The sequence below is a fragment of the Acidisoma sp. C75 genome (assembly GCF_054665095.1).
Genome location: NZ_BAAFHD010000006.1, coordinates 167,310 through 266,733, shown reverse-complemented (window position 1 = coordinate 266,733; position 99,424 = coordinate 167,310). Strand labels below are relative to the sequence as shown.

The 99,424-nt window shown below is 66.8% G+C and carries 78 protein-coding genes (1 of these 78 running past the window's edge); 41 read left to right on the top strand and 37 right to left on the bottom strand.

Features of this window, described 5'->3' with window-relative positions; translation table 11 throughout:
- The first annotated feature begins 429 nt into the window (after positions 1-429).
- Positions 430-1,116 carry an SDR family NAD(P)-dependent oxidoreductase gene (locus ACYQ7X_RS10460; RefSeq protein ID WP_459696956.1) on the top strand — a complete coding sequence of 229 codons (687 nt, stop codon included), beginning with the start codon at positions 430-432 and terminating at the stop codon, positions 1,114-1,116.
- On the opposite strand, the gene ACYQ7X_RS10455 is transcribed toward ACYQ7X_RS10460, so the two are convergent.
- On the bottom strand, positions 1,113-1,628 hold the full coding sequence (locus tag ACYQ7X_RS10455; protein ID WP_459696955.1) for a MarR family winged helix-turn-helix transcriptional regulator: 516 nt from the start codon (positions 1,626-1,628) through the stop codon (positions 1,113-1,115). The two genes, ACYQ7X_RS10460 and ACYQ7X_RS10455, sit on opposite strands and share 4 nt — an antisense overlap.
- A 212-nt stretch (positions 1,629-1,840) precedes the next feature.
- On the opposite strand from ACYQ7X_RS10455, the gene ACYQ7X_RS10450 reads away from it, so the two are divergent.
- The 11 genes from ACYQ7X_RS10450 (at position 1,841) to cydC (ending at position 16,491) form a co-directional block, all read left to right on the top strand.
- Positions 1,841-3,022: an NAD(P)/FAD-dependent oxidoreductase gene (locus ACYQ7X_RS10450; RefSeq protein WP_459696954.1), complete on the top strand. Its 1,182-nt coding sequence runs from the start codon at positions 1,841-1,843 to the stop codon at positions 3,020-3,022.
- 6 nt (positions 3,023-3,028) lie between these two features.
- Complete coding sequence (locus tag ACYQ7X_RS10445) at positions 3,029-3,979, top strand: ABC transporter permease (RefSeq protein WP_459696953.1); 951 nt, start codon at positions 3,029-3,031, stop codon at positions 3,977-3,979.
- Positions 3,976-4,875 (top strand): ABC transporter permease, encoded by a 900-nt coding sequence (locus ACYQ7X_RS10440; RefSeq protein WP_459696952.1) that lies wholly within the window; start codon positions 3,976-3,978, stop codon positions 4,873-4,875. Before ACYQ7X_RS10445 ends, ACYQ7X_RS10440 begins: the two co-directional genes overlap by 4 nt.
- Positions 4,872-5,876 carry an ABC transporter ATP-binding protein gene (locus ACYQ7X_RS10435; RefSeq protein WP_459696951.1) on the top strand — a complete coding sequence of 335 codons (1,005 nt, stop codon included), beginning with the start codon at positions 4,872-4,874 and terminating at the stop codon, positions 5,874-5,876. The genes ACYQ7X_RS10440 and ACYQ7X_RS10435 overlap by 4 nt, the downstream gene beginning before the upstream one ends.
- On the top strand, positions 5,873-6,898 hold the full coding sequence (locus tag ACYQ7X_RS10430) for an ABC transporter ATP-binding protein (RefSeq protein ID WP_459696950.1): 1,026 nt from the start codon (positions 5,873-5,875) through the stop codon (positions 6,896-6,898). The genes ACYQ7X_RS10435 and ACYQ7X_RS10430 overlap by 4 nt, the downstream gene beginning before the upstream one ends.
- Positions 6,888-8,213, top strand: coding sequence for an NAD(P)/FAD-dependent oxidoreductase (locus tag ACYQ7X_RS10425; RefSeq protein ID WP_459696949.1), 1,326 nt, complete (start codon positions 6,888-6,890; stop codon positions 8,211-8,213). Before ACYQ7X_RS10430 ends, ACYQ7X_RS10425 begins: the two co-directional genes overlap by 11 nt.
- Positions 8,214-8,230: 17 nt before the next feature.
- Positions 8,231-9,880, top strand: coding sequence for a peptide ABC transporter substrate-binding protein (locus tag ACYQ7X_RS10420; RefSeq protein WP_459696948.1), 1,650 nt, complete (start codon positions 8,231-8,233; stop codon positions 9,878-9,880).
- Positions 9,881-10,451: 571 nt separating this feature from the next.
- Positions 10,452-11,885, top strand: coding sequence for a cytochrome ubiquinol oxidase subunit I (locus ACYQ7X_RS10415; RefSeq protein ID WP_459696947.1), 1,434 nt, complete (start codon positions 10,452-10,454; stop codon positions 11,883-11,885).
- Positions 11,886-11,927: 42 nt separating this feature from the next.
- A complete protein-coding gene (locus ACYQ7X_RS10410) occupies positions 11,928-12,977 on the top strand; it encodes a cytochrome d ubiquinol oxidase subunit II (protein WP_459696946.1) in 1,050 nt (349 codons plus the stop codon).
- Positions 12,978-13,036: 59 nt separating this feature from the next.
- Positions 13,037-14,818, top strand: a complete 1,782-nt coding sequence (cydD, locus tag ACYQ7X_RS10405; RefSeq protein ID WP_459696945.1) for a thiol reductant ABC exporter subunit CydD — start codon at positions 13,037-13,039, stop codon at positions 14,816-14,818.
- Complete coding sequence (gene cydC / locus ACYQ7X_RS10400) at positions 14,815-16,491, top strand: thiol reductant ABC exporter subunit CydC (RefSeq protein WP_459696944.1); 1,677 nt, start codon at positions 14,815-14,817, stop codon at positions 16,489-16,491. Before cydD ends, cydC begins: the two co-directional genes overlap by 4 nt.
- Before the next feature lie 14 nt (positions 16,492-16,505).
- On the opposite strand, the gene ACYQ7X_RS10395 is transcribed toward cydC, so the two are convergent.
- From ACYQ7X_RS10395 to ACYQ7X_RS10375, 5 genes are read right to left on the bottom strand one after another with little or no spacing between them, the layout of a single operon-like run.
- Positions 16,506-18,149 (bottom strand): GMC family oxidoreductase, encoded by a 1,644-nt coding sequence (locus ACYQ7X_RS10395; protein ID WP_459696943.1) that lies wholly within the window; start codon positions 18,147-18,149, stop codon positions 16,506-16,508.
- Positions 18,139-18,786, bottom strand: coding sequence for a gluconate 2-dehydrogenase subunit 3 family protein (locus ACYQ7X_RS10390; protein ID WP_459696942.1), 648 nt, complete (start codon positions 18,784-18,786; stop codon positions 18,139-18,141). Before ACYQ7X_RS10390 ends, ACYQ7X_RS10395 begins: the two co-directional genes overlap by 11 nt.
- Positions 18,779-19,783 carry a hypothetical protein gene (locus ACYQ7X_RS10385; RefSeq protein ID WP_459696941.1) on the bottom strand — a complete coding sequence of 335 codons (1,005 nt, stop codon included), beginning with the start codon at positions 19,781-19,783 and terminating at the stop codon, positions 18,779-18,781. The genes ACYQ7X_RS10390 and ACYQ7X_RS10385 overlap by 8 nt, the downstream gene beginning before the upstream one ends.
- Positions 19,784-19,791: 8 nt before the next feature.
- The gene (locus ACYQ7X_RS10380) at positions 19,792-20,892 is read right to left on the bottom strand and encodes an enolase C-terminal domain-like protein (protein WP_459696940.1); all 1,101 of its coding nucleotides are present in this window, start codon (positions 20,890-20,892) and stop codon (positions 19,792-19,794) included.
- A 2-nt stretch (positions 20,893-20,894) separates the two neighbouring features.
- On the bottom strand, positions 20,895-22,682 hold the full coding sequence (locus ACYQ7X_RS10375) for a thiamine pyrophosphate-requiring protein (RefSeq protein ID WP_459696939.1): 1,788 nt from the start codon (positions 22,680-22,682) through the stop codon (positions 20,895-20,897).
- Positions 22,683-22,902: 220 nt separating this feature from the next.
- On the opposite strand from ACYQ7X_RS10375, the gene ACYQ7X_RS10370 reads away from it, so the two are divergent.
- Positions 22,903-23,817, top strand: coding sequence for a bifunctional helix-turn-helix transcriptional regulator/GNAT family N-acetyltransferase (locus ACYQ7X_RS10370; RefSeq protein WP_459696938.1), 915 nt, complete (start codon positions 22,903-22,905; stop codon positions 23,815-23,817).
- Between the two features lie 9 nt (positions 23,818-23,826).
- Here ACYQ7X_RS10370 and thiM read toward each other — a convergent pair whose 3' ends face one another.
- The 7 genes from thiM to ACYQ7X_RS10335 form a co-directional block, all read right to left on the bottom strand.
- On the bottom strand, positions 23,827-24,639 hold the full coding sequence (thiM, locus tag ACYQ7X_RS10365; RefSeq protein ID WP_459696937.1) for a hydroxyethylthiazole kinase: 813 nt from the start codon (positions 24,637-24,639) through the stop codon (positions 23,827-23,829).
- 112 nt (positions 24,640-24,751) lie between these two features.
- On the bottom strand, positions 24,752-25,564 hold the full coding sequence (locus ACYQ7X_RS10360; RefSeq protein ID WP_459696936.1) for a sulfite exporter TauE/SafE family protein: 813 nt from the start codon (positions 25,562-25,564) through the stop codon (positions 24,752-24,754).
- A gap of 91 nt (positions 25,565-25,655) precedes the next feature.
- Positions 25,656-27,356: a bifunctional protein tyrosine phosphatase family protein/NAD(P)/FAD-dependent oxidoreductase gene (locus ACYQ7X_RS10355; RefSeq protein WP_459696935.1), complete on the bottom strand. Its 1,701-nt coding sequence runs from the start codon at positions 27,354-27,356 to the stop codon at positions 25,656-25,658.
- Positions 27,357-27,380: 24 nt separating this feature from the next.
- Positions 27,381-27,812: a DUF6691 family protein gene (locus tag ACYQ7X_RS10350; RefSeq protein WP_459696964.1), complete on the bottom strand. Its 432-nt coding sequence runs from the start codon at positions 27,810-27,812 to the stop codon at positions 27,381-27,383.
- On the bottom strand, positions 27,812-28,243 hold the full coding sequence (locus tag ACYQ7X_RS10345; RefSeq protein WP_459696934.1) for a YeeE/YedE family protein: 432 nt from the start codon (positions 28,241-28,243) through the stop codon (positions 27,812-27,814). Before ACYQ7X_RS10345 ends, ACYQ7X_RS10350 begins: the two co-directional genes overlap by 1 nt.
- A 3-nt stretch (positions 28,244-28,246) precedes the next feature.
- On the bottom strand, positions 28,247-28,693 hold the full coding sequence (locus tag ACYQ7X_RS10340) for an ArsR/SmtB family transcription factor (RefSeq protein WP_459696933.1): 447 nt from the start codon (positions 28,691-28,693) through the stop codon (positions 28,247-28,249).
- Positions 28,686-29,354 carry a peroxiredoxin gene (locus tag ACYQ7X_RS10335; protein ID WP_459696963.1) on the bottom strand — a complete coding sequence of 223 codons (669 nt, stop codon included), beginning with the start codon at positions 29,352-29,354 and terminating at the stop codon, positions 28,686-28,688. Before ACYQ7X_RS10335 ends, ACYQ7X_RS10340 begins: the two co-directional genes overlap by 8 nt.
- Before the next feature lie 151 nt (positions 29,355-29,505).
- On the opposite strand from ACYQ7X_RS10335, the gene ACYQ7X_RS10330 reads away from it, so the two are divergent.
- Together ACYQ7X_RS10330 and ACYQ7X_RS10325 are read left to right on the top strand one after the other, a co-directional pair.
- Positions 29,506-30,453, top strand: coding sequence for an MBL fold metallo-hydrolase (locus ACYQ7X_RS10330; protein ID WP_459696932.1), 948 nt, complete (start codon positions 29,506-29,508; stop codon positions 30,451-30,453).
- 139 nt (positions 30,454-30,592) lie between these two features.
- Complete coding sequence (locus ACYQ7X_RS10325; protein ID WP_459696931.1) at positions 30,593-32,257, top strand: FGGY-family carbohydrate kinase; 1,665 nt, start codon at positions 30,593-30,595, stop codon at positions 32,255-32,257.
- Between the two features lie 19 nt (positions 32,258-32,276).
- On the opposite strand, the gene ACYQ7X_RS10320 is transcribed toward ACYQ7X_RS10325, so the two are convergent.
- Positions 32,277-32,951 (bottom strand): DUF1345 domain-containing protein, encoded by a 675-nt coding sequence (locus tag ACYQ7X_RS10320; RefSeq protein WP_459696930.1) that lies wholly within the window; start codon positions 32,949-32,951, stop codon positions 32,277-32,279.
- A gap of 153 nt (positions 32,952-33,104) precedes the next feature.
- Between ACYQ7X_RS10320 and ACYQ7X_RS10315 the strand changes: the two genes are divergently transcribed.
- Positions 33,105-34,379: an AGE family epimerase/isomerase gene (locus ACYQ7X_RS10315; protein ID WP_459696929.1), complete on the top strand. Its 1,275-nt coding sequence runs from the start codon at positions 33,105-33,107 to the stop codon at positions 34,377-34,379.
- Positions 34,380-34,450: 71 nt separating this feature from the next.
- Here ACYQ7X_RS10315 and ACYQ7X_RS10310 read toward each other — a convergent pair whose 3' ends face one another.
- A complete protein-coding gene (locus tag ACYQ7X_RS10310; protein WP_459696928.1) occupies positions 34,451-35,209 on the bottom strand; it encodes a manganese catalase family protein in 759 nt (252 codons plus the stop codon).
- 248 nt (positions 35,210-35,457) lie between these two features.
- On the opposite strand from ACYQ7X_RS10310, the gene ACYQ7X_RS10305 reads away from it, so the two are divergent.
- On the top strand, positions 35,458-35,835 hold the full coding sequence (locus ACYQ7X_RS10305) for a response regulator (protein WP_459696927.1): 378 nt from the start codon (positions 35,458-35,460) through the stop codon (positions 35,833-35,835).
- Between the two features lie 83 nt (positions 35,836-35,918).
- On the opposite strand, the gene cysK is transcribed toward ACYQ7X_RS10305, so the two are convergent.
- Together cysK and cysE are read right to left on the bottom strand one after the other, a co-directional pair.
- On the bottom strand, positions 35,919-36,851 hold the full coding sequence (cysK, locus tag ACYQ7X_RS10300; RefSeq protein ID WP_459696926.1) for a cysteine synthase A: 933 nt from the start codon (positions 36,849-36,851) through the stop codon (positions 35,919-35,921).
- Positions 36,852-36,959: 108 nt separating this feature from the next.
- The gene (cysE, locus tag ACYQ7X_RS10295) at positions 36,960-37,823 is read right to left on the bottom strand and encodes a serine O-acetyltransferase (protein ID WP_459696925.1); all 864 of its coding nucleotides are present in this window, start codon (positions 37,821-37,823) and stop codon (positions 36,960-36,962) included.
- Between the two features lie 183 nt (positions 37,824-38,006).
- Here cysE and ACYQ7X_RS10290 point away from each other — a divergent pair, with 183 nt between their 5' ends.
- The gene (locus ACYQ7X_RS10290) at positions 38,007-38,699 is read left to right on the top strand and encodes an endonuclease/exonuclease/phosphatase family protein (protein ID WP_459696962.1); all 693 of its coding nucleotides are present in this window, start codon (positions 38,007-38,009) and stop codon (positions 38,697-38,699) included.
- A gap of 9 nt (positions 38,700-38,708) precedes the next feature.
- Here the strand turns inward: ACYQ7X_RS10290 and ACYQ7X_RS10285 are convergent, their stop codons facing one another.
- The 4 genes from ACYQ7X_RS10285 to ACYQ7X_RS10270 all read right to left on the bottom strand — a co-directional run bounded on the left by ACYQ7X_RS10285 (position 38,709) and on the right by ACYQ7X_RS10270 (position 42,985).
- The gene (locus tag ACYQ7X_RS10285; protein ID WP_459696924.1) at positions 38,709-39,797 is read right to left on the bottom strand and encodes an ABC transporter ATP-binding protein; all 1,089 of its coding nucleotides are present in this window, start codon (positions 39,795-39,797) and stop codon (positions 38,709-38,711) included.
- Complete coding sequence (locus tag ACYQ7X_RS10280) at positions 39,797-40,657, bottom strand: ABC transporter permease (RefSeq protein WP_459696923.1); 861 nt, start codon at positions 40,655-40,657, stop codon at positions 39,797-39,799. The genes ACYQ7X_RS10285 and ACYQ7X_RS10280 overlap by 1 nt, the downstream gene beginning before the upstream one ends.
- Positions 40,658-40,669: 12 nt before the next feature.
- Positions 40,670-41,617 carry an ABC transporter permease gene (locus tag ACYQ7X_RS10275; protein WP_459696922.1) on the bottom strand — a complete coding sequence of 316 codons (948 nt, stop codon included), beginning with the start codon at positions 41,615-41,617 and terminating at the stop codon, positions 40,670-40,672.
- A gap of 240 nt (positions 41,618-41,857) precedes the next feature.
- Positions 41,858-42,985, bottom strand: coding sequence for an extracellular solute-binding protein (locus ACYQ7X_RS10270; RefSeq protein ID WP_459696921.1), 1,128 nt, complete (start codon positions 42,983-42,985; stop codon positions 41,858-41,860).
- A gap of 556 nt (positions 42,986-43,541) precedes the next feature.
- Between ACYQ7X_RS10270 and ACYQ7X_RS10265 the strand changes: the two genes are divergently transcribed.
- From ACYQ7X_RS10265 to ACYQ7X_RS10245, 5 genes are all read left to right on the top strand, one after another.
- Entirely contained in the window at positions 43,542-44,558 is a 1,017-nt protein-coding gene (locus ACYQ7X_RS10265) for a PA0069 family radical SAM protein (protein ID WP_459696920.1), read from the top strand.
- 304 nt (positions 44,559-44,862) lie between these two features.
- Positions 44,863-46,101 (top strand): MdtA/MuxA family multidrug efflux RND transporter periplasmic adaptor subunit, encoded by a 1,239-nt coding sequence (locus tag ACYQ7X_RS10260; protein ID WP_459696919.1) that lies wholly within the window; start codon positions 44,863-44,865, stop codon positions 46,099-46,101.
- A gap of 19 nt (positions 46,102-46,120) precedes the next feature.
- Entirely contained in the window at positions 46,121-49,234 is a 3,114-nt protein-coding gene (locus tag ACYQ7X_RS10255) for an efflux RND transporter permease subunit (protein WP_459696918.1), read from the top strand.
- Complete coding sequence (locus ACYQ7X_RS10250) at positions 49,231-52,629, top strand: efflux RND transporter permease subunit (RefSeq protein WP_459696917.1); 3,399 nt, start codon at positions 49,231-49,233, stop codon at positions 52,627-52,629. Before ACYQ7X_RS10255 ends, ACYQ7X_RS10250 begins: the two co-directional genes overlap by 4 nt.
- Positions 52,630-52,637: 8 nt before the next feature.
- Positions 52,638-54,056, top strand: a complete 1,419-nt coding sequence (locus ACYQ7X_RS10245; RefSeq protein WP_459696916.1) for an efflux transporter outer membrane subunit — start codon at positions 52,638-52,640, stop codon at positions 54,054-54,056.
- A 23-nt stretch (positions 54,057-54,079) separates the two neighbouring features.
- Here ACYQ7X_RS10245 and ACYQ7X_RS10240 read toward each other — a convergent pair whose 3' ends face one another.
- A complete protein-coding gene (locus ACYQ7X_RS10240; protein WP_459696915.1) occupies positions 54,080-54,850 on the bottom strand; it encodes a DeoR/GlpR family DNA-binding transcription regulator in 771 nt (256 codons plus the stop codon).
- A 282-nt stretch (positions 54,851-55,132) separates the two neighbouring features.
- Between ACYQ7X_RS10240 and ACYQ7X_RS10235 the strand changes: the two genes are divergently transcribed.
- The 3 genes from ACYQ7X_RS10235 to ACYQ7X_RS10225 all read left to right on the top strand — a co-directional run bounded on the left by ACYQ7X_RS10235 (position 55,133) and on the right by ACYQ7X_RS10225 (position 57,599).
- The gene (locus ACYQ7X_RS10235) at positions 55,133-56,572 is read left to right on the top strand and encodes a cryptochrome/photolyase family protein (protein ID WP_459696914.1); all 1,440 of its coding nucleotides are present in this window, start codon (positions 55,133-55,135) and stop codon (positions 56,570-56,572) included.
- 76 nt (positions 56,573-56,648) lie between these two features.
- Positions 56,649-56,885 carry a CsbD family protein gene (locus tag ACYQ7X_RS10230; protein ID WP_459696913.1) on the top strand — a complete coding sequence of 79 codons (237 nt, stop codon included), beginning with the start codon at positions 56,649-56,651 and terminating at the stop codon, positions 56,883-56,885.
- 51 nt (positions 56,886-56,936) lie between these two features.
- Positions 56,937-57,599 carry a CPBP family intramembrane glutamic endopeptidase gene (locus ACYQ7X_RS10225; protein WP_459696912.1) on the top strand — a complete coding sequence of 221 codons (663 nt, stop codon included), beginning with the start codon at positions 56,937-56,939 and terminating at the stop codon, positions 57,597-57,599.
- 79 nt (positions 57,600-57,678) lie between these two features.
- Here the strand turns inward: ACYQ7X_RS10225 and dnaE are convergent, their stop codons facing one another.
- Positions 57,679-61,104: a DNA polymerase III subunit alpha gene (gene dnaE / locus ACYQ7X_RS10220; protein WP_459696911.1), complete on the bottom strand. Its 3,426-nt coding sequence runs from the start codon at positions 61,102-61,104 to the stop codon at positions 57,679-57,681.
- A gap of 189 nt (positions 61,105-61,293) precedes the next feature.
- Between dnaE and ACYQ7X_RS10215 the strand changes: the two genes are divergently transcribed.
- Complete coding sequence (locus tag ACYQ7X_RS10215; RefSeq protein WP_459696910.1) at positions 61,294-61,638, top strand: hypothetical protein; 345 nt, start codon at positions 61,294-61,296, stop codon at positions 61,636-61,638.
- Positions 61,639-61,641: 3 nt separating this feature from the next.
- Here ACYQ7X_RS10215 and ACYQ7X_RS10210 read toward each other — a convergent pair whose 3' ends face one another.
- The 5 genes from ACYQ7X_RS10210 to ACYQ7X_RS10190 all read right to left on the bottom strand — a co-directional run bounded on the left by ACYQ7X_RS10210 (position 61,642) and on the right by ACYQ7X_RS10190 (position 69,725).
- Positions 61,642-62,322, bottom strand: a complete 681-nt coding sequence (locus ACYQ7X_RS10210) for an ABC transporter ATP-binding protein (protein WP_459696909.1) — start codon at positions 62,320-62,322, stop codon at positions 61,642-61,644.
- A complete protein-coding gene (locus ACYQ7X_RS10205; protein WP_459696908.1) occupies positions 62,315-63,568 on the bottom strand; it encodes a lipoprotein-releasing ABC transporter permease subunit in 1,254 nt (417 codons plus the stop codon). Before ACYQ7X_RS10205 ends, ACYQ7X_RS10210 begins: the two co-directional genes overlap by 8 nt.
- Positions 63,568-64,890: a proline--tRNA ligase gene (gene proS, locus ACYQ7X_RS10200; protein ID WP_459696907.1), complete on the bottom strand. Its 1,323-nt coding sequence runs from the start codon at positions 64,888-64,890 to the stop codon at positions 63,568-63,570. Before proS ends, ACYQ7X_RS10205 begins: the two co-directional genes overlap by 1 nt.
- 41 nt (positions 64,891-64,931) lie before the next feature.
- Complete coding sequence (locus ACYQ7X_RS10195; RefSeq protein WP_459696906.1) at positions 64,932-65,993, bottom strand: acyltransferase family protein; 1,062 nt, start codon at positions 65,991-65,993, stop codon at positions 64,932-64,934.
- A gap of 534 nt (positions 65,994-66,527) precedes the next feature.
- On the bottom strand, positions 66,528-69,725 hold the full coding sequence (locus ACYQ7X_RS10190) for an Rne/Rng family ribonuclease (protein WP_459696905.1): 3,198 nt from the start codon (positions 69,723-69,725) through the stop codon (positions 66,528-66,530).
- A gap of 551 nt (positions 69,726-70,276) precedes the next feature.
- On the opposite strand from ACYQ7X_RS10190, the gene ACYQ7X_RS10185 reads away from it, so the two are divergent.
- From ACYQ7X_RS10185 to ACYQ7X_RS10170, 4 genes are all read left to right on the top strand, one after another.
- A complete protein-coding gene (locus tag ACYQ7X_RS10185; RefSeq protein WP_459696904.1) occupies positions 70,277-71,149 on the top strand; it encodes an N-acetylmuramoyl-L-alanine amidase family protein in 873 nt (290 codons plus the stop codon).
- A gap of 91 nt (positions 71,150-71,240) precedes the next feature.
- Positions 71,241-73,949 carry a penicillin-binding protein 1A gene (locus ACYQ7X_RS10180; RefSeq protein ID WP_459696903.1) on the top strand — a complete coding sequence of 903 codons (2,709 nt, stop codon included), beginning with the start codon at positions 71,241-71,243 and terminating at the stop codon, positions 73,947-73,949.
- A gap of 8 nt (positions 73,950-73,957) precedes the next feature.
- Positions 73,958-75,089, top strand: a protein-coding gene (prfB, locus tag ACYQ7X_RS10175) for a peptide chain release factor 2 (protein ID WP_459696902.1) whose coding sequence is annotated in 2 segments (ribosomal slippage) — positions 73,958-74,026 and positions 74,028-75,089 — 1,131 coding nt in all. Because the reading frame shifts where the segments join, the coding sequence is not laid out codon by codon here.
- A 43-nt stretch (positions 75,090-75,132) separates the two neighbouring features.
- The gene (locus ACYQ7X_RS10170) at positions 75,133-76,002 is read left to right on the top strand and encodes a bestrophin-like domain (protein WP_459696901.1); all 870 of its coding nucleotides are present in this window, start codon (positions 75,133-75,135) and stop codon (positions 76,000-76,002) included.
- A gap of 39 nt (positions 76,003-76,041) precedes the next feature.
- Here the strand turns inward: ACYQ7X_RS10170 and ACYQ7X_RS10165 are convergent, their stop codons facing one another.
- The 3 genes from ACYQ7X_RS10165 to ACYQ7X_RS10155 form a co-directional block, all read right to left on the bottom strand.
- Positions 76,042-76,350 (bottom strand): hypothetical protein, encoded by a 309-nt coding sequence (locus tag ACYQ7X_RS10165; protein ID WP_459696900.1) that lies wholly within the window; start codon positions 76,348-76,350, stop codon positions 76,042-76,044.
- A gap of 89 nt (positions 76,351-76,439) precedes the next feature.
- Positions 76,440-78,041: a DHA2 family efflux MFS transporter permease subunit gene (locus ACYQ7X_RS10160; protein WP_459696899.1), complete on the bottom strand. Its 1,602-nt coding sequence runs from the start codon at positions 78,039-78,041 to the stop codon at positions 76,440-76,442.
- Positions 78,038-79,237, bottom strand: coding sequence for an HlyD family secretion protein (locus tag ACYQ7X_RS10155; RefSeq protein WP_459696898.1), 1,200 nt, complete (start codon positions 79,235-79,237; stop codon positions 78,038-78,040). The genes ACYQ7X_RS10160 and ACYQ7X_RS10155 overlap by 4 nt, the downstream gene beginning before the upstream one ends.
- Before the next feature lie 253 nt (positions 79,238-79,490).
- Here ACYQ7X_RS10155 and ACYQ7X_RS10150 point away from each other — a divergent pair, with 253 nt between their 5' ends.
- A complete protein-coding gene (locus ACYQ7X_RS10150; RefSeq protein ID WP_459696897.1) occupies positions 79,491-80,579 on the top strand; it encodes an AI-2E family transporter in 1,089 nt (362 codons plus the stop codon).
- A gap of 28 nt (positions 80,580-80,607) precedes the next feature.
- On the opposite strand, the gene ACYQ7X_RS10145 is transcribed toward ACYQ7X_RS10150, so the two are convergent.
- From ACYQ7X_RS10145 to ACYQ7X_RS10130, 4 genes are read right to left on the bottom strand one after another with little or no spacing between them, the layout of a single operon-like run.
- A complete protein-coding gene (locus ACYQ7X_RS10145) occupies positions 80,608-81,870 on the bottom strand; it encodes an NAD(P)/FAD-dependent oxidoreductase (RefSeq protein ID WP_459696896.1) in 1,263 nt (420 codons plus the stop codon).
- Between the two features lie 57 nt (positions 81,871-81,927).
- Complete coding sequence (locus ACYQ7X_RS10140; RefSeq protein WP_459696895.1) at positions 81,928-83,442, bottom strand: FGGY-family carbohydrate kinase; 1,515 nt, start codon at positions 83,440-83,442, stop codon at positions 81,928-81,930.
- A 12-nt stretch (positions 83,443-83,454) separates the two neighbouring features.
- Positions 83,455-84,252, bottom strand: a complete 798-nt coding sequence (locus ACYQ7X_RS10135) for a BtpA/SgcQ family protein (protein WP_459696894.1) — start codon at positions 84,250-84,252, stop codon at positions 83,455-83,457.
- A 53-nt stretch (positions 84,253-84,305) separates the two neighbouring features.
- Entirely contained in the window at positions 84,306-85,145 is an 840-nt protein-coding gene (locus ACYQ7X_RS10130) for a DeoR/GlpR family DNA-binding transcription regulator (RefSeq protein ID WP_459696893.1), read from the bottom strand.
- Between the two features lie 143 nt (positions 85,146-85,288).
- Between ACYQ7X_RS10130 and ACYQ7X_RS10125 the strand changes: the two genes are divergently transcribed.
- From ACYQ7X_RS10125 to ACYQ7X_RS10085, 9 genes are all read left to right on the top strand, one after another.
- Positions 85,289-86,074 (top strand): SDR family NAD(P)-dependent oxidoreductase, encoded by a 786-nt coding sequence (locus tag ACYQ7X_RS10125; protein WP_459696892.1) that lies wholly within the window; start codon positions 85,289-85,291, stop codon positions 86,072-86,074.
- A 73-nt stretch (positions 86,075-86,147) separates the two neighbouring features.
- Positions 86,148-87,803, top strand: a complete 1,656-nt coding sequence (locus tag ACYQ7X_RS10120; RefSeq protein ID WP_459696891.1) for an ABC transporter substrate-binding protein — start codon at positions 86,148-86,150, stop codon at positions 87,801-87,803.
- Positions 87,804-87,961: 158 nt separating this feature from the next.
- A complete protein-coding gene (locus tag ACYQ7X_RS10115; RefSeq protein ID WP_459696890.1) occupies positions 87,962-88,945 on the top strand; it encodes an ABC transporter permease in 984 nt (327 codons plus the stop codon).
- Entirely contained in the window at positions 88,942-89,874 is a 933-nt protein-coding gene (locus ACYQ7X_RS10110) for an ABC transporter permease (protein WP_459696889.1), read from the top strand. The genes ACYQ7X_RS10115 and ACYQ7X_RS10110 overlap by 4 nt, the downstream gene beginning before the upstream one ends.
- Positions 89,874-90,839: an ABC transporter ATP-binding protein gene (locus ACYQ7X_RS10105; RefSeq protein WP_459696888.1), complete on the top strand. Its 966-nt coding sequence runs from the start codon at positions 89,874-89,876 to the stop codon at positions 90,837-90,839. Before ACYQ7X_RS10110 ends, ACYQ7X_RS10105 begins: the two co-directional genes overlap by 1 nt.
- Before the next feature lie 20 nt (positions 90,840-90,859).
- Positions 90,860-91,864, top strand: a complete 1,005-nt coding sequence (locus tag ACYQ7X_RS10100) for an ABC transporter ATP-binding protein (RefSeq protein ID WP_459696887.1) — start codon at positions 90,860-90,862, stop codon at positions 91,862-91,864.
- A 140-nt stretch (positions 91,865-92,004) separates the two neighbouring features.
- Positions 92,005-92,601, top strand: coding sequence for a hypothetical protein (locus ACYQ7X_RS10095; RefSeq protein WP_459696886.1), 597 nt, complete (start codon positions 92,005-92,007; stop codon positions 92,599-92,601).
- Positions 92,602-92,740: 139 nt separating this feature from the next.
- Entirely contained in the window at positions 92,741-96,067 is a 3,327-nt protein-coding gene (locus tag ACYQ7X_RS10090) for a class I SAM-dependent methyltransferase (protein WP_459696885.1), read from the top strand.
- Between the two features lie 38 nt (positions 96,068-96,105).
- A complete protein-coding gene (locus tag ACYQ7X_RS10085; RefSeq protein ID WP_459696884.1) occupies positions 96,106-97,626 on the top strand; it encodes a hypothetical protein in 1,521 nt (506 codons plus the stop codon).
- On the opposite strand, the gene eutC is transcribed toward ACYQ7X_RS10085, so the two are convergent.
- Together eutC and ACYQ7X_RS10075 are read right to left on the bottom strand one after the other, a co-directional pair.
- On the bottom strand, positions 97,595-98,392 hold the full coding sequence (gene eutC, locus ACYQ7X_RS10080) for an ethanolamine ammonia-lyase subunit EutC (protein ID WP_459696883.1): 798 nt from the start codon (positions 98,390-98,392) through the stop codon (positions 97,595-97,597). The genes ACYQ7X_RS10085 and eutC overlap by 32 nt on opposite strands.
- A gap of 2 nt (positions 98,393-98,394) precedes the next feature.
- Positions 98,395-99,424, bottom strand: partial view of an ethanolamine ammonia-lyase subunit EutB gene (locus ACYQ7X_RS10075; RefSeq protein WP_459696882.1) — the 3' portion only. It continues 350 nt past the right edge of the window; 1,030 of the gene's 1,380 nt are visible here — the last part of the coding sequence; the start codon falls outside the window, past its right edge — the gene reads right to left on this strand; its stop codon occupies positions 98,395-98,397.

The window sequence follows — 99,424 nt, the reverse complement described above, 5'->3', positions numbered from 1 at the left end:
CCGCGTGATAATCGACCGCCTCTAACCCGATCACGCTCGCGCCCCGCCAAACCGAAGCCCCGTGCTCACGCCGCGACGCTTACGCTGGCGGCAGGAGGCCCCACAGTTAGGCAACAGGGCCGGTCTGGACTTGCTTCGAGAAAGTCGAGAGCCCCTGATGCACTGCAAGCAGTGCCCTGGGCATGAAGAAGAAGCAATTCCAGGAAATCATATAGTTAAGGGCGATACTGAGGCTAACCAGCAATTTCCAGGAACCCCAGCCAACCGCAGGAGCGGTAAGAGCGGCCTCGCTTCCTTATCAGCAACGCGCCGCAAGATGCGGGTGGGCGGCCGCGGCTAGGCCCAACGCGCGGAACGGGATTGCAAAGTTCCGGCCGGTGCCCTCTGCTGGCAGCCCTCGCTATCTTCCCTCTTTCGATCGGGTTCGCGATGGACAGCAAAAGCCAGCCTATCGTCATGATCTCGGGCGCGAGCCGGGGCATCGGCGCCGCCATCGCCGCCCGGCTGGCCTCTGCCGGCTGGACGCTCTCGCTCGGCGTGCGGAGCCCGCTACCCGGCGCGCATTTCACCACCCCCTATGACGCGACTGAGCCGGGCGCCGAGGAAGCCTGGGTGGCGGCAACCCTCGCCCGCTTCGGCCGGATTGACGCGATCGTCTGCAATGCCGGCATCCTGGTCGCCAAATCGGCGATCGAGGCCACCGATGCGGAGATGGAGGCAATGCTGCGGGTGAACCTGCTGGCACCGCGGCGCCTAGCCCGCGCCGCCTGGCCGCACCTTGCTGCAAGCGGCCGTGGCCGCATCGTCATCCTCTCCTCCCTCTCCGGGCTGCGCGTGGCATCGGCCGATTTCGGCGCCTATGCGATCAGCAAATTCGCGGCCACCGCGCTCGCGCATGCGCTGCGGCATGCCGGCTGGCCGCTCGGCATTCGGGCGACCGCGGTCTGCCCCGGCTTCGTCGCGACCGAGATGGCCACCGCCGCCACCGACACCCCGCCCGCGGAGATGACGCAACCGGGGGAGGTCGCGCGGCTGGTGGAACTTGCGCTCGACCTGCCGAACAATGCGAGCCTTGCCGAGATCGCCGTGAACTGGCGCCCGGATAGCGCCTATTAGGGTCGAGCCTTTGCCGTTGCGGCCTCCGCCCGCTTTTCCCCGTCGAGGCCGAGCGTTTCCGGCTGATGGATGCGGCGGAGCTTGCGCACGATCCTGACGAGGCTGCGCTGCTCCGCCGGGTTCAGCACCGAAAAGAAAGTCTCGTCATAGGTTTTCGCGATACGGATGTAGCGCTTCACCTCAGCGACGCCGCGGCGGGTCAATACCAGCCGATGCCGTCGGCGCTCCGCCGGGTCCGGCTCCCGCACCAGCAAGCCTGATTGTTCCAGCTGATCAACGATTCGCACCATCGCCGCCCGATCCTTGTGCTGCACGCGGCCCGCTTCGCTTTGGCTGATGCCGGGATTGGCGGAGACGAGCAGCAAGGTGGTGAGCTTGCCGGTACCGGTCGCCGCATCGGTATCGGCAAAAGCCTCGCTATAGGCTCGGTTGATCGAATGGCTCAGCATCCGCAGCTGGAAGCTGAGCAGACTGGTCAGCACCGTAATATCCGGGCTGGTGCGAACCGGCATCGCGGCCTCTCCCCATTCATTGGCAATTTTCACAAAAGCGCAATTTGCCGATTGCTGTCCAGAACAACAATCGTCTAAGCTTTGGCATCGGCCTCTCTGGCACGATCCTTGCGTTGCGTGACTCGCATTTGCATGACTTGCGTTTGCATGGCCTGTGTTTGCATGGCTTGCCTTTGCCCTGATGGTGCAACGAAGACGGAGGGATAAGGCGCGTGGTGGATGTCGTCATCATCGGTGCGGGCATCAGCGGTGCCGCCGCTGCCTATGAACTGGCGAGCGCCGGTCTTTCGGTAACGGTGCTGGATCGCTGGGGCCCGGCGGCGATGGCGAGCGGCTGGACATTGGCGGGTATCCGCCAGCTTGGGCGCGACCCCGCGGAGCTGCCGCTCGCGCAAGCGGCGATCGCCGACTGGCCTGATCTCGACAGGAAACTTGGCGCGCCGACGCAGTATCGGCAGCAGGGCAATTTGCGCCTTGCGCGCAGCGAGGCCGATCTCGCGCAACTCTCCGACATGGTCGCCGCACAGCAGCGCGCGGGGCTTGTGGCCGAAATGCTGGATGCCGCCGCGCTGCGCAAGCTGGCGCCCGCCCTCGCCCCTTCCCTGCCCGGCGCCGCCTACTGCGCGAGCGATGGCCACGCCGATCCGCGCGCCAGCGTGCAGGCGTTTCTATCCGCCGCCGAACGGGCCGGCGCGGTTTTGCGCTTCGGCGAGGCGGTGCGCGCGATCGAGGTTGCCGAAGACCGCGTGACGGGAGTGACGACGGAGCTTGGCCGTATCGCCTGCGGCCGCGTGGTGCTGGCCGCCGGCGTGCTCAGCAACCAGTTGCTCGAACCGCTCGGCCTCGCGATCCCAATGGTGACGCGCGCCGTCACGGTTCTGCGCAGCGCGCCGGTGCCGTCGAAACTCGCGCAAGTCATCGGCGTTGTCGATGCAAGCTGCGCGGGGCGGCAGGAAAGCGATGGCCGCTTTCGCTTCACGAGCGGCAGCGGCCCCTGGGCCGGGCAGATGGACTGGCCGGCCGAGGATCGGCCCGCGGGCCTGGCCCGGCCGGGCCCGCAACTCCTCCCCTCGCTCGGTGAAATCCTTCGCGTGGCAAAGCTTTTCGGCGCGCTGGTGCCCGCGGCGCTGGAGGCACCTCTGGCCGAAAGCTGGATCGGCCTGGTTGATATGACACCGGATGCGCTACCGGTGATCGAGGCCGCGCAATCGCCGCGCGGCCTCGCGATCGCCGCCGGCTTCTCGGGCCATGGCTTCTGCCTCGGCCCCGTCACCGGGCGGATCCTCGCCGCCCTGGCGCGCGACGAGGTGCCGAACCTGCCGATCGCGCCCTTCGCCCGCGCCCGCTTCGCCCGGCAGGCGGGCGCGGCAGCCGACCTCACCTTGCACGGCTGAGACGCGATGGCCCGCTATCTCATCCGCCGCATCGGCCAGAGCCTCGTTCTTCTCGTTCTCGTCTCGATGATCGGCTTCGCGCTCTTGCATCTCACGCCCGGCGGGCCGCTGAGCCAGTTCGCGCTGACACCCGGCATGTCCGCCGCCACCCTCGCGCGGATCTCGCATGCCATGGGGCTCGACCGGCCGTTGCCGGTGCAATATCTCGATTGGGCATCCCATCTGCTGCGCGGCGACTGGGGGCGCTCGTACCGAGACCAGCAGCCGGTGCTCGGCATCATCGTCGCGCATCTCTGGGCGACCCTCGAACTCATGGGCAGCTCGACGCTGCTCGCCATCATCTTCGGCACCTGGGTCGGCGTGCTCGGCGCCATCCGCCGCTATTCCTGGGCCGATTACCTCGCCACCATCGGCGCGATGATCGGCCTCTCGATCCCGACCTTCTGGTTTGGCCTTGTCATGATCTACATCTTCTCCGTCTGGCTCGGCTGGCTGCCCTCGGGTGACATGTATTCGAGCGGCAAGGCGACCTTTATCGACTATGCGCGGCACCTCATCCTCCCTTGCCTCGTCCTCACCCTGGTGACGATCGCGACATGGAGCCGCTACATGCGCGCGTCCATGCTCGATGTGATCGCCCAGGACTATATCCGTACGGCCCGCGCCAAGGGGCTGCGGCGCCAGGCGGTGCTCTGGCGCCACGCTCTGCGCAACGCGCTCCTGCCGATGATCACCATCGCCGGGCTGCAACTGCCGACGCTGCTGGGCGGCGCGCTCGTCACCGAAACCGTGTTCACCTGGCCGGGCATGGGGCGGCTGTTCCTCGATTCGATCGGCTACCGAGACTATCCGGTGGTGATGGGCCTGCTGATGTTTTCGGCGATCCTCGTACTCATCGGCAATCTGCTGGCAGACCTGCTCTATTCCCTCGCCGATCCGAGGATCCGCCTCTCATGAGCAGTTCCGCCCCCCTCGGCTCGGCGCTGCCCGCGCCCGCTCTCCCGGCCCGCCGGCGCCGCCCGGCCTTGCGCCGCTTCCTCCGCCATCGGCTGGCGATTTTCGGCCTTGCCGCCATCCTCTTCCTGGTCCTCGCCTGTGCCGTGGGGCCGCTGCTTTCGCCCTACGGGCCGCTCACCATCGATCTGCGCCATCGCTTCCAGCCGCCCCTGATAGGCCCGCATCTTCTGGGGACCGATCAACTCGGGCGAGACCTGCTGGTCCGCCTGCTGCTCGCCGGCCGCATTTCGCTGACCGTCGGCTTCGCCGCGATGGCGCTCAGCACCGTCTTCGGCGTGATCATCGGGCTCGTCGCCGGCTTCTATCGCGGCATCATCGGCACCGCGCTGATGCGCCTCGTCGATGCCGTCCTCTGCTTCCCGCAGATCTTCCTGCTGCTGACGCTCGCTGCCCTGGTCAGCCCGGGGGTCACCACCATCACGCTCATCGTGGCGCTCACCTCCTGGATGGAAGTCGCCCGCGTGGTGGAAGGCCAGGTGCGCTCGCTGCGGGAGCGGGATTTCGCGATCGCCGCGGAAGCCATCGGCGTTTCGGACGCGCATCTCATGCTGCGTGAATTGCTGCCGAACATCATGGCGCCCATCGTCGTCGCGGCGACGCTGACGATCGCCCGCGCCATCCTGCTCGAAAGCTATGCGAGCTATCTCGGCTACGGCATCCAGCCGCCCACCCCCTCCTGGGGCAATATGCTGAACAACGCCCAGGAATATCTCACCTCGGCGCCCTGGCTCGCGCTTGCCCCAGGCATCGTCATCACGCTCGCCGTCACCGGCTTCAACTTTCTTGGCGACGGCCTGCGCGACGCGCTGGACCCGCGGCTGGATATCCATCAATGAGCGCGGTGCTGACGGTCTCGGATCTCTCCGTCCGCTTCACCGGGGAAGGCGGCGCGGTCGATGCGGTCGAGGGCCTGTCCTTCACCTTGGGCGAAGGTGAGACGCTCGCGATCGTCGGCGAATCAAGCTCGGGCAAAAGCGTCACGGCGCTGGCCCTGATGCGGCTGCTGGGCGGCCCGCCGCGCTGCCAGGTGCGGGGCAGCGTGCGCCTGCGGCGGGAGGGCGGCGAGGAGCTTGATCTCCTCTCCCTCTCGGAAGCGCGGATGACCGGCATCCGCGGGCGGGACATCGGCATGATCTTCCAGGAGCCGATGACCTCGCTCAACCCCGTGCAGCGCATCGGCGCGCAGATCGCCGAGGGCTTGCGCGCGCATGAGCGGATGTCGGCGCGCGCCGCTGAGGAGCGGGCGGTGACGCTGCTCGGCCATGTCGGCATTCCCGAAGCCGCGCTCCGCGCGCGGGCCTACCCGCATCAGCTCTCTGGCGGCATGCGCCAGCGCGCGATGATCGCCATGGCGCTTGCCTGCCGCCCGCGCGTGCTGATCGCCGATGAGCCGACAACCGCGCTCGACGTGACGATCCAGGCGCAGATCCTCGACCTCATCCGATCGCTGCAGGAGGAGACGGGCATGTCGGTCATCTTCATCACGCATAATCTCGGTGTGGTGGCGGAAGTGGCCGATCGCGTGCTCGTCATGTATGCCGGCCAGGTGGTGGAGGATGCGCCGGTGGATGCGCTGTTGCGCCATCCTCGCATGCCCTACAGCGCGGGGCTGATCGGTTCGGTGCCGCGGCTTACCGATGTCTTGCGCAAGGGCGGCCGCCTCGCCGCGATCCCCGGCAATGTGCCGGACCCGCAGGCGCGGCCCGCGGGCTGCCGCTTCCACCCGCGCTGCGGGCATGCCGAGGCCGGGCGATGCGATGCCGCGCCGCCGCCGCTGGAGCAGGCGTCCGCCACCCATGCGGTGCGCTGCGCGCGTTGGCGGGAGATCGCGGCATGAAGGCGCCGCTGCTCAGCGTCGAAGGGTTGAACAAGCACTACGCCGTGCCCGGCGGCCGGGTACTGCGCGCGGTCTCGGATGTTTCCTTCGCGCTCGGCGCCGGGGAAGTTCTCGGCATCGTGGGCGAAAGCGGCTCGGGCAAGACGACGCTCGGCCGCACCGTGCTGCGGCTCACCCCGGCAAGCGGCGGCGCGATCCGCTTCCAGGGCCAGGACATCACGCATCTGACGCGCAAGCAGCTGCGGCCGGTGCGGCGCCACATGCAGCTGGTCTTCCAAGACCCCTACGCCTCGCTCAATCCCCGCATGTCGGTCGAGCAGATCCTCTCCATCCCCTTGGAGGTGCACGAGCCGGGCCTCAGCCGGGGCGAGCGGCAGGCGCGCATCGCGGAGGTGCTCGGCACCGTCGGCCTCTTTCCCGAAGCGGCGCGGCGCTATCCGCACGAATTCTCGGGCGGGCAGAGGCAGCGCATCGGCATCGCACGTGCGCTGATCTGCAACCCCGCCTTGCTGGTCGCCGACGAGCCGGTCTCCGCCCTCGATGTTTCGGTGCAGGCGCAGGTCGTCAACCTCCTGCTCGATCTCCGCCAGAGGCTCGGCCTCACGATCCTCTTCATCGCCCACGATCTCGCCGTCGTCGGCCTCATCTCGGATCGGGTCGCGGTGATGTATCTCGGCCGGATCGTGGAGATCGCCGAGACCGCCGCCCTCTTCGCGCGGCCGCGCCACCCCTATACCGAAGCCCTCTTCTCCGCCGTGCCGGACGTGCAGGCGCGGCCATCGCGCATCCTGCTGCGCGGTGATGTGCCGAGCCCGATCTCGCAACCTTCGGGCTGCCCCTTCCGCACCCGATGCGCCTATGCCGAAGCTGCCTGCGCTGAGGCGGTGCCGCCCTTGGTGGAACATGCGCCTGGGCATTTCGCGGCCTGCCACCGACCGGAACTTCGTCTCTCCTCACCAATTCCGCCGCAGGAAGCAGGGCTTCGCACGGCGCATGCTGAAGGCTTTGCCGATGGGACCTGAGATCGAACCCGCCATCACGGACGCCGCCCAGCCGGCGCGGGCGGATGTCGTCATCATCGGCGGTGGCATCATCGGCATCAGCGCGGCGCTGTTTCTCGCGCGGCAAGGTGTCTCCGTCGTTCTCTGCGAGAAGGGCCGCCTCGCGGGCGAGCAATCCAGCCGCAACTGGGGCTGGGTGCGCAAGACCGGGCGGGATTTGCGGGAAGTGCCGCTCATCATCGAAGCCTTGCGCATGTGGGAGGAGTTGGAGCGCGAGGGGATCGACACCGGCTTTCGCCGCTGCGGCGTGCTCTATGTGGGTGAAAGCGATGCCGACCTCGCGCGCTACCAGGCCTGGCTCGATCGGGTCGAGGGCTTCCAGATGGGCAGCCGGCTGATCGAGGGGGCGGAACTCGCGGCCCATCTGCCGGGCGCCACGCGGCGCTATCGCGGTGCGCTCTATACCGCGACCGATGGCCGCGCCGAGCCGCAGAAGGCGGTGCCGGCGATCGCCGCGGCGGCCCGGCAGGCCGGTGCCATCATCCTCGAAGATTGCGCCGTGCGCGGGATCGAGCGGCGCGGCGGGCGGCTTTCGACGATCGTGACGGAGCGCGGGCCGATCGCCTGCGAGAGCGCGATCCTCGCCGGGGGCGCCTGGTCGCGGCTTTTTTGCGCCAGCCTCGGCATCCGCCTGCCGCAACTCAAGGTGCGGGCGACGGTGCTGCGCACCGGGCCGATCGCGGGGGGGCCGGAAACCTCCGCCTGGCTCGGCCAGTTCGCCTATCGCAAGCGGCTCGACGGCGGCTATACCATCGCCAATGGGCGCAGCAATGTCGTGCCCATCGTGCCCGATACCTTTCGCTTCTTCCGCGAATTCCTGCCCGCCGCGCGGGAGGAACGCCGCGGCCTGCGCCTCCGGCTCGACCATCGCTTTTTCGAGGAAGCGCTGACGCCGAAGCGCTGGGCGCTCGATAAGCCGAGCCCCTTCGAAAACCAGCGCATCCTGGACCCCGACCCCGTGCCCGCCATCAACGCCGCCGCCGCGCGCAGCATCGCCGAGGTCTTCCCGATCTTCCGCTCGATGACGATCGCCCAGCAATGGGCCGGCATGATCGATGTGACACCCGATGTCGTGCCGGTGATATCGGAAGCGGCGAACCTGCCGGGCTTCGTCATCGCCACCGGCTTTTCCGGCCATGGCTTCGGCATCGGCCCGGCCGCCGGGCGGCTTGCCGCCGAAATCGCCACCGGGCGCCCGCCGATCGTGGACCCGACACCCTTTCGCTACAGCCGTTTCACTGACGGCACGCCGATCACCATCCAGTCCGGCCTTTGACCCCGAAAGGAATGACCATGCCTTCCTCCATGCCTGGCTTCCGCCTTTCCCGCCGCCGCCTCCTCATCACCACCGCCGCGCTCGGCGCTGGCAGCCTGCTGCCTGGCCGGCCGCTCTTCGCCGCCAGCAAGCCCAAGCCCTCGGGGCGCGCGATCATCGGCTTCTCGCAGGAGCCGACGGTCTTCGATCCGCGCCTCTCGCATATCGAGGTGGATGACGGGGTGTACATGGCGCTCTTCAGCCCGCTTTGGGCGGTGGACCCGAAGGGCAACCTGCTGCCGCGCCTCGCCGCCGAAATCCCGACCACCGCCAATGGCGGCATCTCGGCCGATGGGAAGAGTTGGTCAATCAAGCTCCGCCCCGGGGTGACCTGGCATGACGGCACGCCCTTCACCGCCGAGGATGTGAAGTTCTCGATCGAAAGCGTCGTCGCTCCCGGCTTTCCCGCCTATAGCCGCACCGGGCATGAGCTGGTGGAGAATATCCAGACGCCCTCGCCCGACCGCATCACCTGGACGATGAAGAAGCCCTTCGCGCCTTACATGTCCATCCTCGCCTGGTTCTTCATCGTGCCGAAGCATCTTCTGCAAGGGCAATCCCCGCTCAGCGAGACCTTCGTTCAGCATCCGATCGGCACGGGGCCCTTCAAATGGCAGGAGCGCGTCTCCGGCGATCATATCACGCTGACCGCGAACGAAGCCTATTTCGGGGATGGGCCCTTGCTGCAGGATGTCGTCTATAAATACATCCCCGATCTGACCGTTCTCTACACGCAATTTCGCACCGGGGACATCGATTACATCGGCCTGCAGGGCATCTCGGCCGACCATTACAACGAGGCGAAGAAACTGGCCGACCGGGTGGTGGTCAACGCCCCCGAATCCTTCATCGAATGCTTCTATTTCAATCTCGGCCTGCCGCAGTTTCAGGAAAAAGCCGTCCGCCACGCGCTGTATGCGGCCTTCGACAAGGACAGCATCATCCAGCAGCTCTATTACGGCCTGCCGACGCCGACCGAATCCTATCTCCCCCGGCAATCCTGGGCCTACAACCCGAACCTGCCGAAGCACAGCTTCGATCTTGATAAGGCCAAGCAGATGCTGGATGCGGCGGGATGGAAGCCGGGGCCGGGCGGCATCCGCGAGAAGAATGGCGTGAAGCTCAGCTTCAGCAATTCGACGACCGCCGGCAACCATCTGCGCGAGCAGGTGCAGCAATTGCTTCAGCAGGATTTCCAGCAGATCGGCGTGAATATGACGATCAAGAACCTGCCGCCCGCCGTCATGTGGGGGGATTACTGGATCAAGTCGCATTTCGAAACCGCGATCGTCGGGCTCGATTTCATGGTGGGGCCCGATCCCGATGCCTCGGACTATCTGAGCAGCGCCTCGATCGCCGCCAAGACCGGCTCGGGCCAGAATACGATGCAATATGCCAACCCCGAGGTCGATCAACTGCTCCTCGCGGGCGCGACCACGGTGGATCAGGCCAAGCGCATTCCGATCTACCAGAAGCTGCAGGCGGTTCTGCGGGAAGATCTGCCCTTCCTGCCGCAGCAGCAATATGCCGAGATCGAGGGCACCAAGGCGAACCTCATCGGCTTCGTGCCGAACATCAATGTCCGCACCAATACCTGGAACCTCGAAACCTGGCACTGGGCCGGCTGAGAGCGGGCTGCGGGGCGCGGGCACGGGCGCCCCGCGCCCCATCGGCCTGAGGCCGGTGGGCCTGCCGCCCGCACGCCCTTGCCCCCAGCGCCCGACGGCGGAGCCCCCCTGCCACGGGCCACCTTGCCGACCTGACCGCGCGCGGAACGATCCCGCATCCGCGGCATCCTTCCCCGCGTAATACCCTTTGCCAGAATGCGTCAGAAGCCGCTTGGATCGCCACAAGCTCGTCATGCCTGGCTTCATGCCGGGCTCGACGAATGTGACGAATGTTTCTGCAGGAGTCGCCGGATGCAGGCGCCGCATGCCGGACCTGATCAGGCGAGGGCCTCGGAGAAGATTGACATAGATCAAAAGGCTCGTACGTTTATTTCAGAATTTTCTGAAATTACGAATTATGAAGAAATACCCTCTGCCGTCCTTCCCGCTCGCCAGCAGCGGCGCCGAAGCAGAAAATGACATCGCCCGCATTTGCGCAGGCCGCGGGTTAACCTCGCCTTCAACTTCAGCCATAACTCTGAAGCACCAGCCTTCGTGCCCGCCGGCCTCGCACCGTTCCGGAGTCTGATCGATGCCCGACAACGCCCTTGCTGTGTTCCTCTCGCGGCTCGACTTCGCTTGGATCACCACCTTCCACATCCTCTATCCGCCGCTGACCATCGGCTTGGCCAGTCTGCTCTTCCTCGCCGAATGGCGCTGGGTCGCGACTGATAAGGACCATTGGTACCGCCTCGTCCGCTTCTTCGAGAAGCTCTTCATCGTGAACTTCGCCGCCGGCGTTGCCACCGGCATCACCATGGAGATGGCCTTCGGCATTCTCTACGGCCCCTTTTCGCAGGCGGCCGGCCCCTTCTTCGGCCAGGTGCTCGGCTATGAGACGATCACCGCCTTTATGTATGAGGCGGGCTTCATCGGCCTGATGATCTTCGGCTGGGGCAAGATCAGCCGCGGCATGCATCTCTTCGCAACCTTCAACGTCGCCATCTCCTCCTCGCTCTCGGCGATGTGGATCCTGGACGCCAATTCCTGGATGCAAACCCCGGCCGGGGTGGTGTTTCGAGACGGCTATTTCCATGTCGTGGACTGGGCCAAGGCACTCTTCAACCCCGATGTCATCCTCGGCTTCCCGCATATGCTGGTCGCCGCGGTAGAACTCGCCCTCTGCTTCGTCATCGCGGTCTCGGCCTGGTTCGTCCTCACCAGGAAGCATGTGAGCCTATTCCAGCGCCCGCTGCGCTATTGCGTGCTCGCGCTCGTCCTCGTTGCGCCCTTGCAGGTCTATCTGGGAGACGGGCTTGGGCTGACGGTCGCCGATGCGCAGCCCGCAGCACTCGCCGCGATGGAAGGCCACTACCACACCTACAATCCGGATGGCTCGGTCAATACCAGCTGGAAAGTGGTCGGCTGGCCCAACGCCAAGGGTGACGGCATGGCCTGGTCGATCGGCATCCCGCATATGCTGAGCCTGCTCGAAACCCATACCTGGAACGGCAAGGTCACCGGGCTCGACAGCTTCCCGCCGCAGGATCGGCCGCCCGTTCTGGTGCCTTTCTACGGCTTCCGCGTCATGGTCGCGGCCGGCGGCGCGCTCATGCTCTTTGCCTTCTGGGGCCTGTGGCTGATCGTGACCGGCCGCTTCAAGGTGGAGCGGATTTCCAACAACCGGCTTTTTCTCTGGGCGGCAATCGTCGCGGCCTTCCTGCCCTATGCCAGCATCTGGTGCGGCTGGTGGGTGCGCGAGGTGGGGCGCCAGCCTTGGGTGGTCTATGGGCTGATGCGCACGGCGCAGGGCGTGAGCCATATGAGTGCGACTGCCGCCGCCCTCTGGCTGATCGGCTATATGTGGTTCGAACTAATCGTCTGGGGCAGCACCTGGTATTTCTTCGCCAAGGTCATGCGGCATGGGCCGGATCTGACGAGCCCGGTGCCGCAGGGCGGAACCCAGCAGATCGGCGATCTCGAGCCGCGGCACGGCGAGGAGCCTCCCTATGTCCGCCCGATCTGAGATGGCCCCTGTTCTGCACGCCTCTGGCAGCGGAGTTCCCCCATGGACGCTTTGAGCCCGGTTCAATCGGTTGTCACCTTCGCCTGGTGGGTGGCGCTCGATCTCAGCGTATTGCTTTATATCGTGCTCGACGGAGCCGATCTCGGCGCCGGGATCTTCTCGCTCTTCGTGCGCAGCGAGCATGAGCGGGCGGCCATCATGTCCGCCATGGCCGGCACCTGGGATGCGAACGAAACCTGGCTGATCGTCGCCGGCGGCGTGCTTTTCGGCACCTTCCCGCTGGTCTATGGCTCGGCCTTCAACTACCTGATGGCGCCGCTCGCCCTCGCCCTCTGGGGGATGATTACGCGAGCGCTGGCGCTCGAATTCCGGCATCTATCGGAAGGCTTGTGGCAGCGCTTCTCCGATCTCTGCTTCGGCGTATCCAGCCTCGTCGTCGCTTTCTTCGGCGGCATGGCGGTGGGGGCGATCCTGCACGGCTTCCCGCTCACCCATACGCCGGGCGTGCAGCCGACCTATGTCGGCGGCATGCTGCGCTTCATCTCGCCCTTCAGCATCTGGACGGGGCTCGGCTCGGTCCTGGCGACGACGCTTGGCGGGCTGCTCTTCATCCGTGCCCGCTTCGAACATGGCGAGCGCATCCGCGAACAGGCCGCCCGCTGGACGGACCCGATCTTCGTGCTCGGCATCGGCGCTGTCGTCATCACCGTCATCGCCAATGCGATCCTCTTCCCCTGGGCGGCGCAGAAATGGTTCGGCCCGCATTTCTGGGCCTGGGGGCTGGTGCTGCTGGTGGTGCTGTTCATCGCCTTCCGCATGCGCCGGGCGGTGCGCGCGGATCGCGATTTCGCCGCCGTGCTCTGGTTCAACGCCGCCGTCGCGGTGATGACGATCGCCTATATGGCCACCGTCTATCCCTGGATCGTGCCGAATACCTGGACGATCTACCAGGCAGCGAGCCCGGCGGTATCGATCTTCACCTTCACCCTGGCCATGGCAGGCTTCTTCCCCGTCATGATCATGTACAACGCCTATCAGATCTGGGTCTTTCGCGCGCGCATCTCGGCGCTCGCGGCCTATCACACCCACTGAACAGAAGGGGCCCCGCGCGCCCGCTCGCGGCGCCGGGGCTCCCGATCAGGATCAGATCCATGTCCTCGCATAAGGCTCCGATGCCGCGCGCTGCGGTTCGCGCCCTGGATGGCTGGCTGCGCGGCAAGGCCAAGCTCGCCCGCAATCCGCTGCGCCTCGCCATCACGCTCGGCGCGGCAGGCGGCCTGCTGCTCATGCCGGAGGCCTGGCTGCTCGCCCGCGCGACGACCGCCGCCATCTTCCATGCCGCGCCGCGCCGCGCCCTTGCCCCGCTGCTCGGCGCTATCCTCCTCCTCGTGCTGCTGCGCGCCCTGCTCAACGCCGGCGCGCGCCTGATGGCCCAGCGGGCGAGCGCCGAAGTCAAGAGGCAAATCCGCGCGAGCCTGCATGCCAAGCTCCGCGCGCTCGGGCCGCGCTTCGTCGGCCAGCAGCGCAGCGGCGAGATCGCGAGCCTGCTGGTGGAGGGGGTGGACGCGCTCGACAAGTATTTCGGCCTCTATCTACCGCAGATGGCGGTGGCCGCTTTCATTCCGCTCGCCTTCCTGGTGGTGGTCTTCCCGACGGACTGGGTCTCGGGCATCATCCTCGCCCTCGGCGCGCCGCTCATCCCGATCTTCATGATCATCATCGGCCGCGGCACCGAGCGGCTGAACCAGGCACAATGGCGCCGCCTCGCCCTGATGAGCGCGCATTTCTTCGACGTGCTGGAAGGCCTCACCACGCTCAAGCTTTTCGGCGCGAGCAAGGGGATGGCCGAGATCATCGGCTGCATCTCCGAGGATTACCGGCAGAGCACGATGGCGGTTCTCCGCGTCGCCTTCCTCTCCTCCCTGGTGCTCGAATTCTTCACCACCCTCGGCATCGCCATGATCGCCGTCTTCATCGGCTTCCGGCTCTATTACGGCCAGCTTGATTTCCTCCCCGGCTTCTTCGTGCTCCTCCTCGCGCCGGAATTCTTCCGCCCGCTGCGCGCGATGGGCACGCAATATCATGCGCGCATGGAGGCGATCGCGGCTGCCGAGCGTATCGCGGCCCTGCTGCAAGAGGCCGAGCCGCCCCGCGCCGCGGCAGCAGCCGCGCCAACTGCGGCAATTGGTGCGGAAGCGGCGCCGATCCGCCTGGAAGGCGTCACCTTCGCCTATGGCGCCGGCAAGCCCGCAGTGCAGGATGTGAGCCTGATGCTCGCGCCGGGCGAGCGCGTGGCCCTGGTCGGCCCGAGCGGCTGCGGCAAGAGCACGATCGCGCGGCTGCTCCTCGGCCTCGCCACGCCCGATGCCGGACGGATCACCTGGGGGCCCTTCGATCAGGCGGATCGTGGGGTCGCTGCCTGGAGCGCGCGGATTTCCTGGATGCCGCAACGGCCGACGCTCTTCGCCGGCACGATCGCCGAGAATATCCGCCTCGGCTTGCCCGATGCGCCGATCGAAGCGGTGGTCCGCGCCGCTGAAGCTGCCGCCGCCGATACCTTCATCCGCCGCCTTCCGCAGGGCTACGAAACCCCGATCGGGGAGCGTGGCCAGGGGCTTTCGGGCGGAGAGATCCGCCGCATCGCCCTCGCCCGCGCGCTGATCAAGCCCTGCGGCCTGTTGATCCTGGACGAGGCCGAAGCGAGCCTCGACCAGGAGACGGCGGCGCTGATCCGCGCGCGCCTCAGCGCCCTGCCGCGCGATCGGGCGGTGCTGCTCATCGCCCATCGGCTGGAAGCAGCACTCGATGCCGACCGGCTGGTCGTCCTCGAAGCCGGCCGCATCGTCGAGGCAGGGGCACCCGATGCACTCCGCGCGGGCAGCGGCCCCTTCGCGCGCCTGCACGCGGCCTATGCCGAGGAGGCGGTTTCGTGAGCGATTTTCTCCGCCTGCTTCGCCTGCTCGGGCGCGGCTGGCGCGCCCAGGCGCTCGGCGTGCTGCTCGGCGTTCTGGTGGTGCTCTCCAACGTGGCGCTTCTCGCGCTCTCCGGATGGTTCATCGCGGCGATGGGGCTGGCGGGCCTTGGCCTCGTCCATATCGAATATTTCCTCCCGGCCGCCGCCATCCGCGCGCTCGCCATCATCCGCACGGTCTGCCGCTACCTGGAGCGGTTGACGACGCATGATGCGACCTTCCGGCTGCTGTCGGGCTTGCGCGTCTGGTTCTACGAACGTCTCGAACCGCTGGCGCCGGCCGGGCTGCAGGCCGAGCGCTCGGGCGATCTGCTGAGCCGCATCCGCGCCGATATCGATAGCCTCGACAATGTCTATCTCCGCGTCCTGGCGCCGAGCATCACCGCCCTCGTCTCGGTCATTCTCATCGTGCTGTTCCTCAGCCATTTCAGCGCAGCCATCGCCCTCGTCGATCTCGTGGCGCTGCTCGCCCTCGGCCTCGCCCTGCCGCTGATCGCCTTCCGCCTCGGCCGGCCGAGCGGCCGGGCGAGCGTGACCGAGCGCGGAATGCTCCGCGCCGATATCGCCGATACGGTGCGCGGCTTCGAGGAATTGCAGGTTTTCGGCGCGCTGGACCGGCAGTTCGGCCGCCATGGCGCGGCCTATGCGAAGCTCGCCCGGCTGGAGAGGCGACAGGCATGGCTGGAAGCCGCGGCCGGCGGCCTGGCGCTCGTCATCGCCCAGGCGGCCGTCCTCGCCGCCTTCGCCCTCGCCGTGCCGCTGGCGGCCGCGCGTCTCATCCCGCCCGCCGATATCGCGATGCTCGTCCTCCTCGTGATGGCAAGCTTCGATGCGGTCAGCGGCCAGACGGCGGCCTATCAGGCGCTGGGCGAGACGCTCGCCGCCGCGCGGCGCCTGTTCGAAATCGCCGATCTGCCGCAACCAGTGGCGGAGCCGGCGCAGACCCGCCCGCTGCCGACGCGGTTCAACATTCGCTTTAGCCGCGTCTCGCTGCGCTATGGGCCGGATACGCCTTGGGCCTTGCGGGGGGTGAGCTTCACCCTGGCCGAAGGGGGCGCCCTCGGCGTGATCGGCCCGACCGGTTCAGGCAAGACGAGCCTCGTCAACCTTCTGCTCGGCTTCTGGCCGTTCCAGGAAGGCGAGATCACGATCGGCGCGGTACCGATCACCGCCCTTTCGGGTGAGCAGCTGCGCGGGCTTTGCACCGTCATCACCCAGCAGAGCCACCTCTTCAACACCAGCATCCGCGAGAACCTGCGGATCGCCAGGCCGGATGCGAGCGATGCGCAGATGCGCGCGGCGCTCGCCCAAGCCGAGATGCTGGAGGAGGTCGATGCTCTGCCGGAAGGGCTTTCCACCATGGTGGGGGAGTTGGGTACCGCGCTTTCGGGCGGCCAGGCACGACGGATCGCGATCGCCCGGGCCTTCCTGAAGGACGCGCCGATCCTGCTGCTCGACGAGCCGACCGAAGGGCTCGACGCCACGACCGAGCAGCGCGTGGTGCAGGCCCTGCAACGCCTGATGGAGGGGCGGACGACGCTTCTTATCAGCCACCGCCCCCAGGCCTTGCGCGGCATCGCCGAGCGCCTGCGGCTGGGCCGAGGCTTGCCCGAAGCGCCGCCCGCCGGCGGCTGACCGAAGCGGGTTCGCTACAACTCGCCCCGCGCGGCGAGCGCCTTGATGCGGTCCGCCGTGCGCAGCGAGAGCGCGGTGATGGTGAGCGATGGGTTGACGCCGCCCATCGTCGGCATCACCGAGCCGTCGCAGATCCAGAGATTGGGAATATCCCAGCTGCGGCAATCCGCATTGACAACGCTCGATCGGCGATCGCTACCCATGCGGGCGGTGCCGCCCAGATGGTTGGTATCGTTTTCCTGCCGGAAGGTATCCTTGACGCCGGCGAGCTGCATGCTCCGCTCCATCTCGCCGAGTGCGTGCTGGATGAGCGCCTTGTCATTCTCTCCCCAGCTATAGGTGATGCGCGGAATGCGCAGCCCATACTGATCAACCTCATCGGCGAGGGTGACGCGGTTGCGTTCATCCGGCAGCATCTCGCCCACCATCTTCACGCCGACGGCATGGATGTATTTCTCCATCGCGGCCCTGAGCGGCTGGCCCCAGAGGCCGAGCGCGCCGGTGACGATCGAAGCCCATTCGATCGGCAGCGGCCCTTGCGACATCCAGGCATAGCCGCCGAAGAAATCCTTCTTGTCCTCGTAATTCCAATGCTCGGTGATCGCCAGTGAGGGAGGCCCCTTGTACCAGCGTATCTCCTCATCGAGCGTGCCAAACACCGCCTGGTTGGACTGCGTCATCAGATTGCGCCCGACGAGGCCGGAGGAATTGGCCAGCCCCTCCGGGAAGCGATCGGTGGCCGAGGCGAGCAGCAGGCGCGGCGTCTCCACCGCATAGCCGGCGACGATGATGTTGCGCGCGGGCTGGAACTGCCACCGGCCGGAGCGATGATAATGCACCCCCCGCGCCCGCCCATCGGCACCCATCTCGATCCGGCCGACCATGGCGAGATCACGGATTTCGGCGCCGGCGTGAATCGCGCGCGGAATGAAGGTCACAAGCTGGCTCTGCTTGGCATTGGTGGAGCAGCCGAAGCGGCAGAAGCCGCGATAGATGCAGGGCGGCGAATCTCCCCGCGGCGCGGAGACCGTGGCGAGCGGCGTCGGCGACCAAGCATAGCCCTGCGCTTCTGCCCCGCGGGCCAAAACCTCCGCCGCCGCATTCAGCTCATGCGCGCGATAGGGGTAGCGCGGGCGCTTCGGCCCCCAGGGGTAGCGCACCGGGCCAGAGATCGCGAGCGCCTGCTCGGCCTCTGCGTAATAGGGCCACATCTCCCGCCAGTCGATCGGCCAATCGACACCGTAGCCCAGCTTGCTGCGGGCCTTGAACCAATCCGGGCGGAAGCGCAGCGAGACCATGGCGAAATGCACGGTACTGCCGCCGACCGCCTTGCCGCTGTTGTTGCCGCCCATGCGCAGCGGGTTATCGCCATCGACGATCCGCTGATCGGTCCAGTAGAGCTGATCTTGCGCCACTTCATCGGAGGCGAAATCTTCGAGCGGCCGGAAATAGGGCCCGGCATCGAAGCCGATGACGGAGAAGCCCTGCTCGGCCAAACGCGCGATCAACGGCCCGCCGCCCGCGCCGGTGCCGATGACGATGAAATCTACCGTCTCGTTCTCCCCATAGTGCCGCATGGGGACCCAGCCGCCGGGCTTGAAGACATCCGGCGCGCGCCCGCCCGTCGCGCGCGGCTCGGTCAGCGCCTCAGCGCACATGGGCGTTCTCCCGCCGGGCCTTGTCCTCGGCCCCGGGCTTGGCCTCCGCCGCCTCCCAAGGATCGCGCCGATCCGCCTTCATGCGCACATAGCCGCGCGGGCTGGCCGGGCCGCCGAAGCCCATTTCGGACCAGGCAGTGGGATGCGCCCAATAAAAAGTCGTCACATCCACGAGCAGGCGATGGGAGAAGAAGAGTGCGGAAGGCATGTCCCCCCAGGCGCCGCCGCGCAAGGCGCCGCGCTGGGCGGCGGAGAGGATCTGGTCCTGCTCGCCCTCGCTCAGCTTCACGAAGGGTTGCGCATGGCGCTCCATCGCCGCCTCGTTCAAGCCGGCGAGACCACGCCGATAGCATTCGCCTTGATCCGGCAATTGCGCCAGGCGGTAACCATCCAGCGTGTTCTTGTGCAGCTTCTCATCGACATAGGCCGCGATCGGCACCGGGGCGCGGTCTCGCGGCTGAGGGACGATGCGCGCCGCCGCCGCCTCGAGAATGGCGAAATGCTCGGGCGAGAGGAAGCGCGGCTCCCGCGGCACGGCGAGGCGCGCATTGATCACCTCCCGCGTCTTGTCGTTCCAGGAAAGCGAATGGCGCTTGTTCAAAACATCGTAGCCGGGAAAGCGGTCGCGCTCAGACATCCGGCCGATCCTCCATCAAGCCGAGGGCCGCGAGCCCGGCGAGGGCGAGGCCCGTGAAGCTCGGCGGTGCAGGCAGCGGCGGCCCGTCCACCACGTTCTGCCGCCAGTTGCGCCATCCGCCCATGTTGCGCCCGACGCCGACGGCATGGAATGCCGAGCCGAGAAGACCGAGCAGCGCGGTGAAGCGCAGCCACCAGCGCGCCACCGGCTTGGGCTCCCCCGCCTTGGAGAGGGACGCCGAGGCGAGGAGCACGGCCGCCGCCGGCGGGGCGGTGACGGGCAGGAACATCGCCGGGTTGTGATAAGCGCCGCGGAAGTGTAGAAGCCCCGCCTCACCCACCGTGCCGCAGAGGCCGAGGCTCGTCAGCAGGCCGAGGATGCGCCCGGCCGGCAGGCCGAGAATGGTCGGCGCCTCATCGGTCGGGTTATTGCGCAGCCGCTCCGAGAGAAAGCCCAGCATGCCCGAGAGAATGAGGGCGGCCGGCGCGCCGAGGGGGGCGCCGTAGAAGAGGTTTTGCCAGCTCACCCCTCCGGGCCTGCTGCCGACATTGTAGAGGTGAAACCCCGTGCCGACGAGGCCGGTCAAGCCGGCGGCGGCGTAAGCGGTGTCCCTCAGCCAATGCGCCCCGCGCCGCTTGTCGAAATGGCCATGCGTGCTGACGAGGAGCGAGAAGGCCGAGGTGACGATGGGCGCCACCATCGCCTTGTTGTGGAAGGAGCCGCGATAATGTTCGACCGCGCTATCGGCGAGCACCGAAAGCGCGAGCGTGCCGGCCGCGCGGTTGAGGCGCCGGGCGGAGCGGATGATCGTCCCACGGTCAACCGGCGGCACTGGCAGCGGCCCCTGGCTCGCCCGCGAAAGCAGCGCCCGCCGCCGCATTCTGGGGGGCGGCGGCGGCGGTTGCTTCATCGCGAGAGCGAGGCCGCCGAGCACGGTCATCCCCCCGAGAACGGCGAGCGCCGTTGCCACATCACCCGTCGGGCGTTTTGTGCTCATGCGCTTCCTCAGGCTGAATAGCGTGCGAGATCTGCGTGCTTCAGGCTCAATCCATGGCCGGGGCGCCCGAGATCGGGCGCGATGCGGCCGCCCTTCGGCACCGGCGCACCATCGAAGACCATCTGCTCGATGCGGACATGATCGTGGAACCATTCGAGATGGCGGAACCGCTCCACGGCACAAGCGGCATGGAGATGCAGTGCCGGGGCGCAATGGCCGGACAAAGCGCGATGATGCGCCCCGGCCATGGCCGCGATATCGAGAAATCCGGTGACGCCGCCGCAACGGGTGATATCCGCCTGCAAGACATCCACGCTCTCGGCCGCCAGCATGGCGCGCGCGTCATCCTCGGTGAAGATATACTCGCCCGCCGCCACCTCGACCCGTGGCGAGGCCGCGCGGCGCACCTCGGCAAGACCGGCCAGATCATCCGAGGAGACGGGCTCCTCCATCCAGCGGATATCGGCGATCGCCGCGAAGAGGTGCATAAAGTGCAGCGCGCGGCGCGGCGTGAAGGCGCCGTTGGCATCGACGAATAGCTCCGCCCGCTCGCCGATCGCCTCCCGCGCCGCCAGCACGCGCGCGCTGTCGCGCTCCGGTTGCGAGCCGATCTTCATCTTGACCGCCGCACAACCATCGCGCTCCACCCAGCCCGCCAATTGCGTGCGAAGTGTCGCGTCATCATAGGAGGTGAAGCCGCCACTGCCATAGATCATGATCTCGTCATGCGCCTGGCCGAGCAGCCGGCAGAGCGGCAGCCCGAGAAGCTTGGCCTTGAGATCCCAGAGCGCGGTGTCGATAGCGGAGATCGCGCAAGCGGCGAGGCCGGACCGGCCGAGATTGCGCACCGCGCCGCGCAGCTTCATCCAGAGGCGACGAATGGCCATCGCATCCTCGCCCTCCAGCAGGGCGGCAAGCTTTCCCGTGATCAGCCCGACGAGGCTCTGATCGGCATAGGTATAGCCGAGTCCGGTTTCGCCCCCGGCGGTGATGGAGACGATGACGATCGTCGTCTTGTCCCAGGAGAGCGTGCCGTCCGCCTCGGGCTTATCGGTGGGGATGGTATAGGCCTTGGCCGCCACCCCCGCGATCGGCAGGCCGCCCGCCACGTTCAGCTCCGCCCGCCGGGCAGGACTCCGGCCAAAATCTCTTTCGCGCTATTGACGATGACGCTTTGCCGCTCGGGCTCTGTCAGCAGCGAGCCCATGAAGTTCCGCGCATCCTTGAGCGTGATGTGCGGCGGCAGCGGCGGCACGTTCGGATCGGTATAGGCTTCGAGGATGACCGGGCGATCGGCCGCCAACGCCTCATCCCAGGCAGCACCGACCTGATCGGGGTGATCGACGAAGATCCCTTTGAGACCGAGCAGCTCCGCGTATTTGTGATAGGGGAAATCCGGAATGCTTTGCGTGCTTTCCGTCTTGCCGGCACCAAGCTGCACCCGCTCTTCCCAGGTGACCTGGTTGAGATCGCGATTGTTGAGCACGAGCACGATCAGCCGCGGGTTGGACCATTGGCGCCAGTATTTGCTGATCGTGATCATTACGTTCAGGCCGTTCATCTGCATCGCGCCATCGCCCATGCAGGCGATCACCGTGCGATCAGGGAAGGCCATCTTGCCCGCGACCGCATAAGGCGTGCCGGCACCGAGCGAGGCGAGCCCGCCGGAAAGCGAGGCCTTCATGCCCCGCCGCATCTTGAGATCCCGAGCGTACCAGTTCGCCACCGAGCCGCTATCGGCGGTGATGATCGCGCGTTCCGGCAGGCGAGGCGAAAGTTCCCAGAAGACGCGCTGCGGATTGAGCGGCTCGGCGCCCTGCATCGCGCGCTCTTCGAGCGTCTTCCACCAGCGCTGCACCTCCTGCTCGATACCGCGGCGCCAAGCCGTCTCCGTCTTCTGCGCGAGCAGCGGCAGCAGGGCGCGGAGTGTGGTGGCAGAGTCCCCCACCATGCCGAATTCCATCGGATAGCGCAGGCTGATGGCGCCGGGATCGAGATCGATCTGCACGCCACGGGCGGAACCCGGTTTCGGGAGGAACTCGCTATAGGGAAAGGAGGAGCCGACCACGAAGAAGGTGTCGCACTCCTTCATCATATCCCAGGAGGGCTTGGTGCCGAGAAGCCCGATGGAGCCGGTGACCCATGGCAGATCGTCCGGCAGCGCCGCCTTGCCGAGAAGCGCCTTGGCGCAGCCCGCCTGCAGCTTGTCGGCAACCGCGATCACCTCATCCGTCGCATCCAGGGCGCCGGCGCCGATCAGCATCGCGACCTTCTTGCCGGCATTCAGGATATCGGCCGCGCGGCGGAGATCCGCATCTTCCGGGAGCTTGGCCGGCCCCGCATAGCCGGTGCCGGTATGCGTCGCGCCATGCGCCATCGGCGGGTCTTCATACTGCATCAGCTGGAGATCATTCGGGATGATCACGCAGGTGACGACGCGGCGGGCATGGGCGATGCGCACCGCGCGGTCGATCGCATGGCGCAGTTGCGCCGGCACGCTGCAGGTCACCACATACTCGCTCGCGACATCCTTGAAGAGAGACTGCAGATCGACTTCTTGCTGGTAGCTCGCGCCGATCGCGGTGCGGGCCTGCTGCCCGACGATGGCGACGACGGGGACGTGATCCATCTTCGCGTCATAAAGCCCGTTCAGCAGGTGGATCGCCCCGGGCCCGGAGGTCGCGTAGCAGAGGCCGACGCCACCGGTGAACTTGGCATGCGCCGATGCCATGAAGGCGGCCATTTCCTCATGCCGCACCTGGACGTATTCCATCTCGTCCTTGATCTTCTCGAGAGCGACGTCGAGGCCGCCGACGCCGTCTCCGGGATAGCCATAGACGCGCCTGAGGCCCCATTCTCCTAGCCGCTTCCAGACGAAATCGCTGACAGTGAGGGCCATGGCGTTCTCCCGCGTCGATGGGAATGGGGCAGCATCCCCAAATTCCGTGCGGCAGATGTTGCGCTCACCCGGCGCTTTTCCATTCACGAGGTCGCGCGCGCGGATGAGGCGGATGACCGGTCTCCGTTATGGGGTGCTGGCGCATCGCGGTGGCTCCGGGCGTTCCTGCATCGCGAGGCGTGTAATTGACAAAGTCAACTTTTCTGGAGGAGAGTTCGGTATGAGCACCGCCGCCGAGCGCTTCCGTCGCTTCTCGCGCTTCTTCACCCAGTTCGTCGGCGCGCTCGATCCCCATTTCGCCGGCATGGATCTGACGCTCGCGGAAGCAAGGCTGCTCTATGAGATCGCCCATCGCGCCGCCCCTCTGGCTGCCGATCTACAGGCCGCGCTCAAAATGGATGCGGGCTTCGTCAGCCGTGTCTTGCAGCGGTTCGAAACGCGGGGATGGATCATCCGCCAGCGTGGCAGCCGGGACGGGCGGCACCGCCCCATCAGCATGACGGCCGAAGGCGCACGGGTGTTTCGCACGCTCGATGAGCGGCAGCAAACCCTCGTCGAGGATATCCTCGGCCGCCTCTCGCCGGGCGAGCGGCGGGATCTGGTGCGCGCGATCGCGCTGGCAGAGGCCCTTCTGGCGCCCAAGCAGGAGCGCGGGCGCATCAGCCTGCGCCCCTTCCAGCCCGGGGATATGGGCCTCATCACCGCCCGCCAGTCCATCCTCTATCGCGAGAACTACGGCTGGAACGAGGGGATCGAGATCAATATCGGCAAGGTCACCAGCACCTTCCTGCGCGACTTCAAGCCGGGGCGGGAACAGTGCTGGATCGCCGAACTCGACGAGGTCATGGCGGGGTCCGTCCTGCTCACCGACGAAGGCGAAGGTCTCTGCCGCCTCCGCCTCCTCTATGTCGAGCCATTCGCCCGCGGCCTCGGTATCGGGGAAGCGCTGGTCCGAGCGACGATCGATTTCGCCCAAGCCGCCGGCTACCGCGACATGACGCTCTGGACCCATACGATCCTGGAGAGCGCGCGGCGGCTCTATGCGCGGCACGGCTTCGTGCTGACGGAGAGCGCGCTGCACGAAACCTTTGGCCAACCGCTGATGGGCGAAACCTGGTGCCGCCGGCTCGATTAAGCCGCCCGCTCAGACGGCGAGCGACAGCGGCGCGACATCCTCCGCCGGATCGAGCAGGGAGAGTTCGTCCACGAAGGCGGTGGCGAAGCTCGCGGTGCCAAGCGTTTTCGCGCCCGCGCGCTCAGCCGCCACCGCGAAGCAGGCATGAGCGGCGGCGGCGGCCTGCAAGGCCCGGGGCTCGGCCGCCAGCATGGCGGCAACCGCGGCGCCGAGGCTGCAGCCGGCCCCGGTGATGCGGGTGAGGCGAAGATCGCCCCCCGGCACCGCAAGCACCGCTTCGCCATCCGTCACGTAATCGGTGGGGCCGCTGACGGCGACGACGGCGCCGGTCTGCCGCGCGAGCGCGGAAGCGACGCTCACCGCATCATCGGAGCGCGCGGTGCTCTCCACCCCCTTGCCGCCCGCCCCGGCCCCGGCAAGCGCCATGATTTCGCTGGCATTGCCGCGAATGACACGCGGCTTGAAGGGCAGAAGCGCGCGCACCGCATCATCATAGGCGAGGGCGCCGGCGCCGATCGCCACCGGATCGAGCACCCAGGGCTTGCCCGCGCCATGCGCGGCCTCCGCCGCTTCGAGCATGGCGGATGGTTCGCAGCTCATCAACGTCGCCGTGTTGATCCACATGGCCGAAGCCCCTGCCCCGAAGGCACGCGGCCAGCCGATCGCCGAGCCGATCGCCGGCGCGGCACCAAGGGCGAGCAGCACATTGGCGTTGAAATTGGCAGTGACGTAGTTCGTCAGCCCATAGATGAAGGGCTGCGACGCTTTGACCGCCGCGAGCGCACCGCGCACCAATGGGTCTGACCAGCTGACCGTTCGCATCCCTGCCTCCGCTTCCCGACCGTCGATCCACGGCAGCAACTGTGCCGGGACCGGGTGCGGAGGGGAAGGCCTCGCCGCCGCCGCCCTGGGCCGCCGTCAGCGGGCCGCTGGCTCAGAAGCGCAGGGCCCCAGCGTTGCGATAGAGGATGTAGAGGGCAACCACGAAGATGAAGGCGGCGAAGATACGGTTGAGCGCCCCCTTGCGCCCGGCGAGGCCTTTCGTCAGCCGCATGCCGAGCATGCCGCCCGCGAAGCCGCCGAGGATATATTCGAGCGCCACGGTCCAGTCGACGAGGCCGGAGGTGCTGTAGCTGATGGCGGTCGTCAGCCCGAACGCGCCGACAGCGAGCAGCGAGGAGCCGATCGCGCAAATCATCGGCATGCCGGTGGCGAAGAGCAGGCCCGGCACGATGAGGAAGCCGCCCCCGATCCCGAAAAAGCCCGAGAGCGCGCCGACCGCGAGAGCGGTGCCGATCAGCGGCCACTGGCTGCGCGCCGTCGGCTGCCACAGGCGGCAGAGCTTGCCGCTATCGCGTGCCTCGGCATCCCCCGCCGGCCTCTCCTTCCGCCGCAGCATGAGCACGCCAACGGCGATCATCAGCAGAGCAAACAGAAAGATCAGCTGCTTCCCGTCCACCTGCTTGCCGATGAAGGCGCCGAGGGTTGCACCGGCGACGCCCACGATGGAGAAGAGAATGGCGCATTGCCAGCGCACGATGCCCTGCCGCGCATAGCCGCCAAAGTTGGCGAAGGCATTGGCGGAAACGGCAAGCGCCCCGGTGCCGATCGCCGCATGCGGCGAGAGCCCGACCACGTAAAGGAGCAGCGGCGTCGCCATGATCGAGCCGCCGCCGCCGATCAGCCCGAGGGTGAAGCCGACAAGGCCGCCGCACAGGATCGCGAGGGCGGCATGAAGCAGATCCATCGCCGTGAACTCTCTGGCTAAAGCAGATCCTGGTCAGACGGGATAGCCTGGCCAGGGGAAGAGGCTCGCACAAACAATCGGCCGGTGCCCCTCAGCCCTCGGCGCGGGCGCCGATCCGGTGCGGCTGCACCAGCCATTCCCGCCCCTTCAACATGCCGTGCCAATAAATACGCGGCAGGATCCGGTCCTTCAGAAACCAGGCGAGGCGCGTCGGCCGCGTGCCGTCGAGGATGAATTTCGGGAAGGTCGGCTGCAGCTTGCCGCCATAGCCGAATTCGGCGAGGACGATCTTGCCGCGCTCGACCGTCAAAGGGCAGGAGCCGTAGCCGTCATACCCGGCTTCGGGCGCCTGGCCGCGGAGCGCGGCAAGGACATTGACCGCCACGACCGGCGCCTGGGCGCGTGCCGCCGCCGCCGTTTTCGCATTTGTGGTGGAGCAGCCGTCACCGAGGCCGAAGACGTTCGGATAACGGGGGTGCCGCAAGGTCTCCGGATCGACATCAACATAGCCGTTGGCGGCGGCCAGCGGGCTTTCGCGGATGAAATCGGGGGCGCATTGCGGCGGCACCGCATGGAGCATGTCAAAGCCGCGCTCCACCGTAACGAGCGCGCCATCCTCGCCCTTCTGTTCGAAGGTCGCGACGCGTGCCGCGCCATCCACCGCCACGAGCTTCGATTCGAAGCGAAGATCCACGCCGTATGCGCGGATATACTCCATCAGCGCAGGCACATAGGCCGCGACGCCGAAGAGTACCGCGCCGGCATTGTGGAACTCGACCTGAATCTGCCCGAGCCGACCCTTGTCTCTCCACTGGTCGCAGGAAAGGTAGAGGGCCTTTTGCGGCGCGCCCGCGCATTTGATGGGCATCGGCGGCTGCGTGAACAAGGCGCGTCCGCCGGCCAATGCCTGGACCGTCTGGTACGTGTAGGGCGCGAGATCGAACCGGTAGTTGGAGGTGACACCGTTGCGCCCAAGCGCCTCCGGCAGGCCCTTGATCGCTGCCCAGTTCAGCTTGATGCCAGGGGCGACGACCAGCGCGCGGTAGCGCAGCGCTGCGCCGCTGGCGAGAATGACCTCGTCGCTGTCCGGCGAAAAGCCCGCGGCAGCCTCGCGCACCCACGTCACCCCGTGCGGCATCACCTGGGCCATGGGCCGGCGTGTCACCTCCGGGCGGAAGATCCCGGCACCGACCAATGTCCAACCCGGCTGGTAGAAATGATCCTCGGCCGGCTCGACAATGGCGACCGTCAGGCGCGGCTGCCGCTTGAGCAGGCTCGCGGCGGTCGCAATCCCCGCGCTGCCGCCGCCCACGACGACGACATCATAGCGCTTTGGCGCCGGGGCGCTCCCCGATGCGGCGGAGGCTGAGGGCGATGCCGCCGAGGCGAGGCGCGGCGCGAGGGCTGAGAGATCATAGCCGGCAGCGCCCGCTCGCGCGATCACTTGCTCCGCCGGCAGGCTCCCCGCCTGGGCGAGGGCCCAGAGCGTGGCGGAGCGGGTGCCGGTGCGACAGTATGCGAGAATGGGGCGAGGCTCCGCCGCGAGGGCCTGCCGCAGGCGGCTGACCGCTTCCGGCGGGAACTGCCCCGGCACGATCGGCAGATGGATGAAGCCGAGGCCGAGGCTCCGCGCCCTTTCGGCCATCGCCGCGGCAGAAGGCTGGCCCGCCTCCTCGCCATCTGGCCGATTGCAGAGGATGGTGCCAAAGCCCTCGGCCGCGGCACGGGCGATATCCGCTTCCGTCAACTGCGGAGAGACCCAGAACTGGCCGTCGATTTCCTTGAAAGCCATGGCGATGATCCACCCCGAATTCTGTTATTGGCCGCGCGGGCGCTGCGTGGCGCGGTAGAGCGCCATGCCGCACAGCATCGCGGCGACGAAGACGATGCTCTTGCCATAGCCCATCGAGAGGGAGGCGATGGCAGGGCCCGGACAGAAGCCGGCGAGCCCCCAGCCGATGCCGAAGAGCAGCGCGCCCGCCAGCAGCCGGTAATCGATGCTCCGCGCCGTCGGCCACTGAAATCGCTCCGCCAGCAGGGGGCGGGCGCGGCGCCTGGCGAGCGCCACACCGAGCATGGATGCAAAGACGGCGCCCGCCAGCACGAAGGCGAGGCTCGGATCCCATGGCCCGGCAAGATTGAGGAAGCCGATCACCCGGGCGGGATTGACCATGCCGGAGAGCGACAGGCCGAGGCCGAAGACAAGGCCGGCGAGAAGGGCGGCGGCACGGACGGCGAATGCCTGCATCACGGCTGCCCTCCCAGCAGATGATGGGTGACGAAGACAGTCGCCACGGCTGCCGCCATGAACACCCCGACTGCAACGAGCGACCGCGGCGATAACCGTGCGAGGCCGCAGACACCGTGGCCGCTGGTGCAGCCGGTGCCGAGCCGCGTGCCGAAGCCGACGAGGAGGCCGCCCGCGATCACGACCAGCCATCCCGCCTCGATCCGCACCATCGGCAGATGCCCGGTGATGACGCGGTAGAGCAGCGGCCCAAGCAAAAGCCCGACCAGGAAGAGCAGGCTCGACACAGCCTCCCGCCCCCAACGGCCAAGAAGGCCGCCGAGCAGGCCGCTGATCCCGGCGATGCGACCGTTCAGCACGAGAAACAGCGCGGCGGCGGTGCCGATCAGCAGGCCGCCGGCGAAAGATTGCGCATAAATCAGCAGCGCCATGGCCTAGCCCTCCCCGGCCGCGGCGAGCCGCGCGAAGGCAGCCGCGCCCGCCCTATCGAAGGAAGCGGCGCCTTCTGCGCCTTGGGCCGCAACCGCAACCGGGCGAGAGTCTCCGACACGGGCGACGCTCACCCCGTTGGGGCAGAAGATATCGTGCAAGGCACTCAGCAGGCGACCGAGGCGGGCATCCTTCAGATGATAGATCACCGCCTTGGCTTCCCGCCGGCCTTCGATGAGGCCGCTCTCACGGAGCGCGGCCAGTTGCTGGGACAAGCTCGGCTGCCGGATGCCGAGCCGGGCCTCGATCTCACTGACAGCGAAAGAACCTTCCACGAGCAGGCAAGCGATCATCAAGCGTTGCGGATTGCCGAGCAGCTTGAGCAGATCGGCAACCTCTTCGGCCTGCTTGGCCATGGCTCGCGGCAGGCTCGTTACGGCCGGATCACGCATCAGCCGCCTCCAGCCGATAGTACCAGTCGCACCCGGTCGGCACGCCCGCCGATGCCGCCGCCTCGGGCACCACCATCGGCGGTGGCAACAGCGCGGGATCCCCCGGCTGCCAGCCCTCGGGCAGAAAGACCTGCCGCGCATCGCTCTCCCGCAGGGCTGCGACGAGGCGAAGCAACTCCGCGACGCTGCGGCCAACCGATTGGGGATACCAGGTGATGGCGCGGATGATGCCCGCCGGGTCGATGATGAAACTCGCCCGCACGGTCGCGCTCGTCGCCGCGCCAGGGCGCAGCATGCCGTAGGCGCGGGCGATCACCATGGAGGGGTCTTCGACAATCGGGAAAGGCACGCGCACGCCGAACCGGCTTTCAATGCCGGTGAGCCAGGCGATATGCGCAAAGAGGCTATCGACCGAGAGGCCGAGCAGATCGCAGCCGAGCGCCTGGAAACGATCGTGAGCGCGCGCGAGGGAAAGGAACTCGCTCGTGCAAACCGGGGTGAAATCCGCCGGATGGGCAAAGAACAGAAGCCAGCGGCCGCGATAATCCGCAATCCCCCGCTCCCCCATCGTCGTCCGCGCGCGAAAGAGCGGTGCCGGCTCATTCAGCAGCCCCCAGCCTCCGGCCGCGGCTTCGGAGCTTCCTGCCCTCTCCTCGTGCATCTGGTCGCTCATAGGCCCTCGCTTGTCGGTTTCCGACGAGATCGCTCGCAGCACATATTCATTATACACTTTACTAAAGTCAATATCGAAAATATGATAGCGATTGTCCCACAACGGGCGGCACCTGCCGCTGCCAATGAAGGAGAGGACGATGTCCGGCGAGATGGCGATGGGCGAGGACACGGCGCTTGCCGCAGCCCGGTCCGTGGTAGAAAGCGCCCTGGCGCGCGCGGTCGCGCAGCCGCAGGTCACCGCGTTTTTCGACGAGCCGACGAATACCGCATCCTATGTCGTGCATGACCCGGCCAGCCGCGCCTGCGCGGTGATAGACTCGGTACTCGATTTCGATGCCGCCGCCGGGCGGACCGCGAGGACCAGCGCCGACCGGATCATCGCCTTCATCGAGAGCAACCACCTCACCCTGCGATGGATCCTCGAAACCCATGTCCATGCCGACCATCTTTCGGCGGCGCCCTACCTGAAGGAGAGGCTTGGCGGGAAGCTCGGCATCGGTGAAAACATTCGCGTCGTGCAAGGGATCTTCGGAAAGATCTTCAATGCCGGCAGCGAATTCGAACGTGATGGCAGCCAGTTCGACCATCTCTTTCGCGACGGCGAAGCCTTCTCGATCGGCGATCTCGCCGCCATCGCGCTCCACACCCCCGGGCACACGCCCGCCTGCATGACCTATGTCATCGGCGACGCCGCCTTTATCGGCGATACCTTGTTCATGCCGGATTTCGGCACCGCCCGCGCCGATTTCCCCGGGGGCGATGCACGCACGCTCTATCGCTCCGCCCGGCGCGTCCTCTCCCTCCCGCCCGCGACGCGTCTCTTCCTCTGCCATGACTACAAGGCCCCAGGCAGGGAAACCTATGTCTGGGAGACGACGGTCGCAGCCGAGCGCGCCGACAACATCCATGTGCAGGATGGCATTGCCGAGGATGCCTTCGTGGCGATGCGCGAGGCCCGCGACAGAACCCTCTCCATGCCAAAGCTCATTCTACCATCTGTGCAAGTGAACATGCGCGCGGGCGAGATGCCGCCGCCCGAAGATGACGGCCACCAATACCTCAAGATCCCGCTCAATCGCCTCTAGGCAGCCTGGCCGAGCGGCTTGAGTGGCACGTAAGCGAAGACGAACCACTCTCGGTTCGGGCCACCGGCGGGTGCGCCGCGTAGCCGAACGAGCCAGCTTGCGCTAGCCTCAGCCGCAAACAAAGCGGGCCGGAGGCAGAATGGCGACCCTCCCAAGCCGGCGGCAGGAGGAGCGGATCACCATGGCGGATTATTTCCTCGGGATCGACGTCGGCACGGGCAGTGCGCGGGCCGGCCTGTTCGACGCCGAAGGCAAGCTCTACGCCAGCGCCAAGCGAGAGATCGCGCTGCATCGCGCCGCGGGGGATATCGCCGAACAATCGAGCGAGGATATTTGGCGCGCCGTCTGCGAGGCGGCCCGCGCGGCGCTCGCCGCGGCGGCGATCGATCCGGCGCTGGTACGCGGCATCGGCTTCGATGCCACCTGCTCGCTCGTGGCGATCGGCGCCGATGGCGCGCCCGTGCCGGTCAGCCAGTCCGGCGATCGCGCGCGCAACATCATCGTCTGGATGGATCACCGCGCCGTCGCCGAAGCCGCCTTCATCAACCAAACGGCGCATCCCGTGCTGCGCTATGTCGGCCATGTGATCTCGCCCGAGATGGAAACGCCGAAACTTCTCTGGCTGAAGCGGCACCTGCCGGAAAGCTACGCGCGCGCGGCGCATTTCATGGATCTGACCGATTATCTGACCTGGCGGGCCAGCGGCAGCCTCGCCCGCTCGCTCTGCACGGTAACCTGCAAATGGACCTACCTCGCGCATGAGCGGCGCTGGGATGAGACCTACTTCCACGCGATCGGGCTTGGCGATCTGGCGGAGGCGGGCTTCCGCCGCATCGGCACCGAGATGGTGGAGCCCGGCACCCCGCTTGGCCAGGGATTGACGGCCGATGCCGCCGAAGCGCTCGGCCTGCTGCCGGGCACGGTGGTTGCCGCCGGGCTCATCGATGCGCATGCTGGTGGCATCGGCACGGTGGGCGCGGCGGGCGCGGGCGGCGCAGCGACCGGGGAGAGCGGCCTCACCGGGCGGATGGCCTATGTCTTCGGCACCTCCGCCTGCACCATGGCGAGCAGCACCGAAGCCGCCTTCGTGCCCGGAATCTGGGGCCCCTACTATTCCGCCATGGTGCCCGGCCTCTGGCTGTGCGAAGGCGGCCAATCCGCCGCCGGCGCCGGGATCGACCATCTGCTGCGCTGCCACCCCGCCAGCGCCGAGGCCGAGCGCGCCGCAGAGGCGGCGGGCGTTTCGCTCGTCGATTGGGTCGCCGCAGCAGCAGCCGAGCGGTTAGCCGCCACCGCACCGGAAGCGGTGATCGGCAGCCTCGCCGTAGTGCCGGATTTCCTCGGCAACCGCGCACCGCTCGCCGACCCTGATGCGCGGGCGGTCGTCGCCGGCCTCGGCATGGATCGCTCCGCGGAAGGGTTGGTGGGCCTCTATCTCGCCGGCATCGCCGGGCTCGGCTACGGCATGCGGCAGATCCTGGCGGCAATGGAAGCGGAAGGGATCGTCATCGACACCGTGGTGGTGAGCGGCGGGGCCGGGTCGGCACCCCTGGTGCGCCAGCTTCTCGCCGATGCCGCCGGCGTGCCGGTCGCGGGCACGCGCTCGGCAGAACCCGTGCTGCTGGGTGCGGCCATGCTCGGCGCGGTCGCGGCCGGGCGCTATGCGGATCTTGGCGCCGCCATGCCGGCGATGTCCGCGCTCGACAGGATCTACCGGCCCGAAGCAGGCGCGCGGGCCGCCTGGCACCAGCGCCGCTACCAGACCTTCTGCGCGTTGCAGGCGGCGGCGCGGACGCTGCGCTGAGAGAGCAGCCGCCGCGCGTTCAGAGGAAGTTCGCGGAGATGTTGACGGTCAACGCCAGGATGACGGTGTTGAACATGAAGCCGATGAAGCCGTGCAGCGTCGCCAGGCGGCGGATCTTGCGCGAGGTGATCTGCACGTCCGACACCTGGAACGTCATGCCGAGCACCATCGAGAAATAGACGAAATCGAAATAATCCGGCTCCGGCTCCTGCGGAAAATCGAGCCCGCCATCCGTCGCGGCGCTGCCGTCCGAGATAGCGTAGAACTCGTGCGCATAGCGCAGCGCGAAGATTAGCTGCGTGGTCAACCACGAAATCAGCAAGGTGCCGATGACCAGGGTGAGGTGCGCCAGCTTGACGGAGCCTTTGAGGCTGCCGGCGTTGTGGAATTCGAGAATGACGACGAAGAGGCTCCAGAAGATCGCGGCGAGGCTGACGGCGAAGACCGTCCATTCACCATCTTCCTGAGCCTCGGCGCGGGCCGGCATGTCGAGCGGCAGCGTTCGCCACATCGTGATCGACCAGAGGCCGATAAAGGTGATCGACCCGATATCCCAGGTCAGCACGAAATCGGCGTGCGGGCCGGCAAAGCCGATGATCGAACGATAGGGCTGCAGCACGCCGGTCAGAAGCGCGACCAGCACCGCCACCAGAAGTTGATAGCGACTCGAAACCAGCTTGATGATCCGTGGCATTGCACGCCCCGCCCGTGAAAGGCGCCATAGCGACACGGGGCGGCACAGCTTGCAAGCCGCGCCCGCTGCCCGTACGCCGCACTGCACGGTTAGACCCTTGCGCCTGCCCATCGTCTCTGCAACCTGAAGACTTCAACGGACGAGGACAGGCCGATGCAACACCCACAAGCCCCGGGCACGAGAGCAGGCACGGCGCGGGAGTTCGGCACTGCCTGGACCAGCCGGCCTACCCATCGCCGCTGGCTCGAGCGCAGCGCCGATGCCCTGCTCGCGCAGTTCCAGCACAATTCGATCGACCCGGCGGGCGGGTTTTTCGACCTCGATATTGCCGGCCAGCCGCGGCGCGAGACGCGGGTGCGCGAACTCGTCACCACCACGCGCGTCACGCATTGCTTCGCGATCGCCCATATGGCGGGCTGGCCGGGTGCGGAAGCGCTTGTCCGCCACGGCCTCGCGGCGCTTTGGGATCTGCATCGCGACCATAGCCGCGGCGGCTATTGCTGGCAGGCGGGTCCGGGCGCGGATACCTCGAAACAGGCCTATGGCCACGCTTTCGTTCTGCTCGCCGCCGCCTCGGCCAAGATGGCCGGTTTCGCGAGCGCGGACCGTCTGCTCGCGGATGTGACGGAGGTGCTCAACACCCGTTTCTGGGAAGCCGAACATGGGGCAGTGGCCGAGGAGTTCCGCGAGGATTGGAGCCCGCTCAGCGCCTATCGCGGGCAGAACGCCAATATGCATCTGACCGAGGCGCTAATGGCCGCCTACGAGGCGACGGGCGACAGCGCCTATTTGCGCCAGGCCGAAAGCATCGCCGATCTGGTAATCAATCGCATCGCGCGCGCCCACGGCTGGCGGGTCATCGAGCACTTCGACGCGCATTGGACACCGGACCTCGCCTATCGCGGCTCGGACATGTTTCGACCGCAAGGGACGACGCCTGGCCATGCCCTGGAATGGTCTCGGCTGGTGGCGCAGTTGCAGGTTCTCTCGCAAGACGCGCCTGCCTGGATGGCGGAGGCAGCGGCCGGGCTGTTCCGCCAGGCGGTGACAGATGGGTGGGACCCGCAAACGGGTGGCTTCTACTACACCCTCGGCTACGACAATGCCCCGCTCATCCGCGACCGGCTGTGGTGGCCGTGCTGCGAGGCAGTCGCCGCCGCAGCCTTTCTCGCAGCCCGGGCCGGCGATGATAGCTTCTATGAGGACTGGTATCGGCGGGTGTGGAACTGGATGGCGCAATATCTCGCCGATCCGGTGCATGGCGGCTGGTATCCGGAACTGGACGAAGCGCTCAACCCGCGGCCGCGGTTCTTCGTCGGCAAGCCCGATATCTACCACCTGCTGCAAAGCTTCCTCATTCCGCTCTATCCGGCGGGGGGGAGCCTCGGCGCGATGGTGCGGCGCGCGGCCGAGCGTCCACCCGCGTAAGGCAGGCTCACTCGACCAAAGAAGCGGAGGAGTGGCTGGCGCGCGATCGCGGAAGCGCGCCAGCGCAATGGTCAGCGCGCCCGCTGCGCGGGGCCGCCCTTCTCATCATCGGGGTTGACGGGCGAGGGGGGCATGCCGCCGCGCGGCGCCGGATCCTGGATGTATTGGAAGGGCTTGCCATCATAGGCCGGGCCCTCGTTCCAGGGGCCGCGGTAATCTTCGCCCTGGGAGAGGTTGAAGACGATATTGACCGTGTCGTCCGGCGCCACGGTGCCGAACATCGGATCGTCCAGCTTCCCCATGCTTTCCAGCGCCTTCATGAACATGTTCGTATGGGTAATCTCCCGGGTCAGCAGATGGGTCAGCACCTTCCTTGTGCCCTCATCGCTGCACCGCTTGATCAGCGCCTCATAGGTCTGGCGGGCACCGCCCTCGGCGGAGATATTGGCCCTGAGGTCGCGCACCACGTTGCCGCCTTCCTGAACATATGCCGCGGTCCAGGCCGTGCCCTGGCTATCGACGAGATGCGGGCCCACGCCCTTCATCTGGAAGAGCGGCGCCTCGTACACTCCCGCCTGGTCGATTTTCGAGGTGTGCTGGACGATGAGTTTCCCCACCATCTCGAGATGGCTGAACTCCTCGATCGCGATATCCTGCAGCATATCGCGAATGGCCGGGTCAGTGACATGGAAGGACTGCACCCAATATTGCAGGGCTGCCGTCAATTCCCCCGTCGCACCGCCGAACTGTTCAAGCAGAAACTGCCCGAACATCGGATCGGGCGTGCCGACATTAACCGGCATGATGGTTTCTTTACGATGGTAGAACATAAGACTTCCCCCCGGGCGGTGTTTCAGACCGCCTGGAGGTGAGGCGCAGGCCGAGGACATACAAGCAGGGCCGGACCACAGGGACGTGACCGCGCCTTCAAGTTCCAGTGGGACGCCGCTCGCGGAAAGTTGCCCGCGATGAGGAGTGAGAATGCTTGCAAGACCTGGATTAAGTTCTCAGAACATCACACCGGCGAAAAAGGGCCAGCCTTAAATCTTGACCGAGCGCACATGTCGATGTTGCTAAGATGACATCCGTCCTTCTGGTCGAAGATGAATGGCTCATTCGCACGATCATGGCGGAAGAGCTGGTCGAGGCTGGCTTCGACGTTCTCTCCTTCGAAAGCGGGGACGAGGGCGCCGCTTTCATCGAAGAGAATGGCTGTGCCTTCGATCTTCTGGTGACCGATATTCATATGCCGGGCGAGACGGATGGGATTGCCCTGGCGCGGCTGGTGCAGCAGCGCTGCCCGGCGATGCCGATCATCTATACCACCGGCCGCCCGGACGCTTTGGACCGGGCGGATACGCGCGGCCCGAAAGTTCTGGCCTTGGTCAAGCCCTATAAGCCGAGCCGGCTGATCGCCGCCATCCGCAGCGTGACCGAGCCGACCGCACCGAGCTGAACAGCCCGGCGCCGCGGCTCTGCCCCGCGCGCCGCTAGCCGAAGGGTTGAGGCGCCGAAAGCGCCTCCACCCTTGGTGCGAAATCAATCAACCAGATCTGCGTAGAGGGGCGTGCTGAGGTAGCGTTCGCCGTAGGAGGGAATGATCGTCACGATCAGCTTGCCGGCATTCTCCGGCCGACGGGCGATGACGCTCGCCGCCCAGAGCGCGGCGCCGGAGGAGATGCCGACCAGCAGCCCCTCTTCCCGCGCAACCTGCCGCGCCGTATCGAAGGCATCCTGATTGGCCACCCGCACCACCTCGTCATAAACCTCGGTGTTCAGCACATCCGGCACGAAGCCGGCGCCGATCCCCTGGATCGGGTGCGGCCCCTTCTTGCCGCCCGACAGGATGGGCGACGCATCCGGCTCGACCGCGATCGCCTTGAAGGATGGCTTGCGGGCCTTCAGGATTTCCGCCGTTCCGGTAATGGTGCCGCCGGTGCCGATGCCGGAGACGAGAAAGTCCACCATGCCATCGGTATCCCGCCAGATCTCCTCGGCCGTGGTATTGCGATGGATCTCCGGATTGGCGGGATTCTTGAACTGCTGGGGCATGAAATAATCGGGGCCGGAAGCCGCGATCTGCTCGGCACGCGCAATGGCCCCGCCCATGCCTTCCGGCCCGGGCGTCAACACCAGTTCCGCGCCATAGGCACGCAGCAGCATGCGCCGCTCGCGGCTCATCGTTTCGGGCATCGTCAGGATGCAGCGATAGCCCCGCGCGGCGCAGACCATGGCGAGCGCGATGCCGGTATTGCCCGAGGTCGGCTCCACGATGATCGAATTCGGCCCGATCAGCCCCGCCTTCTCCGCCGCGTCGATCATCGCGACGCCGATGCGGTCCTTCACGCTGTGGCCCGGATTGAAATATTCGAGCTTGGCGACCACCCGCCCCGCCCCTTCGGGCACCAGCTTGCGAATGGCGACGAGCGGCGTATTGCCCACCAGGGCGGTCACATCATTGGCGATTTTCACGAAAAATCTCTCCCTACTACCTGGCAAATCTTACACCAGCCCGGATTTTCCTGAAACTCAGGAAGAATTTTCTCCGATCACCGCGGGCTGCGCAGGCTGCTTCTCTCTTCAGATCGTCCAATCGAAGGAATCGTACGCAAGGCTCGCCAGAACCTCATCCATTCCGCCGAGAGAGGGAGCGGTCCCCATCATTCGTACGAGCTTGGCGGGAACGCCGGCGACCACCGCATTCGGCGGCACCGGACGCAGAACGACCGAGCCGGCAGCGACGCGGGCATTCTCGCCGATCTCGATATTGCCGAGGATCTTGGCGCCCGCCCCGATCATCACCCCGCGGCGGATCTTGGGATGCCGGTCCCCGGCCTCCTTGCCGGTGCCGCCCAGCGTCACGTTCTGCAGCAGCGAGACATTGTCTTCCACGACCGCGGTTTCGCCTACGACGAGGCCGGTCGCATGGTCGAGCAAGATCCCCTGCCCGAGGCGGGCGGCCGGGTGGATATCCGTCTGGAATACCTCGGACGAGCGGCTTTGCAGATAAAGGGCGAAGTCCCGCTCGCCGTTCTGCCACAGCCAATGCGTCACCCGATGCGCCTGGATGGCGTGAAAGCCCTTGAAATAGAGGAAGGGCTCGATGAAGCGCTCGCAGGCCGGGTCGCGCTCGAACACCGCTTCGATATCGGCCTTGAAGGCGCAGCCGATCCCGGGGTCTGCCGAGAGCGCCTGGTGAAAGGCCTGAACGATGAGCGGCAGGGCGATGACGTCGTTTTTCAGCCGCGACGAGACCCGGTGGCAGACCGCCGCTTCAAAAGACGGCTGGTTGATGATGGACTCGAAGAACAGTGTGGCGAGGGCCGGAGCCTTGGCATAGGCCTCCTCCGCTTCGCGCCGCAGGCGCCGCCATAGGGGATCGGTCGGGTGCCCTTCCTTCGGGCGGGGCACGATGGCAAGGGGACTGCTTGCTCCGCGGCTCAAGGTCAAACCTCCTTCTGCGCCTTTGCCGGGAAAGAGAACCCAGCCAGTCCTTTATAGCCGTTCCCGCGGGGGCGACCACGGGGGCCGGCGCATGCCGCCCCGGCTTCGTTTGCCGGAACGGCGAGCGGCGGCCCAGCGGATCCTGGGCTCGACGGCGGCCGGGAAGCGGCTATCTTGACCAGCATGAAACTGATCAGCTGGAACCTGCTGCACAAGGAAGGCGCGGCCGTTGCCGAGGTGGCCCGTCTGATCGAGGGGGAGCAGCCGGACGCCATGCTGATGCAAGAGGTGACGGCGGCCTTCGAGGAATTGCCGCATCTCCTCGGCGGCAGCTTCACCCGCATGCCGCTGCCGGGCCGCCGCCACGGGCTTGCCATCTGGACACCCATCCCCCCTGCCCGCCCGCCGGTGATGATCGCGCTCCCGGCCGGGGCGGTCGTCCGGCGCATCTGCCAGATCACCGAACTCGGCCCCTGCGCGGTCGCCAATGTGCATCTCTCGCATTCCCAACTGCTCAATCGCCGCCAGCTGCGCCATATCGCCGAACACCTGCCGCCGCGCGCCGCCATCCTCGGGGATTACAACCTCGTGGGGCCGCCGCTCCTGCCGGGCTTCGAGGATGCGGGCCCTCGCCAGCCGACGCATCGGATGAGCGATCTTCTGCCGCTGCGGCTCGATCGCGCGCTCATTCGCGGCCTCACCTGCCTCGAAACGCGGGTGCTGGAGCGCGGCACTTCGGACCATCACCCGATCCTCGTCTGCCTGGTGCCGAACGAGGGTGGCCCGCGCAAGCGCGGCCTGTCGCTGCCACCGCGCCTTGCGCGCTACGCCTCCATCGGCTCCGAACGGCTGCGGTTCAAGGGGCGCTCTGACTGAGCCGGCGGTTCAGCGCGAGAGAATGCGGGGCGATTCAGGCGCCCAGGACGCCCAGACCGGCATGCCGAGCGAGAGATGCCCCGCCGTATCGCTCGGCAGATCGGCCCAGAGTTCGCCCTCCGCGCCATCGGCGAGGCCGAGCTTCACCCGGGTCAGCGAGCCGAAGAAGGTCACGTCATCGACGATCGCAGGCACCGCCACCGCCGGCTGCGGCTCATGCCGAGCGGAGAGGGTGACGTGCTCGGGGCGCAAAAAGAGTTCGACCTCGGCGCCGGCCGGGTAAGCGGCGGCCGCCTGGGCCGGCAGCGCGATCTGCCCGATCCGCACCGCCGCGCCATCGACGCGGCCGGCCAGCACGCCCCCGGCGCCGATGAACCGCGCGACGAAGCCATCCGCCGGGGCACGATAGATCTCGGCCGGCGGCGCCATCTGCAGCACATGGCCTTCGCTCATCACCGCTACCCGGTCGGAAATCGACAGAGCCTCTTCCTGATCATGCGTCACGAAGACCGTGGTGATGCCGGTCTCCTGCTGGATGCGGCGGATCTCGGAGCGAAGCTGCGTGCGCACCTTGGCATCGAGGGCCGAGAGCGGCTCGTCGAGCAGGAGGATGTCGGGCTTGACGGCGAGCGCCCGGGCAAGCGCCACGCGCTGCTGCTGGCCGCCGGACATCTGATGCGGAAATTTCTGGGTATGGGCGGCGAGCCCGACCATGGCGAGCAGGCGTTCAGCTTCGGCGATCTGCGCGCGCGCATCGCCCAGACCGCGCACCCGCGGCCCGAAGCGGACATTCTGCACCGCCGTCATGTTCGGAAAGAGGCTATAGGCCTGAAAGACCATGCCCATGCGCCGCTTGTTGGGCGGCAGCCAGGTGACATCCTGGCCACCGAGCAAGACCTGCCCGGCATCGGGCGTGTCGAAACCAGCGAGAATACGCAAAAGCGTGGTCTTGCCGCAGCCGGACGGCCCGAGCAGGCAGAGCAATTCGCCCTGGGCGAGATCGATGTTGATGTCTTGAAGCACCGTCCGCGCGCCGAAGCTCTTGCGGATGCCGCGCAGCGTCACGCCCGAAAGCGTAGGAGTGGGGCTGATATCCATTAGTGCGCGCCTCCGACAGTAGCCGTGCCCCGGCGGCTGGTGAGCAGCACGCCAAGCATGAAAAACCAGGTGAGCAGAAAGCTGAAGACCGAGAGGGCCGCGGCCTCCGTAATCGCATTCTGCCCGGTATCGTTGATGAAGACCGCGAAGGTGTGGAAGAGCAGGACACTCGCGAAGGTGAACTCGCCGATGACGATGGTGAGGGTGAGGAGCACGGCACCCACCAGCGCCGGGCGCAGATTGGGCAGCAGCACGAGAAAGATGATCTCGCCCCAGCCCGCGCCGAGCGATTGCCCCGCTTCCGTCAGCGTCCGCAGATCGAGAGTGGAGAGCCCGACCTCGATCGAACGATAGGCATAGGGGAGCGCCAGGAAGAAGTAGGGAATGACGAGGTAGTTCGGCGTGCTGATGAGCCAGGAGGGGCCGGTATAGAGCGTCGTCAGCCCGTCGATCAGCGCGATCGCCGGAATGACGAAGGGCAGGTTCGAGATGAACTCGAACAAGGGCTTGAGCTTCGGCGCCTTGAGATGGACGAAGATCATCGCCGGCAGGAGAAGGACGAAGCTGAGCAGGATCGTCTCGGCGGCGAGGCGGAGCGACAGGAACAGGCTGGACCAGAAGCCCGGCGCATGCAGCATCGCGCCATAGGCGGAAAAGCCGTAGCGATGCCCGCCTTCCCAGAGGCTGAAAATCCCGGTGACGATGAGGGGCACGAAGAAGAAGACGGCCCCGAGGGCGATGATGATCCAGTTGACGAGGCCGAGGCCGCGGCGCGCGCCATAAGTCTGCCGCCCGCGCGCCGGCGGGCGGGCGGTTGCGCCGGTTGCGGCATCGGGGGTCGCGGAGACGGAAACGCTCATGCGCGCCTCCTCCTATCGGCGCCAGCGCGCGGCATGGCGCGTGACGAGGCTGTAGATGCCGAGGACGATCACCATGACGACGATCATCCCGGTTGAAAGGGCGGCGCCCACCTGCGGATCGGACATGACGTTGCCGGAGAGCACATTGCTGATGCTGATGGTGACGAGGGCGATATTGCCGTCAGTCAGCGCATAGGGGGTGGCGAAGGCCGAAAAGGCGCTGCCGAAGAGCAGAAGGAAGCCGCCGAGCAGCGAGGGCATGAGGATCGGCAGGCCGACGAAGCGCCAATACTGCCAGGTGGAGGCGCCGAGCCCGTCGGACGCCTCGCGCCATTGCCGGCGAAGGCCCTGAATGGCCGGGGTGATGATGATGAGCATCAGCGGGATCTGGAAATAGGCGAAGGTGACGGTCAGCCCCGTCAGCGAATAGAGCGAGAAGCCCATGCTGTAGATATTGATGCCGATATTCTTGAGCATCACGGTCACGAAGCCGAGGCTGCCGAGGGTGCTGATGAAGGCGAAGGCCAGCGGCACGCCCGCGAAATTGGCGGCGACGGCGGAGAAGCTCGCGATGATCGAGCGGAGGAAGGCGGGGGCGCCGGGCTGCAGGCTCGCATAGGCGAGGAAGAAGCCGCCGATGAGGCCGGTGAGCGCGGAGGCGGCACCGAGGATGATCGAATTCTCGAAGGCGACGCGGTACTGATAGTCCCAGAGGCCAAGGATATAGGCGAAGGTGAAGCCCTTATCGCCGATGAAGCTCTGGACGATCAGAACGATGGTCGGGGCGACGAGGAAGGCGAGAACGAAGAGCAGAAAGAGGCCGACGAAGAGCCAGGGGACGGCGCGGCCGATAAACCCGCTGAGACCGCCGGAGCCTGCCGTGGCCGGCCCTTTCCGAGCCGGGCCGGTGAGGGATGGCCGGGTCGCGGGAAGTGTCTGGCCGGTCTCGCTCACAGGCATGCCAATCCGTTTCTAGAGCACATCCTGGTCGGAGGATTTCATCCGACCAGGCGAAGATGCTCGCACAAACAATAAGCCCGGGCGGATGAAGGGCGTGTCAGCGACCATCAACCGCTCTGCAGAAGATCCCCCGGCCAGATGGTGTCCTCTGGCCAGGGGGAGACGATACGCACCGCAGGATCGATCAGATCGGAGCGGTGATCGCGAGCGCCCGGGCGGGCGATGGGCGCTCTCGGCCGATCAGATCTTGACCAGCTTCGGCCACAGTTCACCCAGCACCTTCTGCGCCTTGGCGACCTGCTCCTGGCTGGCGAACTTCACGTTCTGGTAAGGACCGGCAGGCGGCAGCTTGGCGGCCAGATCGGCAGGGATGAGGTTGCGCTTGGCGAGATCGGCATAGCGCGCGGGATGCGCGTAGCCGGCCAGGAAGAGCAGCTGGCCTTCATCGGAATAGATGAATTCCTGCCACAGCTTGGCCGCCATCGGATGCGCCGCATCCCGCGGAATGGCCTGGCAGTAATAGCTGCCATAGGCCGGGCTGCCTTCCGGCACCACGACCTCGATGGTCGCCTTGCCGACCGCCTTGTCGCGGTAGCCGAGCGCCAGGTAATCCCAGTTGATGACGATCGGCGCCTGGCCGCTGACGAGCAGCGCCGGCCCGGTGGCCGCCGCCGGGTTGAGATTGCCGAGCTTGGCGAGTTCGGCGAAATAGTGCACGCCCGGCGCGATATCATCGTAGGAACCGCCATTGCCGAGCGAGGCGGCGAAGACCGCCGCGAAAGCGGCACCGGCGCCGAGCGGGCTGCCGTTCAGGGCGATCATGCCTTTGTATTCGGGCTTCTTGAGATCCGCCCAGCTGCGCGGCGCCGTCTTCACCACAGTGGTATTGGTGGCGATGGAGATCACACCGAAATAATCCGCGACCCAGAGGCCGTGCGGATCCTTCATGGTCGCGGGGATGCTGTTCCAGGTCGCGACCTTGTACGGCGTGAAGAGCTTCTGCTTCGCGCCGATGGCGGCGAAGGAGGGGCCGACATCCACCGCGTCCGGCGCGCGATTCTGCCCCTTAAGGCTGCGCACGGCCTGCAATTCCTGGGCGGAAGAACCGTCCGGGTTCGCGTCGTCGATGGCGATGCCGTATTTCGCGGTGAACCTGTCCATCAGAGCGCCGTAATTTGCCCAATCCCGCGGCAAAGCGATGACGTTGAGCTTGCCTTCCTTTTTGGCCGCGGCAATCAGCGCGTCCATGCTCGCGGCAGCCTGGGCCGGGCTCAGGCCAGGCACGGAGGCGAGTGCCGCGCCGGCCAGGCCGGCAAGGCCAAGCTTCGCATAGTCGCGTCGGCCGAGAAGGGTCGTGTCGATCGGCATTGAGGGCCCCTTGTAGGAGTGGATGAAGAAGGCAGGCACGCCGCCGGGCAGAGCGCGGGCCGTCGGCAGCCGCACCCGGACACAGGCAGCATGCCCCGCCGCCTTGGCCGCTTACAGCGCCAGCGGAGCCTGGACAATGCAAGTTCCGTGACAGTTTGACGACGGCTAACAGAGAGTTCAAGGCGCCATCGCAACTTTGCATAGGAGAAGCGCGTGCGCGAGACCTACTTGCACCAAACCGGCGAAACATGCGCCTGAAAACGACGCTCGCCGCACGCGCAACGCAAGGCGGCAGAGGGCCAGCTGGCGCTTGTTCTTATTTTGTTCTTGCACTCCCGCGCCCGCTCTGCGAATCTGGGCATCGGAAAAAGGGGGTTTCATGGAATCCGCCGCACCGCGCCGCCCAGAGCCTGTCGCGCCACTGCCGATCGCTCGGCGGAGCAGACGCAACGCGGAGGAAACGGCCCAGGGGAGCCCGCGCCCGGCGGGCTCTCTCGGCCGGCATGGCCGCGGGGCGACTATCAACCCTGCCGTCCGTTTCGAGGCGACAGAGCGGGTGCTGGCTGAAGACGGCTGGGGCAGTTTGGATGCCGAGCTGAGCAGCCTGCCGCCGCTCGAAACCACGCTGATCCGGGACCGCAGCCGCAGCGCGATCACCCGCAATACGAGCCCGGACCTTGGCTTCGACCGCTCGATCAACCCCTATCGCGGCTGCGAGCACGGCTGCGTCTATTGCTTCGCGCGGCCGAGCCACGCCTATCTCGGCTATTCGCCCGGCCTCGATTTCGAGACCAAGCTGCTGTTCAAGCCCGAGGTCGCCCGGCTTCTGGAGCAGGAGTTGCGCCGCCCGTCCTACCGCCCGCGGCCGATCACCCTTGGCGCCAATACCGATCCCTATCAGCCGATCGAGCGCCGGTTACGGCTGACGCGCGAGGTGCTCGAAGTACTGCGGCGCTTCCGCCACCCGGTCAGCATCGTCACCAAATCCGCAAGCATCCTGCGGGATGTGGATCTCCTTGGCGCGCTCGCGGCGGAAGGGCTGGTGCATGTCTTCCTCTCGATCACGACCCTGGATGCGGAACTCGCCCGGGTGATGGAGCCACGGGCCTCCGCGCCCGCCCTCCGCCTGCGGGCGGTGAGCGGCCTGCGCGCGGCGGGCATTCCCGTCGGCATTCTCGCCGCGCCGATCATTCCCGGCGTCAACGATGCCGAGTTGGAGGCGATCCTTCAGGCCGCCGCCCGCCATGGGGCCGGCCGGGCCGGTTATGTGCTGCTGCGCCTGCCGCTCGAATTGCGCGAAATCTTCGAGGCTTGGCTGCGCGAACATCTGCCCGCCCGGGCCGATCGGGTTCTTAACCTCATCCGCTCGACCCGCAGCGGCGCCCTCTACGACTCCCGCTTCGGGGAGCGGCTGAAGGGCAGCGGCGCCTATGCGGATCTCCTGGCGCAGCGCTTCGCCCTCGCCGCCCGCAAGAACGGCCTCGCGGCCGAACTTCCGCCCCTGAATACTGCCCTGTTCCAGGCGCCGCCCGAAGAGACCGCCGCACCGGTGGGGCAAATGTCTCTGTTTTAGGCGGTTCATGGTGGGGGGCGGGCGCCCGAAGCCGCTCTCGCCTCAGGCGGATGCCTGCCCTCGGACGAGCAACGGCTCTCGGATCCGTCTCGCCCCCCGATCGCGCAGATGTGAGGAAGCCGAAAGCGCGGTCGTCCGCCGCGCTTCATGGCCGCTTTCGGGCTGGTTTTTACAAAGCGTTGCGCAAGCCTCCATCCGCTCCTGTGGACCTTGCACGCTTGCCCGCAAGAGGGCAGTCACGGTGCGACAGGCGATGGAGATCAGGTTGAGCGGTGGCGGAGCGGATGCGAGACCGGGCCCAGGCATGACGAAGCGGCGCCGGTGGCGGGGGCGCCTCGTCATTCTGGGGATCCTGGTCCTGCTCGCCTTCGGCCTCTACCACTTCTTCGGCCATCGCCAGCCTGCCCGGAAGACCGCAGGCGGCCTGCCGCCGCAGAGCGTCCAGGTCGCGACCGTCACCACAGGCTCGATGCCGGAGACGATTTCTGCGCTGGGCACGGTCACGCCGGAGGCGACCGTCACCATCGTCCCGCAGCTCAGCGGCTATCTGACGGCGGTGGGCTTCACCCAGGGGCAAGACGTTACGAAGGGGCAATTCCTCGCCCAGATCGACCCCCGCCCCTATGAGGTGCAGCTCGAGCAATATCAGGCCGCTCTCGCCAAAGACCAGGCCGCCCTCGGTCAGGCCCGCTCCGACCTCGCCCGCTACGCGAAGCTCGCGCGGCAAAACTCGATCGCCGAGCAGCAGGTGACAGACCAGACCTTCCTCGTCGCGCAGGACGAAGCGGCGATCAAGGCGGACCAGGCGAATATCGACAGCGCCAAGCTCGATATCAGCTACTGCCATATCATCGCGCCGGTTTCCGGCCGTGTCGGCCTGCGGCTGATCGACCCCGGCAATTACGTCACCGCCTCCTCCTCGACCGGCATCGTCGTCATCACCACGGTCAAGCCGACGACGGTGATCTTCGCCATTCCGCAGAATGACCTCGCACGCGTGGTGGCGCGCACCAATGCCGGCGCCAAGCTGCCGGTGACCGCGCTTTCCAGCGATAACAGCACCAAGATCGCGACCGGCACGCTCGCCGCGATCGACAACCAGATGAGCACGACGACGGGCACCGTGCAGCTGCGGGCGCTCTTCAGCAACGACCACGAGGCGCTGTTCCCGAACGAATTCGTCAATGTCTCGCTGCTGGTCGATACCTTGCAGAATGCTCTGCTCGTGCCGACCCAAGCGATCCAGAGCGGCGAGCCCGGCACTTATGTCTATGTGTTGAAACCTGACCATACGGTCGCGATGCAGCCCGTCGCCATCGGGCCGACGAACGGCGCCGAGACGGTGATCACCAAGGGTCTCACGGCCGGCCAAGAGGTGGTGACCGACGGGGTGGACCGGCTGACGGATGGCGCCCGGGTCATGATCGTCTCGGCTCAGCCAGCCCAGGGCGCCGCCTCGGCACCCGCCGCGGCGACGCCGCCGAACGCGGCCCCCGCCACCGCCGGCCAAAAGCCGGCCAGCCCCGCCAAGCAGGGCCAATGACCGGCAAGATCGCCGCACCATGAACGTCTCCCGGCTTTTCGTCCTCCGCCCGGTCGCGACATCGCTGCTGATGATCGCCTTCGTCATGATCGGCCTGGTCGCGGCGACGTTCCTGCCTGTCTCGTCGCTCCCCAACGTCGATTACCCGACGATCCAGGTGCAGACCTTCTATCCCGGCGCCAGCCCCATCGTGATGGCCACCACCGTTACCGCCCCGCTGGAACGCCAGCTGGGCGAGATGGAGGGCCTGCAGAAGATGACCTCCGCGAGTTCCGCCGGGGCATCCGTCATCACGCTGCAATTCGATCTGTCGCTCAATCTCGATATCGCCGAGCAGGAGGTGCAGGCGGCGATCAACGCCGCCAACAGCCTGCTGCCGAGCAACCTGCCGGCACCGCCGGTTTACGCCAAGATCAATCCGGCCGATCAGCCGATCCTGACGCTCGCCGTCACTTCCGATACGCTGTCCCTGCCGCAGCTGCAGGATTACGCGAATACCCGCCTCGCGACCAAGATCTCCGAAGTCTCCGGCGTCGGCCTCGTCTCCGTCGAGGGCGGGAATGTCCCGGCGATCCGGATTGCCGCCAATCCCCAGAAACTCGCGGCCTACGGCCTCACCATCGATAATCTCCGCACGCTGATCGGCAACGTCAATGTCAGCGGGCCGAAGGGCAGCTTCGACGGGCCGGCGCAGTCCTTCACCATCAACGCCAACGACCAGATCCAGGACCCGAAGCAGTACGACAAGGTCGTGGTTGCCTACAGCAAAGGGGCGCCCGTCTTCCTGCGCGATGTAGCGACCGTCACTCAGGGGCCGGAAGACCAGGATCTCGGCGCCTGGGTCGATCGCAAGCCCGCCATCATCATCAACGTGCAGCGTCGGCCGGGCGCCAATGTCATCGCCACCGTCGATCTCATCAAGCGGACCTTGCCGCTGCTGACGACGGGCCTGCCGCCCGCCATGCATGTCTCGGTCCTGTCGGACAGCACGACGGTCATCCGCGCCTCCGTCTCGGAAGCGGCGATCGAGCTGCTGCTCTCGATCGTCCTCGTCGTCATCGTCATCTTCGTCTTTCTGCGCAACCTGCCGGCGACGATCATTCCCAGCATCTCGGTGCCGGTATCGCTGATCGGCACCCTCGCCGTGATGTATGTCTGTGGCTTCTCGATCGACAATCTGTCGCTCATGGCGCTGATCATCGCCACCGGCTTCGTGGTGGATGATTCGATCGTCATGATCGAGAACATCGTCCGCTATCTGGAGGAGGGAGCGGCGCCGATCGATGCGGTGCTCAAAGGCGCCGGGCAGATCGGCTTCACCATCATCTCGCTCACGATCTCGCTGATCGCGGTGCTCATCCCCTTGCTTTTCATGACCGGGGTGATCGGCCGCCTGTTCCAAGAATTCTCCGTCACCCTCGCCGCGACCATCGTGATATCGGCCGTCGTCTCGCTCACCCTCGTCCCCATGCTTTGCGCCCGCCTGCTGCGGCGCCAGGCGGAGCGCAGCCCGACGCGCTTCGAACGCCTCAGCGAAGGACTTTTCGACAAGCTGCTCGCCCAGTACGATCGCGGCCTCGGCGTGGTTCTGCGCTATCGGGGGACGACGCTGCTCGTCGCCATTGCAACCGTCGTGCTCACCGTCGTGCTCTATATCGTCATTCCCAAGGGTCTGTTTCCCGAGCAGGATGTCGGCGTCATCCAAGGCATCAGCGTCGCCAACCAGGCGGTCTCCTACCGGCAGATGGCACAGCACCAGGAAGCGCTCGCCGCAGCGATCCTCAAGGATCGCGACGTTGTCAGCCTCTCATCCTATGTCGGGGTCGATGGCACGAATATCACGCTGAACCAGGGGCGTTTCCTGATCAATCTCAAACCCCGTGGCGAGCGGCAGCTCAGCGCCGCAGCACTTATCCCGAGGCTGCAGCGGGAAGTGGCGGGAGTGCCGGGCGTGCAGCTCTATATGCAGCCCGAGCAGGGCGTCACGCTCGATACCACGATCGCGCCGACGCAGTACCAGTTCATGCTGCAGGATCCGAATGCGGATGATTTCAACACCTACGTGCCGCGGCTGGTCGATCGGCTGAAGCAGGCGCCGGCGCTCGCCGATGTCGCGAGCGACCTCGCCAATGACGGCCTCTCTGTCTACATCGACGTCAACCGCGCGCTTGCCGCCCGCTTCGGCATCACCGCGGCGACGATCGACAATGCGCTCTACGACGCCTATGGCCAGCGCATCGTCTCGACGATCTTCACCCAGACGAGCCAGTACCGCGTGATCCTGACCGTCGGCAAGCACGCGACCCCGACTGTGGGCGACCTCGCCAATGTCTATCTGCCTTCGGCGACGAGTACCACCGGCCAGGTGCCGCTCAGCCAGATCGCGACCATCACCATCGAGCATCAGCCGCTCGTCATCAGCCATCTCGCGCAGTTCCCGGCCGTCACGGTCTCCTTCAACCTGGCACCCGGCGCCTCGCTCGGCGCCGCCCTCCGCCAGATCGGCCAAGCCGAAAAGGCGCTGCATCTGCCGCCCGCGATGTCCACGAGTTTCCAGGGCGCGGCGCTCGCTTTCAGCAATGCGCTCGGCAACGAGGTCTATCTGCTGATCGCGGCGATCATCGCTGTCTATATCGTCCTCGGCGTGCTCTATGAGAGCTTCGCCCATCCGGTGACGATCCTCTCCACCCTGCCCTCCGCCGGCATCGGCGCGCTCCTCGCGCTCATCGTCACCGGCTCTGATCTCGATGTCATCGGCATCATCGGCATCGTGCTGCTGATCGGCATCGTCAAGAAAAACGCGATCATGATGATCGACTTCGCGCTGACGGCCGAACGCGAGGGCGGCAAGACACCGGCCGAGGCGATCCGCGAGGCCGCCTTGCTGCGCTTCCGCCCGATTCTGATGACGACGCTCGCCGCCATGCTCGGCGCCGTGCCCCTGCTGCTCGGCGGTGGGGCGGGGGCGGAATTGCGCCAGCCGCTCGGCATCGCAATCATCGGCGGCCTTGCCGTCAGCCAGTTGCTCACGCTCTTCACGACGCCGGTGATCTACCTCTATTTCGACCTGATCGCCGCTCGGCTGCGCCGCCCGCGCCGCAGGGGTGCGGGAACCGACGGGGTTTCGGGATGAGCATCCCGTCGCTCTTCATCAGCCGCCCCGTCGCGACCACGCTGCTCACCATCGGCATCGCGCTCGCCGGGATTCTCGCCTATCTCCGCCTCCCCGTCGCGCCGCTGCCGAACATCGATTTCCCGACGATCGTGGTGCAGGCCCAGATGGCGGGTGCGAGCCCCGAGACGATGGCGACGACCGTGGCCGCGCCGCTCGAACGCCATCTCGGGGCGATCGCGGATGTGACCGAGATGACCTCCGAGAGCGATCTCGGCCAGACCCGCATCACCCTGCAATTCGCCCTCTCCCGCAACATCAATGGCGCGGCGCGGGATGTGGAGGCGGCGATCCAGGCGGCGCGCGCCGATCTGCCGAGTTCGCTGCACAGCAACCCGAGCTACTTCAAGTTCAACCCGACGGCGGCGCCGATCGTCGTGCTTGCGCTGACCTCCAAAACCCTCACCCCGGCGCAGCTTTACGATTCCGCCGATACCGTCATCCAGCAGCAGCTTTCCCAGATCAGCGGCGTCGGCTCGGTGGAGTTGGGCGGCGGTGCGCTGCCGGCCGTGCGGGTCGATCTGCAGCCAGGAATGCTGAACAAGTTCGGCATCGGCCTCGAAGATGTGCGGGCGGCGATCGCCGCGGCGAATGCGGATAGCGCCAAGGGCAGCGTGATCCGGAACGGCCAGCGTTTCCAGATCTACTCCAACGATCAGGCGACCAAGGCGAAGGACTACGTCAATCTCGTCATCGCCTATCGGAATGGCGCCCCGGTCTTTCTGCATGATGTGGCATCAGTCACGGATTCGGTCGAGAATCTGCGCACTGCCGGCATCTTCAACGGCCAACGCTCGGTGATCGTGATCGTTCACCCCTCCCCCAGCGCCAATGTCATCCAGACGGTCGCGCAGATCAAAGCCGTCCTGCCTGCGCTGCGGGCCGCGCTGCCGCGTGACGTGCAAGTGAACCTCGCGCTCGACCGTTCGCAATCCATCAACGGCGCGGTCGATGATACGCAGCGCACGCTGTTCATCGCGGTCCTTCTGGTCATCGGGGTCGTCTATATCTTCCTGCGCAGCGCGCGTGCGACCCTGGTGCCGGCGGCGACCCTGCCGGTCGCCATCCTCGGCACTTTCGGGCCGATGTATCTCCTGGGCTACAGCCTCGATAACCTCTCGCTCATGGCGCTGACCATCGCCACCGGCTTCGTGGTGGATGATACCGTCGTCGTGCTCGAAAACGTGCAGCGCCATATCGAAGAGGGCCTGCCTGTCTTGGAGGCGGCACGGCGCGGCAGCGAGGAGGTGTTCTTTACCGTGATCTCGATGAGCCTTTCGCTTATCGCGGTCTTTCTGCCGATCCTGCTCATGCCCGGGCTGGTCGGGCGGGTTTTCCAGGAATTCGCCGGCACTCTGTCGATCGCCATTCTCATCTCGCTCGTTCTTTCGGTGACGACGACGCCGATGCTCTGCGCGCTGCTACTGAAGCACGAGAAGGCGCGCGGCACAGCCGAACGGCCGGGGCTTTTCGCGCGCCTGACGCGGCTCTACAGCCGCAGCCTGCAACTCGCGCTCGACCATGCGCGGCTGGTGGGTGCCCTGCTGCTCGCCCTTCTCGTCCTCAACGTCTTTGTCTTCAAGATCATCCCGAAGACCTTCTTCCCCGAGCAGGATACCGGCGTGATCATCGGCACCATCCAGGGCGATCAGAGCATCTCCTTCCAGGCCATGCGCAAGAAGATGACGCAGCTTGACGATATCCTGCTGACCGACCCGGGTGTTGCCACCGCCGCAGGCTATGTAGGCGGACGCTCGACCAATTCCGGCTTCGTCTTCGTCTCCCTCAAGCCGCTCAGCGAACGCAAGGTCTCGGCGGCACGCATCGTCCAGCGGCTGCGGCCGAAGCTCAATCGCGTGGCCGGGGCTCAGCTCTTCCTCGTGCCGGCGCAGGATCTGCGGGTCGGCGGCCGCCAGTCGGCAGCGGAATACCAATACACGCTGACGGGCGACGATTCGGCGACGCTCTTCGCCTGGACGCCCAAGATCGTCGCGGCCCTCAAGAAGAGCCGTCTGCTGACCGACGTGACATCCGACATGCAGCAAGGCGGCCTCGAAACCTTCGTTCATATCGAGCGGGAGAAGGCCGCCCGCTTCGGGCTGACGCCTGAGCAGATCGACCAGACATTGTATGACGCCTTTGGCCAGCGCACCGTCTCCACCATCTTCAATCCGTTCAACCAGTATTTCGTGGTGATGGAGCTGGCGCCGCGCTATCTCGAAAGCCCGTCCGCCTTGCAGCAGATCTATATCAGCACATCGGGCGGCAGCGCCTCTGGCACGCAGTCCACCCAGATGACGACGGTGAGCGCCACCACCAAAACCTTGAACGGCGCGGCGACCACCAGCGCCACGCCGAGCACGAGCACGAGCACCGCCCGCACGGCATCGGCCACAACGACGAGCGGCGCGGCGAACGCGGGTGCCGCGAATACGACGGGCACGACGAGCACGAGCACCGCCGCATCGCCAAGCACGACCGCCAATTCCTTCGTCAACCAGCAGACCAACAGTATCGCGAATACCGGCAAGGGTGCCGCCTCCAGCGGCGTCGCAGTCAGCACCAGCAGCGAGACCATGGTGCCGCTTTCGGCGATCACCTCCATCGCCAGCGGGCATATCCCGATCGCCGTCAACCACCAGGGCGGCTTCGTCGCGGTGACGATCTCCTTCAATCTGCCGCCCGGGGTTGCGCTCAGCCAGGCCGCGAGCGTGATCAATCAGACGATGAGCAATCTCGATGTTCCCGTCTCGATCCGCGGCGCATTCGCCGGGACCGCCGCCGCCTTCCAATCCTCAGCCTCGACCGAGCCGCTGCTCATCCTGGCGGCGCTCGCCGCCGTCTATATCGTGCTCGGCATCCTCTACGAGAACACGATCCACCCGATCACCATCCTCTCCACCATCCCTTCTGCCGCGATCGGCGCCACGCTCGCGCTGCTGTTGCTCGATACGCCCTTCTCGATCATCGCGCTGATCGGTGTGTTTCTGCTGATCGGTATCGTCAAGAAGAACGCGATCCTGATGATCGACGTGGCGATTACGCTGCGGCGGCAGGAAGGCTATTCGGCGAAGCGTGCCATTCATGATGCCGCCGTGCTGCGGCTGCGGCCGATCCTGATGACGACAGCGGCTGCCGTGCTCGGCGCCATGCCGCTGGCGATCGGCTTCGGCCAGGGGGCCGCACTGCGCCAGCCCCTCGGCATCACCATCATGGGCGGGCTCATTCTGAGCCAGATCATGACGCTCTACACCACGCCAGTGGTCTATCTTTTCCTGGACCGGCTCGGCGCCCGGCTGCCCGGAGCGCGGGGCGCGAGCCTGCCGGCCCTGCGGCCGGACGAGCCTGCGCAATGAGGATCAGCATGTCACGCCTCGCCCCTCTGGCGGCCCTTCTCCTTGCCGGCTGCATGGTCGGCCCGAACTATCATCGCCCGGCGGCGCTCGTGCCCGGCCACTACAAGGAAATGCCCGGCTGGGCGCAGGCGGCGCCCGCCGATGCCGCGCCGAAGGGCGATTGGTGGACGGGCTTCAACGATCCGCTGCTCGATCAGTTGGAGCCGCAGGTCGCCGTTTCCAACCAAACCGTGCAGGCGGAGCTCGCCAATTATCTGCAAGCGCGCGCCCTGGTGCAGGAAGCGGAAGGCCAGTTGTTCCCCACCCTCGGCTTGAGCGGGGCCGCCACCCGCTCCAGGGTCGGCAGCACCCAGGGCACCGCCGCCATCGCCTCCTCCGCTTCCGTCTCGGGCACGGCGAACTGGGAGCTTGACCTTTGGGGCCAGATCCGCCGCCAGGTGCAGGAAAGTGCGGCGAGCGCCCAGGAAGCCCAGGCGGTTCTTGCCAACGCAACCCTCTCGGAACAGGCGCTGCTGGCGACAGACCTGATCGACCTGCGGATCTCCGACGCGCAGATCAACCTGTTGCAGCAAACGGTGAAGGCCTATCAGGAGGCGCTGCGGATTACGCAGAACCAGGGCGCGGCCGGGGTGGCGGCGCCATCCGATGTCATCACCGCGCGCGCCACGCTCGAAGCCGCGCAATCGAGCCTTATCAACGCCGGCATCGCGCGCGCTGAAGCCGAGCATGCCATGGCGGTGCTCGCCGGCCGGCTGCCGGAAGATCTCTCCGTCGCGCATGGCACGAGCTTGCCGAGCCTGCCGCCGATCCCGGTGGGCGTGCCTTCGAGCCTGCTCGAAAGACGGCCGGATATCGCGGCCGATGAACGGGCGGTGGCGGCCGCCAATGCCGCGATCGGCGTGGCCGTCGCCGCCTATTACCCGACGATCACGCTCAGCGCCTCGGGCGGGTTTTCAGGCTCGCCCATCGGCGCGCTCTTTTCCGTCGCCAACCAGGTCTGGTCCCTCGGCACGGATGCGGCGCTCAACCTCTTCGAAGGCGGCGCGCGCAGTGCGGCGGTGCGCGCGGCGCGGGCCAGCTACGAGGCGAGCGTCGCGACCTATCGCGGCGCGGTCCTGACCGCGTTCCAGCAGGTGGAAGATCAGCTGGCCGCCTTGCGCATCCTGGCGCAGCAGGAGGTGGTCGCCAATGCAGCGGTCGGCGATGCGACGCAGGCGGTGCAGATCGCGCTCAACGAATACGAGGCGGGAACCGCGGCCTATACGACGGTCACGACCGCGCAGGCGACGCTGCTCAACGACCAGGAAAGCCTTTTGAGCATCCGCTCGCAACGCTTGCTGGCGGCGGTTTCGCTCATCGAGGATTTGGGCGGTGGATGGTCGGCGGCCATGCTCGAAACTGCGCCGGGCCCGGATATTCTCCCCTGAGCGGGAATTCGCCGCCCGTTCGCCTAGCTATCGAGGAATCCCTCGGGCAGGATCGTCAGCCCGAGTTCGCGATAGGGCAGAATGAGATCGACGGGCGTGTCCGGCGCGACGACAAGCCCATCCACACCGGAGATCGGCAGAACGCGAAAGGATGAGGCGGCGCCGATTTTTTCGCGGGAGGCGAGAACCAAAGTCTCGGCTGCCTGCCTGCTCAGCATCCGCTTGATCACCGCTTCCTCGGCATTGCCCGTCGTCAGGCCCATTTCCGGGTGAACGCCGGTGACGCCCATGAAGAAGATATCGGCATGAATACCCTGGACGTAATCCGCGACCGCCGCGCCCATGGCGACCATCGAATGCTTGAACAACTGGCCGCCGATGATCTCGACATCGATCTTCTCATGGCCGGCGAGTTCCACCGCGACCGAGGGGCTATGCGTCACCACGGTCGCGGACAGATCGCGCGGCAGCATGCGCGCCATCTGCACGGCCGTGGTGCCGCCATCGAGGATGATGACCTGCCCCGGCTGAACGTGCCGCGCGGCCACCATCGCCACCGCTTCCTTGGACTGCGGCGAAACCGCCCAGCGATCGGCGAGCGTCACCGTCGCCGGGGAAGCCGGCAGGGCACCGCCATGCACCCGCAGCAGAAGGCCCTCGGCCGCCAATTCCCTTAAATCCCGCCGCAGCGTATCCTCGGAGAGGCCTAGTTCCTTGGCCATATCCTTGGCAACCACCCGGCCCTCGTGCCGCAGACGCGTGAGAATGAAAACCTTGCGCTCGGAGGTCAGCATGCCGTCTCGGCGGCGATCGCACTCAGATCCGGGCGAGCGCGATGGTTCGCACATCCTCTGTCACGCATGGGGGAAGCTCCTTGACGACCGACGGTAGCCACTCCGCTGGTCCAATATCGAGCATGACGAAGAGCTTTCTGGCAATCAAGAGAATATCACAAGGAAAAGCCCGCCCGCGACGGGTAGTGACTTTCGCTCGATAAACGTCTCTCCGCTGCATCTCGCAGCTCTCCCGATGCGTAGCACTTACTCCCTCCCTATCGGAATTCATTGAGGACTTGCGTGGCCCGTTCAACCCGCTCCGAAGCACATCCGGTCATCCTCTGGTTTCGGCGCGATCTGCGCCTGGCCGATCAGGAGGCGGTGCATGCGGCGGCGGAAAGCGGGCAGCCGGTCATCGCGCTCTATGTGCTCGATGAGCGGACGCGGCAGATCGGCGGCGCATCGCGCTGGTGGCTCCATCATAGCTTGGAACGCCTCGGCGAAAGCCTCAAGGCGGTCGGCAGCACGCTCATCCTGCGGCGGGGCGATGCGGCGCAGGTAGTGCATGATCTCGCTTGCCGAAGCGGCGCCACCGCGATCCATACCGGGGCGATGCCCGACCCCGGGGAGCGCGCCGCCGACAAGGCGCTGGCCGAGCGGCTCGCGAATTCCGCCTGCCGGCTTCACCGCCATCGGACAGCCCTGCTGCACGACCCGCACAAGGTGCTGACCCAGGCCGGCAAGCCCTATGGCGTCTTCACGCCGTTTTCCCGCGCTTTCGAGCGGGAGGTGCATGTGCGTGCGCCCCTGCCCGCGCCGGATGGCTGGGCCACCGGTTCTGAGCCTCCTTCCGACCGCCTGGCGGACTGGCAATTGCTGCCGAAGATCGCCTGGGATCAGGGGATCGCGCGGGAATGGACGCCGGGTGAGGCGGGCGCCCGGGAGCGGCTGGCCCGGTTCGTGGCACAGGCGGCGGATAATTATGCGGCCGGGCGTGATGTCATCGGCCGGCACGGCACCTCCATGCTCTCCCCGCATTTGCACTGGGGGGAGATTTCGCCCTGGCAGGTTTGGGAGGCGGTCGGCGCCGCCCGGAACCAAGGCGGCATCGCGGCCTATCGCCGGGAACTCATCTGGCGGGAATTTGCGGCCCATCTGCTTTGGCATCACCCGCATCTGGTGAAGGAGCCGCTTCGCCCCGAATTCCGGTCCTTTCCCTGGCGCCAGGACGCCGCAGCCCTGGCTGCCTGGCAGCGGGGGCAGACCGGCATCCCCATCGTCGATGCCGCCATGCGGGCCCTCTGGGCCGAGGGTTGGATGCATAACCGCGCCCGCATGATCGTCGCCTCCCTGCTCGTCAAGCATCTGCTCATTCCCTGGCAGGAGGGCGAAGCGTGGTTCTGGGATACGCTGGTCGATGCCGATCTCGCGAGCAATTGCGTCAGCTGGCAATGGGTGGCGGGCTGCGGGGCAGATGCGGCGCCCTTCTTCCGCATCTTCAACCCGGTGCTTCAGGGCAAGAAATTCGACCCCGAGGGCCGCTATGTCCGCCGCTGGGTGCCGGAAATCGCCGGTCTGCCAGATAGTTACCTGCAGGAGCCATGGGCCGCACCGGGCCCTGTGCTCGCCGCGGCCGGCATCACGCTCGGCAAAACCTATCCGCGGCCGATCATCGACCTCGTGGAAGGGCGCGCCCGAGCACTTGCCGCGCTCGCGACGATCTCGAAGCAAGCGGACTGACGCGGCGGGCGGCCGGCGCTTGCAGGCGCCCGGCGCCCACCTATCTCTCTCGCAGACCACAGAAAGGATTACGCAGATGAGGCGCCATAGCCTTTCCGACTCGGCCCGCGATGCCGCCGGCCGTATCCAGGATGCCGTGGGCTCCTTCGCTGATGAGGCGCAGGACGAAGCCCGGCGCCGCTACCGCGTGGCGCGCGGCCAGGCCGAATCCTATGTGGACGACGCGGCGGACCGCATTCGCGAGCAACCGCTGATCGCCGGCCTCGCCATCCTCGCCATCGGCTACATCCTGGGGCGGCTCCGCGTTCTCTGAGCGGCCTGGAGAACGCTTGCCTTTCGGCGACCGAGCCCGGAAGCTTCGCGGATGAGCTTGCAGAGCACGGTGGAGAGGGCGCGGCCGGCCGGGCGCGGGCGGGCCTGGCTCGCGCTCGAGTCCCTGGCGATCTATGGCGGCGGGCCGCTCGCCATCCTGGCGCTGCATCGTGCCGGCGCCCTCTTCCTCCTGCTCTGGCTCGGCGCGCTCATCGCCTGGCTCGGCGGGCGGGGACGCTCCCCCGCGCCGCGGCCGCAGATTGCGCAGGAGTTGCGCGCCATCGGCATCCGCTTCCTCATCCTCGCGCCGATGATAGCGCTGGCCACCTGGCTGCTCTGGCCGCAGCTCTTCCTCAGCCTGCCGCGCAGCCGCCCGCTCTTCTGGGCGCTCATCATGGTGCTCTACCCGCTGCTCTCCGTCTGGCCGCAGGAGATGCTGTACCGCGCCCTGCTCTTCCACCGCTATCGCCGGCTGTTTCTGGCTGACGGGCCGCTCATCCTGGCGAGTGCCACGGCCTTCGGCTTCGCCCACATCATCTTCCTGAACTGGATCGCGATTGCGATGACCGCGGCGGGCGGCTTGCTCTTCGCGCGCGATTACGCCCGCCATCGCTCGCTGGCGCTCACCTGTATCGAGCACAGCCTCTACGGCTGCCTCATCTTCACCGTCGGCCTCGGCCGCTTCTTCTATACCGGTGCCGCCTGGCATCATTGAGCGGCCAATGCCGATGGGTGCGATCGAGCCGCCGGCTCCCGCGAGCCGCCCGATGACAATGCAAGACCGATCGGGCCGCCTAGAGTTCCTCGACCGCCGAAATCCCCGGCATCACCTTGAGCGCAGCGGCGAGGCGCGGCGAAACGTTGAAGCGGCCCGGCAGGCGAATTTCGGCCTCCCGCGCCGCATCGAGCCGCGGGCAGAGGATCACCTCGCCGCGCCCGGCGCCCTCCTGCGTCAAGAGCATGCGGATATGCTCGACCGCCCGGGTTTCGGAGAGCCAGACGCGAAGCCCGACGCCCGCGCCGGCCGCGGCCTTGTCCAGCCCCACCACGTCTTGAGCGGTGATCCGCATCGCCTCACCATCCATCCGAAGATCGACGGTGACGAGCAGCGGCGTGCCCTCCTTGAGCAGGTCTTGCGTCCGCGAAAGAACCTCGCTGAACACCGTCACCTCGAAGCTGCCCCCGCTATCCGAAAGCCTCACCCAGGCCATACGGCCACCCGTCTTGGTCGGCCGCACTTTTGGCGAGCCGACGACGATACCGGCGACCTTGACGCGCCCGATCCCGCTCTCGGCGGCAGCCTGCAGCCGCCCGCTGGAGGTGACGCCGAGGCGACGAAGCGTCGATCCAAAACTATCCAGCGGATGGCTGGTGAGATGAAAACCGATCGCCTCCGCTTCGAAACCGAGCCGATCCAGCATTGGCCAGTCAAGAAGATCAGGCAGCCGTAGCGGCTCGGGCTTGGCATCCGCCCCGCCGAACAGGCCGATCTGGCCGCTGCCACGATCCTCCGCGCTTGCCTGGGCGCGGCGGAGGAGCATCTCCGCGCCCGCGAAAAGCCGCGCGCGATTGCCGTCCAACTGGTCGAAGGCGCCGGCCTTGATGAGGTTTTCAAGCTGCATCTTGTTGAGCAGCTTGGGGTCGATGCGCTCGGCGAAATCCGCGAGGCTGTCGAAAGCGCGCTCACCGCGCGCGGCGACGATCGTTTCCATCGCCGCCTGGCCCACGCGCTTGACGGCGGCGAGCGCATAGCGGATGGCGAGCTTGCCGTTCGGCTGGCGTTCCACCTTGAAATCGGCATCGGAGCGGTTGATGTCCGGCGGCAGGATCTCGATGCCCATGCGGTTCGCTTCCTGCCGGAAGGCGGCGAGCTTGTCCGTATTGCTGATGGCAAGGCTCATGCAGGCGGCGATGAAGGGCACCGGATGGTTGGCCTTCATCCAGGCGGTTTGATAGGCAACCAGAGCGTAAGCCGCCGCGTGGGATTTGTTGAAGCCGTAATCGGCGAACTTCGCCATCAGGTCGAAGATCTCGCCGGCCTTGGCGGGCTCGATGCCGCGCCCCGTCGCGCCATCGGTGAAGATCTGGCGCTGCTTCTCCATTTCGGCACGGATCTTCTTGCCCATGGCGCGGCGCAGAAGATCGGCGGCCCCCAGGCTATAGCCCGCGAGCTTCTGCGCGATCTGCATCACCTGCTCCTGATAGACCATGATGCCGTAGGTCTCGGAGAGGATATCGTGGATATCGGGATGCGGCGCTTCCCAGGGCTCGCCATGCTTGCGCTGGCAATAGGCAGGAATATTGGCCATCGGGCCCGGCCGGTATAGCGCGACCGCGGCGATGAGATCCTCGAACCGATCTGGCCGCATCTGCCTCAGCACGTCGCGCATGCCCTGGCTTTCGAACTGGAAAACGCCGCCGGCATCGCCCTTCTGCAGCATCTCGTAAGTTGGTCCATCATCGAGGGGCAGATTCTCGATATCGACCGCGATGCCCAGCCGATCGAGGAAGCTCACGGCGCGGCGCAGGATCGTCAGCGTCGTCAGGCCGAGAAAGTCGAACTTGACGAGCCCTGCCTGCTCCACATGCTTCATGGAATACTGGGTGACAAGAAAGTCCGACCGGGGATCCTTGTAGAGCGGCACGAGTTCGGTGAGCGGCCGGTCCCCGATCACGACACCCGCGGCATGGGTGCTCGCATGGCGATAGAGGCCTTCGAGCTGCAGCGCGATCTCCAGCAGGCGGCGCACGGCCTCGTCCTCGTCCCGCATCTGCTGGAGTTTCGGCTCGCCCTCGATCGCCTCTTTCAGCGTCACCGGCTTTGCCGGATTATTGGGGATAAGCTCCGCCACGCGGTTGACCTGTCCGAACGGCAGCCCGAGCACGCGGCCGACATCACGCACCGCCGCGCGCGCCTGCAGCTTTCCATAGGTGATGATCTGCGCCACACGCTCTGCGCCGTATTCGCCGCGGACATAGGCAATCACCTCGTCCCGCCGGTCCTGGCAGAAGTCGATATCGAAATCCGGCATCGAGACGCGCTCGGGGTTGAGGAATCGCTCGAAGAGCAGGTTGAAGCGCAGCGGATCGAGGGCCGTGATGGAAAGCGCCCAGGCGACGACCGAGCCCGCGCCCGAGCCGCGGCCCGGCCCCACCGGAATATCGCGCGCCTTCGCCCATTGGATGAAGTCCGCCACGATCATGAAGTAGCCGGGGAAGCCCATGCGGGCGATCACGCCCAGTTCGTAATCCAGCCGCTCGGTATAGACGCGCCTGGTCTCGGCATCGGCCGCCATCCGCCCAAGGTGGGCTGCCAGCCCATCATGCGCCATGCGGCGCACGGTCTCTTCCTCGGTCATCCCATCGCGCACCTTGGGGCAGACGGGGAGCAGCGGCTTGCGGCTTTCCGCCATCACGGCGCAGCGGCGGGCGATGGCGAGCGTATTGTCGCAAGCCTCCGGCAGATCGGCGAAGAGCGCACGCATGGCGGCCGCCGGCTTGAACCAGTGCTCCGGCGTCACCCGCCGGCGATCGGTCTCCGCCAGCGTCCGCCCTTCGGCGATGCAGAGCAGCGCGTCATGCGCTTCATGCATCGAGGCGGTGGCGAAGTAGCAGTCATTCGCGGCCACGATGGGCAGCCCCGCCTCGTCCGCGAGCATGAGCAGCCCGGGCTCGATCGCGCGCTCGGCCGCCAGCCCATGGCGATGAAGCTCGACGACCGTGCGATCCGGAAAAGCTTCCGCGAGCGCCGCCAGCAGCGCCTCCGCCTCGGCCCGCTGCCCCTCGGCGAGCAGCCGGTTGATCGGGCCGTAGGTACCGCCGGTCAGCAAAATGAGACCTTCCGAAAGCTCGGCGAGGCGGCGCAGGCCGACCTGCGGGCGAAGCCCCGGCTCGGTCTCCAGATAGGAGGCAGAACTCAGCCGCTGGAGATTGGCAAACCCAGTCGCATCCTGGGCCAGCACCACCAGCGGCTCCGGCGCGAGGCGCGGCTGATCGGCGCGGGCGAGCGCGATCTGGCAGCCGAGGATGGGCTGCACACCCTTCGCCGCCGCCGACTGGCTGAATTCCAGCGCGCCGAAGAGGTTGCTGGTATCGGTGAGCGCGACCGCCGGCATGCCGTCCGCCACGGCCAGCGCCGTCAGCTTATCGACCTTGATCGCCCCTTCGCTCAAGGAATAGGCGGAGTGGTTGTGCAAGTGGATGAAGCGCGTCTCGGTCATGTGCCGCAGATTAGGCGATCGCGGCGCCTCGCGCACCCCTCGCAGGCTCGCATGGACTTCGCTGCGGATAGGAAAACTTCGCGCATCCGTATCGAATAGACGATCGCGCCTAATCGGAGAGATGACCAAACCTGAAGAGCGTCTTCAGGAGAGATGAACCGCCCCTGATCAGATCATGGATGAGGCACAATGAACCCGAGCTTGACCGGTCCGGCAGCCGCCACCCTGGCCACGCCTGAAAGCCCCGCCGCCGCCGCTTCTGCGGCCCCGCCCCCCGCTCCCGCCGCCGCACCGGCGCCGCCGAGCCCAGTCGGGGCCGGTGCCAATCCCGCCGCCAATATGATTGTAAGCACCACGGTCACCGCTGTCTCCCCACCCGGCTATACCCAAACCGTGACGACGCGGGCGGATGGGGTGACGACGACGGTGATCACCAACGATGTCGGTGCCGTCGTCAGCACCGCCACCTCGCACACCGCCTCGGTCGGGTCCGAGGCCGGGGTTTCCGCCACCACCGTCAGCGTCTGGGCATGAGGCTCAGGGCAGGTCGGCCAGCCGGCCTGCCTTCAATGTCACCCGCCGGTCCATCCGGCTGGCAAGCTCCGGGTTGTGGGTGGCGATCAGGGCAGCCAGCCCCTCGCCGCGCACCGCACTCAAAAGCTCGTTGAACACGACATCCGAGGTCGCGGAATCGAGATTGCCGGTCGGCTCGTCGGCCAGCAGCAAGGCGGGCGCGTTGGCGAGTGCCCGGGCGATCGCGACCCGCTGCTGCTCACCGCCCGAGAGCTTGCCAGGCAGATGCTTCAACCGATGGGCGAGGCCGAAGGAGCTGAGCAGGCGCTCGGCCCGCGCTTCCGCGCTGCGCCGCCCTTTGCCGGCGATCATCTGAGGGAGTGCGACGTTTTCAAGCGCGGTGAATTCAGCCAGCAGGTGGTGGAACTGGTAAACGAAGCCCACCCGATCCCGCCGGATGGCGGTGCGCGCCGGATCGGATAGCGCGCCGGCATTCCGCCCGTCGATCAGCACGCGCCCGCCATCCGGCCGATCGAGCAGGCCGGCGAGATGCAGCAGGGTCGATTTGCCCGAGCCGGACGGCGCCACGAGCGCGACGATCTCGCCCGCCCGCAAGGTCAGGTCGATCCCGGTCAGGACATCGAGCACGCCCGCATCCGTGCGGTAGCGGCGGGCCACCGCCTCCATGATCAGCGGCTCATTCATGGCGCAACGCCTCGACAGGATCGGTCCGCGCAGCGCGCCACGAGGGATAGAGGGTCGCGAGCAGCGAGAGGGCGAGAGACATGACGATCACCGTCGTCACCTCGCCCCAATCGAGCACCGCCGGCAGCTGCTCCAGGAAATAGACCGTCGGGTCGAACAGGGTGGTGCCCGTCAGATGTTCCATAAAGACCCGGATGCGCTCGATATTGGCGCAGAAGACGACGCCGAGCACGAAGCCGATGGCGGTACCCGTCACCCCGATCGAGGCGCCGGCCATGAGGAAGATGCGCATGATGGCGCCGCGCGTGGCGCCCAGCGTGCGCAGCACCGCGATATCGCGCGTCTTGTCCTTCACCATCATGATCATCGACGAGATCACGTTGAAGGCGGCGACGATGATGATGAGCGTGAGGATGAGGAACATGACGTTCCTCTCCACTGTCACCGCCGCGAAGAAGCTGTCGTTGGACTGCTGCCAGTCGATCACCTGGATCGGCTTGCCCGCGAGCGCCCGCCGGATCGCGGCGTTCACCCACCCGACCTGATCGTGATGTTTGACCGAGACTTCGATCTGCGTCGCGCGGCCGGGCATGTTGAAGAAGGTCTGGGCTGCGGCGAGCGGCATGAAGACGAAGGTCGCGTCATATTCCTGCATGCCGACATTGAAGATGCCGACGACCTTGTAGCTCGCGATCCGCGGGATCGTGCCGATCGCTGTGGCATTGCCCTGGGGGCTGACGAAGGTGATATCCGAGCCGAGCGAGATGCCGAGCTTGCGCGCGAGATCCCAGCCGATGACGACGGAGCCATCGCCTCGCATGGCGTCGATCGACCCCGCGATCATATGGTTCGCAACCGCAGGTTGCGCCTCGAGATCGGCGCGGCTCATGCCCCGCACCACCCCGCCGGTCGCTCCGCCCTGCGCCCCGGTCAACAGCACCTCGCTCTGCAAGACGGGGGCTGCGGAGGTGACATCGGGGATGCCGCGGATGGTCTGCACCATCGGCTCATATTGCGTGATTTGGGTGCCGCCGGCGCCATAGACGCCGAGATCGCCGTTGAGGCCGAGGATGCGGGAGAGCAGATCCTGGCGGAAGCCGTTCATCACGCTCATCACGATGATCAGCGTGGCGACGCCGAGCGCGATGCCGACAAGCGAGAAGATCGCGATGACGGAGACGAAACGCTCTCCCTTGCGGGCGCGCAGATAGCGCCCGGCAACGGCTCGCTCGAAACGCCCGAACATCAGGAGGCGGCCAGCCCGATCCGGCTCAACGCAGCATCGAGGCTGAGCTCCGCCCGCTCGCCGCTCGCGCGGTGCTTGAGCTCGACCTGGCCGGCAGCCGCGCCACGGGGCCCCACGATGATCTGCCAAGGATGGCCCATCAGATCGGCATCGGCGAATTTCACGCCGGCCCGCTCGGCCCGGTCGTCATAAAGCGCCTGCGCCTTGAGCTTGGCGTAGAGATCCTCGGCCATGGCGTCGGTCGCCGCATCGCCCTGCTTGAGGTTGAGAATGGCTGCCTTGAAGGGCGCCACGCTCTCGGGCCAGATGATCCCCGCCTCGTCATGGCTCGCCTCGATGATCGCGCCCACCATGCGGCTGACGCCGATGCCGTAGCTGCCCATCTCGGGATAGACCTTCTGGCCGTCCGGCCCGGCGACGGTGAAGTTCATCGCCGCCGAATACTTCGTCCCGAAGTAGAAGATATGCCCGACCTCGATGCCCCGCCCCTCGCGCTTGCGCGCCTCCGGCACCTGGGCCCAGGTGGCATCATCATGCTTCTCGTCGGTCGCGGCATAGGTCGCGGTGAGCAGGCCGTAGAAGCGTTCGAGATCGGCCGGGCTCTCATAGTCGAAATCGCTGCCCGCCCAGTCGATCGTTTCGAAAGCGCCATCATAGAACACCTGGCTCTCGCCGGTCGGCGCCAGGATGATGAATTCATGGGAGAGATCCCCGCCGATCGGGCCGGTATCGGCGACCATCGGGATGGCCTTCACGCCGAGGCGCTGGAAGGTGCGCATATAGGACAGCATCATGCGGCGATAGCTGTTCACGGCGCTCGCATAATCAAGGTCGAAGCTATAGCCGTCCTTCATCAGGAACTCGCGGCCCCGCATGACGCCGAAGCGCGGGCGAACCTCGTCGCGGAACTTCCACTGGATATGGTAGGCGATCTGAGGCAGTTCCTTGTAGCTCTTGACCGACTGGCGATAGAGATCGGTGATCATCTCCTCATTGGTCGGGCCGTAGAGCATGTCCCGCTCATGCCGGTCGCGGATGCGCAGCATCTCCTTACCGTAGTCCTCGTAGCGCCCGCTTTCCTGCCAGAGGCTCGCCGGCTGGATCGTCGGCATCAGCACTTCCTGCGCACCGGCCGCGTTCTGCTCCTCGCGCACGATATTGGCGATATTGTTGAGCACCCTGAGCCCTGCCGGCAGCCAGGCATAGATGCCGGCGGAGGTCTGCCGCACCAGGCCCGCGCGCAGCATGAGGCGATGCGAGGCGATCTGCGCCTCCGCAGGCACTTCCTTGAGGGTCGGGATCAGGCTGTGGGATAAGCGCATGAGGGCAGGATTCTTTCACGGTCGGGCAAAGGTGCGGGAAACTACCCTCCCCCGCGCTTCCCCGCCAGATGGCGCAGCGCAGGGCGCTCGACGAAACGAGCGGTGAGCCAGGCGAGGCCGAGATCGGCCAGGAACAGGAGCAGGAGCCAGGGCAGCGGCGATCGCGCAGGATGGCTGCCGAGCCGCGCGGCGCCCCGGGCAAAGACCACCTCGACCGGCGCATACGCCATATAGAAGCAATAGGAGAGGCGGCCGAAGCCAGAGAGCCCGGGGATGCGCGCAAGACGCGGGCGAGATACCGGCGCCAGCGCGGCGAGCAGCAGCCAGAGGCCGATCACGATCACGGCATCGCTCGCCTGGAACAGCGGGTGCAGCGCGAGGCCGAGGGTCAGCATGGCCAGAGCGAGGATGGGCAGGAGAGAGCCTTTCGGCAGGTAGCCGAGCAACAGCAGCCGGGCGCTCAGCAAGCCGGCCAGGAAATCGGGCAGAAAGCGCGGCAAGGCGCCCTGATAGCTGAGGTTGAGACCGGCGGGCGCGGTGGCAGCGAGCCAGACCAGGAAGCCCGCGCAGAACCCCAGCAGGAGCAGGCAGGCAGCCAGGCGCAGCCGCATCACCCCGGCCGCCAGCAGGGGGAAGAGCAGGTAGCCGACCCATTCGGTGCTGATCGACCATGACGGGTAATTCCAGGTCCAGCCGGCGGCGAAGCCGAGGCCGTTGAGCAGCAGGAGTTGGAGCAGCAGCTCCCGTCCACTGGCGCGCAAGGCGTCGTGCGGATGCACGCCCGCCGCCGCGGCGGCGAGGAACAAGGCAATCAGCAGCCCGAGCATGGCGAGAACGGTCGGATAAAGCCGGATGAAGCGACGCCACCAGAAGCGCGCAAGCGCGGGAGGGCGCCAGGCAAGGCGCGGATAGCGGTGGCCGAGCACCAGCCCCGAGAGGATGAAGAAACCATCCACCCCGAGATAGCCGGCGCCCACCGCCCCATGGGGCGGCGCGAACAGCAGGTGAAGGTTGGTATGGTAGAGAAAAACCCAAAAAGCGAAGAGCCCACGCAGGGCGGTCAGTTCCGGCAAGTCCGCCTGCGCATTCTGGCTATCGGTCACTCGCTTGTCTTCGCATCCAGCAGGACATTTTCGGATTTCAGTAAAACGAAAACTTTTACCAAACAATCCGCAAACCGATATTAATGCGTGACAGAGCCGGGGCGGAGAGCTAAAGAAAAGGCCCGCGCGCTCAAGCGCAGCGGGCCAAGTTTAGGGAGGAAACGCCAGTCACACGGCAGAACGAGGATCAACCTCATCCGTGACTGGAATAATGGATCTTTTGCGATGCAGCGTCCAATCATTTTGGGGGCTGCTTTTTCTTTTTTGGGTGATTCCACGCGGGAGTTAGCCCAAATTCTGGTCAGTTCTCCACGCTCGCCCAAAAATCAGGCAGACCGTCAGCCCGATGGCGCGGGGCGCACTCTGCTTGCCTTGCGCCATACCCTCCGCGCGGTGAAGACCGCGCCCACGGGATGCCCGTGGCCCCGTTTCTGATCACCCCCACAAAGCAAGAGCGGGTTCCGGCGACCAAGGCTGCCGGAACCCGCTCTCCTTCCTCGCTCCCGGGCGGATGCTAACCGCCCGGGATGCGCCTTAGCGGCGCCACCAGCCCCGTCGCTTTTCGGCCGCAGGCGTATCCTCACCGATCACGATCGGCTTGATAACAGGCCCTGCCGCCGGGGCAGGGTTTGCCGCTGTGCCAGATTCCCCATCCGGCGCTGCGTCAGCCCCCTGGGCCGCGGGAGCGGGCGGTGGTGCGTCCGCCGTGGCGCGCGTGCGCCGCACCGGCCGCCGGCGGGCAGGCTTCGCCTCGGCGTCCGCCGGAGAGGCTGTGGCCGCTCCGCCCTCGGCCGACATCGTATCGGCCGGTGCCGTGCCAGACGCGGGGGCCTCCGGCTCCGGCGCCGTCTCTACGCCCGCTTCGGCAAGCTTTGGCTTGCGCGCGCGGCTGGCACGCGGCTTCCGCGCCGGCGCTTTCTCCTCCACCACGGGCTCCGCAGGCGCTCCTTCGGCCGGCGCGGCCTCCGCCGGCAGGGGCGAGACCGCCTCCGCCACCTCAGGGACCGGGGCCGAGGCCGGGGCTTCGCTCAACGGGAGCGGTACCGACTCAGGGAGCGGCGCAGTGCGCGCCGGGCTGCTTTCGATCGCGACCGGCGCCTGCTCCGGCTCCAGCGCGGCGAACAGCGCGTCGATCTGGCCGAAATAGGGATCGGCCGGGGTCGGCCCGCGATAGCCGGAAGGCGCCGGCGGCGGGGCTACCTCTGCCGGCGTCCGGCCCGAGCGTCCTCGCCCGCCGCGGCGGCCACGGCGGCGATTGCGCCCGGCCTCGCCTTCCTCGCCTTCCGCGGCGAAAGCGGCCGGCAGTTCGGGCCCAGGCTCTGCGGGAGGCTGGATTTCCGGGCGCGCTTCGCCTGGCTCAGGCAGTTCCGGGCCGGGCTGGCCCGGCGGCGGCAGTTCGGGCGCGCGGCCCGGCTCATAGGGTCCGGGCTGCGGCGCGGGGCGGGGCATCGGCGGCACGGCAGGTTCCTGCGGCGCAGGGCCCGGCTCGGGCGCCGCATCCGCGGACGACGCATCGCCCTCGGCTTCGAACTCCTCCCCATCCTCGTCCCCGGCCGCGGCCGAAAGCGCGCCCTCGCCATTCTCCTCGCGGCGGCCACGGCGGCGCCGGCGGCGGCGGCGGCGGCGATCACCGCTCTCCTCGCCCCGACCCGCCTCGCCCTCGGCGGGGACAGCCTCGGCCGCGGCCGGCGCGGCCGGCCGGGGGGCTGCCACCGGCTCTTCGGCCTCGGCCACATCTTCGCGCGCCGCGTAATCCATGGCGATCGGCGCGCCAGGGCCTGCCGGCACCTCGGCCGCGATATAGGGGCGCACCTTCTCGATCCGCACCTGCGGCGGGACCAGCTTGTCATCGGCCAGGAGCACGACCTGCAGGCCATGCGTCCGCTCGATCGCCATCAGCCGGTCGCGCTTATGGTTGAGGATGTACATGGCGACGGCGCTGGCCAGATAGACGTTGATCTCGGCCGAGCGGCGGCGCACCGCCTCGTCCTCGATCGCCCGCAACACGTGGATCGCCGAACTTTCGACGCTGCGCACCGTGCCGGTGCCGGCGCAATGCGGGCAGGTGACGAGTGCCGTCTCCGCGAGCGACGGGCGCAGGCGCTGGCGGCTCATTTCCAGCAAGCCGAAATGGCTGATCGAGCCGACCTGGATGCGGGCGCGATCGTTCTTCAGCGCCTCCTTCATCCGCCGTTCGACCATGGCATTGTGCTTGCGGCTCTCCATGTCGATGAAATCGATCACGATGAGGCCAGCCAGGTCTCGCAGGCGGAGCTGGCGGGCAGCTTCGTCCGCCGCTTCCAGATTGGTGCGGAGCGCGGTCTCCTCGATATTCCGCTCGCGCGTGGCGCGGCCGGAATTGACGTCGATCGCGACCAGCGCCTCCGTCTGGTTGATCACCAGATACCCGCCGGACCGCAGCTGGACCGTCGGCGTCAGCATCGATTCGAGCTGCGTCTCCACCTGATACTTGGCGAAGAGCGGCATATCGTTGTTGCGCCAAAGCTGAACCCGCGCAGCGTGCTGCGGCGTCAACATCCGCATGAAATCCCGCGCGGCCTTCCAGGCCGGCTCGCCATCGACCAGCACTTCCTCGATATCGCGCGTATAGCCGTCGCGGATGGTGCGCTTGATAAGGTTGGCTTCTTCATAGACCAGCGCAGGCGCCACGGAGCGGAGCGTCAGGTCACGGATATCATCCCACAAGCGCAACAGATATTCGCAGTCGCGACGGATTTCCGGCTTCGGGCGGTTGGCGCCGGCGGTGCGCACAATGAGCCCCATGCCGGCCGGCATATCCACTTCCTTGATGACTTCCCGCAGGCGCTTGCGATCAGCGACCGAGGTGATCTTGCGGGAAACGCCGCCGCCGCGCGGCGAATTGGGCATCAGCACGCAGTAGCGGCCGGCGAGGGAGAGATAGGTGGTCAGTGCCGCGCCCTTGGTGCCGCGCTCTTCCTTCACCACCTGCACCAGCAGGATTTGCCGGCGATGGATGACTTCCTGGATCTTGTAGTTGCGCACGAAGCGCGCCGGCGGACGGCGATCGCCGTTCTCTTCGCCGCCATCGCTGCCGCCGAAGGTTTCCGGCGCTTCCGGCCCGGCATCCTCGCCGGCAGCCTCAGCCGCTTCGTCGCTTATCTCCGCCGCGGATTCGCTCTCCGCCCGCGCGTCCCCGGCCGTGGCCGGCGGCTCTTTGCCAGAAGCGTCGTCATCCCCCGCCGCGTCGGCCGGGGGCACCTCGCCGATGACGATCTCGCGCACCATCGCGGCCGGCTGGGCGCGCCCAGCCGCCTGGTCTTCCTCCATTGCGAGCGTTTCCGCTGCTTCGAAGGCGGGTTCGATGGCATCAAGCTCGGAGGTGATCGGCCGGCTGGCGGCGGCGACTTCGGCCGCCTCCTCTGCCGCTTCCTCGGCGGCCTCGGCCTCGGCCTCGGCGCGGGCGGCGGCCTCTTCCGCTTCGAGCAGCTTCTGCCGGTCGGCTACCGGGATCTGGTAATAGTCCGGATGGATTTCGCTGAAGGCGAGGAAGCCATGACGATTGCCGCCATATTCCACGAAAGCGGCCTGCAGGCTAGGTTCGACCCGGATGACCTTGGCGAGATAGATATTGCCTTTGATCTGCTTCTTGATCGAGGTTTCGACATCGAAATCCTCTAGGCGGGTCCCGTCAAGAACGACGACACGGGTTTCCTCCGGGTGCGTCGCGTCGATCAACATACGTTTGGTCATAATACGCAAAACTCCGACGCGCTCCGCTGGGGAGCGCGGCCACCGCAGGGCGGCGCAGTAAGGGTGATTGGGGGGGAAGACCCGTACACGACGGCGAAACTGACCGGGCTCTCGGCAGCGGAATGCGCGCTGGTGTGAGAAAAGCGGTCATAAACGTCGGACGGATCCCTAACTCAGATGTGATAAGCGCGCCCGGCTGACGGCCAGGCAATCGCTGAAACGACAGCCTCCGGCATCGGCCGCCCGAGGCTCCGCATGGCATGGCGCCACCGATCCAAGGTCCGGGCCGCGGGGCGGCCGGTTCCGGCAGATGCTCCAGACCCTTGAAAAGGGAGCCACGCTATCAGGCCCAGCCTTCTTCAGAATCTACCGCGCAAAATGGCCTAAACCACCTGCCGTTGCAAGAGCAGCCCGGCGCCCGCCAGGCGCCACCGGGCCTTGCCAGATTACAAATAGTATAATTCATTTACATTCAGGCGATAAGCTTGTTATTCGAAACAAGAGTATGAACAAGCGCCTGCTGATCCTGGGCCCCGGTCGGAGCTTTCCGCATGACAGACGCGCCATTCGAACCGAATGCACGCATGGCAGAGCGCCGCCTGCTGCTGAGCCTCGGCGTCAGCGCCACGGTTCTGCTGCCGAGTTGGCTACGCCCGGCCGTAGCATGGGCGGCCGAGCGGCGGGCCTTGCACCGGCAAGCCTTGCTCGCCCGGCCGGCGCCTAAGGATGCGCCACTGATCATGCTCGATCCCGGCCATGGCGGCAAGGATCCGGGCGCCATCGGCGTCGCCGGCACCTATGAGAAGCATATCGCGCTGATTTCGGCGCTGGAGCTGCGACGCCGGCTCGAGGCGAGCGGTCGCTACCGCGTAGCGATGACCCGCAGCACCGATCATTTCATCCCGCTCGAAGATCGCGTCGCCATCGCCCAGGATCGCGGCGCGCATCTCTTCGTCTCGATGCACGCCGATTCGATCCCCGATCCCGCAGTGCGCGGCGCCAGCGTCTATACCCTGTCGAGCAATGCCTCGGACGCGCAGACGGCGGTTCTCGCCGAGCGCGAAAACAGCTCGGACCGCTTCGCCGGCCCGCATTTCAAGGGCGTCTCCCCCGCCGTCGCGCGGATCTTGGCGAGCCTCGTCGGGCGGGAAACCCGCATCGGGTCAGCGCGCCTGCAGCAGGACATGGTCTCCGAACTGGCGACCGAGACCGATATGCTCACCCGGCCGGCCCGCCACGCCGCCTTTGTTGTGCTCAAATCCGCCGAAATCCCAAGCGTTCTGGTCGAGATGGGGTTCATGTCCAATTACAAGGACGAGTCCGCGCTCCGCCAGGCCGCCCATCGGGACCGCATTACGCTCGCCATGAAGAATGCCGTGGACGCCTGGTACATCGCACAGAAAACTGCCCGAATGGCGGGATAGCGAAGAACGCTCTGGCGCAATCACCCCCTCGGTCCTATGTCCGCCCGGCGGGCGGCCTGTCGCGCCTCGATGATATAAGGAATGATGCCTGATGCCCGGCCCCCTCAGAGCCGGCGATCCCATAGCGCGCCCCAGCTCGGGCGGCGGTGGACGCGGCGGCAAGAATAACGGCGGCGGAAACGATGGCCGCCCGCCCGAGGATCCGGGACAGGGCAAAGGCCGGCGCAGGCCGGCCGACGCGCGGGCAAAGCGGCAGGCCCGCCGGCGGAGCGGCGCCGGCTTTCATGCCGCCAAGGCGGTGACGACGCTGCTCGGCATCGGCGCGGCCCTGGTGGTCGCCGGCGGCATCGGAACCTACGCCCTGTTCCGCTATTACACAGCCGATCTGCCGAGCATCGACGGGCTGCGCAACTACCAGCCGCCGGTGATGAGCCGGGTCTATGCGAGCAATATGCAGCTCGTCTCTGAACTCGCGACCGAGCGGCGGATCTACACCCCCTTCGAGGATATCCCACCCCTCGTCGCCCAGGCATTCATCTCCGCCGAAGATCAGAATTTCTGGCACGAACCGGGGATCGACCCGCTCGCCATCGTCCGCGCCGGCGTCACCGATCTCACCCTCATCGGGTCCGGCCGCCGGCCGATCGGCGCCTCCACCATCACCCAGCAGGTGGCAAAGAACATCCTGCTGCAAAACCAGATCAATTTCGTCCGCAAGATCAAGGAAGCCGTGCTCGCCATCCGCATCAACCAGGCGATGAGCAAGCAGCGTATCCTCGAAATCTATCTCAACGAGATCTATCTCGGTGAGCAGTCCTATGGCGTGGCCGCCGCCGCCGCCGCCTATTTCGACAAGCCGCTCGACAAGCTGACGATCGCGCAGGATGCGATGCTGGCATCGCTGCCGAAGGCGCCTTCGAACTACGATCCCTATCGCCATCCGCAGGCGGCGCTTGCGCGTCGCAACTGGGTGATCGGGCGGATGCTGGCGGATGGCGCCATCACCAGCGCCCAGGCCGACGCGGCCCGCGCCGAGCCGCTCTTCACCAAGGCCAGCGGCCGGCCGCAAACGGTGCCCGGCTCGGAATATTTCGCCGATGCCGTGCGCCAGCAGCTGATCCAGCTGTTCGGCGAGAAGCGGGCGACCGATGGCGGCCTCGTCGTCTATACCAGCCTGGATCCGGCGCTTCAGCAGGTAATGGATGCGGCCCTCCGCCATCGGCTGATCGATTACGACCACAATCATGACGGCTGGCGCGGCCCTGTGGGCCAGATCGATATCACGGGCAGCAGCTGGGCGCCCGCCCTCGCCAAGGTGAGCCAGCCGGCCGGGATGCTGCCGAGCTGGCGGCTCGCGGTCGTCCTCAGCACCGCCGCGCGCACCGCCGATGTCGCCTGGCTTGGCCCGCCCGCCCAGCGCGGAGCGCTCGGGGCGCCGGTTCACGGCACGCTCGACCTTGCCAGCTTGCGCTGGGCGCGGCGGGCAGACCCCAAGGGCGGCATCGGGCCAGTGCCGCGCAGCATGGCCGATATCGTCAAGCCCGGCGATGTCGTGATGGTCGAGCCGCCGAGCGCCGAGGCCAAGATCGACGACGAAGGCGCGACGAGCGCGAAAACACTGGCCGGCGCCCCGATCGTCGCGCTCTGCCAGGTTCCCAAAGTCGAGGGCGCGGCGATGACGATGGACCCGGCGACCGGCCGCGTCCTCGCCATGGCGGGGGGCTGGAGCTACGGCCTCAGCCAGTTCAACCGCGTGACCCAGGGTGAGCGCCAGCCGGGATCGAGCTTCAAGCCGATGGTCTATCTCACCGCGATGGAGCAGAACATCGCGCCTGACGCGACGGTGCTCGACGCTCCCTTCGTCATCAACATGCCGGATGGAACACAATACCGGCCGGGGAACTACGAGGCGAACTTCCTCGGCCCCATCCCGCTGCATAAGGCGCTCGAGGACTCCATTAATCTCGCGACGCTGCATCTCGCCGCCCGCATCGGATTGCAGCCGATCGCGACGACTGCGCAGGATTTCGGCGTGCTCGACAAGATGCCGCTGATCTACCCCGCCGTGCTCGGCGCCATGGATACCACGATGATGCGTCTCGCCGGCGCCTATGCCGGCCTCAGCCAGCTCGGGCGGAAGGTGACGCCGACGCTCATCGACCGCGTGGAAGATCCGCAAGGGCGTGTCATCTACCGCGCACCGAACGTGGTCTGCACCAATTGCGATAATGCGGACCCGAGCCGGCCGCCCGCCCTCGCCTATCGCGGCAGCCAGCTTGCCGATCCGCAGAGCACCTTCCAGCTCGTCACCATGATGCAGGGTGTGATGACGAACGGCACCGGCATCGTCGCCGATCGCGGCCTCCAGCCATGGACGCCGGCCGGCAAGACCGGAACCACCGAGAACTTCCAGGATGCCTGGTTCACCGGCTTCACGCCGACGCGCCTTACCTCGGTCTGGGTCGGCTTCGACAATCCGAAGTCGCTCGGCGCGAACGAGCAGGGCGCGACGGTCGCCGGCCCGGTGTGGAACCAGATCATGACCTATGCGCTGAAGGACGAGCCGAAAGTGCCCTTCCCGCAGCCGAGCGGCATCGAGATGCGGAGCACCGGCGGGGTCATGGAGGCCTTCAAGACCGGCCAGCCGAGCGGCGGCAATGTCGATCTGCCACCGGCCAATGCGAGCGCGGGAGGTGCCGCGGGCGCTGCCGTGGGCGGCGATGGCAATGCCTCTACCGCCGCCACGCCCGCGGCAGGTGGCGGCAATGGTATCGACAATCCCGTAGGCGGGCTGTATTAGGCCCGCCCATGTCCGCCGAGACCGAAGCCCTTTCCGATCAGATCAGGCAGTCCGTCACGCTGCTGAGGAGGCATCTTTGACTGGGATGTCGCCACAACCCGCCTTGACGAGCTGAACCAGCGCGCGGAAGACCCCGCGCTTTGGAATGACGCCGCCCTCGCCCAGTCTCTGATGCGCGAGCGCACGCGGCTCGCGACCAGCGTGGAGGCCGTTCGCCGGATCGAGACGGAGCTTGCCGATACGATCGACCTCGTCGCCATGGCGGAAGCCGAGGGTGACCAGGCGATGGTGCAAGAGGCGGTCTCAGGCCTTGAGCGGCTGGCCGAGGAAGCCAAGCTGCGCGAGATCGAGAGCCTGCTTTCGGGCGAGGCGGACGGCAACAACGCCTATCTCGAGATCAATGCCGGCGCCGGCGGCACAGAAGCCCAGGATTGGGCTGAGATGCTCCAGCGCATGTACACCCGCTGGGCCGAGAAGCACGACTACAAGGTCGAGATCCTCGAAACCTCCGAAGGCGAGCAGGCCGGGATCAAGTCCGCGACCATCAAGGTGAATGGGCCGAGCGCCTATGGCTGGCTCAAGACAGAAGCCGGGGTGCATCGCCTGGTGCGCATCAGCCCCTTCGATTCCGCAGCCCGCCGGCAGACGAGCTTCGCCTCCGTCTATGTCTATCCTGAGGTGGACGATACGATCGAGGTCGAGATCAACCCGGCGGATCTCAAGGTCGATACCTTCCGCGCCTCGGGCGCCGGCGGCCAGCACGTCAACAAGACGGAAAGCGCCATCCGCATCACCCATGTGCCGACGGGCATCATCGTCGCCTGCCAGACGGATCGCAGCCAGCACCGCAACCGCGCGACCGCCATGGCGATGCTCAAGGCGCGGCTCTACGAGCTTGAGCTGAAGAAGCAGGAAGACGCCGCCAACGAGGCCGCCGCCGCCAAGACCGATATCGGCTGGGGGCACCAGATCCGATCCTACGTGCTTGCGCCCTATCAGCTGGTGAAGGATCTGCGCACCAGCGTCGAAAAGGGCAATCCCGCGGCGGTGCTGGATGGCGAGCTTGACGAATTCATGGCGGCGGCCCTGGCCGCGAGGGTCGGGGCGACCCGCAGCGAGGCGAGCGCCGCCGCGCGATGAGGGTGCCGTACCTCTCCCCGCCGGATGAGAGGTAAGGCCCGCCATGTCGCTCGAAAATCCGTGGATTTCGCTCGTCGCCTTGTCCTTCATGCTGCTCGCGGTCTGCCTCGGCGCCACGATTAGAAAGCGCTGGCCCGAGCATCACAGCAATCGCGAGACGATCGAACTGCTGCAGACGACCGTCATGCTGCTCGCGACCTTTGCCGCCATCGTGCTCGGCCTGCTGATCACCTCGGCCAAGAAGGACTTCGACAATCTCCAGAACGATGTCCGCGGCTTCGGCGCGACCCTGGTGCAGCTTGACTATACGCTCGCCGAACTCGGGCCCGAAGCCGTGCCGATCCGCCACCGCCTGGTGCGCTATGCCGCCGCCGCGACCGCCATCATCTGGTCTGACGAAGCGCCGCCGCCGGGCAATTACTACCCCCGCCTGCCGGCCTCGAAGCCCCGCCGGATGGGCGAAACCACCGCGAATCTGGGGCAGATGCTGCAGGATGCCGATTCTGCCCTGCAATCCCTTCCCTCCGGAGACGCGGCCCAGACCCGCCGCCTCGCCACCGCCGAGCGGCTGATGACGGTCGCGATCGGCGATCGCTGGCATATCGTCGAAGCATCGCGCGGCAGCCTCTCCACGCCCTTCTTCGCCGTGCTCGTCTTCTGGGCGATCGTGATCTACCTGTGCTTCGGCCTCAGCGCGCCGCTCAACCACGTCAATGCCATGACGATGACGCTGAGCGCGGTCGCGCTGGCAAGCGCGCTTTTCGTCATCATCGACCTCTACACGCCCTATACCGGCATTTTCAGCATTTCGAGCGCGCCGCTGCGCGGCGCCATCCGGATCATGCTCTCGCTGCCGGAGGGCATGCCGGGCCCCTTCAGCCAGACCTGCCAGGCGCTCGCCGGCTGCGAGTAAGGCGGCCGCCGGCAGTGGCGGGAAGCTCGGAGCCCCTCGTCAGGGCCTATCATCACGATGGACGGGCGCGGCGCCGTGCGGCAGCAGGTGCTTGTCCACCTCGAGGCGCAGTTCGTTGATGGCGGTGATGGAGACCGGGTCGATCGCTTCGATCGCGGTCAGCACCGTCTGGCAAGCATCGCGCAAGGCATGCAGGAAGCCATGGCCAGCCGGCTCGGCCTCCGGCACGCTCCCGTCGGCGGTGAGCGTCGCCTCGATCTGCTCGGCTTCACGGATATGGCCCTGTTCGCGCAGGTGCCGGGCGAGCGCTTGCGCGCGAAGGGCGGGGGTCTGCTGGTCGTCGCTCATGGCTCGATGGTCCGCCTGGTCCGATGAAGAGAGGGCAGATGTGTCTGCTCGGGCGCCTGCGGTCAAGCACCCGCGCCGGATCGGCCCAATCAGTGCCCGCCACCACCGCCGCCCCCTCCTTTGGAGGAGGACAGCAGGAAGGCCAGCGGCACCACGCAGAAGGCCGCGATGCCGCAATAGACGAATAGATCCTTATAGGCGAGCATCGCCGCCTGGGCGCTAAGCATCTGGTAGATCTCGGCGCGGACCATGGTGGATGCCTGCTGGCCGACATAGCCGAGGCTGTGCATGGCGCCCGTCATCTGCTGCTCGAGCGTCGCGAAAGGCTCCCAGAGAGGCGTCATGTAGCGCTGCAGATAGGCCGAATGAACCTGCTCGCGCTCGGTAATCCCGGCGGTCGCAAGCGAGATGCCGATTGATCCGGCGACGTTGCGGAGCATGACGAAGAGCGCGCTCCCATCATTGTTCAGCGCGCGGGGCAAGGTGATGTAGGAAATCGTGCTGACCGGGACGAAGAGGAAGGCGAGGCCCACAACCTGGAAGATGCGGGCATAGACGAGCGTCCAGAAGCTGACCTGTTCATCGACGATCGTGCTCGAATAGATGTAGGAGGCGCCGATCAGAATAAAGCCGAAAGCGATGATGAAGCGCGTCTGCACATTCGGCATCAGCAGCCGGGTGACGACCGGGATGAGCAGCACGATCGCCAAAGCCCCAGGGGACAGCACCAGGCCCGCGAGCATCGCCGTATAACCGAGCGCCTGCTGGGCGAGTTGCGGCACCAGCACGGCGCCCGAATAGAGCACCCCACCGACGCCCACGATCATGACCGTGCCGATGGCGAAATTTCGGTCCTTGAAGGCGCGTAGATCGACGATCGGCTTGTCGGTGGTAGTGAGCCACACGATCGCCCCGCTGATGCCGACCGCGGCGAGGGCCGCCATCAGCGCGATGAAGGAGGAGCCGAACCAGTCCTTGTCCTCGCCACGGTCGAGGAAGATCTGCAGGCAGCCGATGCCGAGCGCGATGAGACAAAGGCCGATCCAGTCGGTATCGGCGATGCGCGCCTTCTGCCGCCGCACCCAGGGCGGGTCGTCCACCAGGGCGGCCACGGCGAACAGCGCGATCAGGCCAACGGGAATGTTGATCCAGAAAATCCACCGCCAGGAATAGCTATCGGTGAGAAAGCCGCCGAGCGTCGGGCCGATCGCGGGGGCGAAGATCACGGCGATGGCGACGACGCCGAAGGCCGAGCCGCGCTTCTTCGGCTCGAAATGATCGAGGATGATCGCCTGCTGGTTGGGCTGCAGCCCGCCACCGCAGAGCCCCTGAAAGAGCCGGAAGATGACCATCTGCGTGAGCGAGGTGGCGGTGCCGCAGAGGAAGGAAAAGACCACGAAGCCGCCGATACACAGCAGGAAATAGCGCTTCCGCCCGATCAGCCGGCCGATGAAGCCCGAGATCGGCAGAACAATGCTGTTGGCGACGAGATAGGAGGTGAGCGTCCAGGTCGCGTCGTCATAGCTCGCCGAAACCGAGCCCGCGATATTCGGCAGGGAGACGTTGACGATCGTGGTATCGAGAATTTCCATGAAGGCCGCGATGGTGACGACGATCGCCACCAGCCACGGGTTGGTCTTCGGACGCCAGGCGGCATCCTCGGCAGCATGTCGATCCGCTGAACCGCTCATGAGTTGGGCGGAACCTCATTCTCGCGGCCGGGCTGGTTGCCATCCCGCACCGAGCGGTCAAGATGCACCACCGGCTCCACCGACAGCCCGAGCGGCAACGGCAGCCGCGGATCGAGCCCGCGATCAATGATGATCTTCACCGGAACGCGCTGCACGATCTTCACGAAATTGCCGGTCGCGTTTTCCGCCGGGAAGGTGCTGAAGCGGCTCCCGGTGCCCATCTGCAGGCTGCCGACATGGCCGATGAGATGCAATTGCGGATAGGCGTCCACCGCGATCGTCACCTCCTGGCCCGGCCGCATGCGGGTGAGTTGCGTCTCCTTGAAATTCGCGGTCACCCACACCTCGGGCACCACCAGATCCATGATCGTCTGGCCGGCCTGAAGGTAATAGCCCTGCTCCACATTGCGCTTCGTCACCCAGCCATCCTGCGGCGCGCGCACCGTGGTGTAGGAGAGGTTGAGCTTCGCTTGGTCCAGGCTCGCTTGGGCCGCGCCCACCAGGCCCTTCAGCTCGTCAACCTTCGCCCGGGCGGTGGCGACGTTCTGGGCAACGAGGCTCGCGGAATCGACCTGCGCCTGAGCTTCTTTCACCTGGCCTTCGGCCTGACGCACGCCGGCATTCGCCTGATCGATCTGCTGCTGGGTGGTGGCGGCGCGCGGCACAGAATGCTGGCGGCGATAATTCTGCTGCGAATTGAGCAGGTTGGCCTGCGCCACTTCGAGCGCGCCTTGCGCGTTGAGCAGTTGCGCCGGATAGGTCACCTTGGCCTTGTCGAGCGCGATCTCGGCGCTTTTCAGTTCGCTCTCGTCCTGCAGGAGGGCTGCCTGTGCCTTCTCGACCGCGACCTGATAATCGCGCGGATCGATGGTGATGATCGGCTGACCCTTACGGATAAACTGGTTGTCGTTGACGAGCAGGGCCGTCACCTGGCCGGAGACGCGGGGTGCGATGGAGACGGCGCGGCCGTCGGTAAAGGCGTCGTCGGTGCTGATCTCGTTGCGATGCAACCACCAGTCGGCAAAAAAACCGATGCCGGCGATGAGGAGCACGGCCAGGAAGATGACGCGGGGGAGGATTTTCCGGCGCCCGCTGGGGGGCTTGCCCCCGCCTTCCGGCTTGGCCTCGGGCTTCGCCGCCTCACCCTGGGTGCGCGCGTCGCCTGTCTCGGGGGTCTTGTCCGAACTGCCGCTCACGATAGGCCTTCTCTCCACCTGGGCAGGAGTGACACTTCGGGGCGATGCCTGCCATCAGCACCTCGCGCCCGAACACCCCCGCTGACCGATCGGTCAGCGCTAGCCTATTTGTGTCTGCGCGTCGAGTTGCAAAGGGGGATTGGCAGCCGTTAGGATCACAGGACTGTGATCGGAAGCGCCAGCAGAGGCCTCGGACCATGCAGGGACATCCCCTTTTCCCTTGGGTCGGCAGCCAGGCTATAGAGGGCAAGACATGACCGACATTCCGGCCGCGCGCCCCCCGCGTTTCACCCTCTCCGCTACCCGGCCCCAGCAGATCGCCATGGCGTCGCTGGCGCTCGGGCTTCTGGTGCTTGGCCTCTTCACGCTCAAGGAGTTCCTCCCCGCCCTCGCCTGGGCGGCGATTTTCGCCATCGCCCTGTGGCCGGCTTACGCGCGAGCGGGGCGGCGCTTCGGCACCGGGCGGCACAATCTGCTGCTGCCCGCCGGCTTTACCCTTGGCGTCGCGCTGGTCTTTGTGGCGCCGATCGCGCTGGTCGCCGTGCAGATCGCGCATCAGGCCCAGAATTTCACAGAATGGCTGCATGCCGCACGGGTGGATGGGTTGCAGGAGCCCGCCCTGCTGCAGCGCCTGCCCTTCCCGCATGCCCAGTTCGACAGTTGGTGGCAGGAGAATCTCGGCAACCCAGGCGGGGCGCAAAAGCTCGTCCAGCGGACAGCGGGCGGCCACGTCGCCGGGATCAGCCGCTATCTCGGTGAAGCGCTGATCCACCGGCTGACCTCGTTCGTCTTCACGCTCCTCGCGCTGTTCTTCATCTTTCGCGGCGGCCAGCCCTTGGTGCAGCAGATGCAGAAAGCGGCCACCCGCGCCTTCGGCCCGACCGGCGAGCGCATCGGCCAGCAGATGATCGACTCGGTGCATGGCACGGTGAACGGGCTGGTCCTCGTCGGCCTCGCAGAGGGCCTCTTGCTCGGGCTCGTCTATGTCGTCGCCGGGGTGCCGCAGGCGACCATCTTCGGCATGGTCACGGCCGTCGCGGCGATGATCCCCTTCGCCTCGATCGCGGTCTTTGCCGTCGTCACGCTCCTGCTGCTGGCGAAGGGCGCGATTGGCTGGGCGATCGCCGTGCTCTGCATCGGCCTGATCGTCACCTTCGTCGCGGACCATTTCGTCCGCCCGGTGCTGATCGGCGGCACCACGCAACTGCCCTTTCTCTGGGTTCTTCTCGGCATCCTGGGCGGCGTCGGCGCCTGGGGGATCATCGGCCTGTTTCTGGGGCCGGCGATCATGGCAGCGCTCATCCTGCTCTGGCGGGAATGGGTGGGCGAAGGCCCGGTCTGATCGCCCCCGCCGTGCGCCGGGCGGTGGTTCAGAACCGGTCCGGCCGGTAGGCCGCCGGATCGGTGAAGGGCTCATCGCCCGTCATCATCGCGGCGAGCAGCCGCCCCGTCGTCGGCCCGAGCGTGAGGCCCTGATGGCCATGGCCGAAGGCGAACCACAGGCCCGTCTGGCCGGGTGCCGGGCCGATGATCGGCAGCATGTCCGGCGTGCAGGGGCGAGAGCCGAGCCAGGGTTCCGGATCGGCCCGGGTGCCGAGGCCAGGCATCAGCGCATGCGCCATCGGCTCCACCCGGTCGAGCTGCACCGGGGTCGGCGGGGCATCGCGATCCGCGAATTCCGCTCCCGTCGTCAGCCGCACGCCGCGCCGCATGGGGGCCAGCATATAGCCATGCGCCACATCGAAGACCGCATGGTTGAGGAAGGCGTTGCCTTCCGGCCTGTAGTGCATGTGGTAGCCGCGCTTGACGAACATCGGCGGATCATAGCCGAAGCCGCGCGTCACATCGGGGGACCAGGCGCCGAGCGCCACCACCGCCTCGCCCGCAGTATAGGCCGCGCCCTCGCCGCCTGCCACCCGCCAGCCAGCGCCTGCCCGCGCGAGGCTATGGGCATCGGCGGTGCGGACGCGCCCGCCCAGCCGCTCGAACAGGGCGAGGTAGGCCATGGTCAGCGCCAGAGGATCGAGCACACCGACCGGCTGCGTCCAATGCAGGCCGCCGGCGAGGCCCGCGCGCAGATGCGGCTCGGCCTCGGCGAGGCCGGCAGGATCGAGCACGGCATAGTCCACGCCGAATTCCCGATGCGCGATCTCCGCCTGCCGCACGGCCTCTTCCAGAGTCTCAGGCCGGGAATGCGCCATCGTCCAACCGCCGGGGTGCAGCAGCGGCTGTGCCTCCGCCGCCTCGGCCAGGGCCAGATGATCCTCCACGCAATGGGCGATGAGGCGCGCATAGCTGCGCGAGACCTCCATGTAGCGCCCGGGCTCCGAATAGTACCAGTAGCGGGCGAAGGGGCCGAGCAGATGCGGCAGCATCCGCGCGTGGTAATGCGCCTCCGTGCGGAGATTGAAGGCATAGCCCATCAGGGCGCCCATCTCGCGCGGGAACAGATGCGGAAAGACCGCCTCGCGCTGGATAAGGCCAGCATTGCCGAAGGATGTCCCGGTGCCTGGTGCCTGACGATCGACCAGCAGGGTTTGCCGCCCACGCATCTGCAGATGGACGGCGATCGACACGCCGACGATGCCACCCCCCAGCACAAGAACGTCCGCGTCCTCGGCAGTGCCAGCCATCGCGCTCCCTCTCATGCCAAAGTAGGGGCCGAGCCTGACATGCGGGCGCGCGCCCGATCAAGCATTCGCTGCGGCCGCCGCCCCGGCGGCGAACCAGGGGGCGAGCTGATCGTAGAGCGATCGGAAGCGCCGATAGCCTTCGGCATAGGCCGCGGCCTTCGCGCCATCGGGCATGATGAGCTCGCCCTGCCGCACCAGCCCGCCGACGCCCGCCCAATCCTCCGCCGCGCCGACCCCCATGGCCGCGACCCAGGCAGCGCCGAGGCAGGAGCCGGGATGGCCTTCGAGCCGCTGGAGCGGCATTTGCAGGATATCGGCCACGATCTGCATCCAGATCCGGCTTTGCGAGCCGCCATCCGAGACGAGCAGCCGACGCACCGGATAGCCGAGTTCGCGGAACACCTCGATATGATGGAGAAACCCGTAGCCGACGCTTTCCAGCGCCGCCCGCCAGAGATGCGCCACGCCATGATTGAGGCTGAGGCCGGCGATGGTGCCGCGCGCCGCGGGATCCTGGATGGGACTTTTCTCGCCCAGCAGATAGGGCAGCATCACCACGCCCTCGCTGCCGGCCGGCACCGCCGCCGCCAAGGCATCCAGGGCGGCATGCGGATGGGGCTGATCGCGCACCGCTCCGCCCGCGAAACCGCTGACGATCCAGTTCAGCATCGCCCCCGTCGCCGCCATGCAACCGTTGGGCATGAAGAGGCCGGGCACCACATGCCGGTCGAGGAAGATGCGGCGGTCCGGCACGGCATGCTCCGCCGCGATGAGGATATCGCCGGCGCCGCCGAATTTGAGCAGCACGTCTCCCTCGCCGATCACCCCGGCCGCATAGGCCGAGGCGACGTGATCCGCCGCCCCCGCGACCACGGGCAAGCCGGCGGGCAGACCGGTTTCTGCCGCGGCCGCGGCAGAAACCCGCCCGATCACGCGATGGCTTTCGGCGATGGGGGGCAGATGTTCGGGGCGGATGCCGGCGAGCGCGATGAGATCCGGCGCCAGCTCACCTTCCGCCAGATCGACGAAACCGGCCTCCAGCGCCCAATTATGCTCGATCCTGCGCGCGCCGGTCAGCTTCCAGTTGATGAAGTCGTACGAGCCGAACACGGTGCCGATCCGCGCGAAAATCTCCGCCTCATGCCGCGCCAGCCAGCGGAGCTTGGTGGCGATGATCTGTTGCGTCAGCCCATTGCCGGTGCGGCGCAGGAAGCGCGCCTCGTCCACCTCCTGCCGGAGCCCCGCCACCTCCGCGCTGCTGCGGCCATCGCTCTGCTGGATGCTGGGCCGGAGCAGCGCGCCCGCCTCGTCCAGCAGAACGAGCGCGGGCACCATCCCGCTCACCCCAATCGCCACTAGGTCGGCCGCGAGGCGAGGCTCGGCGCCGAGCAACTCCCGCGTGATTGCGCAAGTATTTGCCCACCATTCGGCAGGGTTCTCCTCCGCCCAGCCGGGATGCCGCGCGATGAGCGCCACCGGGCGGGAGACGATCCGAACAATCCGGCCCGGCAGGTCTATCAGGATACCGATCGTCGAGGTCGTGCCGATATCGATGCCGATGACGGCGGGCATCTGCGCCCGGCCTCAGCGCAAGCTCTCGACCTTCGCCATGAAGGCCGCGACCCGCGCGGGATCGACCGCGTTCCAGGTATGGCCATCGACCTTGAAATGCGTGCCGACGACGCAGCCATCGGCCACGCTCAGGATATCGGCGACGTTATGGATGTTGACGCCGGTATTGGCGAATACCGGCACATCCCGCACGGCGGCGCAAACGCCGCTCAGCTCGGATTGATCGGTCTCCTGCCCGGTGATCGGGCCGGACACCAGGATCGCATCGGCCAGCGCCGAAAAGACGGCGCTCCTCGCGCGGAGCGGCAGCGGCCGCGTATCCAGGGGGGCGGCGAATTCCGCATTGATATTGAACAGAAGCTTCAGATCGCGCACATCGAGGTTGCGACGCGCCTTGAGGGCTGCGTCACAGTCCGGCATCCAAAGCCCCATATCCGAGGCATAGACGCCGGTGAAGATCTCGCGCACGAAGCGCGCGCCGGTCGCCGCCGCGAGGGCGACGCTCGCAACCGGATCCCAGAGATAGTTCACGCCGAACGGCACCCGAATCTGATGCTTGAGGGTCGCGATCACCGCGCTCATCGCCGCGACCGAGGCGACAGGCGCCTTGAGCGAATAGGGGCGGTCGTTCTCGTTCCCGAACATCACCGCATCGACCCCACCCGCCTGAAGCGCATCGAGATCGGCGGCGGCATTCTCGATCAGCCGTGCCATGCCGCCCTTCTCATCGTAGAGCGGAGTGCCCGGCAGCGCGCCGATATGGACCATGCCGATGACGACCTTCTTCTTGCCGTCAAAGAAATCGAACATGGAATTTTCTCCCTGAAGTGCGGGCTCGGCGCTCGGCGCTCGGCCCCGATCGGTTAGGACTGTTCGGCGACGATCACGCGCACGGCGTGGTTTCTCGCCTCGGCCTCGATGTCCGGCGGTAGAGCCGCATCGGTGACGATGGTATCGAGCGATTCGAAGCCGCAGATGCGAACGAAGGATCTGCGGTTGAACTTGCTGCTGTCGCAAAGGGCGGCGACGCGCTTCGATTGCTGCCTGAAGATGGTTTTGACCTCGGTATCCTCTGGCGAATAGTCATAGACGCCCTCGGCATCGATGCCGCAGACGCCCATGAAGAACCAATCGAACCAATGGCCGTTCAACTGCTGGTGGGTGATGCCGCCACAGAGCGATCCCTCGCGCGGGCGCAAGCGGCCGCCGAGCAGAAAGACCTCGGGAAGGATCGGTTGCGGCATCGCCAGAATGGTTTGCAGGCTGTTGGTGACGATTTTCAGTTCCTCGCGATCGGCAAGCTCGCCCGCGAGATAGGCAACGGTCGATCCGGTATCGAGGCCGATGGCCTGGCCAGGCAGCACCAGGGCCGCGGCGCGCGCCGCGATCCTTTGCTTCGCCGCGGCGTTGAGATCCCGCCGCGCGGCGTAGGATGGTTCGATCTGGATGACAGCGTTCGCCGGCATCGGCACCGCGCCCCCGTGCGAGCGCTGCACCAACCCCTCGCGCTCGAGCATTTCGAGATCGCGCCGCACCGTCATCTCGGAAATGCCGACCTCGCGCGCGACATCGGCGACAGAGACGAAACCTTGCTCCTGCACGAGGCGATGCAACGCCACCCGGCGGGCGCCCGCCGGCGCCGGCGGAATGGGAAGCGCCGCTCCATCCGGCGCCGGCATGCCTTGGCTCATTTTGCGCGTCATGAGCTTATCCTAGCGGGCAGATCACCAGCACACAACACAAACGATCACATTCACACAAACTTTGTGTTAGTTTTTGTTTGACTGGCGTTGCCGGACTGTTATGGTCTTGTGACATAGCTGAGCGATGCGAGAGCATGGAGCCCATGAGACCGATTGGGAGCGACCTGGCAGGCAAGACGGCGCTGATCACCGGCGCCGCGACTGGAATAGGCCATGCGATCGCCCGCGCCCTCGCCGCCCAGGGCATGCGGCTCGCCATCGCCGATATCGACCATGCGGCCGCGGCGCGCGCTGCCGCCGGGATCGGGGAGAGCGCGATCGCGGTTCAGATGGATGTGACGCAGCGCGCCAGCGTCTTCGCCGCATTCGAAACCGTAGCCGCGGCCTTTGGCGGTATCGACCGCGTGGTCGCCAATGCCGGCGTTTCGACCATGAAGCCCGCGCTCGACATCACCGATGCCGATTGGGACTTCAACTTCAACGTCAATAGCCGCGGCGTCTTCCTCACCAACCAGGCGGCCTGCCAGCATTTCCTCAAACACGGCATCCGCGGCGCGATCTGCAATACCGCGTCGCTCGCCGCGAAAGTCGGCGCGCCGCTTCTCGCCCATTACTCCGCCAGCAAGTTCGCCGTCATCGGTTGGACGCAGGCCCTGGCGCGCGAAATGGCGCGGCACGGCATCCGCGTGAACGCGGTATGCCCGGGCTTCGTTCGCACCGGCATGCAGTCCCGCGAGGCGGTGTGGGAAGCCGAGTTGCGCGGCATGACGCCGGAAGCGGTGCTGCAGGACTATATCGCCCAAACCCCGCTCGGGCGCATCGAGGAGCCGGAGGACGTGGCCGGCGTCGTCGCTTTTCTGCTGTCCGATGCCGCAGGCTTCATGACGGGCCAGGCGATCAACGTGACGGGCGGTGTCTATATGACGTGAGTGATCCGGCCTGCGGCAAGCGCAAGCCCCGGCGTGCCTTGATAGTGCAATGTTCTGATCTCGGGAGAGTACCATGGCGAATAGGCATTGGCTGATGGCGTTTATCGGTGCGTTGGGTATGGGCACCGCGCTGAGCGTGGCACCGGGCGCCGCCCGCGCCGCGAGTGATGGCGGCACCTTGACGATCTCGGACGCCCAGTTCCTCTGGACCTGCGGCTTCAGCCCCTACAATTCCAGCTCGAACTTCCTGTCCGTCGGGCCGATCTACGAGACGCTCGCCTTCGTCAACACGCTGCAGAACGGCAAGACCACGCCCTGGCTCGCCACCGATTATGCCTGGAGCGACAACAATACCGTTCTTACCTTCACCATCCGCAAGGGCGTGAAGTGGACGGACGGCACGCCCTTCACGGCGGCCGATGTCGTGTTCACCTTCACCATGCTCAAGAAGTATCCCGGGCTCGATCTCAATACGGTCTGGTCCGCGCTCAAGAGCGTTGCCCAGCAGGGTGTCGACAAGGTCGTCTTTACCTTCAACGCGCCTTCGGTGCCGTTCTTTTACTACATCGCCGACCAGGTCGGGATCGTGCCGGAGCACATCTGGTCCAAGGTCAAAGACCCGATGACCTATCAGGATGCTCATCCGATCGGCACCGGCCCCTTCACCATCGCGCGGTGCACGCCGCAGGATGTCAGCTACGCGCGGAACCCGAACTACTGGCAGCCCGGCCTGCCGAAGATCGCGCGCATCGAATACCCGGCCTTCACCACCAACCCGCCGGCCAACCAGGCGCTTTCCACCGGCCAGGCGCAATGGGGTGGGCAATTCATCCCGAACCTGAAGGCGGAATACCTCTCGAAGGACAAGGACAACCATTACTGGTATCCGCCGGTGGTGAATGTCGCCATGTTCATCAACCAGACGAATCCGATCCTCAAGGACGTCAATGTCCGCCGGGCGATGGTCTATGCCCTCGATGCGAAGCGCGTCGCGATGATCGGCGAATATGGTTACGAGCCGCCGGCCAATCAGGCGGGGATCGTGACCCCCACCTTCTCCTCCTGGCTCGATCAGAAACAGCTCGACGCGGCCGGCTACAGCTACAATCCGCAGAAGGCCATCGCGATCCTGGAGAAGGCCGGCTACAAGCGCGGCGCAGATGGGTATTTCACCTCGCCGGACGGCAAGCCGCTCGCCTTCACCATCATCAACCAGAGCGCCTATACCGATTGGGTGGCGGCGCTCCAGGTCGTCTCGCAGCAATTCAAGGCGGTCGGGATCAAGCTGACGATCGAAAATCTCGCCGGCAACGATTATTTCGCGCGGCTCGCCAATGGCAATTTCGATCTTGCCTATGCGTATGAAGCTGGTGGCCCGACCCCCTATTACGAGTTCCGCCAATGGCTCTATAGCCCCGCCACGGCGCCGATCGGCAAGGCTGCCACGACGAACTGGGAACGCTACAGCAGCAAGCAGACGGATACTCTGATCGATCAATACGCGAGTTCGACGGATGAGAGCCAGCAGAAGGCCATCATGTCCAAGCTGCAAAAAGTGCTGCTGGACGAGGTGCCGCTGATCCCGGTGACGGAGCAGGTGGATTGGGACCAGTATTCCACCAAGCAGTTCGTCGGCTGGCCGACGCCGCAAGACCCCTACGCCCAGCCTTTCGGTGGCTATACCATTCCGGATTGGGCGGTTGTCGTTCTGCATCTGCATGAGAAATAAGGGGGCGCCGGCGGCGCGGCGCGGCGCCGCCTCCTATCCGATGCCGGGGCGGCGCGGAGCTCGTCCCGGCGCCTCCGCCGTCCTGTGCGTGGGCCTCCTCACCGAGCCGGATTTTTCTCACCCGCCGGGCTTAGCCCATGGTCACGAGAGCCTCTGAGATGCGCTTCATCCTTCGCCGGCTCGGCTTCTTTCTCGTAACCCTCTGGGCGGCGATGACGGTGAATTTCTTCCTGCCCCGCCTGATGCCGGGCAACCCCGCCCTCGCCATGATGGCGCGTTTCCACGGCCGGCTGAACGGCTCCTCGCTGCATGCCATGGAAGTCGCCTTCGGGGTGAATTCCGGCCGGAGCCTGCTTGCGCAATACATCGCCTATATCGGTAATAGCTTCACCGGGAATTTCGGCCGCTCGCTCACCTTCTTTCCGGATGCCGTCAGCCAAGTGGTGCTGACGGCTCTTCCCTGGACGCTCGGCCTCGTTGGCCTCACCACCATCATCGCCTTCCTGCTCGGCACGCTCATCGGCATGATCGGCGCATGGACGCGCGGCGGCTGGTTCGACAGCATCCTGCCGCCGCTCTTCATTATCCTCTCGGCCTTCCCCTATTTCTGGATCGCTCTCGTCGGCATCCTTGTCTTCTCGATCTCGCTCGGCTGGCTTCCCACCGGCTTCGGCTATACCAACGGGGTCGCCATCACGCTGAGCTGGAGCTTCGCCTGGGATGTCGCCCGCCACGCCATCCTGCCCGCCGCGACGATCGTGCTCACCTCCATCGGCGGCTGGATCCTGACGATGCGCAACAACATGATCATGACCCTGAACGAGGATTACGTCCGCATGGCCCGCGCGAAGGGCCTCTCTCCCGCCCGCATCATGTTCGATTATGCCGGGCGCAATGCCATCCTGCCCAACCTCAGCGGCTTCGGCATGTCGCTCGGTTTCGTCGTCAGCGGCGCCATCCTCGTCGAATACGTCTTCTCCTATCCGGGGGTCGGCTACATGATGCTGCAAGCCGTGGTCAACGAGGATTTCCCGCTGATGCAGACGCTGTTTCTGTTCATCACACTGGCGGTGTTGATCGCGGTGCTGGTGGTCGATGGCGTTACCGTTCTGCTCGATCCCCGCACGCGGGGCCAGTCATGAGCGGGGTTGGCGAGTTGCCGGCGCGGCGCGGGTTGCCGGGCCTGCAGGGGCTTCGCCGGATGGCGCTCGCCATTCTCGGCAATCGCAAGGCTCTGGCCGGCGCCATCCTGCTGCTGCTCTGCCTGGTGATGGCGCTGATACCTGGCATCATCGCCCCGGGAGACCCCAATGCCGAGGTTTTCATGCCGGGCCAGGGGCCTTCGGCACAGAACTGGCTGGGGACGACCTCCTACGGGCAGGATATCTTCGCGCAATTCGTCTGGGGAGCGCGCAACTCGCTGCTCATCGCCGTCGTCGCTGGCTTCCTGTCGACCATCCTCTCGGCCATCCTCGGCGTTACCGCCGGCTATCTGGGCGGCACCGCGGACGGCATCCTCTCGATGATCACCGACGTGTTCCTGGTCATCCCGGCCTTCCCGCTGGTCATCGTTCTGGCCGCCTATTCCAAGTCGGGCGGCAATCTCATGATCATCGCGGTGCTCGTTCTCACCGGATGGTCCTACGGCGCGCGGCAGTTGCGCGCTCAGGTGCTGTCGCTCCGCAACCGGGATTTTCTGACCGCCGCGCGGCTACGTGGCGAGCGGACCCCGCGCATCATCACGCATGAGATTCTGCCCAACATGGTCTCGCTCCTGGTCGCGAATTTCCTCGGCGCCTCGGTCTATGCGATTCTGACGGCGGCGGGTTTGCAATTCGTCGGCCTCGGCAATGTCAACACCAACAGCTGGGGCACGATGCTCTATTGGGCGCAGAACAACGAGGCACTGCAGGCGGGCATCCCGCTCTGGGCCATCGCTCCCGGCCTCGGCATCGCGGTGCTCGGCGGCGCCTTCGCGCTGCTCAACTACGCCTTCGACGAGATCAGCAACCCGATGCTCAAGCCGGTGCGCGAGAAGCGCCGCCGCTTTCGGATGAGGCGAGCCGGCTGATGGACGATATCCTCGACGTTTCCGATCTCGTTGTGGACTATGCAACCGCGGGGCGTCCTGCGCGCGCCGTGGACCATGTGAGCTTCACCCTCCGCCGCGGGGAGTTTCTGGGCGTCGTCGGTGAATCGGGTTGCGGCAAATCCACCATGCTCTTCGCCATCGCGCAATTGCTGAGCCCGCCTGCGCAACTCGTCAGCGGCTCGGTGCTCTTCAAAGGGCAAAACCTCGTGCAGCTGAGCGACCGCGCGCTTCGCTCTCTGCGCTGGCGGGATTATTCCGTCGTCATGCAAAGCGCGATGAATGCGCTCAATCCCGTCAAGACAGTCGAAGCGCAGTTCGAAGATGCGATGCGCGCGCACGGCACCGCGTCCCGCGCAGAGATCGCGGCGCGCGGGCGCACGGTGCTCGCCCTCGTCGGGATCGATGCGGTCCATCTCAAAAGCTTCCCGCACCAGCTTTCCGGCGGCATGCGCCAGCGCGTGATGATCGCGATGGCGCTGCTCCTCTCGCCCGATCTCATCGTTATGGACGAGCCGACCTCCGCCCTTGATGTCGTCGCGCAGCGCTCGCTCATGGTCCAAATCAAGGAATTGCAGCGCCAGCTCGGCTTCGCGGTGATTTTCGTGACGCATGACATGTCTCTCGTCGGGCATTTTTCGGACCGTCTCGCCGTCATGTATGCCGGCAAGATCGTCGAAATCGGGCCGACGCGCCCGCTCTTCGCAGCGCCGCGCCACCCCTATACGCGGGGGCTTCTGGAAAGCTTCCCCTCCGTCTTCGGGCCGCGGCTGCCCCTGCGCGGCATTCCCGGCACGCCGCCGAGCCTGACGGATCTCCCCTCCGGCTGCCGCTTCCACCCGCGCTGCCCCTCCGCCATGGCGCGCTGCGCGGAGGTCGAACCGCTGCTCTTCCCGAGCGGGGAGACGCAATCGCGCTGCCTCTTGTTCGAAAGCGAGGCGGCGTGACCGTGGATATGGAACCGAGCGTGACCCCGACCATCGCGGCGGAGGCGGCGCCACTTCTCGAGGCGCGGCGCCTCACCCGGCATTTCCGCATTGGCGGCCTGTTCAGCAGCCGCACCCTGCATGCGGTCGATGCGGTGGATCTTGCCATTCATCCGGGCGAGATCCTCGCCGTGGTGGGTGAAAGCGGCAGCGGCAAAAGCACCATCGCCCGGCTGCTCGCCAAGGTCTATGAGCCGACCGCGGGCGAGATCCTGTTTCATGGCAAGTCGCTCCGCGCCGTGCGCTCCCGCCGGGATCTGCTCGCCTATCGCGGCGCGGTGCCGATGGTGCTGCAAGATCCCTTCGCCTCCCTCAACCCCGTGCATACCATCGGCTATCTGCTCGATCGCGGCCTCATCCTGCATCGGCCGGAGCTTTCCGCCGCCGGGCGCGAGGCAGAAGCCGTCCGCGTGCTGGAGGCGGTAGGCCTCGCCCCGGCGCGCCCGGTGATGGCGAAATATCCGCATGAGATGAGCGGCGGCCAGCGGCAGCGCGTGGGCTTCGCCCAGGCGCTTTCCTACAAGCCGAAGCTCGTGTTGGCGGACGAGCCGGTGTCGATGCTCGATGTCTCCATCCGCATCGGCGTGCTCAACCTCATGGCGCAGCTCTGCGCGGAGGAAGGCATCTCCTTTCTCTACATCACCCACGATATCGCAAGCGCCCGCTATGTCGCGCATCGAATCATGGTGATGTATGCCGGCCAGGTAGCGGAGGCCGGCCCCGCCGAGGAAGTGCTGCGGGCGCCCGTTCACCCCTATACGCGGCTGCTGCTCTCGGCCGTGCCCGATCCTCGCGCGCCCATCACCCTCTCGGCCGCAGATACGGGCGAGCCGCCGCGCGTCGTCAATCCCGGCGCGGGCTGCCGCTTTCGCTGGCGCTGCCCGCTCGCGCTGCCGATCTGCGGCTCGGTGACGCCGACGCTGGCGACCGTCGCGCCAGGGCATGCCGCCGCCTGCCACGTGACGGCGCCTGCCGCCACCGCCTGAAAAGCCCGCCCCGGCGCCCTGACCGCCCCCTCGGCGGCTGGCGGCTGGCAGCTGGGCGGATTTTCCGCTATGTCAGATGCCTCTCGTAACGATCTCCCGGGCCAGGCCATGTCGCCGGCATCGGCAAGGAGCAGGCAAAGATGCGTATTCGCCCATTCCTGATCGGCATCACTGGGGCACTGATGATCGCCTGTGGCGCCGGGGCGCTGCCCAGCGCGGCCCAGGCCGCCTCCCCCGCTCCGATGATCGTCGCGCGCACGGCCCACATGGTCGCGATTGTCGAAACGGTCGATCCGACAACGCGCCAGATCCTGCTGAGCGGGCCGCGAGGCCGGCTGGTCACGCTTGTCGCGGGGCCGGCCGTGCGCAACTTCAACCAGATCCATTCCGGGGATCGGCTCTCCCTCACGTTCCGACGGGCAGTCGCCGTAGCGGTCGCCGCTCCGGCCGAGCCGCTGGCGGCACCCGCCGGCATCGCCGGGGCGCGGCGCGCGGCGCTGGGCGCTATGCCGGGCGGCGGCGCCTTCATCACGGTATCCGCGGTCGTGCAGATCGATAGCATCGATCGCCGCGCCCACACCGTTACCTTCACCAACGCCGCCGGTGAGAAGCGTACGATCGCCATCGCGGACCCGGCCCTTCAGAACTTCGCCCGCAAACTGAAGGCGGGAGACAAGGTCCGGCTCGACTATCTGCAAAGCGTCTCGGTCGCTGTGCAGCCGGGCGGCGGAGCCTAAGGGCGGCGCCCGATCCGCAGGGCCTTCGCGGCGGGCGCGCGCCGCAGGGTGGCTTCCAGCCGGCGCCCGCCACCGCTAAGGCCCTTCTCGCCTGTCGTGAGCAACATCCGGACCGAGAGCTTTGCCCTCAGATCTCCAAGTGCCCGAGCCATCCCTCGCCTCGCCGCGGGTGGCCCCCTGCCTCAGCCCGGCCTCCTTCTGGACGGCCGATCACATCGTCGACTCGGCCTGGCTCGAACACGGACCTTTCGCCTTCTGGCTGGTCGATGCACTTCGGCCGCGCAGCTTCGTCGAACTCGGCAGCCATAATGGCTTCTCGTATTTCTGCGCCTGCCAGGCGGTAAAGACGCTCGGCCTCGGCACCGCGTGCTACGCCATCGACAGCTGGGAAGGCGACGAGCATGCGGGCTTCTACGGCAACGAGATCTTTGCCGCTGTCTCGGACGTGCACGAGCGTCATTACAGCGATTTCTCCACTCTCATGCGCTGCTATTTCGCCCAGGCCCTGCCCTATTTCCCCGATGGCAGCATCGACCTGCTGCATATCGACGGGCGGCACGGCTATGGTGATGTGCTGGAGGATTTCACGACCTGGGCGCCCAAGCTCTCACCCCGGGGGGTGGTGATTTTCCACGATACCAACGTGCGGGAGCGCGATTTCGGGGTCTGGCGGCTCTGGGCGGAGCTGCAGGCCCGCTACCCGTCCTTCGAATTCCTGCACGGCCACGGGCTTGGCGTACTGGCCCCGGGGCCCGAGATCCCAGACGGCCTCAAGCCGCTCGTTTACGCGAACGAGGCGGAGCGCGCCCTTATTCAGCATAGCTACGCCCGCCTTGGCCGCGCCTTCTTTCTCCAGCGTGAAGCTGACCGCGCCAAGGCGGAAGCAGGCTACCTCCGCCAGGACGTGGTGGACCAGCGGCGCGTGACCGAACAGCAGGCAGCGGAAGGGGCGGCACGGGAGCAACGGATTGCGGCGCTCGATGCGGCGCTGGCGGAGGCCGCCCGTGAGCGGGAGGCGATGCGCGAGGCCCTGGCCGAGCAAAGCCGGAGGCTCGCCGATGCGGAAGAACAGGCGCGCGAGGCCCTGGCCTCGGCGGCCGCGGTGTCGGAGACGATCGCCGATCACGCGCTCGCTCTGCAAGGCAAGGTGCGGGTTCTGGAGCAGAATATCCGGCTGCTCGAGGGGCCGGCCAGCACCGCACCGGGGCTTGCGGCCGAACGGGACGCCTTACGCCAGGAGCTGGAGGCGATCCGCAACTCCACCTTCTGGCGGCGGAGCGAGCCGCTCCGTCAGCAGCTTGGCCGCCACCCTCGCTTGCGGCGTCTCCTCCTCGGCGGCGCCAAGCTCTTCTGGTGGAGCGTAACGCTGCGCCTGCCGCAGCGGCTCGCGGCGCGACGGCAAGCGCAGCTCGACGCCCGCAATGCGCCGCCGCCGCCGGACGAGAAGGCGCGGCTGACCACGGCTGCGCGCCGCGAATTGGCGGACTTCATGGCCTCGGATACGCGCCTGCGGTTTCCGGAAGCCGAGGCCCCCGAGATCTCCATCATCCTCATTCTATGGAACCAGGCGCATCTCACCCTCCGCTGCCTGCGGGCCATCGCCGCCGCCACGGGGCCGAGTTGCGAGGTGATCCTGCTCGATAACGGATCCACCGACGAGACACCCGCCCTGCTCGAAAGGCTGGAGGGCGCGCGCATCATCCGCAGCCCGGAGAACCTGGGCTTTCTGCGCGGCTGTAACCAAGCCGCGGCGGCGGCCCGCGGCCGCGCCATCCTGCTCCTCAACAATGATGCTGTGCTCCGCCCGGGCAGCCTGCACGCCGCCCTGGAGACACTCGATTCGGCCCCCGATATCGGCGCGGTCGGCGCCCGCATCATCCTGCCCTCCGGCCGCTTGCAGGAAGCGGGCAGCATCGTCTGGGCCGATGGCAGTTGCCTCGGCTATCTCAGGGGCGCGGCGGAGGACGCCTATCCCGCCATGTTCCGCCGCGATGTCGATTACTGCTCGGGGGCCTGCCTGCTCGTGCGACGGTCTCTCTGGCAGCAGCTAGGCGGCTTCGAGCCGGCCTTCGCTCCCGCTTATTACGAGGAGACCGACCTCTGCCTGCGGCTGCAGACCGCCGGCTTCCGCGTGGTCTATGATCCGGCGGTGGTGATCGACCATTTCGAATTCGGCAGCGAAGCCGCCGGGGGCGACAGCACGCTCGCCATGCGGCGCAACCAGGCGCTGTTTCGGGAGCGCCACGCCGGACCGCTCCGCCGCACGCATCTGATGCCGGACGGTCTGCCCGTGCTGGCCGCCCGCCGCGCCGCCGCCTGGCCCAAGCCCCGCCTGCTGGTGATCGACAATGAGGTGCCGTTCAGCTCGGGTGGCGCGGGCTATCCCCGCGCGCGCGCGATGCTGGCCGCGGCCGTGCGCGCCGGCTGGGCGGTCACCCTCTTCCCGCTGCATATGGCCTCGGTCGATTGGCAGGCCGCCTGGCGCGAAGTCCCGCGCGACGTCGAAATCGTCAGCGACCACGGCGAAACGGCCGAGGGCTTCCTCTCCTTCCTGCGGGAAAGGCGCGGCTTTTACGATACCATCCTGATCAGCCGGCCGGAAAACATGACCCTGGTGCGCGGCTATCTGGCGGCCGAGCCCGATCTGCTGGAGGGCAGCCGCCTGATCTATGATTCCGAGGCCCTCGCCGCCAGCCGCGTGATCGCACGGGCGAAGTTCGAAGGCCATCCGCTGCCTGCAGCCGAGGCAGAGGCGATGATCACCGAGGAACTGGCTCTGGCGCGGAAGGCAGACGCGATCCTCTGCGTGAATGAGGCGGAGGCCCGCCGCTTCGCCCGCTTCGGTGTGCCGGTGCATGTGCTGGCGCATACGATCCCCTGCCGGGAGCAGCCACCGGCTTGGGCGGAGCGATCCAGCTTCCTGTTCGTCGGCCGCCTGCGCGAGCAGGACTCGCCCAACTGGGTCGGCCTCACCTGGTTCGTCCGCGCAGTCTGGCCGCTGATCCGGCGCGCATTACCGGTAGCGCGGCTCTCCATCATCGGCCAACTGCATCCCGATCACGCGGCACTGGAGGCGCCCGGGGTGCAGCTGCTCGGCCCGGTCGAGGATCTGGGGCCGGCCTATGATGCGGCGCGGGTCTTCATCGCGCCGGTGCATTTCGCGGCGGGCGTTCCGCTCAAGATCATCGAAGCCGGAGCGGCCGGCATCCCCGTCGTCGGCACCCGCCTGATGGCCGAACAGCTGCTCTGGGAGCCGGGGGTCGAGATGAGGGCGGCCGATACGGCGGAGGAATTCGCGGAAGCCTGCCTCGGCCTGCATGAGAGCGAAGAGCGCTGGGCTGCGATCCAGGCGGCGGCGCAGGCGCGCGTGCGGAGGGAATACGGGGAGGAGGTCTTCGCCCAGCGGGTGCGGGATATTCTGACCCCGCCATCGCCCTCGGCCAAAACCGCGGCCGGCCCCGCCTGACGTTCATGCGGCCAAAGCCGGGGCGCCCCCTTGCCGTCTTGCTCGTCTTCGTTCTGGGCTTCGGGCTTTATGCTTCGCGGCTCGGCCCGGATGCCGGCTGGGATTTGAGGAACTACCACCTCTACAATCCCTTCGCCGTGCTGCACGGCAAGTTCGGGTTCGATCTCGTGCCGGCGCAGGAACAGACCTTCCTCGCGCCCCAGCTCGATCTGATCAGCTACGGCGTCCGCCATGTCCTGAACGGCTTTCCGGGCTTGTTCAACGCGGTGATGAGCGTGCCGACGGCGATCGCCGCCTTTCTTGCCTTTCTCATCACCTGCCTCTTCCTGCCGCGTGCGATGCCGGCGCGTCTCGTGCTCGCGATCCTCATCACGCTCATCGGCGCGACGGGGGCCGCCGGATGGCCGACCATCGCGACATCGAGCAGCGAGAGCATACCCGCCTGCTTTTCCCTCGCGGGGCTGCTACTGATCCTCATCGCGAGCGATGCCGGCAGGCCGTCGCGCCGCCTCGGCATGGCGGGTCTGCTGCTCGGCATTGCCGCCGGCTTCAAACTCACCAGCCTGCCCTTCTGCATCGGCGGGGCAGCGGCCGCGCTGCTCACGCCGCTTCCCGCCCCGGTGAAATGGCGGGCTCTCGGGCATTTCGCGATCGGCGGCCTGCTCGGCAGCTTCCTCATCGCGGCACCCTGGTGGATCACCCTGGAGACGCGCTACCACAGCCCGCTCTTCCCGTTTTTCAACCAGATATTCCATTCTCCCGATTACCTGCCGCTCGCCATGAGCGATGATCGGTTCAAGCCGCATGGTCTGATCGAGACGGTCTTCTACCCCGCCTATTGGGCGTGGAGCGCCACACCACGCGTGACCGAAATGCCGATGCGCGATCCGCGCTTCGCCCTTGCCCTCGTCATGCTCATCGCCACGGCTGTCGTGCCCTGGCTGCGGCGCCAGAAGATCGAGCCGAAGGCCGCGATGCTCACGGCCTTCTTCATCGTCTCCTACTGCCTCTGGGAAGAGCTGTTCGCAATCTTTCGCTATCTCGCGACGATCGAGATGCTGACGGCGACCACGCTTGTCCTCGCCTGGAGGAGCTTGGATACCACCGGCCGGCGCCCGCTTTCCCTCTGGGCCGGAACGATCTGCCTTGCGCTGCTCTGCGGGTTGACCACACTTTATCCGGATTGGGGGCGAGCTCCACCGGGCCCGCGCGCCGTCGATGTTCGAGCGCCGCGGCTCCCGCCGAATGCGCTCGTCATCCTATTGGATGACGCGCCGATGGCCTATGTCGCGGCCTTCGAGCCGCCGAGCGTCCGCTTCGTCGGTGCCAACAACAACATCGTCGCGCCGGGGCAGAAATCCCTGCTCAATGAGCAGGTCGCCGCGGCCATCGGCTCAGCGACAGGCCCGCTCTGGGGTCTCGCCTTTCCCCCGCTCAAAGCGATGGATGATGCAACCCTGGCGCGCTACGGGCTGCACCGCACATCTCCCTGCACGGTCGTCACCTCCAATCTCGACGCTAATTCGCTCACGCTTTGCCCGCTTGCCCGCGATCGTTGAGCATGGGCGCGGCGGCGGTCTCAGCCGCCAGTGCCGGCGCATCGCTTTCATCCTTGAGACCGACGCCGCTCAGGCCCCGGGTCAAAGCCTGGTCGGTCAACCAGAGGATACGGCGCGCCGCTTCGGCCAGCGCCATGCCCTCGGGCCGGATGTTGGAGATGCAGTTGCGATCTGCATCCGTGCGGCCGGGGCGAGGCGCCAGGGTGAGATAGGCGCCGAGGCTGTCGGGGGCGGTGAGCCCCGGTCTTTCGCCGATGAGCACGACGACCGAGCGCGCGCCGAGGCAGGCCCCCACCGCATCGCCGAGGGCGACGCGGCCATGCGGCGCGATGCAGATCGGCCCGAGGCTTCGCCCTTGGCCCTGCCAGCCGGGGAGCAGCAGGCGGAGGAGATCTGCCGCATGGCTCGCGGTGGCGAGCGCCGAAAGCCCGCCGGCCACCAGCACGGCGATCTCTGCCCCTTGCGGCGCCGCGCTGAGCGCCGCAGCCGAGGCATCGTGGAGCAAGCGGCCCAGATCCGGCCGCGTCAGATGCGTCTGCTGATCCGCCGCCTGGCTCGCCACCCGGATCACCGGCAGGCCGAGCGGGGCGAGCGCCATCTCCAGCGCCGCGAGATCGAGGGGCGCCTGCACCGCATCGCGGGCGAGCGCATGGGCGGCGCGAAAAGCGAGGTGGTCGGTGGTGGCGATACCCGGGCCGCTGCGGCGCAGGCCGATGCGGGCGGCGGTAAAGCGGCGGAGATGGGCGAATCGATCCTCCTCGGCCATGGTCAGGCCGCCGCCAGCAGGCGCTGGAACCGCTCGGGCAGCGATCGCGGGCGGATGCGGCCTGCCTGGTCCAGCAGCCCGACGCGGCCGAGCCAGGCTTCGAACTCCGGCGCGGCGCGCAGCCCGAGCATTTGGCGAAGCGCCAGCACATCGTGGAACGACGTGCTCTGATAGCCCAGCATCACGTCATCCGCGCCGGGCACGCCCATGATGAAGGTCAACCCGGCGGCGGCGAGTGCGGTCATCAGCAGGTCCATATCGTCCTGATCAGCCTCGGCATGGTTGGTGTAGCAGACGTCGCACCCCATCGGCAGGCCGAGGAGCTTGGCGCAGAAGTGATCCTCGAGCCCGGCACGGATGATCTGCTTGCCATCGTAGAGATATTCCGGGCCGATGAAGCCGACGACGGTATTGACCAGCAGCGGCTGGAAGGCGCGGGCGACCGCATAGGCCCTGGCCTCGATCGTCTGCTGGTCGCAGCCGTGATGAGCATCGGCGGAGAGCGCGCTGCCCTGGCCGGTTTCGAAATACATGACGTTCTGGCCGACCGTGCCGCGCCCCAGGGCAAGGGCCGCCTCCCGAGCCTCGCGCAAGGTGGCGAGGCTGAAGCCGAAGCTCGCATTGGTCGCTTCCGTGCCGCCGATGGATTGGAAGACGAGATCAACCGGGGCGCCACGGGCCATGAGATCGATCGCCGTCGTCACATGCGTCAGCACGCAGCTCTGCGCCGGCACGTCCAGCCGCTGGCGCAATTCGTCGAGCATGAGCAGAAGCTCGCGCACCCGCTGGGGGCTGTCGGAGGCGGGATTGATGCCGATCACCGCATCGCCGCAGCCCAGCAGCAGGCCATCGATCACGCTGGCGAGGATGCCCTTCGGATCATCCGTCGGATGATTGGGCTGCAAGCGCGAGGAGAGGCGGCCAGCCAGACCGATCGTGGTGCGAAAGGCGGTCGTCACCCGGCATTTGGCGGCGATGAGAATAAGATCCTGCACCCGGCAGATCTTGGCGACCGCCGCCACCATCTCCGGC

Coding starts and splice junctions, on each gene's coding strand:
- ACYQ7X_RS10460 (WP_459696956.1), top strand. CDS start 430: ATGGACAGCAAAAGCCAGCCTATCGTCATGATCTCGGGCGCGAGCCGG.
- ACYQ7X_RS10455 (WP_459696955.1), bottom strand. CDS start 1,628: ATGCCGGTTCGCACCAGCCCGGATATTACGGTGCTGACCAGTCTGCTC.
- ACYQ7X_RS10445 (WP_459696953.1), top strand. CDS start 3,029: ATGGCCCGCTATCTCATCCGCCGCATCGGCCAGAGCCTCGTTCTTCTC.
- ACYQ7X_RS10440 (WP_459696952.1), top strand. CDS start 3,976: ATGAGCAGTTCCGCCCCCCTCGGCTCGGCGCTGCCCGCGCCCGCTCTC.
- ACYQ7X_RS10435 (WP_459696951.1), top strand. CDS start 4,872: ATGAGCGCGGTGCTGACGGTCTCGGATCTCTCCGTCCGCTTCACCGGG.
- ACYQ7X_RS10430 (WP_459696950.1), top strand. CDS start 5,873: ATGAAGGCGCCGCTGCTCAGCGTCGAAGGGTTGAACAAGCACTACGCC.
- ACYQ7X_RS10425 (WP_459696949.1), top strand. CDS start 6,888: ATGGGACCTGAGATCGAACCCGCCATCACGGACGCCGCCCAGCCGGCG.
- ACYQ7X_RS10420 (WP_459696948.1), top strand. CDS start 8,231: ATGCCTTCCTCCATGCCTGGCTTCCGCCTTTCCCGCCGCCGCCTCCTC.
- ACYQ7X_RS10415 (WP_459696947.1), top strand. CDS start 10,452: ATGCCCGACAACGCCCTTGCTGTGTTCCTCTCGCGGCTCGACTTCGCT.
- ACYQ7X_RS10410 (WP_459696946.1), top strand. CDS start 11,928: ATGGACGCTTTGAGCCCGGTTCAATCGGTTGTCACCTTCGCCTGGTGG.
- cydD (WP_459696945.1), top strand. CDS start 13,037: ATGTCCTCGCATAAGGCTCCGATGCCGCGCGCTGCGGTTCGCGCCCTG.
- ACYQ7X_RS10395 (WP_459696943.1), bottom strand. CDS start 18,149: ATGTGCGCTGAGGCGCTGACCGAGCCGCGCGCGACGGGCGGGCGCGCG.
- ACYQ7X_RS10390 (WP_459696942.1), bottom strand. CDS start 18,786: ATGTCTGAGCGCGACCGCTTTCCCGGCTACGATGTTTTGAACAAGCGC.
- ACYQ7X_RS10385 (WP_459696941.1), bottom strand. CDS start 19,783: ATGAGCACAAAACGCCCGACGGGTGATGTGGCAACGGCGCTCGCCGTT.
- ACYQ7X_RS10375 (WP_459696939.1), bottom strand. CDS start 22,682: ATGGCCCTCACTGTCAGCGATTTCGTCTGGAAGCGGCTAGGAGAATGG.
- ACYQ7X_RS10370 (WP_459696938.1), top strand. CDS start 22,903: ATGAGCACCGCCGCCGAGCGCTTCCGTCGCTTCTCGCGCTTCTTCACC.
- thiM (WP_459696937.1), bottom strand. CDS start 24,639: ATGCGAACGGTCAGCTGGTCAGACCCATTGGTGCGCGGTGCGCTCGCG.
- ACYQ7X_RS10360 (WP_459696936.1), bottom strand. CDS start 25,564: ATGGATCTGCTTCATGCCGCCCTCGCGATCCTGTGCGGCGGCCTTGTC.
- ACYQ7X_RS10355 (WP_459696935.1), bottom strand. CDS start 27,356: ATGGCTTTCAAGGAAATCGACGGCCAGTTCTGGGTCTCTCCGCAGTTG.
- ACYQ7X_RS10350 (WP_459696964.1), bottom strand. CDS start 27,812: ATGCAGGCATTCGCCGTCCGTGCCGCCGCCCTTCTCGCCGGCCTTGTC.
- ACYQ7X_RS10345 (WP_459696934.1), bottom strand. CDS start 28,243: ATGGCGCTGCTGATTTATGCGCAATCTTTCGCCGGCGGCCTGCTGATC.
- ACYQ7X_RS10340 (WP_459696933.1), bottom strand. CDS start 28,693: ATGCGTGATCCGGCCGTAACGAGCCTGCCGCGAGCCATGGCCAAGCAG.
- ACYQ7X_RS10335 (WP_459696963.1), bottom strand. CDS start 29,354: ATGCACGAGGAGAGGGCAGGAAGCTCCGAAGCCGCGGCCGGAGGCTGG.
- ACYQ7X_RS10330 (WP_459696932.1), top strand. CDS start 29,506: ATGTCCGGCGAGATGGCGATGGGCGAGGACACGGCGCTTGCCGCAGCC.
- ACYQ7X_RS10325 (WP_459696931.1), top strand. CDS start 30,593: ATGGCGACCCTCCCAAGCCGGCGGCAGGAGGAGCGGATCACCATGGCG.
- ACYQ7X_RS10320 (WP_459696930.1), bottom strand. CDS start 32,951: ATGCCACGGATCATCAAGCTGGTTTCGAGTCGCTATCAACTTCTGGTG.
- ACYQ7X_RS10315 (WP_459696929.1), top strand. CDS start 33,105: ATGCAACACCCACAAGCCCCGGGCACGAGAGCAGGCACGGCGCGGGAG.
- ACYQ7X_RS10310 (WP_459696928.1), bottom strand. CDS start 35,209: ATGTTCTACCATCGTAAAGAAACCATCATGCCGGTTAATGTCGGCACG.
- ACYQ7X_RS10305 (WP_459696927.1), top strand. CDS start 35,458: ATGACATCCGTCCTTCTGGTCGAAGATGAATGGCTCATTCGCACGATC.
- ACYQ7X_RS10290 (WP_459696962.1), top strand. CDS start 38,007: ATGAAACTGATCAGCTGGAACCTGCTGCACAAGGAAGGCGCGGCCGTT.
- ACYQ7X_RS10285 (WP_459696924.1), bottom strand. CDS start 39,797: ATGGATATCAGCCCCACTCCTACGCTTTCGGGCGTGACGCTGCGCGGC.
- ACYQ7X_RS10280 (WP_459696923.1), bottom strand. CDS start 40,657: ATGAGCGTTTCCGTCTCCGCGACCCCCGATGCCGCAACCGGCGCAACC.
- ACYQ7X_RS10275 (WP_459696922.1), bottom strand. CDS start 41,617: ATGCCTGTGAGCGAGACCGGCCAGACACTTCCCGCGACCCGGCCATCC.
- ACYQ7X_RS10270 (WP_459696921.1), bottom strand. CDS start 42,985: ATGCCGATCGACACGACCCTTCTCGGCCGACGCGACTATGCGAAGCTT.
- ACYQ7X_RS10260 (WP_459696919.1), top strand. CDS start 44,863: ATGACGAAGCGGCGCCGGTGGCGGGGGCGCCTCGTCATTCTGGGGATC.
- ACYQ7X_RS10255 (WP_459696918.1), top strand. CDS start 46,121: ATGAACGTCTCCCGGCTTTTCGTCCTCCGCCCGGTCGCGACATCGCTG.
- ACYQ7X_RS10250 (WP_459696917.1), top strand. CDS start 49,231: ATGAGCATCCCGTCGCTCTTCATCAGCCGCCCCGTCGCGACCACGCTG.
- ACYQ7X_RS10245 (WP_459696916.1), top strand. CDS start 52,638: ATGTCACGCCTCGCCCCTCTGGCGGCCCTTCTCCTTGCCGGCTGCATG.
- ACYQ7X_RS10240 (WP_459696915.1), bottom strand. CDS start 54,850: ATGCTGACCTCCGAGCGCAAGGTTTTCATTCTCACGCGTCTGCGGCAC.
- ACYQ7X_RS10230 (WP_459696913.1), top strand. CDS start 56,649: ATGAGGCGCCATAGCCTTTCCGACTCGGCCCGCGATGCCGCCGGCCGT.
- ACYQ7X_RS10225 (WP_459696912.1), top strand. CDS start 56,937: ATGAGCTTGCAGAGCACGGTGGAGAGGGCGCGGCCGGCCGGGCGCGGG.
- dnaE (WP_459696911.1), bottom strand. CDS start 61,104: ATGACCGAGACGCGCTTCATCCACTTGCACAACCACTCCGCCTATTCC.
- ACYQ7X_RS10215 (WP_459696910.1), top strand. CDS start 61,294: ATGAACCCGAGCTTGACCGGTCCGGCAGCCGCCACCCTGGCCACGCCT.
- ACYQ7X_RS10210 (WP_459696909.1), bottom strand. CDS start 62,322: ATGAATGAGCCGCTGATCATGGAGGCGGTGGCCCGCCGCTACCGCACG.
- ACYQ7X_RS10205 (WP_459696908.1), bottom strand. CDS start 63,568: ATGTTCGGGCGTTTCGAGCGAGCCGTTGCCGGGCGCTATCTGCGCGCC.
- proS (WP_459696907.1), bottom strand. CDS start 64,890: ATGCGCTTATCCCACAGCCTGATCCCGACCCTCAAGGAAGTGCCTGCG.
- ACYQ7X_RS10190 (WP_459696905.1), bottom strand. CDS start 69,725: ATGACCAAACGTATGTTGATCGACGCGACGCACCCGGAGGAAACCCGT.
- ACYQ7X_RS10185 (WP_459696904.1), top strand. CDS start 70,277: ATGACAGACGCGCCATTCGAACCGAATGCACGCATGGCAGAGCGCCGC.
- ACYQ7X_RS10180 (WP_459696903.1), top strand. CDS start 71,241: ATGCCCGGCCCCCTCAGAGCCGGCGATCCCATAGCGCGCCCCAGCTCG.
- ACYQ7X_RS10170 (WP_459696901.1), top strand. CDS start 75,133: ATGTCGCTCGAAAATCCGTGGATTTCGCTCGTCGCCTTGTCCTTCATG.
- ACYQ7X_RS10165 (WP_459696900.1), bottom strand. CDS start 76,350: ATGAGCGACGACCAGCAGACCCCCGCCCTTCGCGCGCAAGCGCTCGCC.
- ACYQ7X_RS10160 (WP_459696899.1), bottom strand. CDS start 78,041: ATGAGCGGTTCAGCGGATCGACATGCTGCCGAGGATGCCGCCTGGCGT.
- ACYQ7X_RS10150 (WP_459696897.1), top strand. CDS start 79,491: ATGACCGACATTCCGGCCGCGCGCCCCCCGCGTTTCACCCTCTCCGCT.
- ACYQ7X_RS10145 (WP_459696896.1), bottom strand. CDS start 81,870: ATGGCTGGCACTGCCGAGGACGCGGACGTTCTTGTGCTGGGGGGTGGC.
- ACYQ7X_RS10140 (WP_459696895.1), bottom strand. CDS start 83,442: ATGCCCGCCGTCATCGGCATCGATATCGGCACGACCTCGACGATCGGT.
- ACYQ7X_RS10135 (WP_459696894.1), bottom strand. CDS start 84,252: ATGTTCGATTTCTTTGACGGCAAGAAGAAGGTCGTCATCGGCATGGTC.
- ACYQ7X_RS10130 (WP_459696893.1), bottom strand. CDS start 85,145: ATGACGCGCAAAATGAGCCAAGGCATGCCGGCGCCGGATGGAGCGGCG.
- ACYQ7X_RS10125 (WP_459696892.1), top strand. CDS start 85,289: ATGAGACCGATTGGGAGCGACCTGGCAGGCAAGACGGCGCTGATCACC.
- ACYQ7X_RS10120 (WP_459696891.1), top strand. CDS start 86,148: ATGGCGAATAGGCATTGGCTGATGGCGTTTATCGGTGCGTTGGGTATG.
- ACYQ7X_RS10115 (WP_459696890.1), top strand. CDS start 87,962: ATGCGCTTCATCCTTCGCCGGCTCGGCTTCTTTCTCGTAACCCTCTGG.
- ACYQ7X_RS10110 (WP_459696889.1), top strand. CDS start 88,942: ATGAGCGGGGTTGGCGAGTTGCCGGCGCGGCGCGGGTTGCCGGGCCTG.
- ACYQ7X_RS10105 (WP_459696888.1), top strand. CDS start 89,874: ATGGACGATATCCTCGACGTTTCCGATCTCGTTGTGGACTATGCAACC.
- ACYQ7X_RS10095 (WP_459696886.1), top strand. CDS start 92,005: ATGCGTATTCGCCCATTCCTGATCGGCATCACTGGGGCACTGATGATC.
- eutC (WP_459696883.1), bottom strand. CDS start 98,392: ATGGCCGAGGAGGATCGATTCGCCCATCTCCGCCGCTTTACCGCCGCC.